The 115,343-nt window shown below is 54.0% G+C and carries 94 protein-coding genes and 1 tRNA gene (1 of these 95 running past the window's edge); 52 read left to right on the top strand and 43 right to left on the bottom strand.

The window, feature by feature from the left end; translation table 11 throughout:
• The 6 genes from BUB55_RS03425 to hisS all read right to left on the bottom strand — a co-directional run.
• A partial coding sequence (locus tag BUB55_RS03425) for a hypothetical protein (protein ID WP_143152881.1) occupies positions 1-285 on the bottom strand: 285 nt, incomplete at its 3' end.
• Between the two features lie 42 nt (positions 286-327).
• Entirely contained in the window at positions 328-1,656 is a 1,329-nt protein-coding gene (locus tag BUB55_RS03430) for a THUMP domain-containing class I SAM-dependent RNA methyltransferase (RefSeq protein WP_073188253.1), read from the bottom strand.
• Between the two features lie 9 nt (positions 1,657-1,665).
• The gene (locus tag BUB55_RS03435) at positions 1,666-3,516 is read right to left on the bottom strand and encodes an MBOAT family O-acyltransferase (protein WP_073188255.1); all 1,851 of its coding nucleotides are present in this window, start codon (positions 3,514-3,516) and stop codon (positions 1,666-1,668) included.
• Positions 3,517-3,576: 60 nt separating this feature from the next.
• Positions 3,577-5,268 carry a GDSL-type esterase/lipase family protein gene (locus tag BUB55_RS03440; RefSeq protein WP_083596851.1) on the bottom strand — a complete coding sequence of 564 codons (1,692 nt, stop codon included), beginning with the start codon at positions 5,266-5,268 and terminating at the stop codon, positions 3,577-3,579.
• On the bottom strand, positions 5,265-6,860 hold the full coding sequence (locus BUB55_RS03445; protein WP_073188257.1) for an SGNH/GDSL hydrolase family protein: 1,596 nt from the start codon (positions 6,858-6,860) through the stop codon (positions 5,265-5,267). The genes BUB55_RS03440 and BUB55_RS03445 overlap by 4 nt, the downstream gene beginning before the upstream one ends.
• Positions 6,861-8,168 carry a histidine--tRNA ligase gene (hisS, locus tag BUB55_RS03450; RefSeq protein WP_073188259.1) on the bottom strand — a complete coding sequence of 436 codons (1,308 nt, stop codon included), beginning with the start codon at positions 8,166-8,168 and terminating at the stop codon, positions 6,861-6,863.
• 169 nt (positions 8,169-8,337) lie between these two features.
• Here hisS and mdh point away from each other — a divergent pair, with 169 nt between their 5' ends.
• From mdh to BUB55_RS03465, 3 genes are all read left to right on the top strand, one after another.
• Positions 8,338-9,279 (top strand): malate dehydrogenase, encoded by a 942-nt coding sequence (mdh, locus tag BUB55_RS03455; RefSeq protein ID WP_073188260.1) that lies wholly within the window; start codon positions 8,338-8,340, stop codon positions 9,277-9,279.
• A 189-nt stretch (positions 9,280-9,468) separates the two neighbouring features.
• Complete coding sequence (locus BUB55_RS03460; RefSeq protein WP_073188262.1) at positions 9,469-10,404, top strand: mechanosensitive ion channel family protein; 936 nt, start codon at positions 9,469-9,471, stop codon at positions 10,402-10,404.
• Between the two features lie 116 nt (positions 10,405-10,520).
• Positions 10,521-11,117 (top strand): hypothetical protein, encoded by a 597-nt coding sequence (locus BUB55_RS03465; protein ID WP_073188264.1) that lies wholly within the window; start codon positions 10,521-10,523, stop codon positions 11,115-11,117.
• Positions 11,118-11,129: 12 nt separating this feature from the next.
• Here BUB55_RS03465 and BUB55_RS03470 read toward each other — a convergent pair whose 3' ends face one another.
• Genes BUB55_RS03470 through BUB55_RS03480 form a run of 3 tightly spaced genes read right to left on the bottom strand, consistent with a single transcriptional unit; the run spans position 11,130 to position 13,140 of the window.
• Positions 11,130-12,185, bottom strand: coding sequence for a M23 family metallopeptidase (locus BUB55_RS03470; protein WP_073188265.1), 1,056 nt, complete (start codon positions 12,183-12,185; stop codon positions 11,130-11,132).
• Between the two features lie 20 nt (positions 12,186-12,205).
• On the bottom strand, positions 12,206-12,577 hold the full coding sequence (locus BUB55_RS03475) for a DMT family protein (RefSeq protein ID WP_073188267.1): 372 nt from the start codon (positions 12,575-12,577) through the stop codon (positions 12,206-12,208).
• Positions 12,574-13,140, bottom strand: coding sequence for a DUF4416 family protein (locus BUB55_RS03480; protein WP_073188269.1), 567 nt, complete (start codon positions 13,138-13,140; stop codon positions 12,574-12,576). Before BUB55_RS03480 ends, BUB55_RS03475 begins: the two co-directional genes overlap by 4 nt.
• A gap of 38 nt (positions 13,141-13,178) precedes the next feature.
• Here BUB55_RS03480 and BUB55_RS03485 point away from each other — a divergent pair, with 38 nt between their 5' ends.
• Positions 13,179-13,934, top strand: a complete 756-nt coding sequence (locus tag BUB55_RS03485; protein WP_073188271.1) for a glutaminyl-peptide cyclotransferase — start codon at positions 13,179-13,181, stop codon at positions 13,932-13,934.
• 160 nt (positions 13,935-14,094) lie between these two features.
• Here the strand turns inward: BUB55_RS03485 and metG are convergent, their stop codons facing one another.
• Entirely contained in the window at positions 14,095-16,164 is a 2,070-nt protein-coding gene (metG, locus tag BUB55_RS03490) for a methionine--tRNA ligase (protein WP_073188272.1), read from the bottom strand.
• Between the two features lie 94 nt (positions 16,165-16,258).
• On the opposite strand from metG, the gene BUB55_RS03495 reads away from it, so the two are divergent.
• Entirely contained in the window at positions 16,259-16,780 is a 522-nt protein-coding gene (locus BUB55_RS03495; protein WP_073188274.1) for a nitroreductase family protein, read from the top strand.
• A 7-nt stretch (positions 16,781-16,787) separates the two neighbouring features.
• Here the strand turns inward: BUB55_RS03495 and BUB55_RS14725 are convergent, their stop codons facing one another.
• Together BUB55_RS14725 and BUB55_RS03505 are read right to left on the bottom strand one after the other, a co-directional pair.
• Positions 16,788-17,066: a DUF4160 domain-containing protein gene (locus BUB55_RS14725; protein WP_073188276.1), complete on the bottom strand. Its 279-nt coding sequence runs from the start codon at positions 17,064-17,066 to the stop codon at positions 16,788-16,790.
• A complete protein-coding gene (locus BUB55_RS03505) occupies positions 17,050-17,322 on the bottom strand; it encodes a hypothetical protein (RefSeq protein WP_073188278.1) in 273 nt (90 codons plus the stop codon). The genes BUB55_RS14725 and BUB55_RS03505 overlap by 17 nt, the downstream gene beginning before the upstream one ends.
• Positions 17,323-17,682: 360 nt before the next feature.
• Here BUB55_RS03505 and BUB55_RS14730 point away from each other — a divergent pair, with 360 nt between their 5' ends.
• The 7 genes from BUB55_RS14730 (at position 17,683) to BUB55_RS03540 (ending at position 22,473) form a co-directional block, all read left to right on the top strand.
• The gene (locus BUB55_RS14730; RefSeq protein ID WP_143152884.1) at positions 17,683-17,826 is read left to right on the top strand and encodes a zinc-ribbon domain-containing protein; all 144 of its coding nucleotides are present in this window, start codon (positions 17,683-17,685) and stop codon (positions 17,824-17,826) included.
• The gene (locus BUB55_RS03515; protein WP_255369484.1) at positions 17,811-18,272 is read left to right on the top strand and encodes an OB-fold putative lipoprotein; all 462 of its coding nucleotides are present in this window, start codon (positions 17,811-17,813) and stop codon (positions 18,270-18,272) included. Before BUB55_RS14730 ends, BUB55_RS03515 begins: the two co-directional genes overlap by 16 nt.
• 9 nt (positions 18,273-18,281) lie before the next feature.
• Positions 18,282-18,743, top strand: coding sequence for an RDD family protein (locus tag BUB55_RS03520; protein ID WP_073188281.1), 462 nt, complete (start codon positions 18,282-18,284; stop codon positions 18,741-18,743).
• A 5-nt stretch (positions 18,744-18,748) separates the two neighbouring features.
• Positions 18,749-19,498: a nuclease-related domain-containing protein gene (locus tag BUB55_RS03525; protein ID WP_072812699.1), complete on the top strand. Its 750-nt coding sequence runs from the start codon at positions 18,749-18,751 to the stop codon at positions 19,496-19,498.
• A 9-nt stretch (positions 19,499-19,507) separates the two neighbouring features.
• Positions 19,508-19,969 carry a GNAT family N-acetyltransferase gene (locus tag BUB55_RS03530; RefSeq protein WP_073188283.1) on the top strand — a complete coding sequence of 154 codons (462 nt, stop codon included), beginning with the start codon at positions 19,508-19,510 and terminating at the stop codon, positions 19,967-19,969.
• Between the two features lie 46 nt (positions 19,970-20,015).
• Entirely contained in the window at positions 20,016-21,458 is a 1,443-nt protein-coding gene (gene purB, locus BUB55_RS03535; RefSeq protein WP_073188285.1) for an adenylosuccinate lyase, read from the top strand.
• Between the two features lie 941 nt (positions 21,459-22,399).
• Positions 22,400-22,473 (top strand) — tRNA-Pro (locus BUB55_RS03540).
• A gap of 161 nt (positions 22,474-22,634) precedes the next feature.
• Here the strand turns inward: BUB55_RS03540 and trmFO are convergent.
• From trmFO to BUB55_RS03565, 5 genes are read right to left on the bottom strand one after another with little or no spacing between them, the layout of a single operon-like run.
• Positions 22,635-23,969 (bottom strand): methylenetetrahydrofolate--tRNA-(uracil(54)-C(5))-methyltransferase (FADH(2)-oxidizing) TrmFO, encoded by a 1,335-nt coding sequence (trmFO, locus tag BUB55_RS03545; protein WP_073188286.1) that lies wholly within the window; start codon positions 23,967-23,969, stop codon positions 22,635-22,637.
• 5 nt (positions 23,970-23,974) lie between these two features.
• Complete coding sequence (locus BUB55_RS03550; protein WP_073188438.1) at positions 23,975-24,430, bottom strand: hypothetical protein; 456 nt, start codon at positions 24,428-24,430, stop codon at positions 23,975-23,977.
• Between the two features lie 20 nt (positions 24,431-24,450).
• Complete coding sequence (locus tag BUB55_RS03555; RefSeq protein ID WP_255369485.1) at positions 24,451-25,572, bottom strand: IMP cyclohydrolase; 1,122 nt, start codon at positions 25,570-25,572, stop codon at positions 24,451-24,453.
• Positions 25,541-26,362 carry a NifU family protein gene (locus BUB55_RS03560; protein ID WP_073188289.1) on the bottom strand — a complete coding sequence of 274 codons (822 nt, stop codon included), beginning with the start codon at positions 26,360-26,362 and terminating at the stop codon, positions 25,541-25,543. The genes BUB55_RS03555 and BUB55_RS03560 overlap by 32 nt, the downstream gene beginning before the upstream one ends.
• Positions 26,363-26,374: 12 nt before the next feature.
• Complete coding sequence (locus tag BUB55_RS03565; protein ID WP_073188291.1) at positions 26,375-28,618, bottom strand: AsmA family protein; 2,244 nt, start codon at positions 28,616-28,618, stop codon at positions 26,375-26,377.
• Positions 28,619-28,830: 212 nt separating this feature from the next.
• Here BUB55_RS03565 and BUB55_RS03570 point away from each other — a divergent pair, with 212 nt between their 5' ends.
• Positions 28,831-30,498: a glycoside hydrolase family 9 protein gene (locus tag BUB55_RS03570; RefSeq protein WP_073188293.1), complete on the top strand. Its 1,668-nt coding sequence runs from the start codon at positions 28,831-28,833 to the stop codon at positions 30,496-30,498.
• A 7-nt stretch (positions 30,499-30,505) separates the two neighbouring features.
• On the opposite strand, the gene BUB55_RS03575 is transcribed toward BUB55_RS03570, so the two are convergent.
• Genes BUB55_RS03575 through BUB55_RS03590 form a run of 4 tightly spaced genes read right to left on the bottom strand, consistent with a single transcriptional unit; the run spans position 30,506 to position 33,599 of the window.
• Complete coding sequence (locus BUB55_RS03575; protein ID WP_073188295.1) at positions 30,506-31,351, bottom strand: ElyC/SanA/YdcF family protein; 846 nt, start codon at positions 31,349-31,351, stop codon at positions 30,506-30,508.
• Positions 31,352-31,378: 27 nt separating this feature from the next.
• Positions 31,379-31,831 carry a GNAT family N-acetyltransferase gene (locus BUB55_RS03580; RefSeq protein ID WP_234971786.1) on the bottom strand — a complete coding sequence of 151 codons (453 nt, stop codon included), beginning with the start codon at positions 31,829-31,831 and terminating at the stop codon, positions 31,379-31,381.
• Between the two features lie 40 nt (positions 31,832-31,871).
• Complete coding sequence (gene tsaB, locus BUB55_RS03585; protein ID WP_073188299.1) at positions 31,872-32,537, bottom strand: tRNA (adenosine(37)-N6)-threonylcarbamoyltransferase complex dimerization subunit type 1 TsaB; 666 nt, start codon at positions 32,535-32,537, stop codon at positions 31,872-31,874.
• A gap of 27 nt (positions 32,538-32,564) precedes the next feature.
• Positions 32,565-33,599, bottom strand: a complete 1,035-nt coding sequence (locus BUB55_RS03590; RefSeq protein ID WP_073188439.1) for a D-alanine--D-alanine ligase family protein — start codon at positions 33,597-33,599, stop codon at positions 32,565-32,567.
• A 173-nt stretch (positions 33,600-33,772) separates the two neighbouring features.
• Here BUB55_RS03590 and BUB55_RS03595 point away from each other — a divergent pair, with 173 nt between their 5' ends.
• Entirely contained in the window at positions 33,773-34,693 is a 921-nt protein-coding gene (locus BUB55_RS03595; protein WP_073188440.1) for an NAD-dependent epimerase/dehydratase family protein, read from the top strand.
• A gap of 133 nt (positions 34,694-34,826) precedes the next feature.
• Positions 34,827-35,270, top strand: a complete 444-nt coding sequence (locus tag BUB55_RS03600) for a hypothetical protein (RefSeq protein WP_073188300.1) — start codon at positions 34,827-34,829, stop codon at positions 35,268-35,270.
• 42 nt (positions 35,271-35,312) lie between these two features.
• On the opposite strand, the gene BUB55_RS03605 is transcribed toward BUB55_RS03600, so the two are convergent.
• Positions 35,313-36,215, bottom strand: coding sequence for a geranylgeranylglycerol-phosphate geranylgeranyltransferase (locus BUB55_RS03605; protein ID WP_073188441.1), 903 nt, complete (start codon positions 36,213-36,215; stop codon positions 35,313-35,315).
• Positions 36,216-36,264: 49 nt separating this feature from the next.
• On the opposite strand from BUB55_RS03605, the gene BUB55_RS03610 reads away from it, so the two are divergent.
• The 6 genes from BUB55_RS03610 (at position 36,265) to BUB55_RS03635 (ending at position 41,762) form a co-directional block, all read left to right on the top strand.
• Entirely contained in the window at positions 36,265-36,516 is a 252-nt protein-coding gene (locus tag BUB55_RS03610; protein WP_073188302.1) for a hypothetical protein, read from the top strand.
• 202 nt (positions 36,517-36,718) lie between these two features.
• Positions 36,719-38,797, top strand: a complete 2,079-nt coding sequence (locus BUB55_RS03615; RefSeq protein WP_234971787.1) for a family 43 glycosylhydrolase — start codon at positions 36,719-36,721, stop codon at positions 38,795-38,797.
• Between the two features lie 89 nt (positions 38,798-38,886).
• Entirely contained in the window at positions 38,887-40,095 is a 1,209-nt protein-coding gene (rsgA, locus tag BUB55_RS03620) for a ribosome small subunit-dependent GTPase A (RefSeq protein ID WP_073188305.1), read from the top strand.
• 2 nt (positions 40,096-40,097) lie between these two features.
• Positions 40,098-40,505 carry a hypothetical protein gene (locus BUB55_RS03625; protein ID WP_083596853.1) on the top strand — a complete coding sequence of 136 codons (408 nt, stop codon included), beginning with the start codon at positions 40,098-40,100 and terminating at the stop codon, positions 40,503-40,505.
• A gap of 1 nt (position 40,506) precedes the next feature.
• Positions 40,507-41,118, top strand: coding sequence for a hypothetical protein (locus tag BUB55_RS03630; RefSeq protein WP_143152885.1), 612 nt, complete (start codon positions 40,507-40,509; stop codon positions 41,116-41,118).
• A gap of 14 nt (positions 41,119-41,132) precedes the next feature.
• Positions 41,133-41,762, top strand: coding sequence for a nicotinate-nicotinamide nucleotide adenylyltransferase (locus tag BUB55_RS03635; RefSeq protein WP_073188309.1), 630 nt, complete (start codon positions 41,133-41,135; stop codon positions 41,760-41,762).
• Positions 41,763-42,087: 325 nt separating this feature from the next.
• On the opposite strand, the gene alr is transcribed toward BUB55_RS03635, so the two are convergent.
• Complete coding sequence (alr, locus tag BUB55_RS03640; RefSeq protein WP_073188311.1) at positions 42,088-43,311, bottom strand: alanine racemase; 1,224 nt, start codon at positions 43,309-43,311, stop codon at positions 42,088-42,090.
• A gap of 564 nt (positions 43,312-43,875) precedes the next feature.
• Here alr and BUB55_RS03645 point away from each other — a divergent pair.
• The 3 genes from BUB55_RS03645 (at position 43,876) to BUB55_RS03655 (ending at position 48,493) form a co-directional block, all read left to right on the top strand.
• The gene (locus BUB55_RS03645; RefSeq protein WP_073188313.1) at positions 43,876-44,811 is read left to right on the top strand and encodes an AgmX/PglI C-terminal domain-containing protein; all 936 of its coding nucleotides are present in this window, start codon (positions 43,876-43,878) and stop codon (positions 44,809-44,811) included.
• 115 nt (positions 44,812-44,926) lie between these two features.
• On the top strand, positions 44,927-46,045 hold the full coding sequence (locus BUB55_RS03650) for an aminopeptidase (RefSeq protein WP_073188315.1): 1,119 nt from the start codon (positions 44,927-44,929) through the stop codon (positions 46,043-46,045).
• Positions 46,046-46,177: 132 nt separating this feature from the next.
• The gene (locus BUB55_RS03655; protein WP_073188317.1) at positions 46,178-48,493 is read left to right on the top strand and encodes a DUF4859 domain-containing protein; all 2,316 of its coding nucleotides are present in this window, start codon (positions 46,178-46,180) and stop codon (positions 48,491-48,493) included.
• Positions 48,494-48,611: 118 nt separating this feature from the next.
• Here the strand turns inward: BUB55_RS03655 and BUB55_RS03660 are convergent, their stop codons facing one another.
• Genes BUB55_RS03660 through BUB55_RS03670 form a run of 3 tightly spaced genes read right to left on the bottom strand, consistent with a single transcriptional unit; the run spans position 48,612 to position 51,106 of the window.
• Positions 48,612-49,634 (bottom strand): aspartate-semialdehyde dehydrogenase, encoded by a 1,023-nt coding sequence (locus BUB55_RS03660; RefSeq protein ID WP_073188319.1) that lies wholly within the window; start codon positions 49,632-49,634, stop codon positions 48,612-48,614.
• Positions 49,635-49,651: 17 nt separating this feature from the next.
• The gene (locus tag BUB55_RS03665) at positions 49,652-50,593 is read right to left on the bottom strand and encodes a hypothetical protein (protein WP_143152886.1); all 942 of its coding nucleotides are present in this window, start codon (positions 50,591-50,593) and stop codon (positions 49,652-49,654) included.
• A gap of 33 nt (positions 50,594-50,626) precedes the next feature.
• Complete coding sequence (locus tag BUB55_RS03670; RefSeq protein WP_073188322.1) at positions 50,627-51,106, bottom strand: single-stranded DNA-binding protein; 480 nt, start codon at positions 51,104-51,106, stop codon at positions 50,627-50,629.
• A gap of 106 nt (positions 51,107-51,212) precedes the next feature.
• On the opposite strand from BUB55_RS03670, the gene BUB55_RS03675 reads away from it, so the two are divergent.
• From BUB55_RS03675 to BUB55_RS03685, 3 genes are read left to right on the top strand one after another with little or no spacing between them, the layout of a single operon-like run.
• On the top strand, positions 51,213-52,310 hold the full coding sequence (locus tag BUB55_RS03675; protein ID WP_073188323.1) for an exo-beta-N-acetylmuramidase NamZ family protein: 1,098 nt from the start codon (positions 51,213-51,215) through the stop codon (positions 52,308-52,310).
• Between the two features lie 20 nt (positions 52,311-52,330).
• Positions 52,331-52,930, top strand: coding sequence for a superoxide dismutase (locus BUB55_RS03680; protein ID WP_073188325.1), 600 nt, complete (start codon positions 52,331-52,333; stop codon positions 52,928-52,930).
• Positions 52,931-52,961: 31 nt separating this feature from the next.
• A complete protein-coding gene (locus BUB55_RS03685; RefSeq protein WP_073188443.1) occupies positions 52,962-53,594 on the top strand; it encodes a PH domain-containing protein in 633 nt (210 codons plus the stop codon).
• Here the strand turns inward: BUB55_RS03685 and BUB55_RS03690 are convergent.
• The 7 genes from BUB55_RS03690 to leuC form a co-directional block, all read right to left on the bottom strand.
• On the bottom strand, positions 53,591-54,031 hold the full coding sequence (locus BUB55_RS03690) for a L,D-transpeptidase family protein (protein WP_083596856.1): 441 nt from the start codon (positions 54,029-54,031) through the stop codon (positions 53,591-53,593). The genes BUB55_RS03685 and BUB55_RS03690 overlap by 4 nt on opposite strands.
• Before the next feature lie 153 nt (positions 54,032-54,184).
• The gene (locus tag BUB55_RS03695) at positions 54,185-54,772 is read right to left on the bottom strand and encodes a mobile mystery protein B (protein WP_073188444.1); all 588 of its coding nucleotides are present in this window, start codon (positions 54,770-54,772) and stop codon (positions 54,185-54,187) included.
• 60 nt (positions 54,773-54,832) lie between these two features.
• Complete coding sequence (locus BUB55_RS03700; protein ID WP_073188328.1) at positions 54,833-55,276, bottom strand: mobile mystery protein A; 444 nt, start codon at positions 55,274-55,276, stop codon at positions 54,833-54,835.
• A 313-nt stretch (positions 55,277-55,589) separates the two neighbouring features.
• Positions 55,590-56,828, bottom strand: a complete 1,239-nt coding sequence (locus tag BUB55_RS13925; RefSeq protein WP_143152887.1) for a hypothetical protein — start codon at positions 56,826-56,828, stop codon at positions 55,590-55,592.
• Positions 56,829-57,047: 219 nt separating this feature from the next.
• A complete protein-coding gene (locus BUB55_RS03710) occupies positions 57,048-58,301 on the bottom strand; it encodes a hypothetical protein (RefSeq protein WP_073188332.1) in 1,254 nt (417 codons plus the stop codon).
• A 303-nt stretch (positions 58,302-58,604) separates the two neighbouring features.
• On the bottom strand, positions 58,605-59,207 hold the full coding sequence (locus BUB55_RS03715; protein ID WP_072810665.1) for a 3-isopropylmalate dehydratase small subunit: 603 nt from the start codon (positions 59,205-59,207) through the stop codon (positions 58,605-58,607).
• Between the two features lie 18 nt (positions 59,208-59,225).
• A complete protein-coding gene (gene leuC, locus BUB55_RS03720) occupies positions 59,226-60,635 on the bottom strand; it encodes a 3-isopropylmalate dehydratase large subunit (protein WP_073188334.1) in 1,410 nt (469 codons plus the stop codon).
• Between the two features lie 177 nt (positions 60,636-60,812).
• On the opposite strand from leuC, the gene BUB55_RS03725 reads away from it, so the two are divergent.
• Positions 60,813-63,113: a glycoside hydrolase family 5 protein gene (locus BUB55_RS03725; protein ID WP_083596857.1), complete on the top strand. Its 2,301-nt coding sequence runs from the start codon at positions 60,813-60,815 to the stop codon at positions 63,111-63,113.
• 79 nt (positions 63,114-63,192) lie between these two features.
• Here BUB55_RS03725 and BUB55_RS03730 read toward each other — a convergent pair whose 3' ends face one another.
• The 3 genes from BUB55_RS03730 to BUB55_RS03740 all read right to left on the bottom strand — a co-directional run bounded on the left by BUB55_RS03730 (position 63,193) and on the right by BUB55_RS03740 (position 65,745).
• On the bottom strand, positions 63,193-63,642 hold the full coding sequence (locus tag BUB55_RS03730) for a hypothetical protein (RefSeq protein ID WP_073188337.1): 450 nt from the start codon (positions 63,640-63,642) through the stop codon (positions 63,193-63,195).
• A gap of 174 nt (positions 63,643-63,816) precedes the next feature.
• Complete coding sequence (locus tag BUB55_RS03735) at positions 63,817-65,328, bottom strand: M23 family metallopeptidase (RefSeq protein WP_073188339.1); 1,512 nt, start codon at positions 65,326-65,328, stop codon at positions 63,817-63,819.
• Between the two features lie 6 nt (positions 65,329-65,334).
• A complete protein-coding gene (locus tag BUB55_RS03740; protein ID WP_073188340.1) occupies positions 65,335-65,745 on the bottom strand; it encodes a hypothetical protein in 411 nt (136 codons plus the stop codon).
• Between the two features lie 421 nt (positions 65,746-66,166).
• Between BUB55_RS03740 and BUB55_RS03745 the strand changes: the two genes are divergently transcribed.
• On the top strand, positions 66,167-73,495 hold the full coding sequence (locus BUB55_RS03745) for a tandem-95 repeat protein (protein ID WP_083596858.1): 7,329 nt from the start codon (positions 66,167-66,169) through the stop codon (positions 73,493-73,495).
• A 211-nt stretch (positions 73,496-73,706) separates the two neighbouring features.
• Complete coding sequence (locus tag BUB55_RS03750; protein WP_143152888.1) at positions 73,707-76,544, top strand: hypothetical protein; 2,838 nt, start codon at positions 73,707-73,709, stop codon at positions 76,542-76,544.
• A 74-nt stretch (positions 76,545-76,618) separates the two neighbouring features.
• Here the strand turns inward: BUB55_RS03750 and BUB55_RS03755 are convergent, their stop codons facing one another.
• Both BUB55_RS03755 and BUB55_RS03760 read right to left on the bottom strand, forming a co-directional pair.
• Entirely contained in the window at positions 76,619-78,217 is a 1,599-nt protein-coding gene (locus BUB55_RS03755; protein ID WP_073188346.1) for an ABC-F family ATP-binding cassette domain-containing protein, read from the bottom strand.
• Between the two features lie 136 nt (positions 78,218-78,353).
• Positions 78,354-82,787: an acyl-CoA dehydratase activase gene (locus BUB55_RS03760; RefSeq protein WP_073188348.1), complete on the bottom strand. Its 4,434-nt coding sequence runs from the start codon at positions 82,785-82,787 to the stop codon at positions 78,354-78,356.
• 47 nt (positions 82,788-82,834) lie between these two features.
• Between BUB55_RS03760 and ruvX the strand changes: the two genes are divergently transcribed.
• Entirely contained in the window at positions 82,835-83,266 is a 432-nt protein-coding gene (gene ruvX / locus BUB55_RS03765) for a Holliday junction resolvase RuvX (RefSeq protein ID WP_073188445.1), read from the top strand.
• Here the strand turns inward: ruvX and BUB55_RS03770 are convergent.
• Both BUB55_RS03770 and BUB55_RS03775 read right to left on the bottom strand, forming a co-directional pair.
• The gene (locus BUB55_RS03770) at positions 83,263-86,673 is read right to left on the bottom strand and encodes an MFS transporter (protein ID WP_073188350.1); all 3,411 of its coding nucleotides are present in this window, start codon (positions 86,671-86,673) and stop codon (positions 83,263-83,265) included. The two genes, ruvX and BUB55_RS03770, sit on opposite strands and share 4 nt — an antisense overlap.
• Before the next feature lie 75 nt (positions 86,674-86,748).
• A complete protein-coding gene (locus BUB55_RS03775) occupies positions 86,749-87,090 on the bottom strand; it encodes a helix-turn-helix domain-containing protein (RefSeq protein ID WP_073188352.1) in 342 nt (113 codons plus the stop codon).
• 197 nt (positions 87,091-87,287) lie between these two features.
• Between BUB55_RS03775 and lysS the strand changes: the two genes are divergently transcribed.
• From lysS to BUB55_RS03800, 5 genes are read left to right on the top strand one after another with little or no spacing between them, the layout of a single operon-like run.
• Positions 87,288-88,787 (top strand): lysine--tRNA ligase, encoded by a 1,500-nt coding sequence (lysS, locus tag BUB55_RS03780; RefSeq protein ID WP_073188354.1) that lies wholly within the window; start codon positions 87,288-87,290, stop codon positions 88,785-88,787.
• 6 nt (positions 88,788-88,793) lie between these two features.
• Positions 88,794-90,044 (top strand): FtsX-like permease family protein, encoded by a 1,251-nt coding sequence (locus tag BUB55_RS03785; RefSeq protein ID WP_073188356.1) that lies wholly within the window; start codon positions 88,794-88,796, stop codon positions 90,042-90,044.
• The gene (locus tag BUB55_RS03790) at positions 90,037-90,717 is read left to right on the top strand and encodes an ABC transporter ATP-binding protein (RefSeq protein WP_073188358.1); all 681 of its coding nucleotides are present in this window, start codon (positions 90,037-90,039) and stop codon (positions 90,715-90,717) included. Before BUB55_RS03785 ends, BUB55_RS03790 begins: the two co-directional genes overlap by 8 nt.
• Positions 90,718-90,725: 8 nt before the next feature.
• On the top strand, positions 90,726-93,233 hold the full coding sequence (locus tag BUB55_RS03795) for an ATP-dependent Clp protease ATP-binding subunit (RefSeq protein WP_073188360.1): 2,508 nt from the start codon (positions 90,726-90,728) through the stop codon (positions 93,231-93,233).
• Between the two features lie 54 nt (positions 93,234-93,287).
• Positions 93,288-93,938, top strand: a complete 651-nt coding sequence (locus BUB55_RS03800) for an adenylate kinase family protein (protein WP_083596860.1) — start codon at positions 93,288-93,290, stop codon at positions 93,936-93,938.
• A 39-nt stretch (positions 93,939-93,977) separates the two neighbouring features.
• Here BUB55_RS03800 and BUB55_RS03805 read toward each other — a convergent pair whose 3' ends face one another.
• On the bottom strand, positions 93,978-94,922 hold the full coding sequence (locus BUB55_RS03805; RefSeq protein WP_073188362.1) for an ORF6N domain-containing protein: 945 nt from the start codon (positions 94,920-94,922) through the stop codon (positions 93,978-93,980).
• Positions 94,923-96,055: 1,133 nt separating this feature from the next.
• Here BUB55_RS03805 and BUB55_RS03810 point away from each other — a divergent pair.
• From BUB55_RS03810 to hisD, 4 genes are all read left to right on the top strand, one after another.
• Entirely contained in the window at positions 96,056-97,078 is a 1,023-nt protein-coding gene (locus BUB55_RS03810; protein WP_073188364.1) for an adenine-specific methyltransferase EcoRI family protein, read from the top strand.
• A complete protein-coding gene (locus BUB55_RS03815) occupies positions 97,079-98,173 on the top strand; it encodes a GmrSD restriction endonuclease domain-containing protein (protein WP_073188365.1) in 1,095 nt (364 codons plus the stop codon).
• 264 nt (positions 98,174-98,437) lie between these two features.
• Positions 98,438-100,168, top strand: a complete 1,731-nt coding sequence (cimA, locus tag BUB55_RS03820; protein WP_083596861.1) for a citramalate synthase — start codon at positions 98,438-98,440, stop codon at positions 100,166-100,168.
• Between the two features lie 3 nt (positions 100,169-100,171).
• Positions 100,172-101,461: a histidinol dehydrogenase gene (hisD, locus tag BUB55_RS03825; RefSeq protein WP_073188367.1), complete on the top strand. Its 1,290-nt coding sequence runs from the start codon at positions 100,172-100,174 to the stop codon at positions 101,459-101,461.
• On the opposite strand, the gene BUB55_RS03830 is transcribed toward hisD, so the two are convergent.
• Entirely contained in the window at positions 101,458-102,255 is a 798-nt protein-coding gene (locus BUB55_RS03830) for a TatD family hydrolase (RefSeq protein WP_143152889.1), read from the bottom strand. The genes hisD and BUB55_RS03830 overlap by 4 nt on opposite strands.
• Before the next feature lie 145 nt (positions 102,256-102,400).
• Here BUB55_RS03830 and BUB55_RS03835 point away from each other — a divergent pair, with 145 nt between their 5' ends.
• Entirely contained in the window at positions 102,401-102,598 is a 198-nt protein-coding gene (locus tag BUB55_RS03835; RefSeq protein WP_073188371.1) for a hypothetical protein, read from the top strand.
• Positions 102,599-103,056: 458 nt separating this feature from the next.
• Here BUB55_RS03835 and BUB55_RS03840 read toward each other — a convergent pair whose 3' ends face one another.
• A complete protein-coding gene (locus BUB55_RS03840) occupies positions 103,057-104,601 on the bottom strand; it encodes a hypothetical protein (RefSeq protein ID WP_073188373.1) in 1,545 nt (514 codons plus the stop codon).
• A 181-nt stretch (positions 104,602-104,782) separates the two neighbouring features.
• Here BUB55_RS03840 and BUB55_RS03845 point away from each other — a divergent pair, with 181 nt between their 5' ends.
• The 11 genes from BUB55_RS03845 to BUB55_RS03895 form a co-directional block, all read left to right on the top strand.
• On the top strand, positions 104,783-105,796 hold the full coding sequence (locus tag BUB55_RS03845) for a hypothetical protein (protein ID WP_234971788.1): 1,014 nt from the start codon (positions 104,783-104,785) through the stop codon (positions 105,794-105,796).
• A complete protein-coding gene (locus BUB55_RS03850) occupies positions 105,793-106,242 on the top strand; it encodes a type II toxin-antitoxin system VapC family toxin (protein ID WP_073188376.1) in 450 nt (149 codons plus the stop codon). The genes BUB55_RS03845 and BUB55_RS03850 overlap by 4 nt, the downstream gene beginning before the upstream one ends.
• Before the next feature lie 127 nt (positions 106,243-106,369).
• Positions 106,370-107,824: an Asp-tRNA(Asn)/Glu-tRNA(Gln) amidotransferase subunit GatB gene (gatB, locus tag BUB55_RS03855; RefSeq protein WP_073188378.1), complete on the top strand. Its 1,455-nt coding sequence runs from the start codon at positions 106,370-106,372 to the stop codon at positions 107,822-107,824.
• The gene (locus BUB55_RS03860; protein ID WP_073188380.1) at positions 107,824-108,138 is read left to right on the top strand and encodes a hypothetical protein; all 315 of its coding nucleotides are present in this window, start codon (positions 107,824-107,826) and stop codon (positions 108,136-108,138) included. The genes gatB and BUB55_RS03860 overlap by 1 nt, the downstream gene beginning before the upstream one ends.
• Before the next feature lie 181 nt (positions 108,139-108,319).
• A complete protein-coding gene (locus BUB55_RS03865; RefSeq protein WP_073188382.1) occupies positions 108,320-109,153 on the top strand; it encodes a TIGR02147 family protein in 834 nt (277 codons plus the stop codon).
• A complete protein-coding gene (locus BUB55_RS03870; protein ID WP_073188384.1) occupies positions 109,146-109,907 on the top strand; it encodes a hypothetical protein in 762 nt (253 codons plus the stop codon). Before BUB55_RS03865 ends, BUB55_RS03870 begins: the two co-directional genes overlap by 8 nt.
• A 15-nt stretch (positions 109,908-109,922) precedes the next feature.
• Positions 109,923-111,452, top strand: a complete 1,530-nt coding sequence (locus BUB55_RS03875) for a hypothetical protein (protein WP_143152890.1) — start codon at positions 109,923-109,925, stop codon at positions 111,450-111,452.
• 31 nt (positions 111,453-111,483) lie between these two features.
• The gene (locus BUB55_RS03880) at positions 111,484-112,632 is read left to right on the top strand and encodes a hypothetical protein (RefSeq protein ID WP_143152891.1); all 1,149 of its coding nucleotides are present in this window, start codon (positions 111,484-111,486) and stop codon (positions 112,630-112,632) included.
• A 17-nt stretch (positions 112,633-112,649) separates the two neighbouring features.
• Positions 112,650-113,384: an IMP cyclohydrolase gene (locus tag BUB55_RS03885; protein ID WP_072811285.1), complete on the top strand. Its 735-nt coding sequence runs from the start codon at positions 112,650-112,652 to the stop codon at positions 113,382-113,384.
• A gap of 141 nt (positions 113,385-113,525) precedes the next feature.
• Entirely contained in the window at positions 113,526-114,812 is a 1,287-nt protein-coding gene (locus tag BUB55_RS03890; RefSeq protein WP_073188390.1) for a putative DNA modification/repair radical SAM protein, read from the top strand.
• 13 nt (positions 114,813-114,825) lie between these two features.
• Positions 114,826-115,343: the 5' portion of a TIGR03915 family putative DNA repair protein gene (locus BUB55_RS03895; RefSeq protein WP_073188391.1), read on the top strand. It continues 316 nt past the right edge of the window; only the first 518 of its 834 coding nucleotides appear in the window; the start codon lies at positions 114,826-114,828; its stop codon lies off the right edge, out of view.

Raw genomic sequence — 115,343 nt, forward strand, 5'->3', positions numbered from 1 at the left:
TACGCGCACCTTCGCCTTGCCGCCCGCGATGTACACGGAACCGCCCTGGCTGGACCACTTCTTGAAGCCCTCCCTGGGGTGGTATGCTGCACCGCCGAGCTGTTCCCTTTCGGCCAGGAGTATCGCCTCCACGAGCCTTGCGCCCATCTCCCTCGACAGCGCGTCAAGGCAGCTTTTCCCCTGTTCGGCAAGGTCGGCCAGAACCACCCCGATACTGGTCGAAATGTCGATTTCTTCGCGGCGGACGATTGACAGTTTTGGGGTTCTTTTTGTACTTTTCATCATGGTGGTTATCCTCTTGCTTGGTGTTTTTTTGCTGAACCAAATTTACAAGTTGGAGACCACCTTTTTCTTTTTGGTTGCAGAAATTTCAACTAACTTTGGGGCATCTTCCGCGATGTGGATCCCGTCCTTGAATCGGTTGCCATCGCCGCATTCATTTTGCAGGTGCTTCCCGATTTTGGCATAAAGCTTGGGGGCGTCAAAGTTCAGGCGCTTGCCGTAGGGCGGGTTGAGCAGAATGACGGTTTGGCCCGCAAGGGGTTTAAAATCCTCCGCCTTGTAGCTAAAGAAGTCGCGGACCTGCGGGTCCACGAGCTCGGGGGCGATTGTTGCCAACGGAGAATGCTCCACATTGTGGCGTGTAATCTCGACTGCCCGTTCTGAGATGTCGGAGGTGACGATGGTGTGGGATGTGGAGTGAGGAGTGTGGGAAGTGAAATTGACGATGTGGTTCCACGTGGCGGGCTTGAAGGCGGGCTGGTGCTTGAGGGCAAAGTCGCGGCACTTGCCGGGGATAAGCCCAGATGCCATGTAGGCGGCTTCGAGGCTGAACGTGCCGCTCCCTGCCATTGGATCAATGAGGGTGATGTTCGCTGGTGCAGTGTCATCCTGAGCGGAGTGCGCAGCACGAAGTCGAAGGATCTCGATGGTCTCGAGAATCATGCCGGCGGCAAGCGTTTCCTTGAGGGGGGCGTCGTTTACGAACCGCTCGTGCCCGCGCTTGTACAGTTCTTCGCCCGCGAGGTCGAGCCAGACGGTGCAGCGGTCATCGATGAGCGTGACGTAGATGTTTTGCGGCGGAACGTTCCCTTCGGCTTTCGGGGCGTTGCGGGGTGCCCCCGCAGAGGGGGTAGCGGAAGCCCCGGCCGGGGCTGCAGCGAGGGGGACGCTTCCCCCTTCAATTACTTTGTACAAACGCTCGGCGACGGCATCGCTATGGTACAGGCGCGAATGCTTGCAGGTCACGTGGATGCTTATAGATCCTTCGACTTCGCCCTTCGACGCGCTTCGCTTGCTCAGGGACCTTAATAAGGATGGTGAGCTTGCCGAACCACGCTCAGGATGACACGGGAGGTACAGTTCCCACGGGATCTCGGCGGCTTTTTTCTCGAGGTCGCGGAAGTTTTCTGCCTTGAAGTCGGCGATGTGCATCATGATGCGGTTCGCGATGCGGCTGTAGGCCACGGCCTTCCAGGCGTCGGTGATTTTGCCCGTGAATTCCACCTTGCCGTCGTTTGTGGGGGCGGCCTCGATGCCAAAGCCTTGCAGTTCGCGGGCGAGAGTCGCTTCGAACCCCAGGGGCGCCACGGCCCAAAAGCGGTGAGGCTTACCAATGACCTGCCGCTTGAGGCGCTTTTCGAGGTTCTGGTCCATAAGACCTCTTTAGAACTGGAAGTAGATGAACGGCGGGGTGTCGGCGCTCATGAACTGGTAAATCACAAAGATGATGAACGCCGTGGCAAGCACCATCAATGGTGCGGGGAGGCTGGCAAAGGTAATGCGGTAACGGCTCTTGACTTTTTTGGGAATCCAGTGGATAAGCATGCCCGCGATGAACACAAGGATGATGTTGATGTGTTCCCAGGCGATGGTGCCGAGGGTATCCCATTTCCAGGCGGTGCCCATTTGGTGGACCATGTTCTTTGCGGTATTCCAGGCGACTTCGTTGGCCTCTGCCGGGTCGAGGTTACTGCCGGCGCGGAAGAATAGTCGCGTGAAGGTGATGAACACGAAGGTGAGGGTCACGTTCCAGGCGGTGTTGAGCCAGGTGACGGGCTTGCTTGTGAACAGGTGGTAGATGATGGTCGCGTAAATGCCAATAAAGAGCACGCCGAACCACACGGCGGTAATGGCGCAAATGGGGATGGTGTAGTGCTTGTAAAGGATGGCGCTAATGGAGAACAGGGCTAGGGAAATGGCGGCGCGGACAGTGGCGCTGCGCTTGACCCAGAGCTTGTTGAAAACTTGCCCAAAGCCGTTCAAGCCTCCCCAAATGATGAAGTTCCAGCTCGCGCCGTGCCACCAACCGCCAACAATCTGTGTTGCCATGGCGTTCATGTTCGTGGAAATCGTCTTGCGGGATTCGGGCTTGAAGTAGGCGAGGAGGCCGAGATAGAGGAACAAGGCGGCGAGGGCGATTCCCACCCAGACGCTACCCGAAAGCAGGACCGCTACGAGGCTCAAGAATCCCATCCAGAAGAAGGTGCCTATGGTCGCGTTGCGGTTTCCGCCAAGAGGGATGTACAGGTAGTCGCGCCACCAGCTCGAAAGGCTGATGTGCCAACGGCGCCAGAATTCCGTGGGGCTCTTTGCTTTGTAGGGGCTGTTGAAGTTTTGCGGCAGTCGGAAACCCATCAGGAGCGCGACGCCAATCGCAATGTCGGTGTAGCCCGAGAAGTCGGCGTAAACCTGGAGCGAGTAGGCAAAAAGGGCGATGAGGTTCTCGAGACCCGTAAAGAGCAGCGGAGTGTCGAAAACGCGGTCCACGAAGTTGGTGGCGAGGTAGTCGCTCAAAATAATCTTTTTGGCGAGACCGTTCAAAATCCAGAATACGGCAATGCCAAAGGCACGACGGGGGAGAAAATACGGCTTGTAAAGCTGCGGCACGAACTTGTCGGCGCGCACAATGGGGCCTGCCACCAGCTGCGGGAAAAACGAGAGGTAAAAACCGAAGTTCAAAATGTTCGTGACGGGCTTGATTTTACCGCGGTAGATGTCGATGCAGTAGCTCATCGCCTGGAACGTGAAGAACGAGATGCCCACCGGGAGGATGATGGTGTCAACAAGGGAGTGCGTGCCGAACATCTTGTTGCTAGCCGCTGCAAAGAAGTTGTAGACGTGCAGCTCGATACCCGTAAAGTCGTAGAGGGCGTCCAAGAAGAAGTAGGAATACTTGTAGTAGCACAGCACCAAAAGGTCAATGATGACGACAATGACCATCCAGAACTTCTTTTTCCATTTTTGTTCGGCTTTCTCGATCCACTTGCCAATAAAGAAGTTTGCGATGACGCAGAAAATCAAAATGCACACATAGCTGCCGCTCGTCTTGTAATAGAAAAAGAGGCTTGTGGCAAAGAGGAACGCGTTGCGGAGCAAAAGTTTGCTATGGACCAGCGAGAAAAAGAGGAAGACGACGGCGAAGAACCCCCAGAAGTAGAACTGCGTAAAGAGCAGGGGGCTGTTCGGGTCGAATGCAAACGTGCGGGTGAGGAATGGTATTAAATAGTCTAGCATTTGTTTTAGAGGGGGCAAAACCTAATGTTTATTGTCATCCCCGGCTTGGCCGGGGATCTTCTATTTTTTCTTTTTTTCCTCCACCTTCTTCGGAGTCGGTTCGAGGGCGGGGAGGTTCGCGATGTGTTCCTGGTAGGCTTTGATCAATGCCTTGTAGAACATGTCGCCCAGCAGGTGGTAGCCCGCCATTTTAAAGTGGACCTTGTCGGCCTTGGCGAGGTCGGCCTTTTCCCATTTGGCCATAGAACCGAGCCCGCCCATGATGCTGAACTTGTCCCAAACGCCGGCGCCGTGCTTGGCAGCCAGCTCGAAGAACGCCTTGCGGGCGATTTCGCCGTTAGGGTGCTGCACGTAGCGGCGCTTTTTAACCTTGCGGAAGCTGTCGTTGTTCGTTTCAAAGATAAACGCGGTATTCGGGCTCACCTTCTTGATGCGGGCGATGAGCTTGTCGTAGTCTTCGCGAAAACGCTTGTCGTTGAACTTTTTCACATTGGCGTCGTTGATGCCAATGGCAAAGATCACGAGGTCGGGCTTGTAGTAGGCCATCTCCTTTTCAAAGAGCGGGCAGACCTCTTCGAAGTAGTCGTGAACCTTGGCACCGTTGATGCCCACGTTGGTGTAGCTGATGCCCGGGGCGTCGGTTTCGGCGAGAATGCCTGTGAGCGTAAAGTGTGGGCGGGCGTTCTTTTTCACGGAATCGGGAACGACCTCCGCTTCGACAATGCAGTGCTCGTCTTCATCGTTCGATTCGTCCAGTTCGCCTTCTTCGTAATTCGGCTTGGGCTTTTTGGGAATGTCGCTGCACTTGCGGGCAGCTGCGTTTGCAGGCAAGTCCTTTTTGTCTTCCTTGGCGAGGCAGGCGGTGTCCATCACGTCGCATTCGCCCTGGAACATGGAGTCCAGCGGGAGCGCCACGTTTTGCGGAATGACGGCCTTGGCGACCGTATCGGTTTTGGCTCCGGAATCGGCCTTGGTGGAATCGGCGTTTGCGCGCATGATGGAATCTTGCACGAGGGAGTCGGTAATGAACTGCGCGACCGTGGCCTGCTTGAGTGTGTCGACCCAGCGGAACTGAATTTGTATGGTGTCGATGGGGCGCGGGCTCTTGAATACGTAGCTCTGGCTTGCGGTATCGAGTACACCCTTGATGTCGGTGGAATCTACGCGGAGCACGGGCTCCATGTCACCGTTGTCGCTGTAGCCGAACAGGCGGAATCTGGTCTCGCCCCACATGGGCTCGCTATTGTATTTGTCGAGCAAGATGGTGATTTCGGCACGCGGGTCGCTGGTGCTCACGGCAATGCCCAAAAGCCCGAGCGGCTTGGTGACTTCTTTTTGGACGTTCTTGCTCTTGTCCCAAATGCCCTGGTAATAGCTGGCGTAGCTGGAGGGCGTGTTGGTACGTGCGGCTGCGTACGGGAATACAAAGCCTCTACCGGCGCTTGCACCGGGGTATTCTTTGATGAGGTGTTCGCGGATTCGTCCCGAGATGACGTCGGCCTGCAGGTGCGAACCACCAATGTGCAGGATTTTCACTTGACCGCGGTTCTCGAACACGAGGGTGTCTAGCTTTTTGAAGAACGGCTCAAAGTTCGCGTTCCCTTTGGGGAACTGGATAGTGTTGAGCGTCGTGTCGATGAACGAATACTTGCTGAGGTCAATGTTGTAGCTGCCCGGGGCCGGCATGGCGCTTGCGGCAAAACTCAACGCGGCGTTCAAGGCTGCTGTGCAAAGGAGGGCGAGTTTTTTCATTTGGCGGCCTCCGTAGAATCCTTTTTGGTGGTGTCGGCGGGGGCGTTCTTCAAGCTGTCGGCGAATTCGTGGATTTCGCCGAGCTTTTCGTCGCTAATGTGGTGGCGGTCGCGGAACCTAAAGTAGTCGTAGTGCATGCGGAGCGCGGCACAGAAGAGGTCGCCCATGTAGGCGGCACCGCGGCGCGTAAAGTGGATGTGGTCGGTGAAACCGAGGGCGGGTTCCTTGTTGGCCCATTTGATCATGGAGCCGTTGCCGCCCATCACGCGGTGCATGTCCCAGTAGGCGAGTCCGTTGTCGAGGGCGACTTCGCGCAAAGTCTTGATAGTGAGGGCGAGACCGGGGTAGGTCTTCCACTCGCCATCTTGTTGTTTGGCCATGTCGGCGGGGCCAATGAACAGGATGTCGGCGTCGGGGTTGGCCTTTTGAATGGCCAAAATTTGGCGGGTGATGAGCTTTTTGGTCCACTCCACGTTGCCCCTGTTGGTTCCTGGCACCAGGTTGCCGCCGTACTCCATGATGATGAGGCGTGCGTTCATGGCCTTGTAGCTCTCGGCCAAAAGTTCCGAATCAATGCGGTGGAATATTGTTCCCGAGCTTCCACGCATGGCCACGTTGTCGACCGCGACGCCGTAGGCACCGTCGGCGGAGATGGCATAGATTTCGGCACTGCCGCTCAGGTAGATTTTGGCGCTGCTGGTGGTGTCGGGCAGTTTCCAGGTGTAAACGTTGAGGCGCTTGAGCTTTTCAACTTGCGGGGAGTCGGCTTCCACCGTTTTAACGGTGCGCTTGAGCTTGAACGAACTGTCGGCGTTCAAACCAACGGTGTCGATGATGGTGCGTTCGTAAGAGAGCTTGAGCTTGAGGTTTCCGCGCTTGCCGGCGAGCACCTTGACGATGGAGTAACCGCCTACGTGCTTAAAGGCGTTCTTGCGGTCGTCGCGCTTTTTGATGCCAATGACGGCGCTGCCTTCCAGGTCGGCGAACTGGGCGAGGGGGCCGTAGCGATTGTGGTCGGCTTCCTCCTCCTTGGGTCCAAACAAAATGTAGCGCTTGAGGTCGCCGCTGTTCCAGTGGCTTGTGGTCTGCGACGGCACTGCCATAATGGGTGGCATCATACCGGGGCCGGCACCGCCGAACTCGTCCTGAAGGTCTTCGCGGATGGTCGCCGAAATGCGGTCCTCCTCGAGCTGTGAGTCACCGTAGTGCACGATGTGGACCACGTTGGAGTCCAGTTCCGCCAGTTGCAGGTGCAAAAAGAACCGGTCGAACCAAGTCGGGTCGTTGTTCGGCAGGTCAAAGCGGGTCTTGCCCTTTTTGAAAAAGTCCTCGTAGAATTTGAGCGAGTCCGAATAGGCGGCAAATTCCTTTCTCTTGGTGGCCTCCATCATTTCGCGGATGGCGTCCTCGGGGTCGGCGACCGCCGAATCCCCGGTGGAATCGGTCTGCGCCTTCATAAAGATGTCGGTCAGTTTGGGGTAGCGGAAGGTGGTGTCGCCCACGCTGATCCCACCCTGGGGATACACGACCGCCACAACGGCGAGGACAACAAACAGGCTAATGATAGAAAGGAGGACTTTTAAAGGGGACATTTATGCTTGAGGTAATGTGGAATGTTTAATGATTTCTTCGGGGGTTCCCACATGCATGGTGCCGTCGCGGAGGTCCTTGAACTCGAACTGGCCTGCAGTCGCCTTGTCGCCGTCGACATATACGACGATTTTGGCGCCCTGGTAGTTTGCCTGTTCCAGCTGCTTGCCCATTTTCATGGCGGCAAGCGGGTGCGACACGGTGAAGTTCTGGGTAGCGCTGCTGGCGGCACGGAACTTCTGCGCGGTCTCAAAGACCTTTTTCATGTCGTTTGTGAAGCTCGCGATGTAAAAGTCCACGCTCTGCTTGGGGGAGGGGAGCAGATTGTGCTCGCGGAGGAGGTCGGCGAGCACCACGTCGCCCATGCCAAAACCCACGCCCGGGATGCGGTCTCCGCCGAGTTTTTCGGTGAGGCTGTCGTAACGTCCGCCGCCGGCGATGGCGCGCATGGACTTGCCCTTGTCAAAGACTTCAAAGACGATGCCCGTGTAGTAGGCGAGACCGCGCACAATGGAGAGGTCCAGATTCACGCAGGCGCCAAAACCGGCGCTTTCGAGCGTTGAAAACAGGTCCTCGATTTCTTGGAGGGCGGCGGTCGCGTTTTCGCTGTGTACTGCCGCACGGACTTCTTCGATACTCTTGCAACTCATGAAGTCATCGAGCTGCTTGATCTGCGTTTCGGAGAGGCCTGCTTCGGTGAGGGCTTTGGCGAATGCCTCGGGCCCGATTTTCAGGCGGCGGTCAAGCACCGGGTACACCAGCGCGGGGTTCGGGGCGCCAATCTCTTCGAGGTAGGTGGCCAAAAGCTTGCGGCTCGAAACGCCAATTGCAAATTCGCCGTCCTTCAGGCCGAACTTGCGGAGCATGGTGGCGATGGATGCCATGAGGTCGGCCTCGGCGTAGATGCTCTCGGTGCCGATGATGTCCATGTTCAGCTGGAAAAATTCGCGCAGGCGGCCTTTCTGGGCCTTCTCGTAGCGGAACAGGCGCGGCATGCTGAACCACTTGAAGGGCTTCTTGAGTTCGCGGGCCTTCTGGATCACAAGGCGGGCGAGCGTCGGGGTCATTTCGGGGCGGAGCGCGATTTCGCGGTCGCCCTTGTCTTTGAAGTTGTAAAGCTGGCTTACGATTTCGTCGCCGGACTTGCCTGTGTACAGTTCCAGGTGCTCGAACATGGGGCCTTCGTACTCTTCGTAGGCAAAGCTTTCGGCAACCTTGCGCCAGGTATCAAAAATATAGTTCTGGATGCGTTCCGCTTCCGGGTAAAAATCACGGGTGCCCTTGGGCAACTGGGGGATGGCAATACTCATAATGAGCCCAAAGATAGAAAATTATAAGAATGCCCCGAGCAGGCACCCCTGCGTATTGTCACCCTTTTGATGCTTTTTGGAAGATGCTCTGACCATTCCCTTGTCGTAAAACTTTTTTAATGCTATATTTTGCTTCGTAAAATTTAAACCTCAAAAAGGAAGGTTCATCATGGCTAGAAAGAAGATTGCACTGGTTGGCGCTGGCCAAATCGGTGGTACTATGGCACTTGTTCTCGCTCAGAAGCAGCTGGGCGACGTGGTCCTTATTGATATCCCTCAGACCGAAGGCATGCCCAAGGGCAAGGCCCTCGATATCATGGAAGGCCGATCCGTCATGGGTTCTTCTTGCAATCTCTCTGGTTCTACGGATTACGCCGACATAGCCGGTTCCGACGTCGTGATCGTGACCGCCGGTGTCCCGCGCAAGCCGGGCATGAGCCGTGACGACCTCCTGGGCATCAACTGCGGCGTCATCAAGACTGTTGGCGAAGCCATCAAGAAGACCGCTCCCGACGCTTTTGTCATCGTGATTACGAACCCGCTCGACGCCATGGTCTACAACATGCAGAAGGTTACCGGATTCCCCTCCAACAAGGTGATCGGTATGGCCGGCGTGCTCGATTCTTCCCGCCTCGCTTGCTTCGTGGCCATGGAACTCGGTGTTTCTCCCGAAGACGTCAAGGCGACGGTCATGGGCGGCCACGGCGACACCATGGTGAGCCTCTTTGACTGCGTGTCCGTGGGCGGCATCCCGCTGAACCAGCTCATGAGCAAGGAAAAGTTCGACGAACTCGCCAAGCGCACTGCTGGTGCCGGTGGCGAAATCGTGAACCTCCTCGTGCGCGGTTCCGCTTTCTACAGCCCGGCGACTTCCGCCATCAAGATGGCCGAAGCCTACCTCCTTGACAAGAAGAGCGTTCTCACCTGTGCCGTGAAGCTGAACGGCGAATACGGCGTGAATGGTCTGTACTGCGGCGTCCCGTGCGTCATTGGCGCAAACGGCGTCGAGAAGGTCTTCGAAGTCAAGATGAACGCCGAAGAAAAGGCTGCCTTCGAGAAGTCCGTTGAGGCTTGCAAGAAGAACGCCGAATGGGTCGATCAGAATACTTAATAAGACTCTGTTCGCTCAGTACGTTTTGAATCGGGACCTCCGGTTATTCGCGAGCTCCCGACACCGCCCCTGGTTGATACCAGGGGCTTTGTGTCTCACGAGACGCTTGATTTTTGCAGATATATGTTCTAAATCACCCCGGACGAGAGCCGGTTTTTTTTAGGAGCTTTTTTTTGGTATATTTAATGTGTGAATTTTATCAGGTCCGTCATTCCCAAGGATTCCATCATCGAGCAGTTGCTGCTGGTGGTCCTGGTCATTTTGCTGGTCAAGTTCCTGAATATCGCTATCCGCAAAATTTTGGAACGCGCCTCCAAGCGCGGTTTTGACCGCGCCGCGATCCCCCTGATTTCGGACCTCTCCAAGTACGCGCTCTACGTGATTGGGTTGCTGCTCTGCCTCAACATCATGGGCGTCAACACCAACGGCCTTTTGGCAATGATCGGTGCCGCGAGCCTTGCCGTGGGCCTTGCTCTCAAAGATACGCTTTCGAACGTGGCCGCAGGCATCCTGCTTTTGTTCCTCAAGCCCTTCTGTGCCGGCGACTATATCGAGTGCGGCACCATCAAGGGTAAAATCAGCGGCATCGGCATGTTCAACACGACTTTCGAGACCATGGACGGCCTTTACGTCTCCGCCCCGAACAGCTCGCTCTGGGGCGCCCCGATTGTGAACTACAGCCGCAACTTGACCCGCCGCCTGGACCTGACCGTCGGCGTCGCCTACAAGGAGTCGCTCGATCGCGTCCTCCGCATTTTGCGCGAGATGGTGGCTCGCGAAGCCCGCTTTTTAAAGATTCCGGTCCCGCAGTTTTTTGTGTCGGAGCTCGCCGACAACTCGGTCAACATCACCATCTGGGTGTGGGTGAACACTTACGAGTACCATATGCTCGACCGCCTCTACCGCGAAATCATCAAAAACACCCTGGATGAGTACAACATCGAAATCCCGTTCCCGCAGCGTGTGGTGCACATGGCGAAGGAAGACGAGGTCCCTGCCGACCCGGCGCCAAAGCAAGACGAAGAAAACGAATTAGACAATCCCGACAGCGAACTCATGCAGATTGTGAACGGCCGCAAAAAGCCGAACGGGGACGAAGACCATTTTATGAAGGATCTCGTCTAAATCCGCCCGCCGTACCATACAACCAAATTTTACCTGGGAAATCAGTTCGTTTCCCTCTTTTTTAGTGTATATTGGTAATGTATTTGGTGTATCAAACCATATAAAATGGAGCGGAAATGAGTACAAAAGAAAAGCTTATCCTGGCGTTCTCCCTGGTTTTTGCTATGGGAATGACCGCGTGCGGTGATGATTCCTCCTCGTCTGGCGGAGATGCCGAAGAAGAAACCCCAGCGTCTTCGGACAGCGGCTCCCAGCCGCCTTCGTCTTCTTCTGTGACGTCGCAGTATTCCGGCTTTACCGGCTGCGCCTTTACCGCCGATGCCGACGAATGGAGCTTCTCGTACACCAGGACCTACAAAAAAGGTTTTGTGCAGGCCGACGAACTGTACGTGCACAAGTACACGGCGACCGCCGACACCATCTACGAAGTTGAATCGACCATCGACAAGACGACGAAGGGCGACAAGTGCGATATGGTCCTCGTGGACCTTTGCGGCGAAGACCTCGATTGCCTTGGCGTTCTGGAACAGACGGACCGCTATGTGGTAGAAAGCAAGCTCGGCCAGGAGACATACGAATACTGCTCCGAGGAAGGGCTCGTCACCGAGGTGGAAACCAAGCATGTGTTGAACGAGTTCACCACAAAGGTGGATGTGTTTGGCGAAGCCCAGGAGAAGTGTGCCGAAAAGCAGGCGCTGACCGCGGCCCAGTAATGGACCAAGCGCCTATTCGCAGCCGCGCAACTTTTGCCCCACGCGCAGTGGGGCGTTTTTCTTTAGGTTGTTCAGGCGGCACAGCGCCTCGATAGAGATGTTGAACCAGGTCGCCACATCCTGCTGGGTGTCGCCTTTTTTGACCACGTACACGTTCTCTTTTTGAAGCTTCGCCTGCATTTTGCGGTGGGCGGCGATGAGTTTTTTGGTGGGAACCTTCTCTACGTCGGGCCGCAGCTCCCACTTGGGGAAGTTCACGATGGTGGCGGGGTCGATGTTGATGTCCTTGTAGCGGATTTCAAAGTGCAGGTGCGCCGCCGAGGATTTGCCGGTGTTGCCGGCGAGCCCCACGATGTCGCCCGGGAACACGTATTCGCCGACCTTGACCTTGCGTTCCGAGAGGTGCCCGTAAAGCGTTTGCAGCCCGTTGTCGTGGTCGATGATCACGTAATGGCCGTAGCCGCCCTTGTTGTACTTGGAGACGGTGATGTGGCCGGGGAGCGCCGCCACAACGGGCTCGTCCTTGATGACGTTCACGTCGACGCCGCGGTGCAGGCGGTGGTCGCGGATGCCGTAGGGGCTGCCCAACAGGGCCTCGTGCGTGATGGGCACGAGCATGCTCGAAAAGTCGAGGAACTCGCCCGGTTTTTGAATCTTGGGGACCGCGGCGGCCTGGTCTTTGATGGAATTGCCCACCATCTCGAACTCAATGCCCTGCTTTTCGAGGAGGATGGCCTTGGTGAACGCCTTGGGATCCGAGGCGTCAATCTTGATTACGGAGGAATCGCTTGCGGCCTCGGGCTGCGCAGCCTTGGCGCTTTTATCGCTTTTGGCTTTTTTCTTTTTTGCGGGCTTCTTGGCTTCTTTCTTTTTGGGCTTCGCCTTTTCTTTTTTGGCTTCCTTCTTTTTGGGAGCGGCTTTTTTCGTCGGCTTTTTTTGGACTGCCGTACTGGATGTTTTTTTGGAAGAGTCGGTAGCCCTGGCATGGGAGGGCGTGTTTATACAAAGTAACGCCACCACCAACACGGCCAGTGCCGTGATGAAACTATGTCTACCCCAAAAAAGCATCCTGCCTAACCCGTAAAACTTTATTTGAGGAACGCGAAGAACACCGCGCCGATGATGAGCGCAAATGCCACGATGTGGTTCCACTGGAGCGTTTCGTTGTTGAATACGGTTGTCGCGATGACTGTGAATATAGTGAGCGAGACTGCCTCTTGGATGACCTTGAGTTGCATGAGGCTAAAGGGCCCGCCGTTGATGCGGCTCCCGATGTTGTTTGCAGGAATCATGAAACAGTATTCGAAGAGGGCCACTCCCCACGAGGCGAGAATCACGAGGATGAGCGGCCAGTCAGTGGAAATGTGCATTTCTTTCAGCTTGAGGTTCCCGTACCATGCGGTGGTCATGAACACGTTGCTGATGATGAGGAGGATGACTGTAAAGATGCCTGCTTTCATTGTTTTGCTCTCAATCTATATGGTTTTCCCGTGCTCATCTGGTAGGCGAGGCGGGCGCGTACTTGTTCCAGGTAGTTGATGTAGGTCTCGCTTTGGTAGTCGCGGTAGGTCCACTCGAAGGCGTGAAAGTGCCCGTCTTGAAAGTAGAGGGTGGGCTCCACAAAAATGCCGTCGCGCATGTACACGCGTTGGCGCTGGTCCTTGGTGGTTGCCAAAAAGAATTGCCCCAGGGTCATGTAACCCGGGTCGAGGTTCACGGGACGCAGGTTCGGCGTGCCGTTTTTTTCGGCAATCTCGAGTTCCACGTCGTTGGTCCAGCGCTTGATCTCTACAATCTCGGTGCGGTCTACCAGCGGCTCGTAGCTAAAGAAGGCGCGCACGGGGGTGCTTCCGATTTCGTCGATGTAGTAGTTTGTGAAGGTGAACGGGAAGGGGGCGAGGTTCAGGTCTTCGCAGCCAAAGCGCTGGCGCAGGGGTTCGCGGACGGCCTCTACCGCCGCCGCATTCTTGGCCAGTACGCCTACGATGATTTTGACCTTGGCTGGTTCACGAATTGCGCCCATAGTGCATCAAAAATAGAAAAGTTTTCTACTTTTTTTTTATGCGCTATTCTGCTGTTCTTTTCTCTGCGCTTGTCGCTGTGCTGGTTTCGGGCGTTTTTGCCCAGGCTCCCCGTGTGCAGCCCGAAATTCTGGACTCCGTGGCTCACGACCCGGCGCACTTTACCCAAGGGCTTTTTTTTGACGGGAAACAACTCGTAGAATCAACAGGTCTGTACGGGAAGTCGGGAATTTACCGCTATGCGACCCCCGGTGGCGCGGTTCTGGATTCCTCCCGCTTGGAGGAGCGTTATTTTGGCGAAGGTTCCGTCGCTGTGGGGAACGATGTTTTTTATTTGACCTGGAAGTCCAAGAAGGCGTTCATCTTTTCGCGTAAGCCTTTTGCCAAAAAGGGGGCGTTCCGCATTCCTACCGAGGGCTGGGGGCTTACGTACTGGCGTGACGCGCTCCTCATGAGTAACGGCAGTGCAGAACTTTTGCAAATTGCCCTGGGGGCGTTCAATGTGGTGGGGATTTTCACCGTGACCGATGGCGGCAAGCCAGTAGAGAGGCTCAACGAGCTCGAGGTTGTTGATGGCAAGCTTTACGCGAACATCTGGCAGACGCCGCTTATCGCGGTCATCGACTTGCCTAGCGGCAAGGTGCTGAAGTATCTCGATTTTTCGCAAAAAGCAAAAGGCATTGAGGCGAAATACCCCAATGCCGATGTGTTGAACGGGATTGCCTACGACGGCAAGTTCCTGTGGATTACTGGCAAGAACTGGCCGTGGATTTATAAAGTCGCAGTCCCTAAATAATAGTAGTCGCTCTGTGAGCGCCAGCCCTGTACCTGTTATACAGAATCTAGCGCGAACGGTCGCTTCGTGAGCAACAAAGCCCCAGTTATTAAACTGGGGCGGTTGCGAAAGTGAGCGCCAGCCCTGTACCTGTTATACAGAATCTAGCGCGAACGGTCGCTTAATGCACGCCAGAACCGTCGGCGACGTCGCAGGTCACGGGCTTGCCGTTCACTTCGAGCGCGAGGGCGTCACAGAATACGCAGCCACCCTTCACGGAGAGCGCAATCTTCTCGAAGTCCTTGACCTTGAGTTCGCGCGGTTCGCTCGGGACCACTCCCTTGAACAGGGCGCGGTCACCCGGTTTAGCGTCTTCGGGCACGGAGACGAGGCGGCAAGTGTGTGCTTCGTTGTCGAGGTCGCCCGCAAAGAGCATGCCCTGGCTCATGATTCCGCGGAGGGCGCTCGGCTTGAGGTTTGCGAACAAGAGAATCTTGCGATCCTTCAGTTCTTCGGCCTTGTAGCTGTTCTTGAGGCCGCTGCAGATGGTGCGGAGTTCGCCTTCGCCGGCATCGACCTTGAGCACGTAGAGGCTCGTGGCGTCCGGATGGTCGGCCACTTCCTTGATCTGGGCGACGCGCATGTCCATCGCTGCGGGCACGTCGGCAGCCATCAGCGGCTTGTTCTGCTTGGGCTTCGGCTGGGCTTCCTGCTTCTTGACTTCTTCTTCAATACGCGGGAAGAGCGGCTTGCCTTCACCGAACGCTTCGCCACCCTTGAGGATTCCCCAAGCGAGGTCGTCGGCGCTCTGGAACTTGGAACCGATCATGGCGAGGCCTTCTTCGGCCTTGCCCGGAATTACCGGCCACAGCAGGCAGAGCGAGAGACGTACGGCTTCGGCGGAAACGTAGAGCACGGTCGCGAGTTCGTCCTTGAGGGCGGGGTCCTTCGCGAGCTTCCACGGGGCCTTGACTTCGAGGTAGCGGTTGATGCTACGCACCAATTGCATAATGGTCTCGATGGACTGGGAGAGGCGGGCCTGCGGAAGGCCTTCCTTGATTTCGGCAATCACCTTGTTCGCAAGTTCGATGACTTCCTTCTCGGCGCCGCCGATGGCGGTGGCGGCGGGGAGCTTGCCTTCAAAGTTGTTGAGCACCAGGCGGTGTACGCGGTTCAGCACGTTGCCGAGGTCGTTCGCGAGGTCGCTGTTGATGCGGCGCACGAAGGCGTCGTGCGTGAAGTTGGCGTCCTGACCCACCACCATTTCGCGGGCGAGGAAGTAACGGAACGCGTCGATGCCGTACTTTTCCATGTAGTCCATCGGGTTTACCACGTTGCCTGCGGACTTGCTCATCTTTTCGCCGCCGTTCACGAGCCACCAGCCGTGGGCCAAAATGTGCTGCGGGAGCGGAATGTCGAGAGCCATGAGCATGGTCGGCCAGTACACGCTGTGGGTGGTCAAAATATCCTTACCGATCAGGTGGTAAGTGGCGGGCCAGATTGGCGTGCCGTCGGCATAAGTCTTGTGGAAGGCGGTGGAGGCGCTCACGTAGTTGAGGAGCGCGTCGAACCACACGTAGGTCACGTAGTCGGTGTCGAACGGCAGCGGAATGCCCCAGCTGAGGCGGGCCTTCGGGCGGCTGATGCACAGGTCGTTCAGCGGCTGGCGCAGGAACCCGCGGATTTCGTTCCAGCGGTAGTCCGGCACAATCCAGTCCTTGTGGCTTTCGAGGAAGTCAATCAGCTTCTGCTGGTAGGAACCCATCTTGAAGAAGTAGTTCTTTTCCTTGAGCCATTCTACCGGGCGGTGGCTGATGGGGTCGCACTTGTTCTCGTCGAGTTCGTCTTCGCCGAAGAAGCGTTCTTCGCCCACGGAGTACCAGCCCTCGTATTCCTTCGAGTAGATTTCGCCCTTGTCCCAGAGCTTCTGCAGACATTCCTGCACAAAGGCCTTGTGTTCGGGCATTGTGGTGCGGATAAAGAAGTCGTTACCGATACCCATCTTCTTCCACAGGTCCTCGAAGCGGTGGTAGTACTCGTCCACGTGTTCCTGCGGGGTCACGCCGCGCTTTTCGGCGGCGCGCTGCACCTTCTGACCGTGTTCGTCGGTACCGGTCAAGAAGAACGTCTGGTAGCCCAGGATTTTGTGGAAGCGAGTGAGGATGTCCGCGAGGACGGTGGTGTAGGAGTGCCCGATATGCGGGGCGTCGTTAACGTAATAAATCGGGGTAGTAACGTAAAAATTTTTCATATGCGTAAAAATAGTAAAATATGTTAGGTGAAGAGCGTCATGGCTGGCTTGACCCGCCATCTAGATTTTATATTTCAATAAAAAAGAGGTCCCTATGTCTTTTATCGAACTTGCCAAGAATCGCTATAGCTGCCGTGCCTTTACCGCCCAGGCCGTAGAACCCGAAAAACTCGCCCAGGTGCTGGAGGCGGGTCGCCTGAGCCCGACGGCAATTAACGCTCAGCCTGTAACCGTGAAGGTCGTCAAGTCCCCCGAGGCTCTGGAAAAGATCCGCGGCATTACCCGCATGGCCTACAACGCCCCCGTTGTGCTCATGGTCTGCTACGACGAACCCAACTGCTATACCGCCGAAAAGTATAACGACAGTTTTAACAGCGGCGTGATGGACTCAAGCATCGTTACCTCCTCCATGATGATGCAGGCGACCGACCTCGGCCTTGCGACCCTCTGGGCTCGAGGTTTTAATGCGGCTGAAATTGAACGTGCGTTCAACTTTCCGAACAACTTAAAACTTGCCTGCCTTTTGGATATCGGCTACGCCGATCCCGAGAACGGCGGCCCTTCGCCCAGGCACCCGGTGCGCAAGAGCATGGAAGAATTCGCCAGCGAAGTGTAAAACACTACTAGCAGTAGTATGTAATTGTTCCGAAGAATTCTTTCCATTTGTTGATGACTTCTTCGTTTCTCGCTTCAATAATCCGAAGGATATTTTGAAGAATTGTTGGATTGATGCGAGAATTGTTATGGGCTAGTAGGCATTTGCCTGCTTTTGTAATCCAGATCTTTGTGGCGTTTGCTGTGGGTGCGCTTTCAGACACGTGAACGTGGATTGGCTCCAACGGATCGTTTTCGTTGGACCAAAAATAAACCCAGAAAGAACCTATTTTAAAGATTTGCGGCATTGCTAAACCCACCTTTCTGAGAGAATTCTATTATCAGATGAGCTGTCGACTCAATCACCTTTTTATAGCGGTCGAGTTCCTCATCTGAAAAACCGAATATATCTTCCCATGTGTAGGAGGGTAAATAGCATGTTGCCCGATGAAAGCCGTCTTTTGCATCGGGCTTTTCGATGTACACCTTGACACGTCCGTCATTGCCCATTTCGGAATGGACAATTTCAGCGTTGTCGTCTAATGTCATGAAAGGGTACATCATATTGCTAAATGGCAATATAACTTTTTCTTGCCTAGTCTGGCTAGTATTCATTTTCGCTCCTTCCGCCTACATGCTAGAAAAGGCGGGGATATGATGTTATTGTTTAATCAAATGCTGGTGCACATTTGTGTATTTAAAATATGTTATTGAATAGCGTTTGTCAAGTTAAAAAATGATTTTTTACAAATTTCCATATTGGAATAGTCCTTTGGACTCTTTTATGTTTGAGGAATATATATTATAACGAATAGACTTTGGAGAATTTATGCATTTTAATTTGTTCTAGGCTTGGCGATGAGGAAACAAACGATTCCGTTTTTTATGGAGGCTGTTCCGTATTAAAAAGGGAGAGTGACTAATATGAAATACTGTTTAAAGTGTGCGCGACAAATTGGAGATGAGCATTCGTTTTGTCCATATTGTGGATCATCACAAAAATGGGAAAAGAATATTGAATCTGAAAAAAATCTAGTGAAACGTCTTCAAAATTGCCAATCATCATAGGATTGGTTATTGCAATGATGATTGTTTCTGTCATTATTGCATTTATAGAAAAATCAAATATTGAAAAATCGAACTACTCATATAAAACTACGCAAACACGGGTACAAGAGAAATCGTTCTCTTCACCGGTAATATCCGTTTCGGCAAAGCAGATTTTGAGTGATTTTAATAGTAATGAAGTTCGTGCTGGAGATCAGTATAATGGCAAACGTGTTAGAATATCAGGGTGTGCTGCAAGCATTGATAATATGATGGGGATTTTGTCTGTTTATATCAATTCCTGTGGAGGTGATTTTGATATTGATTATGTACGTGCGCAATTTCCTAATAGAGCAAAAGAAAAATTATCCCGATTAAATAAAGGACAAAAAGTTGTTGTTGAGTGTACAATTGACGATGGTGGTGATATCATGGGTGTTGCCGCATCTAATTGTATATTGAAATAGGAGGATAAAATGGAAAATGAAGATCTTGAGTATGTCGGATTCTGGGCAAGGGTGGTAGCAACAATTGTTGATTCTTTGTTGCTCATTATTGTTACGTTTCCTTTTTTACTTATTTTCTATGGGTTAGATTATCTAGATAGCGAAGGGCTTGTTGTTGGCCCAGTAGATTTTCTTTTGTCTTATGTTTTTCCGATAGTTGCTACGCTTGTTTTCTGGTTTTGGAAACAGGCAACTCCTGGAAAAATGGCTTTATCTGCAAAAATTGTTGATGCAAGAACCGGTAACGAACCGTCGGCAGGGCAATATATTGGTCGTTATTTTGCATATATTTTGTCTGCTCTACCTTTATGTCTTGGATTTTTATGGATTGCTTTTGACTCCAAAAAACAGGGCTGGCATGATAAACTTGCAGGAACTGTTGTGATAAGGCCGAAGAATCATACAGAAGCAGTAAAATTTGAAAAGGATTAAGTGAAATGGGTAAGAAATTTCGGACACATGTTCAAGGTGAATCCCTTCAGAAGAAAATAGATGCGGATTTTGAAAAATACTATAGTCTTTGGGCTCTTTTTATTGCTTTTCTTTTATTGACTATTTATGTATGGCTGTTTTATTTTAAGGTCTTTGATATTACGTTAAGTCTTGCCATTACATTTACAATACTAACAGGTGTAATATTTATTTACGGATTCAGGAAAAGCTGTAGGTTGATAAAGCATATTCGCAACTGCTATAAGGGAATGGAGGGTGAAAGACTCGTTGGTGAAATGTTGAACAAATTAAGCAATGATTCGGTTAGAGTCTTTCACGATGTTTGTGGGAGTGAATTTAATGTTGATCATTTAATTGTCAGTACGCGCGGTATTTTTACGATAGAAACAAAACACTATGATCGCAAGAAGGGGTATAACTTTTTATTTCAGGACGGAAAACTTCTATTTAATGGTCGCCAATGCAGAACGCTGCTGAATCAAATGGATGGTGAGGCTAGTTTTATCCGTGAGAAGTTAGATGAACTCTGCGGACGGGTTTACCCGATTCAAAAGGTTGCTATTATCATTGGCGCATATATTGATAATCCGCAAAGTGATTTTTCTAATTATTGGATTCTAAATGAAAACAGTTTCCCGAAATTTTTTAATAATTCTAAAGAAGTTCTCTCTATTGATGAAGTTCGCTTGATTTCTACGCAATTGACAGAATGGCTAAAGGTTTCTGTTGATTAGGACTTTCTCATGCAACCCAATTCCAACAACATCGTTGTCCTGCGGGCGGAAGAGGAATGGCAGCGTGTAGGGGCGTATTCTGTCCGCATTCAGGGTATGAACCGACAGCACCATATTTCGCTGCGGGAGGAATTTGACGAGCATGATGGTGACGGTACGAAGTATATTGTGCTGCTCGATGCCGGGTACCCGGTGGCGACGTGTAGGTTCTTTGAGACAGCCACTGGGCATGTGACGCTCGGGCGGGTGGTCGTTCTGCCGGAATACCGTGGGCGCAAACTGGGCGCGATGGCGGTTTGCGAGGCGGAAAAGTGGATTGCGGAGTGTGGCTATACGGAAATTGATATTGAAAGCCGCCTCGAGGCGGTAGAATTTTACGAAAAACTCGGTTATGCGCGCGTTGACGACAGTGTAGTCCGGAGCGGCGTGTTTGGCTGCATCCGCATGCGGAAATCCCTTTCGGCGAAGTAGTTTTTTTCTAAATTTATCCTTGCAAAAATTCAAAAAAGGATAAAACATGCGCGATCAGTTCGAAAGCCCGCTTATCAAGCGTTACGCCAGCAAGGAAATGAGTTTCATCTTCAGCCCGCAGTACAAGTTCCAGACTTGGCGCAAGCTGTGGATTTACCTCGCCGAATCCGAAATGGAACTCGGCCTCCCGATTACGCAGGAGCAGGTGGACGAACTGAAGGCCCACGAGAAGGATATCAACTTCGAAGTCGCCGAAGAAGAAGAAAAGCGCCGCCGTCACGATGTGATGAGCCACGTTTACGCTTACGGCGTCCAGTGCCCGAAGGCGAAGGGCATCATCCACCTGGGTGCAACGTCTGCATTCGTGGGCGACAACACCGACCTTATCCAGATGCAGCAGGCCATGATTCTCGTCCGCAAGCGCCTTTGCCGCGTGATGGACAAGCTTTCCAAGTTTGCTATGGAATACAAGGACATGGCCCAGCTCGGTGCCACGCACTTCCAGGCCGCTCAGCTCACGACTGTCGGTAAGCGCGCTTGCCTCTGGCTCCAGGACATGCTCATCGACCTTGAAGAATTGAACTTCCTCATCGAAGTGCTTCCGTTCCGCGGCGTGAAGGGCACGACCGGTACGCAGGCCAGCTTCATGGACCTGTTCAACGGCGACGAAGAAAAGATTATGGAACTGGACCGCAGGGTCACGGCAAAAGCCGGATTTAAGCGTGTGCTCACCATCACCGGTCAGACCTACACTCGTAAGTGGGACAACCGCGTGAACCAGGTGCTCAGCTCCATCGCTCAGTCTCTGCACAAGTTTGCTACCGACATGCGCCTCATGCAGGGCGTGAAGGAAGTGGAAGAACCGTTCGAAAAGACCCAGATCGGTTCCTCTGCCATGGCTTACAAGCGCAACCCGATGCGCAGCGAACGCATCTGCTCCCTGGCCCGTTTCGTGATGGCCCAGGTCAACAGCACCGCCTTCACGCAGGCGACGCAGTGGTTCGAACGCACCCTCGACGATAGCGCCAACAAGCGCCTTGCCATTCCGGAAGCGTTCCTCGCCATGGATGCCATGCTCATCATCGCCGAAAACGTTACCAACGGCCTTGTCGTTTATCCGAAGGTTATCGAAAAGCGCATCATGGCCGAACTCCCGTTTATGGCTACCGAAAACATCATCATGGAAGGCGTGAAGAATGGCGGCGACCGTCAGGAACTCCACGAAGAAATCCGCGTGATGTCCATGGAAGCTGGCAAGGTCGTGAAGGAACAGGGCAAGGACAACGACTTGCTCGAACGCGTGCTGAAGAACGAAAAGTTCCAGAAGCTCGGCATCACCGAAGAAAAACTCAAGGAAATCCTCGACCTCCGCAAGTTCGTGGGCCGCGCTCCGGGACAGGTCGTGAAGTTTGTGACCGAAGAGGTCCGCCCGGCAATTGAGGCGATTCCGGATTGGGCGACGATCGATGCCGGCGAACTAAAGGTCTAATTTGCCGTTCGATTTTTTTTGTCACCCCGGACTCCCTTCCGGGGCGGCATCGAATAAATGAAAAGGGCAGCCCAGAGGGCTGCCCTTTTTGTTGGGGAAAATCGCTACGGCTTGAACGGGGGGATATAATCATCGTCTTCCGTTTTGACATTTATGTAAGTCATATGCACTCCTTGAGTTTATTGCAGAATATACGTACTTTTACAGGGCGAAAAGTGAGCGGAAAATCACACTGTGACGGGCCGCACAGAATGCGGTGGACTATATTCTATTTTGGAGCAAGGTGAAGTTGGTCTCGCAAAAGAAAATTTTTTTGCTATATTTAGCCCACCTTCGGGGTGTAGCTCAGCCTGGTAGAGCGTCTGCCGTGAGCAAAAAACGCCTCGTATTGCGGTATAATCGCATAAACCGGCGCCTCGACAATAGAAACAAGTAAACTTGTTTCTGCTGTGCTCGGCTTAGGTTTATTTAACGAGGCGTGATTGCGGTCTTTTTAGGGATCAGAATGTCGTTAGTTCGACAAAAACACCGGTGAGCAACGCGAACGTAAAGGTGTTTTTGCGCTTGCGCTGCGCGCAAGCCCGCAGGGCGGAGCGAAACGTAGTGAACGCTCCGCAATCTGGCTACCCCTGGTCCGTGAGGACCATACAAAAACGAATTATATCCGCAAATAACAAAATATTTTCTATATTTGGGGCACTCGGGGTGTAGCTCAGCCTGGTAGAGCGTCTGCTTTGGGAGCAGAATGTCGTCAGTTCGACAAAAATACCGGTGAGCAACGCGAACGTAAAGGTGTTTTTGCGCTTGCGCTGCGCGCAAGCCCGCAGGGCGGAGCGAAACGTAGTGAACGCTCCGCAATCTGGTTACCCCTGGTCCGTGAGGACCATACAAAAACGAATTATATCCGCAAATAACAAAATATTTTCTATATTTGGGGCACTCGGGGTGTAGCTCAGCCTGGTAGAGCGTCTGCTTTGGGAGCAGAATGTCGTCAGTTCGAATCTGGCTACCCCGATACACAAAAGGTCCCCTTTATGGGGACCTTTTGTGTATCTTAGGTATCGCCAGATCGAACTGACCAGTTCGACAAAAACACCGTTGAGCGAAGCGAAAGTAAAGGTGTTTTTGCGCTTATGCGCAAGCATAAGCCCGTAGGGCGGCGCGAAACTTCTTGTTTTAAAACTTCCTTGTTGCAATCCATTCGCGGACGCACTGTTCCGCTTCGTTGGCGAGAAATTCCTTCTTGTTCGACTTCTTCATCTTGAGCCCCTCGGTATGGGGGAGCAACCCGAAGTTGAAGTTCATGGGTTGAAAGTCCTCGTTTTCCTCGACGAGTCGGTTCATGAGGGCTCCAATACAGCTCCCGTCAGGGAGCGGGTCGGCATGCCCGTGTAAAATCGTAGAAGCCATGTTCCAGGCGGCGTACCAGCCTGTGGCGACGGCTTCGGTGTAGCCTTCGCTGCCGGTAATTTGCCCCGCGAACCATGTGGGCGGGATTCCCTGGGCGCATGGAAGTTTGGGCCTTAAACGCAGGGTGGCGTCCAGGAACTTGGGCGATTCGATGAAGGTATTGCGGTGCATGCAGCCGAGGCGCGCGAACTTTGCGTTGCGCAAGGCCGGGACCATCGTGAAGATTTCCTTTTGCGTGCCCCACTTGAGGCGCGTCTGGAACCCGACCATGTTGTAGAGTGTCTTCTGCTTGTTCTCGGCGCGCAGCTGGATGACTGCATACCACAGGTGCCCATTGTTGCCAAGGCCCAGGCCAATGGGCCGCATGGGGCCGTGGCGGAGCGTCTCGTAGCCGCGGCGGGCGAGTTCCTCCACGGGGAGGCAGCCCTCGAACAGTTCGTGCTTCTCGTAGGGGCGAGGCTCCACGCCCTCGGCTTCGGTGAGCTTGCGGACAAACTCCGCGTAGGTTTCCTTGTCGAGGGGGCAGTTGATAAAGTCCGCGGTTTCGCCCTTTTCCCATCGGTTCATGTAAAAGGCGTGGTCAAAGTCGATGCTGTCGGTCTCGACTACGGGGGCGATGGCGTCAAAAAAGTGCAGGCGTTCGCTGCCCAGCCGCTTGAAGATGTCGTCGGTCAGGGCGTCGCTGGCGAGCGGCCCTGCGGCCACGAGCGTCGGGCAGTCACCTTCCAGCGAGGTCACTTCTTCGTGGTGGAGGGTAATGTTGGGGGCGTCGGCAATTTTTCTCTCCACCGATTCGCTGAACAGGTCGCGGTTCACGGTGAGGGAGTCGCCTGCGGGCACTGCCGCCTCGCGGGCGCTTTCGAGTAAAAAGCTCCCGAGCATCGTGAGCTCCTGTTTAAGGAGTCCGTGTGCGCTCGTTTTGCCCATGGCCTTGAAACTGTTGGAGCACACGAGCTGTGCCAAATGGCCGTCCCTGTGGGCGGGCGTCATTTTGTTTGGACGCATCTCATAAAGGTCAACCCGAAAACCGCGGCTTGCAAGCTGCAGGGCCGCTTCGCATCCGGCGAGTCCGCCGCCAATCACTCTGACGCGTTCGTTCATCGGGGCTAGTTCAGGACAATCTTCTTGTAGCTCTTGGCGTTGCCGATCCAGAGTTTCACGAGCAGTTCCTCGAGGGAGGCTGTCGAGACGCAGTCGGGGTCGGCATCCTGGATCTCGTCCGAGATCAGGTTCGCCTGAGTCAAATTGAGCATCCCGTAATACAGCGCTTCCATGAGCTGCGACGCGAACTTGGGCGAAATGTTCGTTACATAGTCCATGTCGTTGAGCGGGGGAAGCTGCGTATTGTCGGGGGAGAACTGGTCCAGGTTGTCCATGGTCCACATGTCGGCAGCCTTGCCCATGTCGGGGGTGGGGGCTATGCTCAAGAGCTTCTTGTGATAGTCCCTCCACTCGGCGTCCGAGGTTTTGCCCGATTTACGGACAGCCTTCAAGAACGAAAGCACCGCGTAATACAGTTCTTTCTCTTTCTGGTTGACTTCTTTTGTGGACGTAGGATTCATACCCTTAATATATACCAAAATTAGTGACGGAAGTGGCGCATGCCGGTAAATACCATGGCGATGTCAAATTCGTCACACTTTTCGATAGAAAGGTCGTCTTTTTTGGAGCCGCCCGGCTGCACAATGTAGCGCACGCCAGCATCGTGGGCCGCCTCGACGTTGTCGGGGAACGGGAAGAATGCATCGGAACCCATCACGACTTCGCTAAAGACCTTCTTTTCGAGGGCCTTGAGGCCGGCTTCGTTGATGCACTTGCCGTTTTCGTCAAAGAATGGCTTTGCTTCTTCCATGCGGGCGACGTTGTCGCGCACGCGCGGCTGGCAAAGGCGGAGGTTAGAGTCAATGCGGTTCGGCTGGCCGGGGCCAAGACCCATGATTTGGAAGTAACCGGGCTTGTATTCGTAGCACATCACGATGGCATTGCTCTTCGTGTGCTTGGTGACGAGCCAGGTAAAGCGGGCGAGGTCTTCTTTGTTTTTGGGGAACTGCGCCTTTGTGACGCATTCAAACTTTTCCCAGGTGCCCACGTCGCGGTCCTGCACCAGCATGCCGCCAATCACGTGCTTGTACACCTTGCAGGTCGTGGCCTTCTTGATTTCGCCCACTTCCAACAAGCGGATGTCCTTGGATTTGTTCTTCAAGAATTCGAGGGCGTCGTCGTCAAAGGCGGGTGCGAGGAGGATTTCCACAAAACGGCCCTTGAGGAATTCGGCGGTCTTGAGGTCTACCTTGCGAGTCACGGCAATCACGGAGCCGAAGGCCGACACCGGGTCGCCCGCCCAGGCGGCTTCCATGGCTTCACGGAGGCTTTCGCCGGTAGCGAGTCCGCAGGGGTTCATGTGCTTTACGATCACGACGGCGTTGCCGTCGCTGAATTCGCGGGCCATCTCGAGGGCGGCGTCGGCGTCAACGATGTTGTTGTAGCTGAGTTCCTTGCCCCAGAGCTGCTTTGCGGTGGCGAGGCTTGCCTCGGTGCAGGTCGGGTCGCGGTAGAACACCGCGGACTGGTGGGAGTTTTCGCCGTAGCGCATGGGCACGGGGTCAACGAATTTGAGAATCAATTCTTCGGACATTTTTTCCTCGTTGTTTTTCGTAAAAATAGCAAATGCGTTAGTACATGCTGGCTGGCGGGTTGTTATCATCGAGGCCGGGCAGGTCGGGGTTCGCGGGGTAGTTCGCGAGCGGATCCTCGGGTTCCACGGTCAGGTTGTAATAGACATTGTTCTTGAGTTCGTCCTCGATGTAAAAGAGCGTGCCGCCCATGGCGCTTCCGCAACCGGCGCATGCCCCCTGGTAGCGGATTTGCAGGCGGTTGTCGTCGGTCAAGTCCAGAATCTCGATGTCGCCGCCGTCGCCCTGCAGCGTGCCGCGCACGGTCTGGTGCAACCATTCCTCGATCTTCTCAATTTTTTGCACCTTGGTCATGGCGTTCCACTCGGCGTCGGCCTCGGCGCGTCCTTCGGCGCTTTGCGTGCGGTACTTGATGCGCTCCATCTTTTCGCGCACAATAATGGCGGCGCCCTTCTTTTGGGGGTAGGTTTCGGCGATTTTGCCGATGAGTGTTTGCATTTGCGAGACCTCGACGGCATTCTCTGGGATGGCTGGCTCGTCGGGAGTGTCGCGCAGGTTTTGCTCGATGCTTGCCGCGGTAATGGCGCACGCCTCGTCAATTGTTTTTTGCTGTATCAGTTTGCAGAAGGTGTCGGCGAGGGCGGTAAAGACTGGACCGCCGTACGTGAAAAATCGCGTTTCCAAAATCTTGTCGCAGTCCGGGTCCACCATCAGGTAGACCTTGAGGCTAGCTTCCTTCACGTCTACGAGGGCGAGGCCTTTTTCGTCGGCTTCAATCTGGAAAATGGCACCACGGTACTTGGGGGCCTTCGCGATCTCCTGCACCTTCTGGGAAAGCTTTGTAGAATTTTCTTCGTTCATATCGGTAGTCAACTATTGCACGTCCACCGTCACCTTGTACATGGGCTTGCCACGGTGGCCCGAGAGCCCTCCGGCAGGGGCGGTAATCACCTTGAGGTTCTTCTTGGTGACGCCCGGCTGCTGTTGCAAAACCTTGAGCAGATCCGCGTTGCGCTTGGCGGCGAGTTCGGCGAGTTCTTTTTTGAGGGCGTTCAGGTCGATGCTCGCCTCGTGTTCTTTAACGTAGGCATCCAGACCTTCTTCGCTGTCCTTCATCTCGAGGATGGCACGTTCGTCCAGCTCGGTCAGGGCGGTCTTCGCGTTCTTTTGCTTGTAGAAGTCCGTCTTGAGCTTGTGGGACTTATACTCCTTGGCTGTCTTCTTGGGGTTGTAATACTGCGTGAAGGTGAGCGAGAGCTTGGGGTCCTTCTTGAGGGCTTCCGTCATTTTCCGCGCCTTGTCGTACTGTTCGCTGGTAAATGTCGTGCTGGCGGCGTCCACCACGACTTCGTCGTCCTTGCCCAGGTTCAGGCCAACGGCAGATGCACCCGTGTTGGCCACGTTGCCCACGATCTTGATGGGGGAGAGGGCCACCTTCACCAGAAGCTTCGTGATGGTGTTCCAAACGATTTTTAGGTAGGAGAATTCGGGGTCCTTCAGGTTGCCCTTGACCGGGACGTCAAACTGGATTTTGTCGTCCTTGTCCTTCAAAATGTAGAGACCGACCTTCATGGGCACAGGGTATTCGGGGTCGGCGTTCGGGTCCTTGTCGGCCACGTCGATGTTGTAGATGTCGATGGTGTTCTTGCTGTCGATTTCAAAGTTGTTGATCTTGTTCTCGCTTGCAAAGGCCATTGTGCCGGCACTCAATGGGTAGCCCGTGTAGTGGTGGCTGTAGTTGCTAAAATTTTTGAGTGCCAAGTTCTTTACGCTAATGTAGGCGTCCATAGTGCCGAGGTCGCTAATGGCGCCCTTGTACTTGAGGCTCATTCTGCCGCCGTCCGGGAATGCCGCCGAGACATTCACGGTGCAGGGTGTGTCAAAGTTGATGTTCGAACCGTTCACCGTAATGGCGCTCACCGTGTAGTGGAACGGGTTCGTGATGGTCATGTCGTTGGCGTTCACGGTCGTGTTTTGCACCAAGAGCTTGGTGATTTTCGCCTTCATCTTCTTGGCGGGGGTGGCTTCCTTGGAGGTGGTGTCCGGTGCGGCCTCGCTCTCGGTTTTGTTGCTTGTTTTGAGCAGGGCGTCAATGTTCGTCTTGCCGCCCTTGTACAGGTCAAGGTGGGCAAACGCGCCGTCCACAATCACGGAGTCAATGTCAAAGTTGTTCTCGTTCAGGTTCACGCGCGCAATGCCCACGCCCACGTGGTTCACTCCGATTGTCTTGTTGTTCGTTTCGGTGAGCACAATGCTGTCGAGGGCGACCGTCCCCTTCACGTTGCTCGAGAGAACGTCTCCCAGGTTTCCTTCCACCTGGATGTGCGTGGTGAGGCTTCCGCTAAAGTCCTTGTAGTTGATGAAATCGTTCAAGTAGGGCTTGCCGCAGGCGAGGGCGAATTTTTCGAGCCCTACGTCTACCTTGAAGTCGTTTGTGGCGGCGTTCATGTTCACCTTCACATTCAGGTCGCCGCCGTCGGCGAACTTGAAGCTCACGCCCACGTCGGTTTGCTTGTTGCTCAGGTAAACCGCGGGAATGCCCACGTTGAAGTCTTGCAGGTGGATCTTGGAGCCAATTTTTTTGTCTTCGTAAATGATGTTGCCTTTTTCAAAGAAGATGTTCTTGACCGAGATACTGACCGGGAGGCCCTTCGCAATCTCGGCTGCGTTCACCATGCCCGTGTCGGTGGCAGTCGTGTCCACCTTGACGGAGTCCTTCGCGCTGGTGTCGGCCTTCGCCAAAAAGTCCAGGATGTCGCTGAAGTTGAAACGGTCTCCGTTTTGCGTCACGTGGATGTAGAGGCCCTTCATGTAGATTTCGCTCACGGCCGCGGTCTTGGAGACGATCTTTAGCGGGTCGATGTTGATGCGGAACTTCTCGAACCCGACGAACGGCGTTTTGCCGTCCTGTTCCATGATGGCGAAGCTGTCGACATTCACGGTGAAGGTGAGCGGGTTCAGGCTCACATTCTCGATGGCGACCTTGCGACCGATGAATTCTTCGGAGTGGGCGACGACGTAGTCCTTGACGAACCCCGGGGCGAGCTTAAGCGCAGCAAGCACGAGAATGATAAGGACAGCAACAACAATGGCGATGATTTTGAGAGCTTTTTTCATGCGCACAAATTTAGAAAATGGCGCCGAAGATGGCTTGAAAATGCTGTTATTTGATTAATTTGGGCAAAATCGGGTTTGTGCCGCCTTCGGTTGTAACTTGTTGATTGTCAAAAGGTTAGCTCGTTCGGGGTGTGTTTTTCCCGTTCACTATCGTAAACAGAAAATATACGTAAAAAGCGCTTGTTTCGGGTGCAAAAAGCTATTCTTACGCCATGAGTTGCAAGGTCGAGTGTAAAATCCGCTATAATCACGTCGGTTACGGGGTCAAGTTCCCCAAACGATTTTTTGTAGCGGTTCCTGCAGTGGGCGAGTCTGCCTGCGGTTCGAATATGCGCGACTATGCCGGCGCCCGCTTTGTGGTTGTGGGGGAATCCGGGGCGCTCGCCTTCGAGGGGACGCTTGCCAAGCGCGGATTTTGTGACTATACTCGCGAGATGGTTTACGAGGGCGATTTTTCGAATGTTGCCGCCCCCGGCAAGTACAAAATCAAGGTGTTTTTGGGGAGCGACGAAGGCACGCTTTGCCTCGCTTCGCACGAGTTCTCGGTTTCGGACGAATGGTTTTCGCGGCAGCTCATGGCGAACATCAAGTCGTTCTATTTTCAGCGCAGCGGCGTGGCCCTCCCGGTAGAGAAGGCGGGAAAGTGGGCGAGACCCGCGGCGCATTTGGACGACTGCATTGCCTTCCATGCCATTATGAATCGCGAGGGCACTTGGAATGCGCATGGCGGCTGGTACGACGCCGGCGATTACGGCAAGTACATTGTGAACGGCGGTGTAAGCGTGGGGACGCTTTTGCTCGCTTGCGAGATGTGCCCGCCCGAGCCCACACTCCTTGAAGAGATCCGCTTTGAGCTGGACTTCTTTTTGCGTATGCAAGATGCCGATGGCGGCGTGTTCTTCAAGGTGACGCCCGGCCATTGGGACGGCTTTATGATGCCCGTGGATTCTGACGTGATGCAGAAGCGTTTTATTATGGGCAAGTCCACCTCGTCGACGCTCAATTTTGCGGGGGCGCTGGCCCAGGCGCACCGGGTGTTCCAAAAGCTGGACCCCGATTATGCCGCCCGGTGCCTCGCCGCAAGTCGCCGCGCCTACGAATGGGCGGTTCAAAATCCCGATGCCGACTGGCCGCACAATACCGAAGGGAGTGGCGGCTACGGCGACGAACACGTCGAGGACGAGTTCTTCTGGGCCCGAGCCATGCTGTACCGCGAAAGCCGTGATCCCGCTCTCCGCGCGCAGCTGCCGGGCGACATGCTGTTGAACCCGGTGCAGCCCTGCCTCAGCTGGCGCGACACTCATAATTTTGGGTGGATGGCGCTTGCCTTGCTCGATGCCCCCTCGGGTGCCGACGCCGACCTACAAAAGAACGCTAGGACCGAACTCGAACGCATTTCCGCCGAAATAGTGAATCTCCACGAGGCCGACGCCTACGGCCTTTCCATCCGCAAGTTCGTGTGGGGGAGTAACGGCGAAATCGCGAACCACGCGCTCACCTTGCTTGTGACTTACAGCTGGACTCGCGACCCCAAGCTGCTGAATACCGCAATGGAGCTGGTCCACTTTGTGTACGGTCGCAATCCGGTCGACACCAGCTTTGTGACGGGTTCTGCCTGGAGTTCGCCCATGCACCCGCACCACCGCATTTGCCATTCCGACGGTGTGGAGGAGCCCATCCCGGGGCTTTTGGTGGGCGGGCTCAACAACGACCGCCAGGACTTGCACCGCATGGCGCATTATTCCAGCGATTTGCCGGGCTTTGCCTATACCGACGAACGTTGCAGCTTTGCGAGCAACGAGACCGCCATCAATTGGAACGCCCCGCTCACCGCAGCGCTCGCCTTAATCCGCTACTACAGTTTGGGCCAAAATACTTGATTCTCCACTAATTTTTGACGGTGGCGGTGTCTTTGGCGGGTTTTATGTCTGTCTTCGCGCTGTCTTCCTTCACGCTGTCGACCTTGGTGCTGTCCGCCGCTTTCACGGTGTCGCCGGCGGCCGCTTTTTTAGACAGCTGCTGCAAGTCGATTACAGGGTCGTCCAGTTCCTCTTCGGCAATGGAGCGGATCCTTGAGTAGTAGGTGGAATCGGCCACGTCAAGCGTGTCACGCCCCCACAGGTCAAAGTAGGAGTTTAAAAGAGCCGCCCATTCGTGGAGCCAACTCTTGCGCGATTCTCTGTCAAAGAACCAGTCATCGGCGTTGTACATGTAGTGATGGATGTCGGCTGCCAAATAGGTGGTGCTTGTGCCGGTGAGGTGCGTAAAGATGTTGACGGCGCGGTGCGTGGCTGCGGCGGCGGTCACCAAGAGGACCGTGTCCATGTGGTGCAACTTGATCCAAGGGATGATGGTGTAGGCTTCGGCGACGGTGGAGGGGTCGTCGTGGCGGGCTAAAAAGATGGTCCCCTTGTCAAAGTTGCCGAGCGTCAAAAAGTCTTCGGCGTAAAAATCGGCGTTGCTCTTGTCGCGGAAGGCGCGCCTGCCCAAAATCATCACCGAGTCCACCTTGCCTTCGGCGAGGAGCCCGGCGGCAAAGTCGTTGCGTTCCAGGTCGGGAGTCTGGCCGTCAAGAATCACCGCCCACTTGACGTGCGTGAATTCGTCGTCCTGGACCAACCAGCGCCCGCTTTTGGTAATGGTGATGTAAAAGAGTGCGACGAGCACGACGAACACAACTGCCAAGACGCCGAACAGTCTTTTGTGGCTCTTGTGCGAGCTCCTGTCTTTCATTAGTATTTTAGACAAAGTAAATCCCTCTTATCTTTGGTACAATATAGCGTTTTCGCCGTCGGCGTAATAGTTCTTGCGCTCGCTGAATGCGGTAAAATGGTGCTTTTCGTAGAACCGTCGGGCTTTGGCGTTCCCTTCACGTACTTCGAGGAACATCTTGTCGCCGGCGGCAAAATCCAGCTGGGCAAGCCCTGCGTTCAAGAGTGCCGTGCCAATGCCTTGTCGCTGCACGCTGGGTGAGGCGGCGATGCTCAGCAGCTCGGAATCCGCGCCCATCATGTGGAAAACCGCGTACCCCAAAATTTTGTCCGCCTCCGGCGCAATACAATCCGGCGCAGCACAATCCTTAGGTTCTGCGGTATACACGACGCATAGCGCATAGCCGGCACGCAGTTCCGCTGAGAACTGTTTTTCGTTCCAATCCTGGAATGCGAGCTCCCGCTGCAAAGCGAGCACCTGTGGCAAGTCTGACTCTGTCATTTTGCGGATTGGCATTGCTTTTGCACCCCCGGCAAACCAATTAGACGTTCAGTTTTTCAAAGTATGAGGGCTGGATGTAGTTCGCTTCCTGGATCAGGCTCGGCTTTACCGTGCCAAATAGCGGAGCCCAGTCGCTGAGCGGCTTGCCCGTGTCGGGCGTGACGCTTGCACCAATCTCTTTGAACAGGACTTGGAGTGCTTCGTCTGCCATGGCGGCTGTGTCGGCGACAATCGCCTGTACCGGGTTCGCCCTCAGTTGCGCTACCACCTGCGCGGTCTCTATAAAACTTTCGATGTCGTTCAGCCGCAAATACCAGTAGCCGTTTCGCGCGCGGATCACCACGGCGACGTTTTCTTTGGTACAACCCGTGTTCTTGGGGGCGAGGGCAAAACATTCCAGAGCCTGCAAAGTCGTGACGCCAAACAGTTGACGCTTGCCGCTAAAGCAAATGCCCTGGCAAAAGGCGACTCCTGTGCGGAGCCCGCTGAACGAGCCCGGGCCGACAGTCACCATCACGCGCTTCACGTCGTCGAGCTTTGCGCCCACGCGGTTCAAGAGCTCGTCGAGCGAGCCTCCCAGCGTTTCGCCTTTCGCCTCGGGGTTCACGATCTCCTCGTACAGGGGGGCGGCACAGTCCTTGCCTGCGGCGGCTAGTGCCATCGAGATGCCCTTCCGGGAGGTGTCTACATAGAGGTCAAGCTTCATTGCACATTCCACACGACACACTACACATTATCGCTTGATCGCGATGCTCTTGTCGATAATCAGGTCGATGAGCTGGCTGTAGGTGATGCCCACGCAGGCCGCCTGCTGCGGCAAAAGCGATGTCGGAGTCATGCCCGGGAGCGTGTTCGTCTCGATAGCGAAGAGTTCGCCATCCTTCGTGATGCGCACGTCGGTACGGCTGTAGCCTGCGCCGCCGAGGGCGTAATGCGCGTTCTTCACGAGTTCCTGGATGCGGGCTGTCAGTTCCGGCGCGAATTCCGCGGGCGTCACTTCCTGGCATTCCCCGTTGTACTTCGCCTCGAAGTCGAAGTATTCACGGGTCGTCATGCGCATCTCGGTGGGCGGGAGCGGCTTTTCGCCTTCGATGTAGCCGCAGCTCGCTTCGCCGCCGGCAATAAACTTTTCGCACAGCAGGCGGTTAGAATCCTTGAACAATTCCTGCGTAATCTTGCCGGCTTCGTCCATGTCCTTCGCGATGCCGATGCCAATGCTGGAGCCGCCCAGCGGGTCCTTGATCACGAGCGGGAACCCGAGTTCGTCGGCGACGCTCACGAGCGTATCGCCCGTAAAGTCGTGCTTCCAGATGACGCGGTACGGCGGGGTCGGGATGCCGTTCGCGCGGTAGATTTCCTTGGACTTGATCTTGTCCATCGCGAGTGCGGAAGCGAGAAGCCCGCAACCCGTGTACGGGATGCCCCAGTTCTCGAGCAGGGCCTGGATGTGGCCGTCTTCGCCCCACTTGCCGTGCAGCGCCAAGAACGCGATGTCGGCAGCCGGGAGTTCGGAGAGGGCAGGGGACTTCTTGGTGCAGGCGGCCGTGCCTTCGAGGCTACGGAAGTAGTTCACCGAGAAGTTGTCCTTCTGGTACGGGGAAAGTTCGCGGGCGGACCAGTGCCAGGTGCCGTCCTTGTCAATCAAAACGGGGTGGATGTTGTAGCGTTCCGGATTCATGGCGCGCACCACGCCGGTACCGCTGACAACAGAAACATCGTGCTCGGTGGACGGGCCACCCATCAAGACCAATACGCGTAAACGAGACATATAAACCTCTTGAAAAACCTTACGGCTCATAATCTAGCATTTCTTGCCTAAATTGGCTGATTTTGGTGGGAAGAGTGATTGATTTCGGTGAAATTCGGTGCGATTTCGGCGAAATGTATCGGCAATCTGGAAATCTTTTTTTGTTATATTACAAGCATAACAAAGAGGTGCTTATGCGCGTATTCGTCACTGGGGGTACTGGGTTTATTGGCCATTATGTGGTCAAGGCTTTGCTCGAAAAGGGGCACGAGGTGGTTGTCGCCACCCGCCATCCCAACAAGGTCCCCTCGCTCAGGGCCCAGCCCAAGGTGAGCTTTGTCGAAGCGTCCCTCACTGACTTTGACAAGATGGCCGACGGCCTCGTGGGCTGCGACGCTTGCATCCACATTGCGCTTGGCTGGGGCGAGACCCCGACGTCCATGCTTATGAACGATACCCGCGCGACTGTGACGCTCCTCGAGATGGCGGCCAAGGCGGGTTGCAAAAAGTTCATTCAGACCAGCAGCACGGCGGCGATGGGCCGCATGCGCCCTGTGATGCGCGAGGTCACCAGTAACTTGCCCTTGGACCTGTACGGCGCGACCAAGGCGGCTGGCGAGGCCTTTGTTCTCGGCTTCCGCCACGGCTACGGCAAAAACTTCCCCGAAGTCACCATGACACGCAACATCATCCGTCCGGGCTACACCTTTGGTAACCCCGCGTTCCCCGACGGCTGCAGCCAGCCGGATCGCCGCTTCTTTGAGATGGCGCGCGCCGTCAAGGATGGACAAAACATCAACATCGTCAAGAACGACGGCACGCAGTTCATCCATGCGAGCCAGCAGGCGCAACTCTACCTCAAGCTGCTCGAGAGCGACAAGAACGAGGAAATCTACCTGGGTCTCGGCTCGGTTTGGGTCAGCTGGAAGGAAATCGCCGAGAAGATGATCGCGCTCTGCCCGGGCTCCAAGTCTAAAATCGTGGAAACCGACCTGGGCTGGGGCGACGAGCCCATGCTCTTTGACGTGCAAAAGATTAAGGACCATTTTGGCCTGGTCTTTGACGCCCACGAGTTCCTTGACGGACACATCAAGTGGACCTTTGACAACGCCTAACTGGTGCTGCCCTCGGCTCTAGCTTACAATACTCCAAATTGAAATTGCGACTTTCGCCAAAGCCCTGGTTTTGGCGAACCGCTACTTCGTATTTTGTTCGTAGGGGTTAAACACGACAAATAGGAGGTGCGTTATGAACCAGGTAAAAACGATGGCGGTTGCCGTTCTCGCCTTGGCGGTGGCTGCCGCATTCGCAGCGAACAAGGTCAAGTCCAAGGCTGGTGGAGTCGATCTTACGACGGAGAGGGGAGGCGGTCAGGTAATCTGCACTGCCGACTTCAACGACGAGATGTCCATCATCAGGGACGCCGGGACCGAAGTCCTCGTGAAGGGGAGCTGCGGCCAGGGATGGGTGGACAAGTCGAAACTCGAGTATGTGGCGCGCCCCGCCGGGGACAAGGCGTACACGTTTAACGAGTTCGACATCCGCGCCTGGATAGACAACCAGACTGCCTTCGGCGTCCTGATGGACGACTACGAAGAGTTCGAGGGCGTCAAGATCGACCGCGATTTTAGGGAGTACCTGCGGGAAACCATGGATCGCGAGCAGGTCGAGCGGCGTCACGCCGAAAACTAAAAGCAAGGGCTTCCGGGATTCCGGAGGCCCTTTCTGTTTTGATTAAACCGCGGTCGAGACGACGAGGGCGACGAGCCCCACGAACATCGAGAGCTTGGTCACGCTTTGCGCCTTGCGGTAGTTGCGGCGGTGCGCCTGCACCAGTATGTAGGCAAAGCAGGGGGACATTGTCGCCCCCGTCAAAATCACAAAGAGCACGGGGTATGTTCCTTGCAGCACGGGCATGGGCAGGCTAATCCAGGTGAACAGCAAGAATGCGCCGGCAAAGCGGCGTGCCGTGGTGGCGCCCGCGATGAGTGGGAAGGTCATGATGCCCGCCTTGAGGTCGCCCGTTTCGTCTTCCAGGTCCTTGTAAATTTCGCGTGCTGTGGTGAGCAGGAACGCGAATAGCATGGCGGGGAAGAGGAACGCGAATTTGGTGAGGGGCTCCAGCGAGGCGCCGTCGCTCTCGATTGGCCCTACAGGCGACACGAGGCACAAAAGGAGTGGTGTCGCGCACAAAAAGGCGACGGTCATGTTCTTTAACAGCGGAATGTGCTTGAGTTTTATGTTGTATGCAATCAGGAACAGGGCGAGTCCCACCGCAAAAATGGTTGGGATGGCGCTGTACGCCCAAAAACCGTCGGCGACACCGCAGCCGATGGTGAGGATGGCGGACATGGCGCTGCATACCTTGGCCGCCTTGACTGTCGCTTTGCCGCAAACGAGCGGACGTTCGGGACGGTTTGCCCGGTCACTTTCGAGGTCGAGGATGTCGTTCTGGATGTTCGCGAAGGCGATGGCGAACGCGAACAGGAGGAGCTCCGCCGCAAGGCGCGCTGAACCCAGGGCCTCGGTTTCGCTGCCGGGCAGTTCCCCCAGCAAAAAGTAGCCGATGAGGAGCGTCGCCATGGCGATGACTATGTTCACGGGGCGGATCATTTTGAAGAGCGTTGCGATGTCCATGCCTTGAATGTAGAAAAAAACGGGCGGCAAACATTATTATATTTGGGATATGGCGTTTTTCACAAAAAGCAACCTGGAAGACCTGCGCAAGGAGGCGGAGCAGCTCTCGATTTGCGTGGAGCATTTTTTGTACGCCTCAGAACACATTCCCGAGGGCGACTGGAAGACCAAGGGGTTCTACGACAACTGCATCGAAAAATGCAACGGCCGCCTCAAGGCGATCCACTTTTTGATGGAGTCCATTCGCCAGAACCGTCCGGTTAGTGAGAAGGAACTGGAAACGGGGGCGGAACGCGAATAGGACCGAGTCTACGCTTTTTTTGTTGAAATGTGGACTTTTTTTTGAAAGAAAATGATTAAAAATGTTAAAAAACATTGAATTATGCCTAAAATGTAGACAATTTTTTGTAAAAAATGTAAAATAGGCGTTGACTTTGGCTGCGCAAAAACCTATGTTTATATAAACCATTGTTGGTTCAAAAAAAGGGATTGGATTTATGGGTATGAATTTTTCAAAAAAGACTTTGATTTGGGGCGCGGTCGCCGTGTCCGCCCTCGGTACGCAAGCACCTGCTGCCGACTGGTTCGCTAAGGACAACCTCCAGCCGGGGCACGACCCCACGGTGTACAGGGACGAGAACGGCTACATTCTCATGTCCACGAACAACAATTTGTCGATGTGGACTTCTCCCGACATGGTCAAGTGGACTGCCAAGGGCCGGATTTTTAACGACAGCCCCCAGTGGCTCAAGGATGCTGTGGGTGGCAAGACCGACGGTATCTGGGCTCCGGACCTGTTCCATTTCAACAATCAGTACGGTGTGTTCTATTGCGGTTCCGTATTCGGCAAGCGCACGTCCGCCATTGGCGTCACGACGAATGCGAACCTGGACTTCTCCAATCCGGCACAGGGCTGGACCGACCAGGGCGAAGTCACCCGTACTACAAACAGCAACAACTACAACGCCATTGACGCCGACGTGGTGGTGACGCCCGATGGTCAGTACTGGATGACGTACGGTTCCTGGAACGCGGGCGGCATTCGCCTGATCAAGCTGGACCCCAAGACCGGCAAGCAGGCGTCTGACGACAAGACCAACTACCAGATTGCGACCCGCGGTGGTTCGGGAATCGAAGGCCCGAGCCTTATTGAGCACGGCGGGCAGTACTTCCTCTTTACCGCATGGGATGTGTGTTGCAAACAAGGTGACGAAATTGAGCAGACCACCTACAAGACCGCCATGGGCCGTGCCGACAAGGTGAACGGCACCTACAAGGACCGCGGTGGCAAGGAACTCAACAGCGGTGGCGGCACTATTTTGATGCAGCGCTACAGCCGTTATGTGGGCCCGGGTGGCGGAGAGGCGTTTAAGGACCTGAACCGCATCCGCTTTGTGCACCACTATTACGACTTGAACGGCGACAAGTTCAACCATATCCACATTCGTGACCTGGTGTTCACCGACGACAACTGGCCCGAAATGGGTCAGCCTTTCCTTGGCCGCTACCTAAGCGCCGAAGCGGAACACGGCATTATGACCCGTGCTGTTTCGGGCGACATCACGTTCAATTACACGAAGGACGCCTCCAATGGCGAGTACGTGGGTTACATTAATACAAAGGGCTCCAAGATCCGCCTCCCCATGAACATCATGCAGGCGGGCGACTACCTGCTGCGCTACCGCTATGCGAACGGCGGCGACGCTGAGGCGACGCACAAGGTGACGGTCAACGGGAAAACGCAGACGGTGAAGCTCCCGGTGACGGGCGCCTGGGGCACGTTCCCCGAGAAATCGGTTGTGTATATCCCCGTGACGCTCAAGCGCGGCGGCAATTTTATCGAGGTGGAACCCGACCAGAATTTTGCGGAACTTGACCGCATCGACTTCTTGCGCATCATCCGCGACACGATCCCTACGAACGGCTTTGACAACGGCATCAAGGTGCGCCTTACCGACAAGGACGAGTTCGCCATCAAGGAAGGCGGCTATGCGATTTTCGAGAACGCGGTGCTGGATTCTCTCAAGGACGTGTCCGAGGTGTTCCTCCAGGTGAAAAGCGCCTCGTCGGGCAAAATCCAGCTTCGCGAAGGCTCCAAGGACGGGACAGCGTTCATGACGTGCGACTTGTCCAACGCCTCTCCCGCAGATAACGGCTGGTCCATGGCGAAGTGTACGGGCGACATGAGCTTCAAAGGTACCAAGGACTTGTACCTGACTGTGTCCGGAGTTCCGGGCGAAACCATTCTCGGAAACCTTGTTTTCCAGTCGCGGGTGGTTTGTACCCAGGAACCGTGCGGCGATCCGGCTTCCAGCTCCAGCACGGAGCCCTCCAGCGCCGAGTCGAGCTCCGGGACTACGGGCCTGGACGGGATTGCGGGTGTTGCGGGCAAGCCGCACTTGCTTGGATTCTCGCGCGAAGCTGGCGTGCGTTTCTCGGCCCCGGTAAAGTATGTGCTGGCCGACATGCAGGGCAACATTTTGCGCGTGGGTTACGGCGAGCACATTGCCGCCGAGTCCCTCAACGCGGGCGTTTACGTGCTGCGTTATGCGGGCAAGGCGCAAGCTATCAAGCTCAAGTAAACTGAGCCCGTGTTTGGCAGAGTCTTAAAAGGGAAGGCCGCGATGGCGCTTCCCTTTTTGTTTTGTGAAAGTTTCTAAATTGCAGTTGAATGCGTAATGACGGTTTAGACGACTCGCTGGACGACGAATTGCAAGGCGAAGCTCCGCTTAGGAGCGTGCGCCCGACTCGCCGTGACCACCGCACTCGCCGCATCGATGTGATGCGGGAGCTGGAATCGGGCGTTGTGGACGAGCGTCCGACCAAGGTGCGTTTTAGCCGTGAGTGCCGCAAGGCGAAAATCAAGCGCGTCAAGAACCCTATCGAGAACATTGGCGAAGAGAACTGCGTTGAGGGCCTGGTGCTCGAGGTTCACCGCCGTACCTGCGAGGTGAGGCTCTCGGCGACGTCTGAGCAAGGCGATTGCACTGAGGAAGTGGTGACGGCGATGTACCGCGCGACGACCTCTAAAACGTTGGGCGAGTTCCCGGCGGTGGGCGACCGAGTGCTTTTGGGCCTCGTGAACAGTGACGACGACTCGGGCGACGGCGTGGGCTCGCAAAAGTACTGCGTGGTGCGGGTACTCCCTCGCAAGTCCCTCCTCAGACGCCCCGGCCCCCGCGACAGCTTTTATAAGCAGCAGACCCTCGCGGCGAACATTGACCAGGTGGTCATTGTGGCGAGCGTGACGCAGCCCGAGTTCAATTACGGTTTTATGGACCGCTTTTTGCTGGCGGCGAACCTGAATGATCTTCCCTTTGTTTTGGTGCTCACCAAGATGGACCTCCTCCCGGGAGGGGAAACCGACCTTTCCAGTGACATCAGGGACTTTATGAGCATCGCCGACAAGGTCATCCCGGTGAGCGTCAAGAGCGGAGTTGGCCTCGAGGAACTGCGCAGGGAACTGAACGGCAAGGCCTCGGTGTTCAGCGGCCAGAGCGGCGTCGGCAAGTCGACGCTCATCAACGCGCTGGTGCCCGAGGCGGAACTCGAGACGGGTGCTGTGCGTGAACGTGACGGCAAGGGCCGCCACACGACTACCTCCTCGAGCCTGTTCGATTTGCCGGTGGTAGATTTTCCCGAGGGCGGAATTGTGATAGACACCCCCGGGATTAGGAGCATTGGCCTCATGGACATGGAAGGGGAGACTCTCGCCAAGATTTTCCCCGGTTTTTTTGAGGGCGACCTGTTCACCTGTAAGTACAGCAACTGCCTGCACCTCAGGGAACCCGGTTGCGCCGTGCGCGAGGCGGTGGAGTCGGGCAAGATTTCACGCGCCCGTTACGCGAGTTACCTGCGTATTTTGAATTCGAGAAGTTAATCATGGATGTTGCACTTAAAATTACCTTGATTGCATCCATCATCTTGATGGGTTACAATGTGTCTGAATTTGTGACGAGTTACGAGGCTCTCTGCGAAAAGACGGACGAGTTTAAAAAGCTCGCCGTCGAAAACGAATCCAACGAGGGGGACCTCCGCCGTTCGAATTTGCTGCTCTCGATGGGGCTTTCGATTGTGTTCATAGGGCTCACTTACCTCTCGGGGCTTGCGTTCTGGATAACCGCCGTGGTGGCGGTAAAGCTGTTTTTTACGCTTTATTGCTCCGATTCGCTGCTAGTTTGCGTTTTGCGGGTGGGCGACATCCCCAAAAAATTCTATATGCTATCTAAGGTAGATGCGCTGCTCAATGCCTTTTTGGGTTTGGGCGTCGCCCTCATTTTGGTTTTGTGATATGAAACGCTTAAGTATTTTAAAGGTCCTGATGGTTGCCCTGGCTTTTTGCCTGGGGAGTTCCTTTGCGCAGGCCCCGGCGGACGCTACTTCTGCTGCGGCCGCCCCGGCGGATCCGGCTGCGGGCTCCATGAGCTTTTTGACGCCGTTCTTTTTGGGCGGTGCGCTGGGCTTTGGCTCGGGTACGGGCGTCGGCACGGAACGCGGGCTTGGCCTGCGCCAAATTGAACCGATGGTTGGCCTGTGGTATCCTGGGCTTGGATTTTTGCGCGTGGGCTACGGCTTTTTTGACTTTGAAGAAGACGCCGAGAAAGGGGAAGATTACAAGGTGGAACACTCCGATTTTGACGTGGAAGTGGGGCTACACTTGCTTGGGCTCTTTTACGTGGTGGGCAACTACTCCCGTGCCCGTGACCTGAGCGATATGGGCGACGTCTCGTGGAACGAATGGGGTGTGGGCTTTGGTTCCATCATCAACATTTTTGCAAAGACCATGCTCTTTGCCGATGTCTCGTACCGCTGGGTGCTGGAGCATTACGATCCGTTCCTCGACAAGGATGTTTCGGGAAGCCGCATCCAGCTTAACCTGGGCTTTGCCGCTATGATCTTTTAGTCGGGGCCCCTGCGATGAAGAAAGTGGCGATTATGGGCGGCGCTTTTGACCCGGTGCATAAAGATCACGTGGCCGCCGCCAAGATGAGCCTGGACTGCGGACTGTGCGAAGAAGTGTGGTTTATGCCCAGCCCCGACCGCTGGGACAAGACTTTGAATGCAAGCCCCGAGGACCGCTTTGCCATGCTCGAGCTTGCGTTTTCGGGAGACAAGCGCATGGTGCTCTCGGATTTGGAAATCGAACAGGGCGAGTATCGCGGCTCTTACGTGTTCCTCATGGGGCTCAAGGAAAAATTCCCCGACATCCATTTTTTGCTTTTGACCGGCGCTGATTCGTATGAGGGGATCCCGCATTGGCGCGACCCCATGACTTTTTTTGGAACAAACTATAACGGACATTTGTTGTTGCGCGACATTGAACTGATTGTGTTTGCGCGCAAGGGCTACCCCAAGCCCGATTTGGAACAACATAAGGCGAACGGCTATGCGCCGCTGCATTGGCTGGGCAAGGAACAGGGTTTTGTGGGGAAGTATTCCAGTACCGAAATCCGCAAGGTGCTGCCCTACAACCGCACGCAATGCCCCGAAGGCCTGGAACCGACGGTTTTCCAGTACATTTTAGATCACGACTTGTATCGCGAATAAGCGGAGGTCTTGAAACCTCACGTACAGAGCGTGCGGTCTGTGTGAGCCGAAGTCACTGATATTAATCAGTGACGAAGGCGAGAGCACGCGAATAAGCGGAGGTCTTGAAACCTCACGTACAGAGCGTGCGGTCTGTGTGAGCCGAAGTCACTGATATTAATCAGTGACGAAGGCGAGAGCACGCGAAAAAACGCAGGTCTTGAAACCTCACGAACAGAGCGTGCGGTCTGTGTGAGCCGAAGTCACTGATATTAATCAGTGACGAAGGCGAGAGCACGCGAAAAAACGCAGGTCTTGAAACCTCACGTACAGAGCGTGCGGTCTTTTACCTTAAGGGGTATTCGCGGTAGTCCTGCACGCCGAATTCCTGCTTGAGGTAATCCCATCGCACCAGACGATTCTTCCAGAAATACTTGCGGTACAGGCGGCGAGCTACGCGGCTTGTGAGTTCGTACGGGATGGTATGGTGGTCGTCGGCGACCGATTCCATTGAAATGCGGAAGTCAAGCTCGCCGTTCACGACGTCGACTGTCTCGCCGACTTGCACGTCGGGAATATGGCTCACGTCGACCATCGTCGCGTCCATGCAGACGCGCCCGAGAATCGGGCAAATCTGGTTACGGATCATCACGAAACCCTTGTTGTATTCGCCGCGCAGGTAACCGTCGCCGTAACCGATGGCGATGGTCGCGATGCGCGTGGTCTGCTGCGCCATCCAGTAACCGCCGTAGCTCACGGTCTCGCCGGGCTTTACATCGTGGATGTGGCGGATGGTGGACTTGATCTTCATGACGGGCTTGATGGGCCACGGGGAGGGCGCTGCGCCCATGCAGTTGTAGCCGTAAAGAGCAAGGCCCGGACGCACCATGTCGAAGTGGCTCTCGGGGTGCGTGAGCGTCCCTGCTGAGCTGCTGCAGTGGCATATGGGTGGACGGAGGCCTTCTGCCTTGAGTACGTCGACCAGGCGGCTAAAGCGCTGTATCTGGATCTCAGTCTTGGGGTTCCCGGGCATGTCGGCAGTGGCGAGGTGCGTGAACATGCCCTCGAAATGCAGGTTCTTTAAACTCAATGCCGCGCGGATGTTGTTGAAGTCCTCGGCGTCGAAGCCGTAACGGTTCATGCCGGAGTCAATTTTTAAGTGCGCCTTGCAGGTGGTTCCCGTTTCGCCGAGGAACTGGTCGAACGCCACGGCGGTGCGAAGGTCGGTAATGGCTGCCGTGAGCTGGAACTCCACGAAGTAGGCGAAGTCGGCGGGGGTGCAGGGGCCGAGCACCAGGATGGGCAGGTCCATGCCGTACTGCCGCAGCAGCATGCCCTCGCTGATGTGGGCGACGCCCAGGTAGTCGGCACCGCCTGCGCGGGCGGCAAAGGAGCAAGCGAGGCTTCCGTGACCGTAGGAGTCCGCCTTTACCGGGAGCAGGATCTTGGTGGTCGAGGGAATTTGGCTTCTAATGAATTTGATGTTGTTGCATAGGGCGTCAAGATTGATTTCAATCCAGTTCGGGCGCGCGATCTTGTTTAAGTCGGGAGGGGTCTGTAAAAGCTTCATAATGCCGAAAATATAAATAAGCTTTTGAGTGTTTGGTTATGGGCTTTGTCAAAAAGGCTCCGTTAAAGGCGCCCTGGGCCCGCAAGAGGAGGATACTTCTAATTTGGAATGATTTTTTGTAAAGTCAGGTAGTTTAAAAACGGGGGATTTTTTGAACGCGAACCCAATAAATACAAGGCTTTGGTCAATAAGTTATTTTGTACGTAAAATTTACATAGCGGATGATGAATTTTTGTTTACCGATGCGCATGAATCCAAACGGAATCTTCTTTATATTTTAAAACCGATGGGAGATAATTCCGCTCTATGACTTAACCAAGGAGTGAATTATGAAAAAATCTGTTTGGTGTACATTGCTGAGCGTCTAATGCCACGACGTCTCGGTTGATTCCTTTAGACATGTAAAAAACTTGTTGTAGGCTTGCCGCGTAAGCCTCGTTCTTCGCTGTATTCTAGCATGCGTCGAAAAGTTCCTCTATGGAACTGTTGTTCCCCTATTACCCAAAAACAAAATACATACAAACTAAACCATAAACAGTCCCTTGCGGGATGGAGGATAAAATCATGAAACAGACACAAAAAAACATGGACGCGTTTATCGCCTCGCTTTTGCCGGATTCCGACAAGAAGATGGGTGCCATTGCGGGCGTAGCCTTGCTTGTGGCGCTAATGCTCTGCTTTTGGGCTGCGGCATACGAGGTCGTGATAGACGATGTCATTTTTGAACATTCGTCAAACGACGAAATGAAGGCTACGTTGAACGTCATTGAACGAAAGGAGAAAAAAGTCGAAAAGGAGAAGAAGAAAATCGTGGATCCGTACCCCAGCAAAAAGGCGGGTGGCGGCGGAAAGCAAAAGGGCCAGGGCAAAAAACATGCCGAATTGAACAAGAGCGTGCTCAAGATGCTGACCGCCCAAACGCACAATGCAAGCGCGATGACCTATGACCTCGTCAAGCAGACGTTCGCCAAGGATATCGAGAAGGTGCTCAAGAACACCAGCGGTTTGCAGACCACGGGCAAAACCAAGATTGGCGAGCTGCGCGGGAAGGTGGAGGGTGGCTTTAACGAAGGTTACGCTGCCGGCGGAAGCGGGGGCATTGGCGGTTTCTTTGATGACTTGAGAGGGCCGGGCGCTCCGGGAACGAGCAAGGCGTTGAAGGGCCGCATGAAAGCTCCATCCGAAAGGGATATCGACGTGGGGTCGGCAAGCGCGGGACGTTCCGCGGCCGACATCATGAAGGTGGTTCGCAATCGGACTCCTGGGCTGCGGCATGTGTACAACATGTTCCTCAAAAAGAAACGCGGATTCCAGGGGAAGGTAACGCTCCGGTTTAGCATTGCCCCAGGCGGCGAGATTGTGAGCATCGCCATAGTCTCTTCAACGACGGATTATGCGGAATTTGACGAGGCCGTGAAGCATGCCGTGAGCCGCTGGAGATTCAACAAGGTGAAGTCGGGCAATACCGTGGTGACGATCCCCTTCACGTTCACGGAATGATTCTGTGGGCTGAATAATATCCTTTGTCGAGAAAATTCCTGCGTCATGGCGAATTTTTTGCCATGGCGCTTTTAAAATGTTATTATTGCTTTGAACAAAATTAAAGAAGGCTAAAATGAAAGACATCCGTGTTACGCAACTTGCAGAAAATTTGATTAACAACGCCATCGCCTTGAAGGCGGGCGAGAATATTTTGATCGAGACGACCGACACTCCCGACGAAATCTCCACGGAGCTCGTAAAGGCGGTGGTGAAAGCGGGCGGGAACGCTTTTGTACGCAATTCGAACAGTCGCGTACGCCGCGAATGGATAAAGTCCGCCACAAAGCAGGCGCTGGAACTCCGCGCGAAGCTCGACCTCGACGAAATGAAGCAGATGCAGGCCTATATCGCTATCCGCGGTGCCGATAACGCTATGGAAAACTGCGACATCGATGACGAAAAGATGTTTTTGTTCCGCACGCTCAATGAGGACGTGCTCAACTACCGCGTGAACGAAACGCGCTGGTGCGTACTCCGCTGGCCGAACCCCTCCATGGCGCAGGGCGCGAAGATGAGCACCGAGGCGTTCGAGGACTTCTACTTCAAGGCATGCCTTGCCGATTACCCCAAGATGAACAAGGCGGCGAGCCACCTGGTGGATTTGATGAACAGGACCGACAAGGTGCGCTTGGTGGCTGCCGATACCGACCTTACCTTTAGCATCAAGGGCATCCCCGCGGTGCCGTGCTGCGGCAACATGAACATCCCCGACGGCGAAGTCTATACCGCCCCGGTGCGTAATAGCGTGAACGGCGTCATCCATTACAACACCCCGACGCTTTATGAGGGCAAGTTCTTCAGCAACTTACGCCTGACCTTCAAGGACGGCAAGATTGTGGATGCTAGTTGCGAAACCGGCGACCCGAAGGCGCTTGAAGCTTTGTTCAATACCGACGAGGGCGCACGCTACGTGGGCGAGTTCGCTATCGGCTTCAACCCATATGTGGACGCTCCCATGTGCGACATTCTTTTTGACGAAAAAATCAAGGGGAGTATCCACTTTACGCCGGGCCGCTGCTACGAGGACGCCCCCAACGGCAACGCGAGCGCCATCCACTGGGACTTGGTGCTCATCATGCGCCCGGAATACGGCGGCGGCGAAATCTGGTTCGACGACAAGCTCATCCGCAAGGACGGCCTGTTCGTTGTGGACGAACTCAAGTGTCTGAACCCCGACCAGCTGGGGAAATAAAGCGGAACCTTAAACGCCTTTTACACGGAATCATACTGGTTCCGTGTTTTTTTTTATTGCATTTTTTCTTTTCGAATAATATCTTTATTTTAGAAATCATTTTGGTGTTGGTTTCTAAAAATGGAGTGTGGTATGTTTGGGAAAAAGGGCGTAGTGACGACCCTCTTATTGGGGCTACTTTCCGCAAATGCTTTTGCTGACATTTATGGCTATGTTAAGTTGCCGCAGGGAGATGCAATGTCCGGAGTCTCGGTGGCGCTTAAGTCTTCTGGAAAAACAGCTGTGACCGATGCAAATGGGTATTACCAGATTTCGACGGAGGGAACAACAATTGTTTCTGCCCCCGTTGCTTTGAATACTGCCCGTTTTGAATCTGGAAACCTCCTGTTTTCGTTGAACGAAAGTGCTTCCGTTCGTATAGCCGCATACAATGTCCTTGGTAAGACTGTGTTTAACGCACCGGTACGGCAGATGTCTGCTGGCGAACATGATATTGCGCTATTTGATGAAAAAACTCCGAAGGGTGTTTACCTTGTCAAGGTGAAGGCAAATAACCTTGAAATGACTTATAGGGTGAATTTCTCTTCAAACGGAAGCGCTTCGATTGTTTCTGAAAAACGTTCTCTGCGTAAAGTCCTGGCTGTCGCCGATTCCTTGACGTTTAGTTATAATGGCTCCTCTGTTCAAGGCTCTGTTCCCGTATATAACGATGAAGGCAAAATTGCCGATGTTGTGTTGACTCATAAGAATGTTATGGGAAAAATCCCGACGGATGCATCGAGTGGGTATTCCGTAAAAGTCTCGATGTTGGGGAGCTCCGGTGAAAAATTTTCGTCTTCAGCGGTCGTTGCAGCGGGGGAGTATAAGGCGGAATCTCCATGGATGGTGTACGATGCCACAAGAACTTGGGAAATCTCTGCCAACAATGTATCGCTCAAAGGGATCAAGGATGATGTTTTGTCTGTTCAACTAGACTTGAACGCCTCTGTCGATACAACGAAATTTAATTTATCTGCAACTCTTGAGGCTGATGGGTTAAATTACAGTTTTGTAACAGTTGACTTAAATCCGAGTAACATTGCCGGTGCGTTAGGAATTTCTGAGTCTGCTCTTTCTTCTGTAACGTATTATGCTGTAAATCCCGATGGAACCTTTGATTCTGTGTCGACAGCAAATAATCCTGGTCATTGGTTTAATCAGTCGGGAAAGGTTGTTGAATATGGCAGTGAAGCCTATGTTTATTCTGAAGTAAACATGTCTGCAATGACAGCGAATGTCGGTCAATATCCAGGTAAGCTTGAGGCCGATAAGATCTATACAATCAGGCAGGCATTCCGCAGTGGTAATAAAATTGCGTTGGTTACAATTTCATTGAATGTGATTGTTTCTGGCAGTAGTTCTTCTTCTGGGCTGGGCCTTTCAAGCAGTTCCGTTTCCTCGACATCCTCAAGTAGCTCGGCTACATCGGCGGCATCGAGTAGCTCCTCGACTTCCGTAGTAACGACAATTACTATGGCAAGCCTTGCAACAAGTAATCCCGACCGTTACAAGTTTGTGAACTGGGAATGGGATTATCGACTTTCGCAAAACGGAATCGCTAAGGGTTCCGACGGAACTTATGACGACTACCGTATTGAATCGGCCCGCAACTGGACTTTTTATCAGATTGTCGAAAATGGAGGTTATCTCAATTTCTGCGTGCGCTGGCAAAGTCCTCAGGAATTGACTTTGGTTCGCAGGCAGCAGATTGTGCAGATGTTGAATGATGAGATAAATCTGTGGGCAAAACATCTTGTCGGATTTGAGGGCTGGCCTTATGATTCCATTCCGGTGAATGTGACTGGTTGGGCGGTACTTGACGAAAGTATCGTGAAGGACAAACAATCCGATGAGATTGTCTATGCCAATTATTCCATTGATGATCCGCAGAATGGCTATGATTACAACATAACTGATAATGCGGTTCTTAAGCAGCCGATGTGTCCCGATGCTTGTTCCCGTTCCAAGAAATTTTACGGAGAAATTTCGAATTACAATTCCTGCCCGAATTACTCCAAGACAAATGATACGCATTTTGATCAGTTTATTCAGCCTGTCGCCGCATCGACAAGCTATACGGCAACGAATTGGGGCTTTGCCTCGGGAACGGGCGAGGGACTTTGGATAAACGACAGTTACCTCATTAGTACCTTGGGATCCAGCTTGCCGCATATTGTGGTACATGAATCGGGACATAACTGGGGTCTTCCGGATTTCTACGAAAGTTGGGATTTCCCCGATGCCAATTTCTCGTCGCCGATGGCGAGTGCGAATACCGCAAATTCGAGTTACTCAGGCATAGCTCGGAGCATGGTGATGAATGCGGGGTCTTCTGCAACAGTGACTGAAGATGACGCGTGGCTTCTGCGAAAAATATGGTACGAAATAAAGTCGAATATGGGTTTCTAATTTAATTGAGCGAATGGTGTTTGGGTGAAAAAAGCCGCTCCTTCTGGAGCGGCTTTTTGAATGTTCTTCGCTAAAGCGAAAGTCGCGCATCCGCGCGACTTTTCATTGTTAACGAAAGTTACACACCCTTGACGAGGTATTCGCCAATCTGCACGGCGTTGAGGGCAGCGCCCTTGCGGATTTGGTCGCCGGTGAGCCACAGCGTGTTGCTGTTCTCGTCGGCGAGGTCCTTGCGGATTCGGCCGACGAACACGTTGTCCTTGCCGGCGCTTTCGAGCGGCATGGGGTAGACGTAGTTCTGCGGGTCGTCCTTGAGGGTCACGCCCGGGGCGTTCTTCAAAGCGTTGCGGATTTCTTCGACGGAAACCGGACGTTCCGTTTCGAACCACACGGATTCGGAGTGGGAACGCAGCGAGCTCACGCGCACGCAGGTAGCGCTCGTACGCACGTCGGAGTGCATGATCTTGCGCGTTTCGTTGAACATCTTCATTTCTTCCTTCGTGTAGTCGTTTTCCGTCATCTTGTCGATCTGCGGAATCACGTTGTACGCGAGCTGGAACGGGAACTTCGCGATGTGGGTGGTGGTGCCCGTCTCGATGATGTCCTTGTACTGCTGCTTGAGTTCTTCCATGGCGACGGCACCAGCGCCGCTGGCACTCTGGTAAGAAGAAATGTGGATCTTCTTGATCTTGGAAATCTTGTTGATCGGGTTCAGTACGACGACCATCATGATGGTCGTGCAGTTCGGGTTGGCGATGATGCCCTTGCCGCCCTTTTCGGCCTTGTAGAGCTCGATGTCTTCGGGGTTCACTTCGGGCACGACCAGCGGGACCTTCGGGTCCATGCGGAAGAAACTCGTGTTGTCGACGACCACGGCGCCGTTCTCGACGGCGATGGGGGCGAATTCCTGGGAAATCGCGGCACCGGCGGAGCTGAGCACCAGGTCGATACCCTTGAAGGAATCCTTGTTCAGGACTTCGCACTTGAGGGTTTCGCCCTTGAACTTGAATTCCTTGCCCGCACTGCGTTCCGAAGCGAGGAGCTTCAGGCTCTGCAGCGGGAAATTGCGCTCTTCGAGGATGGAGAGAATTTCTTGTCCTACGGCGCCCGTGGCGCCCATGATCGCTACATTACGAATCATTGGTGTAACCTTTAGTTTTATTCTTGTTGAGGTTGATTGTTTGAAAGGATGTTCTGGACGCCGTTACGGAATCGTTCCAGATAAATCTTGGTTTGGGCAATCTGGCTGCGAGCCTGCTTGTACTGCGTCATCTGCTCCTCGGGGTTCTCCTGGAGGGAGTAGGTGTACAGCGAGTAGGCGGCTAGGCGCAGGCTCTCGCTTGCCTGGATAAGTTCGGTGTGGACTTCACTGGACTCGTGCGGGTGGAACAGGCCGAGCGCTTTTTTGCTGATGGCAATGGCGTTGTTGTTGATGGCGAGCGCCTGGCTGCCACGCTGTTCGCGTTCCGCGTCAGTGATGTTGGGCTGAATCGGCTCGAAGTTGTCAATGGCTTCCATGATTGAGTTCATGCGGTCAACGACTTTGCTTGTCTCGTTCACATAGCGGCCAAAACGGCCCTTGGCGGCGTCGGAAAGCTGGACAGGTGCGCCGGAGGAAGCGCCTGCATTGGGCGTGTTCACGACAGTGCCGGTCCTGGCTGCCTTTTGGGGCGTTTCTTTCCACTGACCCCCGTTGCCATTCTGGAACGAGGAGATGTAATCCTGGTACTTGGCGTTTTGTGCGGCGAGTTCGGCGGGGGAGTAATCCGACACCACGAGGAGCGTCGGACGTTCCCAGTAGCAAATGCCGAGGAAAGCCGCGAGCATGAACGCCGAGAACATGCCGTTTGCGATTTTGCCGGCAATATCTTCGCTACGGACCACGTAGAGCAGTCCAAAGAAGAACATGCTGGCAAACGCCAACAGGAGTCCGCCGTCGGAATTGTAGCTAATGAAGGAGTTCCTCGCGAAGTAGAACATGCAGTCCATCACCACGACGATGAGGGAGAAGAATGCGCCAAGGATCTTTTCGTTTCGGTACTCGGCAGCGGCCGTCTGTAGAATGGTGATGAAGGTGATCCCGAGCGGGAGGACGAACATCAAAGCAATTTCAGCAATGCCGTAAGTCATAGGCTAGAACGGGAGGTCGTCGTCGCCTTCGGGCATCGGGGCGTCATAGCTGGGGGCGCCGCCTTGGGGCTGACTGAAGTTGTTGGACTGGCTGTAGCTGCTGCCCTGGTTGTAGTTGCCTGCACCCGGAGCGCCGCCCTGGCCACGGGGAGTGAGGAGCTGGAATGTGTCCATGTTCACTTCGGTGGTGTAGCGTTTTTGGCCGCTAGCTTGGTCGGTCCAGCTGCGGTTGGTGAGGGTGCCTTCGACATAGAGGCTCATGCCTTTGCGAATACCGAGCTGCTCGACGATATCGGCGATTTTGCCCCAACCCACAATGTTGTGCCAGTCGGTCTGTTCCTTTTGTTCGCCGTTGTTGTCGCGGTAGCGACGGCTGGTGGCAAGGGAGAAGGATACACGCTTGCGTCCACCATTGGGGCTCATGCGGATTTCGGGGTCCTTGCCAATATTACCAATGAGCATCACTTTATTCAGATAAGCCATAATTAATCCTATTGTTGATTTTTATGCCGTAAAAATATAAAATTGAAATGTCACAAAAGTGACAAGATCCAATCATTTTCCCCGATTTTAATTTATTTTTCAGTCCATGGTAACTTTAGCTCTTTCGCATTTTGAAAAATCCTTCCCGGCAGCCCTTAAGGGTAAGCGCCTCGGTGCGGTCCTTCACCCGGCATCCGTTTGTGCCGACCTCCATTACACCCTTGATTTGCTCAAGGAATACGACGGCAAACTCTTTAAGCTTTCGGCCCTTTTTGGCCCCCAGCATGGCATTAAGGGGCACACCCAAGACAACATGATCGAATGGGAAGGTTACACCGACCCCGAACTCGGCATCCCTGTCTATAGCCTTTACGGCGAACACCGCGAACCGACCCCTGAGATGCTCAGCCACGTGGACGTTATGCTTGTGGACCTGCAAGACGTGGGGGCTCGCTACTATACGTTTATTTGGACTCTCTACCTGGTGATGAAGGCCTGCGAAAAGCTCGGCATTCCGGTTGTGGTGGTGGACCGCCCGAACCCCATCAACTGTATCGACGAAGAAGGCCCGGTGCTGGACCTGAACTACACTAGTTTTGTGGGACTTCACAGCATCCGCACGCGCCATGCGAAGACTATTGGTGAACTTGCGGTGCAGTTCAAAGAAGAATGTTTTCCCAAGTGCGAACTCTACGTACTCGAAATGGAAGGTTACGACAAAAAGATGTGGTACGACCAGACCGGACTTCCGTGGATTCTGCCCAGCCCCAACATGCCCACCCTCGATACTGCTATCGTTTACCCCGGCATGTGCCTGTTCGAGGCCACCAACGTGAGCGAAGGCCGCGGCACTACCCGCCCCTTCGAGATTTTCGGTGCGCCGTTCATCGATGCAGTCAAGCTCTGCAAGTACATGAACGGATTGAAATTGCCCGGCGTGTACTTCCGCGAGAACTACTTCCAGCCCACGTTCCACAAGGGTGCGGGCCAGATTTGCGGCGGTGCGCAGATTCACGTGCTCGACCGCGACAAGTTCCGCAGTTTCGATATGGCGGTGAAACTGTTGCAGTACATCTTCAACGAGTACCCGAACGATTTCGCCTGGAAGCAGCCGCCCTACGAATATGAATTCAAGAAGTTGCCCATCGACATTTTGCTCGGCAACGGCACGTTTAGAAAGGAATTTATAGAGAGTAGCATTTAACCACCAAAGAAGAGGAAAATATGATTCAGCAAGCAAACGGAAAGTTTGAAATGCCCGCCCTCCCGTATGCGGCGGCGGACCTGGTCCCGGCCCTCAGCGCCGAAACTATCGAATTCCACTACGGTAAGCACCTGCAGACTTACCTCAATAATTTGAATGCGGCCCTTCCGGGCAGCGCCTTCGAAGGCAAGTCCCTCGAAGACATCGTGAGGACTGCCGAAGGCGGCGTTTTCAACAACGCGGGCCAGTTCCTGAACCACTGCATGTACTTCCTGCAGTTTGCCGCCCCGAAGGCCGGCAACGCCCCCTCGGGCAAGATTGCGGAAGCCATCGCCCGGGACTTCGGCTCCTTCGAGAAGTTCCAGGAAGAATTCCAGGCAAAGGGTGCCGGCCTCTTCGGTTCCGGTTGGGTCTGGCTCTCTGCCGATGCAAGCGGCAAGCTCGTCATCACGCAGGAAGGCAACGCCCAGAACCCGCTTACCAAGGGCCTCAAGCCGCTCCTCACCTTCGACGTGTGGGAACATGCCTACTACATCGACTACCGCAACCGCCGTCCGGACTACCTAAAGGCGCTGTGGAGCATCATCAACTGGGACGAAGTCAACAAGCGTCTGGGGTAAATTGCAGGCTCCCAAAGCGAGGACGGAATTTATGGACAACGAACTGACGCTTTTGATAGGGAAGGATGAAAAGATTCTCTATGCCGGCAAGCCCGACAAGAGGTGCTTCATTTTTGAATGCATCTTCAATCCGCTGCTCCCGTTCGCGCTTGTATGGGGACTTTTTGACATGTTCTTTATCGGGGCGGCCTTTTCTTCGGACAAGTCGAACGAGGCAGCCTTCTTTATTGTCCCCTTCATGGCACTTCACCTGATGCCGGTATGGCTTTACTTGGGCGGGGCTCTGCTCTCGTTTAGGCGGTACCGTAATACGGCTTACATCGTCACGGATAAGGGTATCTACGCTTCTGGCGGTATCTTTGCAAGGACATACAAGTCAAAACCTTTTGCGGAACTTTCGCATGTGGACTTGCATCGCGGTATTTTTGACCAGTGGTTTGGCGTGGGCGATATCATCACGACCTCGGCCCAGGCGAACCCGGCGACGCTGAACGGGCGAGGAAGGTCGACTAATGCGGGCATTTCCATCGACAGCATTGCCAATTACGCTGAAGTGTACAAGCTCGTGAAAAAGCTGCAAGAAGACATCTACACCGACGTGATGTACCCCAACGACTTGCGCCCCCAGGAAAATCACGGGTATAAGTCGAAGTATAAAGGCTAGGGCTTGATGGTTATCGGCGTGCCATCTTTGACGGCGTCGTATATTTCTTCGATTTCGTCGTTCGTGACGGCGATGCAGCCGGCGGTCCAGTCTTTCCACTTGTGCCAGAATTTAAAGAGGAATGCAGGAAATCTGTTCGGATAGCCGTGAATCATGATGTCGCCGCCGGGCTCGTAGTTGCCTTCTTTTGCGGCCTTGATTTGCTCTGCGTTCGGGTACGAAATCTTTAGCGATAAATGGAAAATGCTCTTGGGATTGTGTCTTTCGATGGTGTAGTCGCCTTCGGGTGTCTTGTTGTCGCCGGACTTGACCTTCGCACCCACGGGATTCTTGCCCAGCGAAATCCTGTACGTCTTGACGATATTCTCGCCGTTGCGCAAGTGCATTTGGCGCTTCGCCTTTTCTACGAGAATGTTGTCGATGGGTGAGGAGAGCATGGGTTGAAATGTAGTTTTTTTAGAATTCGCCGCAAAACTCAAGGCCGAGTTGGTGTAGGGTGGGGTTGCGTGCTAAAGTTCATTGCTCGTAAAGAGCGACTATAAGACCTACTTTTGAATATTTCTTTAGTTATGCGGGCTCGCAAGCAGCTTTTATGTTGTCACGAACTTAATCAGTTCTGTATAATCCCCAGAATCGGCAGCATGAAGCGCGTCAATATACTTCTTCCGTAAATCCGTAATGTCGTTCAAGCTGGTATCACCCCAGTAGAGCCGCGGCTCGCCAAGTTGCTGCATAAGCAGGTCCGCCATCAGTCGCGAAATTCTACCATTGCCGTTAGGGAACGGGTGGATTAAAACAAGCCTGTGGTGAAGCCGGACGGCTATTTCCAAGTTGGGGAATGTATGGTTCTCCATCCAGAATTTCACATCATCGAACAACGTCTTCAATTTGACGGGAATTTGGTATGGCGCGACCCCAATGTTTCTTTCCGTCGTTCGGTATTCACCGGCCCATTTCCACACTTGACCGAACATCCTTTTGTGCAATTTCATAAGGAATGTATCGTTTAGAACATCTCGTTGCTTGTGAGTTGCGAGCCACATTTCAGCATCCAAAATATTGCGCGTTTCGAACTCGTTGAGTTCGCGCCTAAGTGTTATCCACTTGGGCTTTAACCCTTCGCGTTCTTCTGGCGTAAGGGGCGTAGAATTGTCGTCTGATGTAAATATATCGGCCATACCCAAAATATAAATTATGGGCATGTCATAAAATGACAAAATGACGAATGGGGAAAATTTTTACTTATCCCAAATGCGCCTTATGTTCTTGGCTATCATCTCATCGGCCATGTCCGTCAGGATATGCGGATCATCGGCAAGTTGATTTTCCAATGCCATGTTCGTGTTGACGCTCGATAGGATTGCTTCGGCTTTTTTGTGGGCCTGTCGTTTAATCGTCTCCTGCAGGCTGCTCTTGGGGATAAAACCGTAAACGAAATCGCAGTCAAGGCCTTCCGCGATTTTTTTCATGGTCGAAATCTTGAGGTTGCTTTCGTTGAGTTCCATCTTGGCGATGCGCGGCTGAGAAAGCCCGACGCGTTCCGCAAGTTGTTTTGCGGTCATTCCGAGAGCCCGACGAACGGCGGAAATCCACCCTTGCTTGGGAGGTTGGGCGTCGCGAAGCTGGGCGAGGTTTCCCGTCTTATGGGCAAGAGCCCTGAGCAAAATCAACCTTTCGTTCATAAAATAACCTATTTATTATAATATTCTTAGATAATATAATAAATATATTATATAATTTCAATAAAATATAACTTTTTTATTGTAAATTGAAACGTGGCTGCGAAAATTCCAAAAAACAATTTGAAGTCTAGGAAGAAAACTGCTAATATATCGGCGCTTTTGATAGAATCTAAGAGGAATTCGCCAATATTTGAGCACGAGTGTGGATTTTGGGACTTGATTTTAAGAACTCGCCGCAAAGCTCAATGCCGAGATGGTGTAGGGTAGGGCTCGCGCTAAAAGCATCTGCTCATAAAGAGCTGCTATAAGGCGATTATTGTGCCAGCGTAATTAGGCAAGCCTTAAATTCGTCAATATTTTCAATTTTGTACGAGTCAACATATTCGACACCGGTTTCTTCATGCGTATCCAATTCAAAGTTGGGCGCATTTTCGGCCTTGCATGTTTCACTGGTGAGCTTAGCATCTCTAAAGTAATGCAGATGGCAAACTTTGCTGCCGGAGGCGAGGTCCAAATCAACTTCAGACTGGGAATCGGAATAATACTGGATACGGTGAGTGTTTTCACCAAGGGTGGCCGAAAATTCCTGACCGCCGATAGTGAAGGTAACGGCATACTTGCTTTGACTTGAAATAGCCACTTCGGATGGAATGGTAATTCCGCCCGATTGAAGGAAGAAATCGTAAGGATAAATGCTTATGTTTTTAGTGTCACCTTTTTTGATGTTTATAATGGATTCATAAAGGGATCGCATGGCGTAGGTATCGGTGTAGCTTTCGTCTTTATCCAAGGTTCCTTCGCTTGGCATTAAAGATTCGGGCGGGATACAGCTCCCGTCTGCTAGAGTGGTATATACAAGCTGAGAATCTGCTTCAAAAACATAATGGATTGTGTATGGTTTGGGTTTGTTATTGCAAGAAATGGAACCTGCTTCGTAGTCGCATGTTGTGAAGGCCCAGTCTCCGAGGAGGTTGTTCGTGGAACCACCCACCAAAACGGTGGCCATAGTATCGGGATCGCCTTCTTTGTTCTGAATTATAACTAGAGTATCTCCGATAAAGATGTAACTCCGTTTATGCTGCAGAACTTCGTCTATATGGGCAAATGTATAGTTGCCATTTAGATGTTGGCATTCGTCGTAGGAGTGATCTTCAAATATGGTGAATTTCTTGTTTGCGTCGTCATGGTTATACTTGTATCGAAAATTAGTGGAACAGTAGTCCTTAGCACTTGCGACTGCGCTGGAACTGCTTTCGGTACTGGGTGAAGATGGCGTTGCTGTTGATGAGGATGATCCGTTACTAGAGGAAGATTCAACGGCACTGGAGGAGGATTCTTTTGCGCTAGAATAGGGTTCGGTAGCGCTAGATTGTGTCGATTCTTCGCTGGAGATTGCATCGGAACTGCTTTCAATGTCTTCTACGCTGCTAGAAGATTCTAGTGACGAATCTGGGACGCTGGAACTGTTATCGTCTCCGCATGCTGAGATAAAGATTGCGGACAACAGCACGATACAAGAAATAATAAATGTTTTACCCGAAACAGTCTTCATATAAAGATCCTTTTATAAGACTTACAACCTTAATATACCTTTATTTATGCAGGTTCACAAGCGTTTTGTCGCTGAAAAAATCAGAAATTTAAGATAAAAGAACTGCGGTTTTGTCCATTTTTTTTGCTCACAATACAAAAAACGCCCAGGCTTTGAACTTGGACGTTTTTGAAAAGGGGTGGGGTGTGTCTCTCCCTCGTCTAGGGCACCGGCCTAAAACTAGAAATCTAGGACCCTCATTGAGAAAGGTCTTTGTGCAAAATCTTTTAGAAGAGACGATTTTGGCAATGCATTGATTTTTTTATTGAACTCGTCAGAAAAAACATACGGATAAGAACGGTATGCGATAAGAATGTGTAGGGTGTGGTTTATCCAAGGAGTTATGGTTGAATTTAATTCTTGATATATTTTGTGGTAGACTGTGGAGTCTGACACGGTGTTTTTATCTAGTAAATTGAGAAGGGAAAATTCGTAGTCAGAAATTGGCATGGCTCCATAATATTTTTCTAGTCTTAAGGCGGCATTCAAGTATGTCCGTAAAGAATCGAGTTTTCCTTCATCAAGGGCTCGGATTATGCTTGAACGGACTGGTATTTCGGCTGGTATTGAAATGGGGGATTTTATTTGGTAAGGCTTGAAATGTACATTGTGAGGGGATGTGTTGTGCAGCGAGTTATAGGGAATATGTTCTGAGTAGCTGTTTAGCACTAAATCGCCGTCAAATTTAGCATAGGGCTTCAGTAGAAAAATCCGTGCAGATGAATCCGGAGTAGATGTCTGTCCTAAGGTGACAAGACTTTTCATTTCTTCGTTAAAGAACATACCTTGATGTTCTACATATGAAAACTCATAAACGGAATCTTCTGGCGCTTTAACCCATTGTTGAGTTTCTTTATCAAAGAATTCGATGATTTTGAGTCTTCCTGCAGTATAAAATTTTCTTTTTTTGTCATTGAATAATTTTAAGATGAGTATATATCTTTCGTTTTCGGGGATTATATTTGATTCTTGGAGAAAATCATGACGTAAGTCGTAATTTTCATCGGATATAGCCACACCAGGCCAAGTCATTTCCCAATGCCTTCCGTCGTCCTTCTTTAATGAAAGTAGTTTTCCGTAAATCAGGCTTTGATGATTTGCTGGATTATCGTTTGCCCTGTCGGCATAATTTGGTGCGTATTTACTACGTGGTCGGGGAGAGGGGTTCTTTTGATAGAGTTCTCGATATTTGGAATAATACTCAATGGCTTTTTTTGTATCTTGTTTATGCATTACGCGCTCGGCGTATCCCATGTAGATATGTGGGTTGAGTGAGTCTAGAAGCCAAGCTCGGTTGAAATATGGCATGCAAAATCCATAGCCTGCCGAAAAGCCTTCTGCAATAAGTTCTTTTGCTTTTTCTTGCGCGGAGTCTACTTCTTGGGCCCAGGCGAGATCTTTTTGGTAGATGGAATCGGCTTTGATTTCTTCCATAGTTTTTTCGGGGTAACCATATAGTGGAAGTTCGTTAAGCGGAGGATAGTAACATCCGACAAACAGACATGATATGCCGAGTAGTAAAATTATGTATAAACGCATACTTATAAAATAATATAAACGCCCAGGCTTTTAACCTGGACGTTTTTGAAATGTGACTAGATCCTTCGACTACGCAACTTGCGTTGCTTCTACCCAAAGGGCATAACTCAACTAGAGAACTAAAGTTCTAAGTTTCGTTTAGCTCAGGATGACACCTCATACCTCAAAGGCACGAAGTGCCGACCTCACGCCTCATTCCTACTTCAGAAAGTTCATGTACGGCAGCTTGCTTGCAAGTTCCTGCACCTTGTCGGCGTTGGCCATGAGGGCGGAGCGTGCGTGCCAGGAGCCGTCGAGGAACTGACCGCGGGGGCCGTCAGCAAGCGTGAGCTCGATGGTTTCGTCACCCATCTTGAGCGTGCGGCTTTCGGTGCTCGTCACGAGTTCTTCGCTCGGGTGTGCTTCGATCCAAGCGAGAATCTTGTCGGCCACTTCGTGGCTCACCTTGTAGCAAGGCACGCCAATGGCCACGCAGTTACCGAAGAAGATTTCGGAGTAGCTTTCGGCGATGATGGCGCGGATGCCCCAGCGCTTGAGAGCCTGCGGAGCGTGTTCACGGCTGGAACCGCAACCGAAGTTCTGGTTCGAAACGAGAATGGAACCGTTCTTGTAGGCCGGATCGCGGAACGGGTGAACCTTGCCCTGTGCGGCGAGGCCAGCGATATCGTCGGCAAAGGCGTTGTCGCCGAGGCCTTCGAACGTGACGCACTTGAGGAAGCGTGCCGGGATGATACGGTCAGTGTCGATGTCGTTGCCGCGTACAGGAACGCCGGAACCTTTAACAATGTCGATAGAATTCATTTTTTAAATCTCCTTGCGTTACTTGATGTACTTGCGGACGTCGGTGACCTTGCCTTCGATGGCGGCGGCGGCCACCATGGCGGGGCTCATGAGGATGGTGCGGCCCGTGGGGCTGCCCTGACGGCCCTTGAAGTTACGGTTGCTGGAGCTTGCGCTCACCTGGCGACCCTTGAGCTTGTCCGGGTTCATGGCGAGGCAGAGCGAGCAGCCTGCTTCGCGCCATTCGGCACCGGCTTCCTTAAAGATCTTGTCGAGACCGAGAGCTTCGGCTTCCACCTTGATCTTCATGGAACCAGGAACGACCCACATCTTGACGGTCGGGGCGACCTTGTGGCCCTTGATGATTTCGGCGGCGGCCTGCAAGTCGCTCAAGCGGCCGTTGGTGCAGCTACCCACGAAGGCGATGTCGATCGGGCGGCCAATCATCTTGGAACCTTCTTCCCAGCCCATGTATTCGTAGGCTTCGGAGATGACCTTCTTTTCGCTGCCTTCGAATTCGCTGATCTTCGGCATGTTGCCGTTCAGCGGAATGGCCTGGGCAGGCGTAATGCCCCAGGTCACCATCGGTTCGAGGTTGTCGCAATTGATTTCAACTTCGTCGTCAAACTGGGCGTCGGCGTCGGTAGCCACAGACTTCCAGTAAGCGACGGCTTCGTCCCACTTGTCGGCCTTCGGGGCGTACGGACGGCCCTTGAGGTATTCAAAAGTCTTTTCGTCGGGGTTGCAGTAACCGACGCGGGCGCCGCCTTCGATAGCCATGTTGCAGACCGTCATACGGCCTTCCATGCCCATTTCTTCGATGACCGGACCTGCAAATTCGTAAGCGTAGCCAACGCCACCGTTCACGCCGAGCTTTGCGATGTAGGCGAGGGCCACGTCCTTGGCGGTCACACCCGGCTTCAGCTTGCCGGTGAACTTGATGCGGCGAGTCTTGAGCGGGCTCATGGCGAGCGTCTGGGTAGCGAGAACGTCTGCCACCTGGCTCGTGCCGATACCGAATGCGATTGCACCGAAGGCACCGTGCGTTGCCGTGTGGGAGTCACCGCAGGCAACAGTCATGCCCGGCTGGGTCACGCCTTCTTCCGGGCCCACGATGTGGATAACGCCCTGTTCGGCGGTAGCGGGGCCAAAGAACTTGATGCCGTTGTTCTTGGTGTTGTTTTCGATATGGGAGAACATCTCTTCGGAAATGCCGTCCTTGAGCGGGCGGTTGCGTTCCGGGAACGTGGTCGGGATAATGTGGTCGACCGTGGCGAAAGTGCGTTCCGGGAACAGCACCTTCTGGCCTTCTTCGCGGAGCTGCGCAAAAGCCTGCGGGCTCGTGACTTCGTGGCAGAGGTGGAGCCCGATAAAGAGCTGGCACTGGCCGCTCGGGAGCTTTGCTACCGTGTGGCTTTCAAAAATCTTCTGATAGAGTGATTTTCCCATAGCTTTCTCGTTTTGTTGAATATTTTTGCCGCGCGGCCTCGGGAGGGGTTTTTGCCCAGGCGGGGCTTTGCGGTGCCAAATATAGCATTTTGTTTTCTCTCGTAAACGTTTTTTGGCGCTTTCTGTTGAGTATAGTCCGTTCAATGGAGTAGTTTTAGGGTATAACAAGGATTGGTTATGCGTTTTTTTCGATACACATTGATTTCCCTGGTGGCATCCTTTGGGCTGTTGGCCTGTTCTGACGATTCCTCTTCCGAAGAAAACTCCGTTGTCGCTGCAAACGAAGGGGTCCCTGGCGGTAACGCCCCCGGCGAGGAAATCGTCCATCAGGAGAACATATCGGTGGATTCGGTAGCCCTTTCGCTTTCGGGCGTTGCCGAGGTGGGACCGTTCCTTGCGGGTGGTAGCGTTTTGGTGGTGGAACTCAATCCTGAAACATTTTCGCTGTCCGAGAACTCTTTAAAAGCTTCCATTTCTTCGAATACGGGTAGCTTTACGCTGGCGGGCCCGTTTCATTCGGCGTATGCATCAGTCACGGCGAGCGGCGCGTTCTATAATTATCAACGGCTCGATTCGACGATGACGGTGACCCTGCGTGCCCTTTCGGAAGTGAATGACCGCAAGAACCTCAACGTGAATGTGCTCACCGAACTGGAATACGATCGCGTCAAAAAGCTGATTGGAGAAGGCATGACCTTCATGGACGCCAAGCGCACTGCCGAAAAGGAGATCCGCGCCGCGTTTAACCTTTTGCCCGATACGACGCTCTTCGAAAACGCCTCCCTTTATGGCTCGGGCGCCTCGGCAGTCAATCTGCTTACAGTGACGACCATCCTTTTGGGAGAACGTTCCGAGGAGGAATTCAAGATGTACATGGCGTCGATGGCAGCCGACTTGGCCGACAACGGCAAGTGGGATGACGACAGCCTGCGTGCCATTTTGGCCGACGAGGCCTACGGCAGTTCCGTTGATTACATTGCCTTCAACATTGCCGACCGTAACAAAGTCGATGCTGTGGAGGTGTTTGGACCGACAGTCATGAACTTTTGGGCAAACGTCTATGGCATTGGGGCGTGCGACGAGTCTACGAGCGGCACAATGCTCCAGAATACAAATAAATTAAGCATTAATTACGAAAAGTATTTCAGGTGCTTGGGCGGGGAATGGCTCGTTGTTTCGCAGGCAGTCCTTTTGAGCCTTGAAAAAAGCAAGGAGTTCGGCGAGTGTACAGACGATAAAGAAAATGTGATGAAGACTGACGCGGCAAATGACACCTACATTTGCAAAAAGGGCTACTGGCGCCTTGCCACGGCATCGGAACTCGCCAACAAGGTGGTCGCCGAAGCCAAGGGCGAATGCTCCGCCGACAAGTATAGTTCGGTCGAATTCCTGGATTCCAAGTACTACATTTGCGTTTCCAATGTTTGGAAGCCGATCGAAAAAAAACCGGTGGATTACTCCAAGGGCCGTAAGATGAATGAACGCCTTGGCCGCGGCATCAACCTGGGTAACGCCTGGGAATCGAGCGGCAACGGCGCCTCGGCGGATTGCGGTTGGAACAACTGCATCGAGGACGGCTATTTTAAGATTGTGAAGGATGCGGGTTTTAATTCGGTGCGCATCCCTGTGCGCTGGAATGCCGACGCCATGAGGAGTGAACCCTATACACTTGATGCAGGCCGCCTCGCGGGAGTCAAGGCCGACGTGTCGCTCGCCATTGCGCAAGGGCTTGCCGTCATTATCAACATCCATCATTATTCCGAGATGCTGAGTGCTGCGGGCAATTACAAAAAGAACCCGGACAACTATAAAAAAGAGAAGGCCCGCATGGTGGCCATGTGGTCTCAAATCGCCAAAGAGTTCAACTCGTTCCCCGACAGCCTCCTTGTATACGAAATCTTTAACGAACCGCGCGACATGGACATTGCGCAGCTCAATGACTTTATGCTCGCCTCCTACAAGGTGATGCGCGAAAACGCCCCCGGCAAGACCATCATGTTTGAATCCAATGGCTATTCTAAGTTTGCCCAGATCAAGAACCTGGAACTGCCCGAAGACGGCAACATCATTGTGAGCGGCCACTATTACGAGCCCTACACGGTGACGCACCAAGGCCACGGCTACGACTGCAGCAATTCGCTCGGTAGCTGGGACAAGTCATCGGTCAAGGCGCACTTTAGGGAATACGTGGACTCCACGGCGGTCCATTTCCCCGACATCAACGGCGGTTACGTGCCCATGAACATGGGCGAGTTTGGAGTTTCGGGTCAGCACGGTTCCTCGTGCGGCGGTAACGGGGTCTCCGATGCCCTGCGTGCCGAGTGGACGGACGCCATCATCGCCGAAGCCGAAAAGTATCACATGTCCTGGCAGTATTGGGGCTTTGTGGGCGTGGGCGGCTTTGAAGCCTACGACAAAAACGGCGGCAAGTGGTACCCCGAACTCCTCCAAGTATTCAGCAAGTACTTGGGGAAATAACTCGTAAATAAATCAGGAATAAAGAAAACGTGGCCCCTTTCGGAGTCACGCTTTTCTCTCAAAAAAGTTCTGTTGAGGATTAGAACTGTTCGAGCTGGGTATCGAACTTGTACTTTTCTTTGTAGTAGCTGACCATTTCTTCGCTGTTCCTGAAGGCTCCGTTGCGGAGGGCTTCGCGGACTTCGGGGTCGGTGCGCATCATCTTGCGGATTTCGGTATCGATGTCCTTGAAGAAGAGGTCGTTGGACGCCATGGCAACATGATTCTGGTTGTAGTTCATGTTGTAGCGACGTTCGAGCGTCTGGAACAGTTCCGTCTGGCAGGCGTTTTCGGGAGGAATGCGCTTGGCTACAGGCAAGTAGCACTTTTCGATGTAGGCCTGCTTCATCTCGACGATCATGTTGTCGATGGCGGGGATGTTGCGGTCAGAGTCGTGGCTGGCGAGTTCTGCTGTCGGGGTCTTGATGCCAGAGCAGCCGGCCAAAAGTGCGGTTGCGATGGAAAGTGTAGCAATAAGGCTAATTTTCATTTTGTTTTTTATCTCCATAAATACTCTCACATCCCGCACTCAAAGTTATTTATTTGAGGGTGTTTTGGCACTGGTTTGATGTAACTTTTGAGAAACAAAAGAAAAAAAACAGTTTAATTTCGTGGAATTTGTGACGGTTGTCACTATTGTTCTGCGGAACCACCGTGACGCCCGTCACGGGGAGCTCGGCTTGAACATGTAGAACCACTTTATGGGGTCAATTACTTTGTACTTAACGTTGCCGATCCGCTTGTTGCCGTTTTTGCTGATGAGACCTGTGACGATGTGCGCGTGAGGCCCTGTGGTGTGGCCAGTCGTGCCGACGGTCGCGATGGGGTCGCCGGGCATGACTTCTTGCCCATCCAGGTATAGCAGCTGGTCGCAGTGCATAAAGATGACCACGTCCTTTTCGCGCACGAGCCCTATGATGATGCCGCCGCGTTCGTCCTTGCTGGTCCATGCCTTAGCGGCGAACGGGGCGAGTATGCGGGCGCCCTGGCGGCTCGCGAGGTCAATGCCGTTGTGCTGGCGTTGGTTCTCGGAGGCAAATTCGTGGTAGAATTCGGTAATATAGGCGACGCTGTCAGAGACGATGGTGGTCCAGTATTTCCAGGCGGCGCCAATGGAGTCGGCGGCGGCCTTGCTCAGGTTGTCGGGCCTTGAGAACTTGATGACGGTGCCTTCGGGCGGGTAGATGAGGTTGTTCTTTTCCCATGCCTTGTAGGCGTAGCCGTTTTCGGCCATGGTCTCTTGGATGTAGCGTTTGAGCATTTTGTCGTTTGTGATGACCGCGTTGAAACGCCCGATGGCGTAACGGGCGATGCGCTGCACCGTCTCCTTGCCGTCGAATGTGTATTCAAAGGAGGGCGCCACCGAGAGCTTGTCTCGCTCGGCAAAACGGTCGCGCATGTTCGAGACGTCCATGTCGATTTTGGTGGGGTACACGAACGGGAGCAGCACGATGACAATAAAAAAGAGGAAGAACAGCTTGACAAAAATTTTGGGGAGCCCGTCGAGCGGGTTTTTGCGCAAAATTTCGGCCTTGCTCAACAGCGCGAGAGCCTCGTTGAATTTTTCGGGGGATTTTTTCCAGTCCAGGTCGCGGAATTCCTTGGATTTCGAGAAACTGCGCTTGATCGCCTTGTATGTTCTGGGGTACACCTTTTTGTTCGGCATCCCCTTGAGGAGCCACAGGAGCGCTGCCTTTTGCAGGGCGGGGGAGTCCTCCACGTAGGCGGCCGCGGCCTCGATCGCGCTACCGCCAATCACTACGGCCTTGGCTATGTGGAATATGTATTCGTGGCAGGCGCCGGGTTCGTCGCCAGGCAAAAGCGCCACCATGTGGGGCGCCTTTTTTTTGAGAAGCTCCAGGTTATGGTAAAACTTGCGGAAGGCGTCCTCGCTCTTGTTTACCGGCGAATAGCCGCCAAAGCTCCAGCCCTGTCCCTGCAGCGCCTCGAGTTGCTTGATGTCGTCCTCGGTCAGGTCCCTTTCAAAGAGCGTGTTGACCGTGATGCCCGTGTTGCCGTCCCGTTTGGCGGTCAGGTCGAACAGAACAAAACGCGCACCGGCGTTTTGCACCAGTGCGAATTGTTCCAGGGCTTCGTAGTCGGCATCTTCGCCGGGGAAGGCGAAGATCGTCAGCCCACCCTGATTGTACAGGTAGTCCAGAACCCTGCGCTGCATAAAGGCTTAAGCCTTGGCGTTGCCCCTGGGGTAAGAGAATCCTGCGGGGGGAGCGGCGACGAACTTGTCGATTTGGAGGTAGAGTTCCTCGGCGCTGGCGCTCGGGTTGAAGTAGATTTCCTGGTTCCTGTTCTGGCTTCTGCCCTTGAGCGGTTCGCTCTTGCGGCTGCGGCTCACGATGCCGAGCGGGAGCACTTCCAAAAGCGGGAGCAGGCCAAAGTAGCGGAACAGGCTGAAGTTCTTTTGCCAGGTGGAGCGTTCGGCCAAAATGGCGAAAGTGCCCTCGAAAATGGACTTGGACTGCAGCAGATCGTCGCTGGTCATGGTCACCAGTTCGTGGTTGGTGGGGAAATTGTTCACGAAGTTGACGAGGTCGCCCTTGAGGTAATTGGCGTCGCAAAGGAATACGAATTTCATTGTTTTACCTGTTTTGTTGTTGTTTTTGTCAAAAATAACTCTTTCGGGGGGCGCTGTCACTCCAAAACGCCCCCCCGCGGGGACGCCCTCCTCAAAAAACTACGGTTTTTACAAAAAATTTACAATGGAGTGCCGTAGGTCTCCCAGTGGAACTGTCGGGTGGAGGAGGGGAGTTTTGTGTTTACAGAATTGGGATTTCGTAAGTCGTTGAATGTCAACGACTTACGTTTTTTGACCAATTTTTAATTTTCAAAATTGCCGTTTTTCTGCAAAAAAACAAGATTTTTGTTTAAATCGTGTAAAAAAAGGGCTATATTTGGTGACTGTTATCACACATAAAAATTGCAAGTGTGTTTATTGTTTTTTGCATTGAGTGCGAAATGATGAATTCCTTGTCGATGGTATTTATGGGAGATCATAAATGAAACGAATGAAATGGACCCTGACTGCACTTGTGGCTTCTGCCGGTTTGCTTGCGACTGCTGTAATTGCGCAAGACCAGAATGCGGCCGCGGCTACAGAGAATAACGCCCCGATGGTAAATGGTATTCCGGGTGAATCTATTCAGGAGGGCGGAAAATTCGCCCCGATCAAATTAGACAGCTATGTTTCTGACGACATGGACAAGCCGGACAAACTCAAGTGGTCCGTCTCGGGCAACAAGAGCCTGAAGGTAAGTATCTCGAATGATCGCGTGGCCACCCTGACTGTGCCCAGCCAGTACTGGAATGGCGAAGAAAGCATTACTTTTGCCGCCACTGACTCGAAGGGCGCTGTCGGTTCCGAAACGGTGACCTTCACGGTCGAATCCGTGAACAACCCGCCGGTCGTGTCCGCAATTCCGGACCAGACCATTGACGAAGGAAAGCAGTTCCAAAAGATCAAGCTCGACGATTTCGTGAACGACCCGGACCACCCGAAGGACCAAATTCTTTGGGAATTTGACATCCAACCGGTGGGCAAGGTCCAAGCTGACGGTGACCTCAATGTGGAAATCGACCCGAAGCGCGTAGCGACCATCATCATCCCCGACGAGAACTGGTTCGGTGCCGCCAAGATCACGTTTATCGCGACCGATGGCGAATACGCGAGCGACAAGAAGACGGCCACCTTCACGGTGAACTCGGTCAACGACTCTCCGATTATCCAGAAGATCCCCGACCAGGTCATCGAAGAAAAGAACGAATTTGAACAAATTAGCCTGTCCGACTTCGTTGCCGACGTTGATAACGACGTGTCTACGCTCAAGTGGACCGTTTCCGGCAACAAGGACCTGAAGGTCGACATCGACAAGTACGGCTCTGCAAACATCAAGATTCCGAACGAATACTGGAACGGTTCTGAAACTCTCACCTTTACCGCAACCGATCCAGCAGGTGCGGCCGTCAGCACGAAGGCGACCTTTACCGTGAAGTCCATCAACGATCCTCCTGAGTTCGTCAAGGACGTCCAGGACCAGACGATCGACGAAAAGCAGGAATTCAAGCCCATCGATCTCAGCGCTCTCGTCAAGGACCCGGACCACAAGTTCGAACAGCTCAAGTGGACTGTTTCCGGCAACAAGGACCTGAAGGTCAACATCAACGGCAAGACCGCAACTATCGTTATTCCTAACAAACTCTGGAACGGTTCCGAATCCATCAAGTTCAAGGTTTGCGACCCGGCTGGCGCCTGCGCCGAATCCGAGAACAGCTTCACGGTGAACTCCGTGAACGACAAGCCTGAATTCACGAAGCCCCTCCAGGGACAGACGATCGACGAGAAGAAGACCTTCGCGAAGATCAAGCTCGACGAATACGTGAAGGATGCCGACCACAAGAATTCCGAACTCTCCTGGGAAGCTGATGTGAAGCACCAGGGCAAGGAACCGGAATGGGGCACGCTCAATGTGAACATCGACGAAACCCGCACCGCTTCCATCGAAATTCCTGACCCGCACTGGAACGGCTCTGCCGACGTGACCTTTACCTGCACCGACCCGGAAGGCGCTTCCATCAAGCAGAAGGTGACCTTCACCGTGAAGTCCATCAACGATATTCCGGTGTTCAAGAAGATTCCGGACCAGACTGTCGAAGAAAAGTCCGAGTTCTCTTCCATCGTTCTCGACGAATACGTGAGCGATGCCGACCACGATCTCTCCAAGCTCAAGTTTGAAGTTTCCGGCAACAAGGATGTCAAGGTCAACATTAATAATAAGACCCGCGAAGTTTCTTTCAAGACTCCGAGCGAACTCTGGAACGGTGCCGAAACGATCACCATCGTTGCGACCGACCCGGAAGGTGGCAAGGCTTCTTCTTCCTTCAAGCTCGCTGTTAAGTCTATCAACGATCCTCCGATCATGAAGGATATCCCGGAACAGACCATCAAGGAAAAGGGCCTGTTCAAGGATGTCGAACTTGACAAGTACGTCGAAGACCTCGACCACGCCAAGGACAAGCTCAAGTGGACCATCACCGGCCAGCGTGAACTCAAGGTGGCCGTCGATGGCAACCGTGTCATGAAGGTCACTCCGCCGAGCCCGCAGTGGAACGGTTCCGAAACGCTCACCATCAAGGTGACCGACCCGGAAGGCGCTACCGATGAACGCTCCGTCGCCTACACGGTCGAATCCGTGAACGACGTTCCTGAATTTACCAAGCAGGTTCAGCCGCAGACTATCAAGGAAAAGGGCCAGTTCCAGCCGATCAAGCTCGGCGAAATGGTTCGCGACCTCGACAACAAGCTCTCTGACCTCCAGTTCGCGGTTGACGTGAAGTCCACCAAGGGCAAGGAAGCCGGCCTCACTGTCGAAATCGACGCCCAACATGTCGCCAAGATCAACATTCCGAACAAGTTCTGGAACGGTGCCGACGAAATCACGTTCACCGTGACCGACCCGGAAGGTGCCAAGGCTACTTCGAAGGCTCTCTTCACGGTGCAGTCCGTGAACGACGTGCCGACTCTCAAGAAGATTCCGGACCAGATGATCGAAGAAAAGGCTCAGTTCGCTCCGATCAATCTTGCTGAACTTGCCGCTGATGCTGACCATGCCTTCAAGGATTTGAAGTGGACGGTCACTGGCAACAAGAACCTCAAGGTTGAAATCGGCAAGGACGGTGTCGCGAAGATTTCGACTCCGGGCCCGATGTGGAACGGTTCCGAAAAGCTCACCTTCACGGTGACCGACCCGGAAGGCGCTTCCGCCAAGTCCGATGCCGTGTTTACGGTGAAGTCCATCAACGACCCGCCGGTACTGAAGGAAATTGCTAACCAGACCATCAAGGAAAAGGGTGAATTCAAGACGATCGCCCTCGATGATTACGTGTCTGACCTCGACCACGACAAGAACCAGCTCAAGTGGACGTTCAGTGGTCAGAAGGATTTGAAGATCGCCATGGATGCAAAGCGCGTCGTGACGGTTACGCCGCCGACCAAGTTCTGGCACGGTTCTGAAACGGTGAAGTTCACCGTGACCGACCCGGAAGGCGCTGCCGCTCATCGTAGCGTGACCTTCACGGTCGAATCCATCAACGATCCTCCGACTTTCACCAAGCCGATCAAGGATCAGTCCATCCAGGAAAAGCGTGAATTTGCGATCATCAACCTCGCCGATATCGTGACGGATCCGGACCACAAGCCGGAACAGCTCACCTGGAGCTTCGACGTGAAGCCGGGCAAGGGCTCTCCGAAGGGTTACGCTCCGAAGCTCTCCGTGAAGGTTGACGACAAGCGCATGGCTCGCATCGTGATTCCGGACAAGTTCTGGAACGGTTCCGAACAGATTACGTTCAACGTCGTTGACCCGGATGGCGGCAAGGCCAGCTGCACGGCGACATTCACGGTGCAGTCCGTGAACGACGCTCCGACAATCGGTAAGATCGAAGACCAGGTCGTCGCCGAAAAGGCTTCGTTCAAGGACTTCAACCTCGCCGAAATCGTGAAGGATCCGGATCATCCGTTTGAAAAGCTCAAGATTGAAGTTTCCGGCAACAAGGAATTGAAGGTCTCCATTGGCAAGGACGGCAAGACTAAGGTCTCTACGCCGAACCCGATGTGGAATGGCACCGAGAAACTCACGTTCACCGTGACCGACCCGGAAGGCGCTTCTGCCAAGGCTACCGCATCCTTCACCGTGAAGTCCATCAACGACCCGCCGGTCATGAAGGACATCGCCGACCAGACTATCAAGGAAAAGGGAAGCTTCAAGTCCATTGCTCTTGATAACTTCGTCGAAGATCTTGACCATCCGAAGAATAAGCTCAAGTGGAAGATCGAAGGTGCCAAGGAACTCAAGGTTGCCATGGACGCGAGCCACAACGTGACGGTCACTCCGCCGAACCCGAACTGGCACGGTTCCGAAACGGTGAAATTCACCGTGACCGACCCGGAAGGTGCTGCTGACAGCAAGAGCGTGAAGTTCACCGTCGAATCCGTGAACGACGCCCCGGTCTTCGTGAAGGAACTCAAGGACCAGTCTATTGACGAGAAGAAGCAGTTCCAGCAGATCAAACTCGCCGACCTCGTGAAGGACCCGGACCACAAGATTTCTGAACTCGCGTGGAGCTTCGACGTGAAGCCGATCAGCGCTGCCGCTCCTGCCAAGAAGGGCAAGAAGGGAGCTGCCGGAAAGGCTCCTACCGGTGAAACTCTCAAGGTGACGGTCGACAAGAATCAGGTGGCTACCATCGCTATCCCGAACAAGTTCTGGAACGGTGCCGCGAACATCACGTTCACCGTGACTGACCCGGAAGGCGCCAAGGTTTCCAAGACCGCCCGCTTCGAAGTCCGTTCTATCAACGACCCGCCGAAGATTTCCGAAAGGGCTCCGCAGGGTGAAACCGTCCGCGAAGGCGGCCGCTTCAAGACTATCGATCTCGCTAGCCTCGCTGAAGATCCGGACCATCCGGCTTCCAGCCTCAAGTGGAGCATTTCCGGCAACAAGCAGCTCAAGGCCGATATCCGCAAGGATAACACTGTGATTGTCTCCGTGCCGAATGACCAGTGGTCCGGCAAGGAAACGCTGACCTTCACGGTCACCGACCCGGAAGGTGCTTCTGCCAACCACAGGATGACCTTCGAGGTGACCCGCGTGAACGATCCTCCTGTTCTCGCGAAGAAGATTCCTGACCAGAAGATCAAGGAAAAGGAATCCTTCAAGCAGATCAAGCTTGACGAATACGTGAAGGACCCGGATAACAAGCCGAGCGAACTCAAGTGGACCGTTTCCGGCAACAAGAAGCTCAAGGCTGAAATTTCTCCGAGCCGCATCCTCACGGTGTCCGCTCCGAATCCGCACTTCTGGTGCGCTCCTGAAACCATGGTCCTCGAAGTCAAGGACCCGGATGGCGCTGCGACCTCTCAGATGGTGACCTTCGAAATCACCTCCGTGAACGACGCTCCGGTGCTGAAGGATATTCCTGGCCAGAAGATCAAGGAAAAGGGTCAGTTCAAGGATATCGACCTGAACAAGTATGTGAGCGACCCGGACCACAAGAACGAACAGCTCAGCTGGGAAGTGAAGATCGCCAAGGTTGGCGGTGCTGCTCCGGCTCCGAAGAAGAAGGCTCCGCCCAAGAAGCCCGCCAAGAAGGGTAAGAAGGGCGCTAAGGAAGAACCTGCTGCCGAGGAAGCCCCGGCTCCGGTTCCGGCTGACGACTTCCAGGTCGAAATCGACAGCAAGAACATTGCCCATATCAAGATTGCTAACAAGTACTGGCATGGCGAACGTAACGTGACGTTCACGGTGAAGGATCCGGAAGGCGCTTCTGCTTCCAAGACGGTGAACTTCCTCGTGGAATCAGTGAACGACGCTCCGGAAATCAAGCAGATTCCTATCCAGAATATCCAGGAAAAGGAATCTTTCAAGCCGCTTGACCTGGCCCAGTTTGTTTCCGATCCTGACCATCCGATTGGCGCCCTCAAGTTCAGCGTGGGTCCGACCCGCTTCCTGAAGGCCTCCGTCAACAACAAGAACCAGCTGATCGTTTCTACTCCGGACAAGTTCTGGAACGGATCTGAAAAGATCAAGCTCGACGTGGTTGACCCGGAAGGTGCGAAGGCTTCCGTCCAGGTGGTCTACGAAGTGACTCCGGTGAACGATCCTCCGACCGTGAAGAACATTGCTGGCCAGAAGATCAAGGAAAAAGAGAAGTTTGCTCCGATCGATCTCTCCAAAGTTGCCGAAGATCCGGATAACAAGCCGAATGAACTCAAGTGGAGTGTTTCCGGCAACAAGGACCTCAAGGTCGATGTGAAGGGATCCCGCGCTATGGTGCTGACTCCGAACCCGAACTGGAACGGCAAGGAAACCTTGACCTTCACGGTGAAGGATCCGGCTGGTGCAAGCGCTTCTACAAAGGCTACCTTCGAGGTGATTCCGGTGAACGATCCTCCGACCCTCAAGCCGGTCCAGCCGTTCGTCATCGAAGAAAAGAAGACGTTCGCTCCTGTCGACTTCAGCAAGTTCGTGAGCGATCCGGACAACAAGCTTGAAGAACTCAAGTGGACTCTCGACGATGCCACCCCGGGTTCCGCTTCTGCCGGAAAGGGCAAGAAGGGCAAGGGTGCCGCAGCGAAGGGTCCGACCGTCAAGCACGAAATCATCTTCAATATCGACGAGAAGGGCGTGCTGACTGCCGAAGTGCCGAACAAGTACTGGAACGGTACCGAAACGGTGGCTGTGAACGTGTTCGACCCGGCCGGCGAAAAGGCCAGCGTGAACGTGAAGTTCACGGTGAAGCCTGTGAACGACCCGCCGGTCGTGAAGGAAATTCCGGGCCAGGAAACGCTCGAAGGCAAGTCCTTCAAGCCGATCAAGCTCGACCAGTATGTGACCGACCCCGACCACAAGCCGCATGAAATCCGCTGGAAGGTCACGGGTGCCAAGAACCTCGAAGTCATGATTTCGGGCGGCCGCGAAGCCGTAATCAAGCCGAAGAAGGCCGATTGGTTTGGCGAAGAAACCCTCGTGTTCACCGCTAGCGACCCTGCCGGTGGTACCGACAAGGCTGTTGCCAAGTTTGTGGTGAAGCACGTGAATGCCGCTCCGGTGATGCGCGATATTCCTGACTACACCATCAAGGAAGACGACCACCAGGGTGTTCTCGCCGTGATCAAGCTTGACCAGTTTGCCCGCGACAAGGACCATCGCTTTGACGAACTCAAGTGGACCTTCACCGGCAACAAGTACCTGCAGGTGACCCATGACAAGTTCAAGAAGACTGTGACTATTTCCCAGCCGCACGAAAACTGGAACGGCAAGCCGGAACGCATCACCTTCACGGTCACCGACCCGGATGGTGCCAAGGCCAGCAAGTCCGCCCTCTTCACGGTGCTCCCGGTGAACGATCCTCCTGAGGCCAAGGCGCAGACCTACATGACCCAGGAAGGCGACCCGCTCAAGGTCTCTGCCTCTGACGGTCTTATGTCTGGCGTTACGGATCCGGATGGCGAAAAGCCGGTGTCCGTCCAGCTGGTCCAAAAGCCGCGCAACGGTAAGATTAATCTGAACGAACGCGACGGTTCCTTCGAGTACGTCCCGAACAAGGGATTCTCCGGCCTCGATGAATTCTCCTTCAAGGTGAAGGACCCGGGTGGAGTCTACTCCAAGGTTGTGACAGCCGAGATCAACGTCACCTTCAAGATGAAGGACCTCCGTGGCAATTCTTCTCCGAAGCCTGAAGCCAAGAAGGACGAGCCGAAGGACGACGATGAAGACAAGGCTCCGGCCAACGGTAAAAAGAAGAAAGGCAAGAAGGGCAAAAGGAGGTAGTCTCTAACGCCCCATGCTTGAATTTAAAATGCTCCCGCCATGGCGGGGGCGTTTTTTTTCGGGACTATTCGCCTCGAATTGCGGCTCTTGCGTTGAGATTTTTTCATCGCAAATTCCTTTGAAAAAGGGACTTTTTGAGATTTTTCGCTTTCCAGGATATACCTTTAAAGAGCTGATGGACCCTTGTGGGTCCTTTTAAAAGTGGGTGTTTATGGTTACAAAAATCCTTAAAGTTTTGATTTTGACCTCTTTGGGCATGGGGCTTTGCGGAACCGCGTTTGCGGCGGCGGCAGAGTCCGAATTCTCCTGGAGCAACGTGTGCATGGGTGGCGGCGGTTTTGTATCGGCGGTCGTTGCGTCGCCTGCTGCCGAGAACCTCTTTTACGCGCGTACCGACGTAGGCGGCGCCTACCGTTGGGAAGAAACCTCCAAGTCCTGGGTCTCGATGATGGATTGGGTCGATGTGACGGAACGCGGGCTCTTGGGCATTGAAGCCATTGCCGCTGACCCGAAGGACGGCGACAAGGTCTACATGATGGCTGGCACCAGCTACTGGAACAACGGACGATCGGCGTTTTTGCGTTCCGGTGATCGCGGCAAGTCGTGGGAAGTGCTTTACACTTGGGACTCGACTGGCGAAAAGGGCGGCGTGGTGACCCGCTTTGGCATGCACGGCAACGGCATGGGTCGCGGTAACGGCGAGGCCTTGGCCGTTGACCCGAATAATACCGACATCATGTTCTACGGCTCCAAGAACAAGGGCCTCTGGAAATCGACGGATAACGGTTCGAGCTGGAGCCATGTGGATGCGTGGACGACCGCTGCCGGGAGCGACACCACTTGGAACGGCTCGGGCTTTAGCTTTGTGACTTTTGCACCGGGATCTTCCAAGGTGCTTTACGCCGGTTTCCTCCGCGAAGGGACGACCAAAAACAAGACCTTTGAAAACGTATTCACTTCGACGGATGGCGGAGCCTCCTGGAAGGCGATTCCGATTCCCGATGCCTTGCGCACGACGGCGGGCGGCGGCATTGTTCGCCTGATGCCGCAACGCGCCGTAGTCTCGAAGGACGGCAACACCTTGACCATTACGTTTGCCGACGGTGCAGGGCCGCATGCCATGGCGTGGGACGAAGGCTGGGGCCCCATTTGGGATGGATTTGGCCGCGGTGCGGTGCTCCAGTACGACGTGGCTGCCGCCACTTGGAAGGACGTTTCTCCCGAAGACTACATTGACGACGGCAACACGACTGTTTCCGAATTCGACCAGACTTCTTACGAGAACGCGGATAGCTCCTACAAGTTTATCGCCCCCTATGGCGGTATTACCATCAATCCGAACGACAGCAAGGAAATGGTCGTGACTACCGAGGGCTATCGCGGTCCGCAGTTCTGGTACGCGGATACGGACGACGGGAAAGGCAAGTGGAGCGACCAGTGGGGCTCCAACATTTTCCACACGACCGACGGCGGCGAAACCTGGGTGGCGAGCTTCAAGTACTATTGGATGGAAGGCGGCTTTTACCCGACTACGCAGCAGATGGATGCGAACGGCATCGGCTGGATGCACAACGGCTCCATTCACTGGGCGGGGAGCGTTGTCATGGACCCCAATAACCATGAACGCGTCTTTGTGACTTCGGGTAACGGCATTTTCCGCACCGACAATTTAAGCGATTATGTGTATAAGGAAGCTGAAAATTCCTGGGAGGAGCCGACCCTGACCATGAACCAGGTGTGGCATTTTAACGCCCACGGTGTTGAAGAGACGGTGCCCTTCGAGGTGGTGAGCATTCCGGGCGGTCCCATGATTTCGGTGATCGGCGACTACGACGGGTTCCGCCATGAAGACATTACCAAGTACCCCGCCAGCCGCCATGTGACGGAAGTTCCTGGTGTCTCGACCTCGCTGGGGACTACCACCGGCCTTGCCTACGCCCCAAAGAAAGGAACCTTGGTGAAGGTGACGGCGACGCGCGAGTACAAGGGCCAGTATAGCAACATTCCCATAGACCCAATCCAGATTTCCAACGACTCCGGCCGCACTTGGACGGTTTCGGCTTATGGAAAATTGTCTGCGGATTTCGCCGAAGGCACTGCTGCCATTTCTACCGATGGTTCTGTGGTGCTTTGGGTGCCGGGCAAGGGCTCGACTACCGTGTATCGTAACGAAAGCTCCAACTGGGACGAGGTCACGGGCATTACTGCAAGTGCGTTCGTGGTGGGCGACCCCGAGAATGCGGATGTGTTCTATGCCTACGACCGTACCACGGGCAAGTTCTACAAGAGTACGGACAAGGGTAAATCCTTTGCTGAGGTTTCGGCTCCTGGCGTAAGCAACTTCAAGAAGTTCCGCGCCATTCCTGGCTTTGAAGGCGACTTGTGGATCCCGGTTGCGGTGCAAGACGAAAATGGCAACCCGAAGGACGGTTCACTTTTGCATTCGACGGATGGCGGCAAGACCTGGAGCAAGGTCGAGGGCGTCGGTTACTGCGAAGCGGTGGGCTTTGGCGCTCCGAAGGCGAAGGGTGGCTACCCGGCCATTTACGTTTATGCCCTGGTCGGCAAGACGATGGGTGTTTTTGGTAGCGACGACAAGGGCGCCACCTGGGCCCGTGTGAACGATGACGGCCATGAATATGGCGGCCTTGCAAACGGCGAGTTCGTAATGGGCGACATGAACACCTACGGCGTGGTTTACATGAGTACGGCCGGTCGAGGCATTGCGGTTCGTGTCCCCAGTGACTGGAATATGGGATCGTCGAACTCTGGCGGGACAACGGTTGTCAAGGCGCAACCCAAGGGTACTTTCGCAAACCCCACGGCGAGCGTCAAGTATGTGGGAGGGAACCTTGAACTGCACTTGGAGAGCGCCAACGTCCGTGTGTCGGTATTCGACATGCACGGCCGCGAGATTTCTTCCAAGAGGTATAGCAGTTCTGTGACGCTTCCGCTCAAGCAGATTGTGCCTGCTCGCGGTAATTACCTTGTGCGCGTGGATGACGGAAAGCGTCTCCTGTTCAATAACCGCGTGATAGTGACGCGCTAAATGGCGCTTCCATAAAAGCTAACGCCTTGAGATTCAGGGCGTAAAAAAGGTCCCGTCTAGGGACCTTTTTTGAATTACTTCTTTTTGGCTTTGGTCTTGGATTCGTGCCATTCGTCGAAGGTGATGGAACGGTCCACGACTCCGTCGGGAGTGAGTTCCAGCACGCGGTTCGCAACTGTCTGGGCGAATTCGTGGTCCTGCGTACAGAAGATAATCGGGCCCTGGAATGCGGTGAGGCCGTTGTTGAGGGCGGTGATGGCTTCCAGGTCGAGGTGTGCCGTCGGTTCATCGAGCAGCAGGCAGTTCGCGTTCGAAAGCATCATCTTGCTGAGCATACAGCGCACTTTTTCGCCACCGCTGAGCACATTGCAGCACTTGAGCGCTTCTTCGCCGGTAAAGAGCATGCGGCCCAGGAACCCGCGGATGAATGTCTCGTCCTGTTCCTTGCTATACTGGCGCAGCCAATCCACCAGCGAGAGGCCCGACTGGAAGTAGGCATCGTTGTTCTTGGGGAAGTAGTTGTAGCTGATGGTGTTACCCCACTTGAGTACGCCCTCGGGAGCCTTGGTTTCTTCGGCAATCAGCTGAAAAAATGCGGTCTTGAGTGTGTCGTACTCACCTACGAGGGCGACCTTGTCCTGGTTGCCCAGGCTAAAGTTGAGCCCCTTGACCACAATGCCGTCGCCACCGTCGATGGTTGCATCCTTGAGCTCGAGCACTATCTTGCCCGGCTCGCGGTCCATCTTGAAGTTGACCCACGGGAACTTGCGGCTCGATGCCGGCATTTCTTCGACGGTCATCTTGTCGAGGAGCTTTTTGCGGGAGGTTGCCTGCTTTGCCTTTGCCGCGTTAGAGGCGAAACGGCGGATGAACGCCTTGAGTTCTTCGATTTTTTCTTCGGCGCGGCGGTTCTGGTCCTTGCGCTGCTTCTGGGCGAGCTGGCTTGCCGCGTACCAGAATTCGTAATTGCCGCCGTAGATGTTGATCTTGCCGTAGTCGATGTCGCAGGTGTGCGTACAGACTGCATTCAAAAAGTGACGGTCGTGGCTCACCACGATCACGATGTTCTCGAATCGTTCGAGGTAGTCTTCGAGCCAGCTGACGGTTTCGAGGTCAAGGTGGTTCGTCGGTTCGTCGAGCAGAAGGATGTCGGGGTTGCCGAACAGCGCCTGGGCGAGGAGCACGCGGATTTTTAAGCCGCCATCGAGGTCGGCCATGAGGCTGTGGTGGAATTCCTCGGGGATGCCGAGGCCCTTGAGGAGCACTGCGGCATTCGAATCGGCCTCGTAGCCGCCGATTTCGCCGAAGCGGGTCTCAATTTCCATGGCCTGCATGCCCTGCTCTTCTGTCATCTCGGGCAACGCGTAGAGTTCGTCACGCTTTTTGCCGAGTTCATAGAGTTCGGGAAAGCCCATCATCACCGTTTCCATGACGGTGTTCTGCTCGTAGGCAAAGTGGTCCTGCTTGAGGACAGCAATGCGTTCGCCCGGGTCCTTGGTGACGTCGCCGGTATTGGGCTCGAGTTCGCCACTCAGAATCTTGAGGAATGTGGATTTGCCAGCGCCGTTGGCGCCAATGACGCCGTAGCAGTTGCCCTTTTTAAACGAGAGGTTTACCTCTTTGAAGAGGACTCGGCTACCGTATTGAAGACTTACATTAGAAACGTTTAGCATGTGTTTTTATTTTTTTTAGTGATTTTGTCATTCTGAGCGGAGCATCGTAGATGCGAAGTCGAAGAATCTATAAAGTTGCTAGAGATCCTTCGACGCGCTTCGCTTGCTCAGGATGACACTTGAGGGTCGTTCCGAATTAATTTTGGTGGGCCTTCTCCAGTTCGCGGGCGTTGATGATGAGCATCTGCAGGCGGTTCTCGATGTTAGCAAAGCTGGTGTCGGGATCGTAGTCCAGACTCAAGATTTGGACATGCGGACAACGCTCCTTGACGGCCTTGGTGAGGCCACGGCCACTGATGTGGTTTGCAAGACAGGCGAACGGCTGCAAAATGATGTAGCTGTTGACGCCGTGTTTGGCGTTGTAGAGGATCTCGCCCGGGATAAGCCAACCTTCACCAGTGTTGTAGCTGGGGTCGATAATGTCGCGCACGTAGTCGACCAGCTCGTAGCAGTCAGCATGATGCTCGTAGAGCTTGAAGGAGTGCATCACGTCGCGCACGGCCTTGGCTGCACGGTCGAACGCCTTGGCGGTCACGCCACCTTCGATGCGGTCGAAGAACGGGTTCGCCGAGAAGCCCCTGCGGAGCTTTTCGCTGCGTACCACTTCGTCCACGCGGAAGAAGTCCGTCATGCCCGGCAGGTAGACTTCCATGCCATTATCCATGAGGTAATTCTCCACAAAGCCGTTGGCGCTCGGGTGGTAGTTCATCAGAATTTCGCCAAGCACGGCCACGCGCGGCTTGCGGATTCCGTTCATGCGGTCTTCGGTGACGCTCACAGTGTTGAATGCCTCTACGCAGCAATGGAACATTTCGAGCATCTTCTTCGGCGTGACGAGTTCCGACTTTTTGAGAATGCCCACGAGGTTCATCATAAGCGGCATCCAGTGGTCGTAAACCTTTTGCGTGTCGCCTTTGTTCACCTCGTAGGGACGGAGCGCCCTGTACATGGTCTCGATGGCGTCCATCACTACAAGGCCCCACAGCATGTGGAGGCGGAAGTCGAGACCCACGCTAAAGCCTGGGTGGATTCCCTTGTAGTCGGCGCCGGTCGTGACGATGGCGACGTCTTTGAAGCCGGCTTCGTCGAGCGCCTTGCGGGCGAGCATCGGGTATTGCACTGCGCGGCAGTTTTCGCAGTTCTTGGCGAGGCACACCGAGATTTCGGTCTGCTTCACTTCGGGGTGGTCGTATAGCCACTTGAGCTGTTCGCCGATGTTCACCTGGGCCGGGAAGCAAATGTCGTTGTGTACAAACTTCTTGCCGAGTTCAATGGCCTTGCGGTCGGCTACGGGAAGGTATTCGGCCATGTAGCCCTTTGCCTTCATGTATTCGCTCGCGAGTACGGTAAAGGCGGGCGAGAGGTTCGGCGTCAAAATCTTGCGGCGGAACTTGTCTTCGGCCACGAACGGAGTGTGGTAAAGCGGTTCCTTGCTCTCGGGCTTGTCGGGGAGGTTTGCCGCACGGCGCGCCTTGACGGTCTCGATAAAGCTCTTGACGCGGATGCCCACCGGACCGCGGGCGTCGCCTTCGTCCAGCTTGAGCATGAGCATTTCCTTGTTGGATTCAAGGTGCAGCATGCGGATCATTTCGTCGGTCAAAATGGAATCGTGCCCGCAGCCGAAGCTCACGATCTGGGCGAGTTCCACGTTGGGGTCCTTGGCGGCGATCATGGTGGCGCCGAGCATGCGCAAGTGGAACGTGTTTTTGATTTCTACACGGGTATGGCTTGGCACATCTTGGTCGAACACACCTGGGAGCGATTCAGTGGTAAGCACTGGGATGCCCATGGCGGTAAAGTGGCTTGCGATGTTGTGGTTGATGAGCGTGTCCGCATGATAGGGACGCCCAGCGATCACCACAGCGAAGGAGTTCTTCGCATGGACTTCGTCCAAAATCTTTTGGCCTTCTTCCAGGAGCGTGGTGTGGTAATTGTTGAGGGCCTTTTCGCCTTCGTCCACGGCCTTGGCGAGAAGCTTCTTGTCGAGCTTCCAGTGCTCGTGGAACCATTCAATGGTCTGGTTCTTGCGGAGTTTGGTGTTGAACCAGTGGAACACCGGCTGGTCCAGCGGGATCCCGAAGTTGCGTTCGGGGTCGTCTGTGTTCTTGCAAATGTCGGGGTAGCCTTGCACCACAGGGCACACGGAGGTGGCCGTAAACTTGGTGTGGTCGCTGGGAAGAGCCACCATCATGGGGAAGAATATGCGGTCGACCTTTTTGTCGATGAGGGAGAGCACGTGACCATGTACGAGCTTGGCGGGGAAGCAAACCGTGTCGCTGGGCACGCTGTGGAGGCCCGCCTCGAACATCTTGTAGTCGCTCTGGCGGCTCACCACGACCGTGTAGCCGAGGCTCGTGAAGAACGCCTTCCAGTAGGGGAGGCTGTTCCAGAACTCGAGCACGCGCGGGATGCCGATGGTCTTCCCGTTGTTCGGGAGGAGTTTTGCTGGCGCGTAGTCCTTCACCAGGAGCTGGTTCGTGCGCTTAATCATGTCGGGCACGGACTGCATCTTCTTGTTGATTTCGGCGATGAGGGCCTTGGTCTTCGGGTCGTTCGGGTCGGCGGTGACTTCACCGCGTTCGCAACGGTTGCCCGTGACAAAGCTCTGGCCGTCACTGAAGGTGACGATGGTGCGGGAGCAATGGTTGGTGCAGTACTGGCAAAGTTGCCCAGGCTGGTTGTGCCAGCTGAAGGTCCTCATGGCTTCGAGGCCGATGAACGTAGACTTGAGGTCGGGGTTCTCTTTGCGCTTTTCTTCCATGAACTTCTTGGTCAAAAGCGCGATGCCGATGGCGCCCATTTCGCCCGGGCGTTCCGGACGGATGGGTTTGAGGCCCGTGTACTGCTCGAAGGCGCGGAGCACCGCGTCGTTCTTGAAGGTGCCGCCCTGGACCACGACCTTTTTGCCGAGCGTGGAGAGGTTACGGATACGGATCACCTTGGTAAAGACGTTGTTGATGATAGAACGGCAGATGCCCGCGATAATGTCTTCGGGCTGCTTGCCATCGCGCTGTTCCGTGATGATGGAACTGTTCATGAATACGGTGCAGCGGGACCCCAGCTGAGAGGGGCTCTTTGCGTTGAACGCAAGTTCCGCGATTTTTTCCATCGGGATGCCGAGGCTGCGGGCATAGGTTTCGATAAAGGAACCGCAACCCGAGGAGCAGGCTTCGTTCAAGATAATACCTGTGACGACGCCGTCCTGCACGGATATGGCCTTCATGTCCTGGCCACCGATGTCGAGGATAAAGCTTACGTCGGGGCAAATTTTCTGGGCGGCGTTGGCGTGGGCGACTGTTTCCACCGTGTGGAAGTCGGCATGCACGGCCTTCGCAAAGAGCTGTTCGCCGTAACCGGTCGTACCGACACCGAGAATGTTGAGCTTGCAGCCGTATTCTTCGTAACGGTCGGTGAGTTCGTTCATGGCGCGCTTCAAGACGGCGAGTGGTTCGCCGTTGTTGCTCGCGTAAAAGCCGTCGACTACCTGGTCGTTCTCGTCCATGAGCACGAACTTTGTGGTGGTGGAACCGGCGTCAATGCCTAGGTACACGTTGAGGGTGGAACCGGAAGGCGGCTGCGGGTAGTTATTGCCCGCCATCTTGTGGTCTTCGAGGAACTGCTTGTATTCGGCGTCGTCCTTGAAGAAAAGGTCTGCGGCGGCCTTGGCCTTGTTCTCGGCTTGGCGCGTTTCGTTAAAGTGCACGAGGGAATCGAGGGAGCCCTCCATGCGGTAATGGCATTCCTGGTCCGCGAACATGGAACCGAGCGAAAGTGCGGCACCCATGGCAACAAGCACTTCGGAGTGCTCGGGGAGGATGGCCTGCTCGTCGGTAATGCCCAGGCGCTCCTTGAAGGCGCGCACGAGGGTCGGGTTGAAGGTAAGGGGGCCGCCTTCAAAAATCACGGGGGGCTTGATTTCCATGCCCTGGGCGAGGCCACCGATGGTCTGCTTGGCGATGGCATGGAAGCTGGAGAGGGCGATGTCCTCTTTGGCGATACCGCTGTTGAGCATCGGCTGAATGTCCGTCTTGGCGAACACGCCGCAACGTCCCGAGATCTCGTAGACTTTTTGGCCGCGCTTGGCGAACCCTTCGAAGGCCTCGGTCTTGATGCGGAGGAGTTCCGCCACCTGGTCAATGAAGGCTCCGGTGCCGCCGGCGCACACGCCGTTCATGCGCATGTCGCTCGCAATGAGCTTGCCCGTGGTGCGGTCCTTTTCAAAAAACACGACTTTGGCGTCCTGACCGCCCAGCTCGATGGCGACGCGGGTGTCGGGGTAGGTGGCGCGCACGACGAGGGCGTTCGCCACCACTTCTTGCACAAAGAAGGCCTTGGTGGCTTCGGCAAAGGGTTGGCCACCCGAGCCGCAGAAGGCGACCCTGAAATTTTTGCCTGGGAAGAGTCCGTGGGCTTCTCTCAGCACCTCGTAGACTTTTTTTGCCTGCATGGCATTGTGGCGCTGGTAAGTATAGTGCAAAAGCTTAGATGTCTCGGGGTCGACTACGGCTATTTTGACAGTCGTCGAGCCAACGTCAACACCGACCCATAAATCGTTTGTGGTATTTGTCATAACGGGCGTAAAGATAGAAAAAATAAGGAAATTCTATATTGTACCGCATGAATTTCCTCGGTATTGATTACGGCGAACATCGTGTAGGCATCGCTTTTGCCGATTCCGAGTTCCGCATGGCTTTCTCGCGCGAGACAATCGACCAAAAAAAGACGAACTTGTGGGAACGCCTGGAACAGCTGGTGAAAGAAAACAAGGTCGACGAGCTGGTGGTCGGCATGCCGTACCGCCCCGACGGGCGTACCGACGGCAAGAACGTGGTGGTGGAGTCGTTTGTGAAGGACTTGGCAATGCATTTCCCGGGTATGCCCATCCACACGCAGGACGAGGCGTATTCGAGCGTGCAGGCTCAAGAAAACACCGCCCACTTTAGCAAGAAAAAGAAGCAAAAGAACAAGGGCGTGATTGACCAGCTGGCCGCCGCTATCATCCTCCAGCGCTGGCTAGATGAAGTGGCTCCTGCGGAGCAAAAACCCTAAACGCGCGAGCCTTTCGATTTTTCGGTGAACAGTTCGTTCGCGAGTTTTTTCAGGTTCGTGAAGTCCCACTTGCCGCTGCCGAGCTTGGGCAGGTTCTCTACGCGGAACACGCTTCCCGGAATCATGAGCGGCGGGATTCCCGACTTGCGGATTGCGCGGAGTAGGTCGTCGGGGTCGGTCTCGTCCCCGACATAGAGCAGTACGATGCGTTCGCCCTTGACCGAGTCGGGAACGGCGACCGTGATGAATTCGCAGTCCCCTAAAAGCTTGGTCTCGGTGAGACGCGCCTCCACGGCGGTGAGCGAAATCATTTCGCCGCCGAGTTTGGCAAAACGGCTGTAGCGGTCCAAAAGCACCAGGAACCCTTCGGAGGTGAGCTTGCCCTTGTCGCCGGTCTTGTACCAACGGTGGCCGTTTTTCTCGATAATGGCTGCCTTGTTGCGTTCGGGGTCGTCGAGGTAGCCGTGCATCACGTGTGGGCCTCCGACCAGAACCATGCCCTCTTCGCCTTGCGGCAAAGTTTCGTTGGTGTCGGGGTCGGCAATGAGGATGCGCGAACCCGGTACGGGGAGCCCGACGCTCGAGGTGTCGGAGCAGCGTTCCATGGTGAGGAAGTCGTCCAAAAGGACGTTCGGGGCGTTGATGGTCGCCACAGGCGATGTCTCGGTACAGCCGTAGCCCTCGAAGATTTCTTTGCCGAACTTGAGCCTGAATGCGTCGCGCATTTCTTGACGCAGTTTTTCGGCACCGGCGAGCACAAAGCGCACGTAGTCGAGGCACATGGGGTGTACCCAGCGGTTTACGCAGAACGCACGCAAGAATGTTGGCGTCCCCACCAGGATGGTGACTTTGAATTCGGCACAGGAGCGGGCGATGGTCTTGACATCTGTGGGGTCGGGGCAGAGCACCATGGGCACGGCGTCAAAGAGCGGCATGAGGATCGTCACCGTAAGCCCAAAGGAGTGGAACATAGGGAGCTCGGCGAGTACCACGTCGTTTTCGCGAAGGCGGATGACGGCGTCGGTCTGCTGGATGTTTGCGATGATGTTCTTTTGGGTAAGGACGATCCCTTTGGGCGAGCCTTCGGAACCCGAGCTGAACAAAATAACCGCGGGATCGTTAATTTTCCCGGTTTTAAACCACAGGATTTCCAAGAGCTTGCGGGGCAGGAACTTTGCCATGAGCATGGGGCAAATGTTCTGCCAAATGGCGTCCTTCCCAAAGATGTCGTCGATAAAGACGAGCTCCGTGAACTTGGTGAGGCCCTTGAACTTCTCGTTCTTTTGCGTTAGTTTGTCATAGAAAGCGTGGGTTGTCAGGGTGTAGCGAATGTGGGTGCGTTCCACACAACCCGCGACCACGTCGAATGGGGAGGTGTAATTCAGGTTGACGCTTGTTTTGCCTGCGGCAAAGATCGAGAGGATTGCGATGACCCCGTCACGGCTCGACGGGAGCAAGAGACCGACTCTTTGGTCTTTGCGGGCGATTTTGAGCAGGCGTTTGGAAATGCGCCTGACCAGCGAGACCATGTGGAGTCCCGAAACGTGGTCGCCTTGCGGGTCAAGCAAAATGGGCTTGAGCCCGCGGCGGCGCATGGCTACAAGCCATGTGGGCACAATGGTACGGTAATGTTTGATAGCCATATCCCAGGTGTCGATGGCGAGGTCGCGCAAGTGCATTCGGATTTCTTCTTCGGGCGTGGAACTGGGGATGATGTGGCCAAAGCCCACGCTAATGATGCGAGTTGACGCAGGGCCCAGCATGATGCTGTCGGAGAAGTGACTGTAGGGGCCGCCCCAAAGCCCTTGGATGTAGAACGGGACGACGGTCGCCTCGATGCCTTCGAGCGCCTTGGAGTAGTCGATGGAGAACCGCGAGATGTGCGGAGTCTTGGAGACTTCGCCCTCGGGGAACACGACGACCGCCTCGCCGGCGAGGAGCGCCTTGCGGATCTTTTCCATGGCGGGCTCGGGATTGCGGCGGAAAATGGGGATGATGTAGCGCGTCTTTTGGAGGAAGGAGAGGAACCAGGAGTTTGCCTTGTCGCGGTTGCTCGCCATTTTTAGCGGGCGAGGGCTTGCCATTTGGAGCACAGCCCAGTCAATAAAGCTGTAGTGCGAACCCACGAGCAAAACAGGACCGCTGTCGGGGATGTTCTGCACGCCTACGACCTTGATGCGGTAGCGGAACACAAAGAAGAAGAGGAAACGGAGCCCCATGCGGAGCATCGCCTGCGGCGTATTTTTGAGGGTAATCCAAAAACAGATGGTAAAGAGGATGGCGATGAATAGGAAAATTTGGTAGACCTGGATGTTGGTAAACGTGAGGAGGAGGCATTGCGCAATGAGGAACACCGTGAGCATACTCATGAGGATCATCTCGCTCACAGCGTGGATGCGTCCCGAGGTGTCGGGCCTGGTAAAATGCTGGATGACGGTGCGCAAGACGACAAGGGAACTGCCTACGAGCCCGCCCAGCAGGGCGTAAAGCAAAATGCGTACCCATTCCACCGAGACCACGGGCAAGATGAACATCAAAAGGGCGGATCCGATTGCCGAGAGCGGTATGAGGCCTGTTTCGACGAACGGCTTGGACGCCTGTGCGGCGATGATGGTGCCGACAATGTAACCGAGAGCCGTGAGCAAGAGCTCTGGCTGGAAGAAACTCATTTGCTGTTCGCCGGTAAAGTCCTGCGAAAGCAAGAGGAACAGCTGCGTGACCGCCCAGTAAAAGGCGATGCCCAAAATGGAGAGCCTTATGATGGGGTGAGACCACGTGGCTGCAAAAATGCGGATGGGGGAACGGAACTTGAGGGTGGTGTTACGTCCGATTTTAATGAAGAAAGCCGAGATGGCGCCGAGGAGCGTGGCTCCGGTAAAAATGTAGGGGAGGGACCAGTACGGGATTGGCGATGCGCTGTCGGGGGTAAGGCCCATGCTAAGGCACGAGACGCCGGCAATGCCCATCACGTAGGTGGAAACCTGGACCGAGTTTGCCGCCGTGAGCATCCGCTCGCCAAAGATTTCCTTGATGGCACCGTACTTGGCGGGGTTGTAGAGGGCGTGGAAAATGCCGTACAGCATGGTGAGCCCAAAGGCGACCCAGGGGACGCCCACTTGGAACAGGACGCTGATGGCGATGAGCGAGAGGAACATCCCGAGGGAGGTCCATGCCATGACTTTGCCCTTGGGGTAGCGTCCGGCGATAAACCCGGCGAGGGGCATCATGAACACAGCGGGGAGGAACAGCGCCAGCTGGAGCAGCATGCTGCGCCAAAAAAAGTCCTGGCCTTCGTATGAGAACGACAGCCAACGCAAGAAAAAGATGAACAAGCCCATCTGCACGAATGACGTGCAGAAAACCGAGAATAAGTATGGGAATGCTCCCGAGCACCTCAAAAGTTTCATAAAAAACCAAATAATTTGGTTAAACTTAGAATTTTAAATGGTGGGCAAATATGAAAATAATGTGACAAAAAACATTTATTTCTTGGGAATTGGCTTTTTTTGCGTTTTTTCCCAAAAAACGGGCTTTTTCCTACGTTCCGCCACCTGGAGTTTGGGGGCGACTTTTTCTTCATAGGATTTGGCAAAATCTGTCCAAAATTCGCTTGGATTGGTCGAAATCTGCTTGAGCGCCTGGTAAAAGTCGAACAGGTCGGGGATGTTCTTGCCGGATTCCCACTTGCCGATGGTTACTCGCGATACGTCGGAGTAGTCGCCGACGTAATCCTGCGTCTTTTGGGCCTTGTTGCGCCATTTTTTGAAGGTTATGCCCAGTTCCTTTGTGAAAATGACCCTATAGTCATCCTTTTTCTTGGTCATAAACCCTTTTTAGGAATTCTTATACCCCCTTTGTGATAACACCTGTTATCATTCTGAAAGTCCTTTTGTAAAAAACTGGTTGCAAACACGTGTTTGCATTGGCTTTCTTGAAAAAAGGGACGACAAACATGCTTGGACAGAGAATTTAGGTAAATATTTCTACATTTACGCTGTTCAAATTTTTTTAGGAAAAATGTATGATTGACATGAATGACCAGGTGCAAGCCCGTCTTGCAAAGTTAGAGAAGTTCAAAGAAATGGGTGTGGAAGCCTACCCCCACAAGTTCAACCGCACGCACGACAGCAAGATGCTCAAGGAGAACAAGGAAGCCCTTATGGCGAGTGGTGAGCCAATCGCCTTTGCGGGTCGCGTGGTGCGTTTCAACCGCAAGGGAAAAATGTGCTTTATGCACCTCAAGGACCGCTATGGTCGCCTTCAGGTGGTATGTGCCCGCGACGAAGTGGGCGAAGAAAACTACGAAATCGTCAAGATGACCGACCTTGGCGACTTCATTGGTGTGAACGGCTTCATGTTCGAAACGCAGACCGGTGAATACTCCGTGCACGTGAAGAAGGTGACGATGCTCAGTAAGGCCGTGCGCCCGCTCCCGGTCGCGAAGGAAAAGATTGACGAGAACGGCAACAAGGTCGTGTTCAACGAATTTGCCGACGTGGATACCCGCTACCGCCAGCGTTACATCGACATGGCCCTGAACGACGACGTGAAGGAAGTTTTCATCAAGCGTTTCAAGATTTTGCAGGCTATCCGTGACTACCTGATCGAAAAGGGCTTTATTGAGGTGGAAACCCCGACGCTCCAGCCGATTTACGGTGGTGCCAACGCCCGCCCGTTCACCACGCACCACAACGCCTGCGACATGACGCTCTACCTGCGCGTGGCTCCGGAACTCTATCTCAAGCGCTGCATTGTGGGCGGTATGGAAAAGGTGTTCGAATTCTCCAAGAACTTCCGCAATGAGGGCATGGACCGCACCCACAGCCCGGAATTTACGGGTCTTGAATTCTACGAAGCCTATGCCGACTACAACGACATGATGGTCCACTTCGAAAACATCTACGAACGTGCCTGCATTGCCGCAAACGGTACGACCAAGATCAACTACCAGGGCAAGGAAATCGACTTCAAGGCCCCGTGGCCCCGCTACAGCATGATCGAGGCCATCGAGAAGTTTGGCGGTTTGAAGGTCAATGAAATGAGCGACGACGAGATCAAGGCCAAGATGGAAGAACTCGGCGGACACCTGGATGGCGAATTCAGCCGCGGCCGCGGTATCCTCGAACTGTTCGAGCTCACCGTGGAAGACAAGCTCATCCAGCCGACGTTCATCAAGGACATGCCGACCGAGAGCACCCCGCTTTGCAAAAAGCATCGCAGCATCGAAGGGCTTATTGAACAGTTCGAGCCGTACTGCAACGGCTGGGAACTGGGCAACGCCTACACCGAGCTTAACGACCCAATCCGTCAGCGCGAACTCCTGGAAGACCAGGTGCGCCGTGGCCGTGGTGGCGAAGGCGAAACGCATCCGATGGACGAAAACTTCATGCACGCTATCGAAAGTGGCTTGCCTCCTACCGGTGGCGTAGGCTTCGGTATTGACCGCATGGTCATGCTCCTCACGAACCAACAGACCATCCGCGATGTTCAACTGTTCCCGCTGATGAAGCCGGAGACCTAATTATCGATGAATAAACTGGAATGGCTCATCGCCTGGCGTTACCTGGGGGCTCAGCGTAAGAGTCTCTTCGTTTCGCTGATTGGCATTTTCAGTATGCTTGGTGTCTCCATCGGCGTGTTCGCGCTGGTGGTCGCGCTCGCTGCGGTTAACGGTTTCGAGGAAGAGGTGACCGCCCAGATGATAGGGAAGGACGCCCACTTTGAACTCATGGCCTACAACGGCGAGAACATCTCCGCCTACGACAGTCTGATTACCGAAGTCAAAAAGCACGACTCCAGTGTGGTGAACGCTTCCCCGTTCATCATCTACAAGGTGGGCATCAGCAGCCGCAAGGTGAACGACGGCATTGTGATTTACGGTATTGATCAAGAAAACTCGAAGGGAGTGACCGACATTTACAAGTACATGAAGTTCGGCAACTACTCCGTTGACAGTCTCGAGGACATGAACGGCACCCGCCGTCCGGGAATTTTGCTCGGCTCGGGACTGGCGAACCGCCTCCGCGTGGTTGTGGGCGACAAGCTTGTGCTGCAGCTGTTCCAGAATCCCGACGAAATGGTCGGCAGCGCCGGTGGGCCGCGCATGATGATGGCCGTGGTGAGCGGCATCTTCGAGACGGGCACCTACGAGTACGACGGTAACCTCGCGTACATCGGCATTCCCGAACTGCAAAAACTCATGGGCATCGGCGATGCGGTATCCGGCATCCAGTTCCGCGTCAAGGACCACTGGAAGGCGGGCGAGTCCTGCGACAAGGCTGCCGAGTGGCTTACCTATCCGTACTACGTGCTCGACTGGAAGTCCAAGAACATCACGCTCCTCAAGTGGATGAACTATGAGAAGTTCATTGTGGCGGCGGTCATTTGCCTCATCATTTTGGTGGCGGCGTTCAACATCATCAGCTCCCTCATCATGGTCGTGATCGACAAGACCAAGGAAATCGGCATTTTGCGCAGCATGGGCCTAAGCAAGGGCGGTGTGATGCGCGTGTTCATGCTCATGGGTAGTTTTATTGGTGTGGGCGGAACCATTGTCGGCGGCACAATCGGCCTGGTGCTATGCAAGTTGCAGGAGGCTTACCATTTTGTAAAACTGCCGGGCGATGTTTACGTGATTCCGTACTTCCCGATTTCGGTGCATCTTTTGGATGTGGTTTTGATTTTTGTTATCGGCATCGCGCTTTGTGTGGCTGCAACCTTGCTCCCCGCATGGAAGGCGAGCAGGCTCGATCCCGTGGGGGCGATTAGGCATGAGTAGTTTATTGCAAACAGTCGACCTCAGGCGCGTGTTTTCCGAGACGGGCGAGGAGCTCGAGATTTTGAAAGGTGTGAACTTTTCGATGAACGAGGGCGAACTCGTCGCGCTGACGGGTTCCTCGGGCTCGGGAAAATCGACTTTCTTGAACCTAGTGGGCTTGCTCGACACGCCTACGAGCGGGGAAATCCTCTTTAAGGGCAAGCCGCTCTCCAAGTTCAACGACGTCGAGAAGGACTTGTACCACCGCGTGCAGGTGGGCTTTGTGTTCCAGTTCCACCATTTGCTCACCGAGTTTACGGCGCTCGAGAACGTTTGTGTGCCGGGCCGCATTTTGGGCACGACCGAGGCGGAATGCCGCGAACGGGCCGAGATGCTTTTGGAAACGGTGGGCCTCAAGGACCGCCTCAAGCATTTGCCCCGCGAGTTGAGCGGCGGCGAACGCCAGCGCATTGCCATTGCCCGCGCCCTTATGAACCACCCCGACCTGGTGCTGGCCGACGAGCCCAGCGGCAACCTGGACGAGGCAAATTCCGCAAAGTTGAACGAACTTTTTGGTGAATTGAACGATAAATTCAATCAGGCTTTTTTGATTGTCACCCACGACGAAAAGCTGGCGTCCTTTGCCAAGCGCCGCGTGGTGATGCACGGCGGCTTGATCCAGAGTATGGAATAGGAGTAATTATGTCGGACGGAAACGGAATCTTTTCGGCGAAAGCCAAGGCCGTGATGCAGGCTGCCCGCATGGCGGCTCGCAATCTCGGGAGCGACAGCATTACTGTGGAGCACTTGCTCCTTGGACTCGTGCGCGAGGACTCGGGCTTTGCTGCCGAGACTCTCAAGGCGCTCAAGGTTGACTTGAACGCCCTTGCCGAGATCGTCCAAAAGAATTTGACGAATGACGGTGGCCTCATGACCGTGGGCGGCGATGCCCGTGGAGGCTTGCTTTCATTCACGGCCCGCACCAAGGCGGTGCTTTTTAATGCGGCTAAAATTGCCAAGATGGAAGGCGACCAGTACATTGGCCCCGAGCACCTGATGCTCGCCATTTTGCAGCAGTCCGATTCCCCGGCGGCGGCGACGCTTTCCACGTTCAACGTGACCTTCGAAAACTTCCAGCAAATGCTGGACCAGCTCAAGCACGAGGGTTCCGAGAGCATGCCCGAAGGGGAGGGCGAACAGCAGAATCGTCCCTTCCAGGCGCAGCACGACGCACGTGCTTCGCGTTCCAAGACGCCGATTCTCGACCATTTCGGTCGCGACCTCACCGCGATGGCGCGTGCGGGCAAGCTTGACCCGATTATCGGGCGCGAATCCGAAATCGAGCGCCTCATCCAGATCCTGTGCCGCCGCAAGAAGAACAACCCGGCGCTCATCGGTGAACCCGGCGTGGGCAAGACCGCGATTATCGAGGGGCTCGCGCAGAAGATCGTGCAGAAGAAGATTCCCGACCTGCTCGTGAACAAGCGCGTCGTGACGCTAGACGTGGCGGCGATGGTTGCCGGCACCAAGTACCGCGGTCAGTTCGAGGAACGCATGAAGGGGCTCATCATGGAACTCCAGCGCGTGAGCAACTCCGTGATTCTCTTTATCGATGAACTCCACACTATCGTGGGGGCGGGCGGTTCTGAAGGAAGCCTCGATGCGAGCAACATTTTCAAGCCGGCATTGGCGCGTGGAGAACTCCAGTGCATTGGCGCTACGACGATTGACGAATACCGCAAGTACATCGAGAAGGATGCGGCTCTCGAACGCCGTTTCCAGACGATTCTTGTGAACCCGCCCAACTCCGAAGATTCCATCCAGATTTTGGAAGGACTCCGTCCGAAGTACGAGCAGCACCACAAGGTGCACTACACGCCCGAGGCCATCCGCGCCGCGGTGACGCTTGCCGAACGCTACATCAGCGAGCGCTTTTTGCCGGATAAGGCAATCGACGTGCTCGACGAGACGGGTGCCCGCGTGAAGCTCAATTCCATCAAGGTCCCGCAGGACCTGCTCGATATGGAATCGGAACTTGCCGAAGTCCTTTCGAAGAAGGAAGAGGCGGTCGCGAACCAGGATTACACGAATGCGGCCGAGTGCCGCACCCGCGAAGAAGAACTCCAGAACGCCATCGCCGAGCGCAAGAAGCAGTTGCAGGAAGAAGGGCAGGAGACCCCCGTCGTGGACGAAAGCGACATTCGCGATTGCATCAGCAAGATGACGGGCATTCCCGTGAGCCGCCTCGGCGGCGAAGAGACGCAGAAACTTCTCCACCTTGCCGACGAAATCAAGCAGCGGGTCATTGGCCAGGATGCGGCAGTCGATGCGATTGTCAAGTCCATCCGCCGTACGCGTGCGGGCATCCGCAGCAGCAAGCGCCCGATGGGCAGTTTCCTCTTCCTCGGGCCTACCGGCGTGGGCAAGACGGAACTCGCGAAGGTGTTGAGCCTCTCGCTGTTCGGGAGCGAAGAATCCATGATCCGCATCGACATGAGCGAATACATGGAAAAGCACAGCGTAAGCCGCCTTATCGGCGCGCCTCCGGGATATGTGGGATTCGAGGAAGGCGGCGGACAGCTTACCGAGAAGGTGCGCAAGCATCCTTATTCCGTCGTGCTGCTGGACGAAATCGAGAAGGCTCACCCGGACATCTACAACTTGCTCCTGCAAATTCTGGATGACGGCATCCTTACGGACAGTTATGGCCGCAAGATCAATTTCAAGAACACCATCATCATCATGACGAGTAACGCGGGTGCGCGCGAAGTGCGCCACAGCGGCGGCATGGGGTTCACCAAGGAAGGGGAGACCGACGACTACGAGCGCATGGAAAACGCCATCCGCGAAGAGGTCAAGCGCGTGTTCTCTCCGGAGTTCCTGAACCGCATCGACGAGCAGATTGTGTTCCGTGCCTTGAGCAAGAAGGACCTCGTTTCCGTCGTAGATATCCAGATGGGGTTCCTCCAGAAGAATATCTCCGACCGCGGAATCCTGCTGGAAATCAGCCAGGAGGCGAAGGAATTTATCGTGAACAACAATTACGATTCCACCCTGGGGGCGCGACCCATCCGCCGTTCCATCCAGAACCTCGTGGAAGACGCGATTGCCGAAGGGCTCCTGCTCGGTACCCTTACGGACTTCTCCACGATAAGCATCGGCGTCGAAAACGGCAAGCTCAGTTTCAAGTGCGAAAAGATCCAGTCGTAAAAATGCTATCTTTGACCGCGAAAAATTTCAACAATCAAACCCAAGAGGTTAACAATGGCTAAAATTCCTGCAGTTCTTATCTTCGGCGCACCGGGTTCCGGCAAGGGTACCGTCGGCGCGAAGCTCGCTGCTACCACTTCCCTCAAGCACATTTCCACGGGCGACATCTTCCGTGGCATTGCTCCTTCCAGCGAATCCGGCAAGCTCCTCGCTTCTTACTCCAGCAAGGGCCTGCTCGTTCCGGACGAAGCCACTGTCGAAATTTTCGGCCGCTTCATCGAAGGCCTCATCAATACGAACAAGGTAAACCCGGATAAGGATACCCTCCTCCTCGACGGTATTCCCCGCACGGTTGCCCAGGTCAAGCTCATCGAATCCGTGGTCGACGTGAAGCACATCTTCGTGCTCGACATCAAGGATGAGAAGACCATCGTTGCCCGCCTCCTGAACCGCGCCAAGATCGAAGGCCGCAAGGACGACGCCGACGAAGCCGTCATCAAGAACCGCCTCAAGGTGTACAAGGAATCCACCGCCAAGGTGCTCGGCAAGTACAGCAAGTCCATCATCAGCCGCATCAATGGCGACAACACCCCGGACGAAGTGTTCTGCGACACCCTCGCTGCCTACGTGAAGTTCTGCAAGGCTTCTAATAAGACCGCAAAGGCCAAAAAGCCGGCTAAGAAGGTCGCCAAAAAGGCCAAGTAATTCTTGTTTAACTAGGTAAAGCCTATAAAAGTCCCCGACTCAACCGAGTTGGGGATTTTTTTTCTTCTGCGATTCCTTCAGCACTTCGTCTAACGTAAAATCCTCCTGCGTAAAGAAGAAGGTGTTCTTGCCCAAGTCCTTGAGCGAAGCCCCGAAGTGGTAGGCCGTATCGTCGATAAAAAGGAACCGGTCATGCATTCCGTAACTCGGCAAAACCTGCATCGGACTGTCGGGATACTGTTCGTTGTAAGTCGCCAGGTCCACCTTGAGAGCCTTGCTCTTGTCGTAAGTGTAAATCGTCACAGAAACACCCTTTTCGCGCTTGAGCATCATCGCCAGGGTTTTCTCGTCCACATACCTATCGACAAGGACGATCCTCTTTTTGGCCTGTCGGATTAAAGCGCACACGAAAACATAGGCGTCGAACTCCTGGTTGTTGTAGAAAAGGCCCTTGGATTTCAGTTCGCCGCGGTCCATCGCCTCGAATAGAGCGTCTATTTTGTGGTCATGGTCTAGCAGACGTGCGTCCTGTTCCAAATCCTTCACTTCAATGTTTGAAATTCGGTTGATAAAACCTCCATTCTGCATGATGTAGTGTCTCATTGCCACAAACGCCTTCATGATGTCTATGCTGACCCTGATGGCTTTTTCGCTGTGTAAAACAGCCGAGAGCATCGCAACACCCTGTTCGGTGAATGCATAAGACGAATATTTGGAATGTTGTCCACGGCCGGTCTTTATGGTTCCATCTTGGCACCTTAGAGACTCTTCTTTTGTCAACTCGAAATAGAATTCATCGGGGAACCTGTTGGGATTACGTTTTACCGCTCGATTTATGTACTTTGTCTCCACCCCGTAAAGCGTAGCCAGGTCGCGGTCTAGCAACACCTGCCTGCCCCGAATAACCTGAATCATCTTTCCGACGCCTGACTCCACGAGCGGTTTTGCCGCCACAATCTGCTTTTTTTCTTCGTTTTTGCCCATTTTTACCTCTATTAAACAAAAAAGACCGCATCCATTTAAGCAATAAATGAAATGCGGTCGCTTGCAGGTTTAGCCCTGCTTACTATGTCTGTTTGGCTGGAATATACAAAAACGGGTTGAGAAAAACAAGTCTTTCAATGTGGGGGGGGAGGTCTCCCCCTGGCTCCAGCCCCGGCCAGAGTGTCATCCTGAGCGAAACGCAGTGGAGTCGAAGGATCTAGTCCCGCATTGCCTAGCTGGGTCTTCCGCGCACCCCCACTGCGGGGCTCAGCCGCCGCCCCGCAACGCCTTGCTCGCTCTAAATAATGTTTGCTCCAAGGGCCATTTCGCACGCAAACAAAATCACTTCGTTCCATTGTTTGCTTAGCAAAACGCCCCTCTCCGCAAAGAAACTCGAGAGTGGCTTCGGTTTCACGACGCTTATTGCTGGAACGTGCAAGAATCAGGTCCTGCGAAAGCCTTGTGACTGTTAGTCCCTGCGGCCTTCGCGAACCGCGGGTATCGTATTAAACAGCAGGGGGATGCTTTTCTCGTATGTCATTGCGAGCGTAGCGTGGCAATCTAGACCCCTATTGTCACCCCGGACTCAGTTCCGGAGTCACCTTTTTCCCATTCAAAATCTATATTATCTGTTGAAAATAGAGTTTTCTCTTATTCTCTGTCTGAAACTTCGACAATTTCTACAACGGGAATAGGACGAACGCTCACGTCTGCGACAGGCTTTTGGTTTGTCGCATCGTTTTGCTGTAAGGCGTATTGTTTTTGCAATATGCCTGATGCATGCGGCCTTTTGGGGCGTGAGTTGTTTGTGTTTATTCGTTGTGGGCAGTCGAAGGCCTCAGACAGGTAAATGCATTCAACTCCACGCCTTTTTTTTGTTTCCTAAAAAACTTGGATAGATGCTGGATGAGAGTAGACTCACTGAGTATTGCTCTTGTCTCTGTCTGAAACTTCGACACTTTCTACAACGAGAATAAGACAAATACTCGCATAAACCCATGAATGCTATGGGTATATTACGTCCTGGGCGTATTGTATTCGCTTGGGACTGCGGGTTATTGTGTTGTATTGAGAAGTCGTGCTTTTAGCTCCTGCGAGAGTGAACTCGTTCACTTTCAGCATGGAGTAACACGATGTCTGATAACCGCAATTTGCATAGTGCAAACAAAGCGAAACAGGATGAATTCTATACCCAACTTTCGGATATAGAAAACGAACTGAAGCATTACAAGAAACACTTCAAGGGTAAGACAGTTCTTTGCAACTGTGATGACCCTCGCGTTTCGAACTTTTTCCACTACTTCGCCTACAATTTTGAACATTTGGGTTTGAAAAGGCTGATTACCACTTGTTACAAGAATCAGGAACGGGACCTGTTCAGCCAGAATAATTCGGAGCGCGCCATCTGGTTGGAGTATTATGGCGACAAAAATGGCAACCTTGTTCCTGATCCCGAAGAAATCGGTATCCATTATTTTAAAGGCGATGGCGACTTTCGCAGTGCCGAATGCATTGAACTCTTAAAGCAGGCCGACATCGTGGTGACAAATCCACCCTTTAGTTTGTTTACGGATTACATAGGGCAATTGGCGAAATACGATAAAAAATTTCTAGTTCTAGGAAATAAGAACGCTGTTACATATAAAGAAGTATTCCAATTTTTTAAGGAAAATAAGTTGTGGATTGGAGTCACTCCAATGAGCCGCGAGATTTACTTTGATGTAAATCAGGACTTTATCGAAGAGAGCCTGGCAAAAAACAGAAATAGGACAATCGTTGTTCGTGATGGCAAGTATATGGCAAGGAGTCCGTCAATTTGGTTTACTAATCTTGACCACAAAAAGCGCCATGAAGAATTGATACTCTACAAGAAATATTCTCCAGAAGAATATCCGAAATACGACAATTACGACGCGATAGAAGTCAGTAAAACAGAATGTATCCCAGAAGATTATGACGGAATTATGGGTGTTCCGATAACTTTCCTTGATAAATACAATCCAGAGCAGTTCGAAATTTTGGGAATGGAATCATCGGCCGGCTATGATCCTGAAATCGTCGGTATTCCGCGGTTGAAAGATGGCGATGCTCGACCCGCCGTTAATGGCAAAATAACTTATGCAAGAATTTTTATCCGCCGTCGCAAGGAGGTCTAAATGAAAATCGAACTCAAACAAATCAAGATTCGTGACCTTGTTGATTGTTACGAGAATGACGATGAAACGGGCCGTGTCGTGGCCTATGGAGGCAAACTCGATATTCGCCCGCCTTACCAGCGCGAGTTTATCTATAAGGAGAAACAGCGCGATGCCGTGATTGAGACTGTTCGTCAGGGATTCCCGCTGAATGTGATGTATTGGGCTCTGCGCGAAGACGGTTCCTTTGAAGTGATTGACGGGCAGCAACGCACGATTTCAATCTGCCAATATGTCGCAGGCGATTTTAGTTACCTGTTCAAGCATTTCCATAACTTGCAGAAAGATGAACAGGAAAAAATTTTGGACTACGAGTTGATGGTCTATGTGTGCGATGGTACGGATAGCGAAAAGCTCAAGTGGTTCGAGACCATCAACATCGCGGGCGAGGAACTCACCAAGCAAGAACTGCGAAATGCCGTATATGCCGGGCCTTGGCTTGCTGATGCAAAACGTTACTTCAGTAAAAATGGGTGCTTGGCTCAAAAAATCGCTGCGGACTACCTGAATGGTTCCGCTATCCGACAAGATTATCTAGAAACGGCTTTGAAGTGGATATCCAAGAATTCCGTGGATGTCTATATGGCTAAACATCAGCATGATGTGAACGCCAATGCTTTGCAACAGTATTTCCGTTCTGTAATTGACTGGATCGAGACTACATTCAAACCGACCAAAGAACGCAAGAAGATAATGAAGGGCGTGGAGTGGGGCGAGCTCTATGACAAGTACAAAGACAATATTTACGATTTCAAGATGATTGATAATGAAGTCGCACGGCTTGTCAAGGATGACGACGTAACTAACAAGAGAGGAATTTATCCGTACGTGTTGACGGGCGATGAACGCTACTTGTCTATCCGTGCATTTACGGAAAACCAGAAAATAAAGGCTTACGAAAGGCTGGCGGGAATTTGCCCCATTTGTAAAAAGCACTTTGAAATTCCTGAAATGGAAGCCGACCATATTATACCATGGAGCGATGGCGGCTTGACCATTGATGTAAACTGCCAAATGCTTTGCAGGAACTGCAATAGAAGAAAAAGCGACAAGTAAAAAATTCGAGAACGGTGATTCCGGGACAAACCCGGAATGACAAGTGCAGGTCTGGATCCTTCGACTCCACTGCGTTCCGCTCAGGATGACAATTGGGGGCGTTGCGGGGTGCTCCCCGCAGAGGGGGTAGCGGAAGACTTGCCCTGGTTCGGTTTAGATCCTTCGACTTCGCCCTATGGGCTCCGCTCAGGATGACAGAAGGGCAAGGCTGTAGCGAGGGGGAGGCTTCCCCCCCCTTGGGTAGAATTTTCTATCTTTACGTCCATGAAAGTTTTTTTATACGACACGACCCTCCGCGACGGTAACCAAGACCGTAAGATAAGCCTTTCTCTCGCCGACAAGCTGCAGATTGCGCGAATTCTTGACCATTTCGGTTTTGACTACATCGAAGGGGGCTGGCCCAATCCGAGCAACCCGACCGACGAGGAATTCTTCCAGAAGATCAAGGAAGTCAAGCTGAAGCATGCGAAGATTGCGGCTTTCGGTTCCACGCGCCGTCCGAAGGTGCTGCCCGAGAAGGACCCGCTGCTGCAGGCGCTCGTGAAGTCGGGCGCCCCGGTCAAGACGATTTTCGGCAAGAGCTGGGATTTGCACGTCACGGACGTCATCCGCACGACGCTCGAGGAGAACCTCGACATGATCGAGTCCTCCATCGACTACCTCAAGGACCATTCCGAAGAGGTGATTTACGATGCGGAACATTTCTTTGACGGTTACAAGGCGAACCCGCAGTACGCTCTCGAGACGCTGAAGGCGGCTGAACGCGGCCGTGCGGACTTCATTGTGCTTTGCGACACGAACGGCGGTACGATGCCGTGGGAACTCGAGAAGATTGTGAAGGACGTGAAGAAGGTGGTTTCGACGCCTATCGGCATCCACGTGCATAACGACGCGGGCCTGGGCGTGTGCAACAGCCTGTTTGCCGTGAAGAGCGGCGCTACGATGGTGCAGGGCGTGGTGAACGGTTACGGCGAGCGTTGCGGAAACGCGAACCTCACGACGATTGCTGCAGACCTCCATTTCAAGATGGGCGCGAAGTTCTTTGCTGCGAAAAAGATTGCAAGGCTCCGCCAGTTGAGCAGCAATGTGGACCAGATTGTGAATCTGCCGAGTGACGTGCATGCCCCGTACGTGGGCGATGCGGCGTTTGCGCACAAGGGCGGTGCCCATATCGACGGCGTGATGAAGGTCAGCCGCAGTTTCGAGCATATCGACCCGCATGCCGTGGGTAACGACCGCGTGTTCGTCACGAGCGACCAGGCGGGCGGTTCCCTTGTGGTGGAAAAGCTCAGGGCCATCAAGCCGGGCATCGACAAGAAGGACCCGGTGGTGGGCAAGCTGCTCACGCTCATCAAGGAACGCGAGAACGCGGGCTGGCATTTCGACTCTGCCGAGGCGAGCTTCAAGCTGTTGGTGTACCGCCACTTGGGCATGGTGCAGGAGCCGTTCAAGGTGCTGGGCTACCGCGTCATCGAAGACAAGACGACTCAGGGCGTGTCCGTTTCGCAGGCGACGGTCAAGCTCCAGATTGGCGACAAGATTAGCCATCAGGTGAGCGAGGGTGACGGCCCGGTGAACGCTCTCGACGCGGCGCTGCGCAAGGCGTTGCTCCCGTTCTTCCCGAACATGGCGAAGGTCAAGCTCGACGACTACAAGGTGCGCGTGCTGGGTTCCAAGGTGGCATCTGACGCTACCGTGCGCGTGTGGACGACGTTTGGCGACGAGAAGGGCTACTGGAATGTGGTCGGTGTCTCGAGCAATATCATCGAGGCCTCCTGGATGGCGTTCGTGGACGGGCTCACGTACAAGATTCTTGTCGATAACAAGGTTATCGAGAGCGCGTACAAGCATATCGACGTGAAGTCGGTTGCGGCTGCGGGGCAGGCAAGCGCCGCGAAGGAAGAGGAACCCGCTCCGGTGAAGGCCAAGAAGTTGAGTGCCCGCAAGGTGAGGAACCTTGCCGATATCACTCGCTCTGCAAAGAAGAGGAAGTAGTTTATGCAAATTGTTAAGGTTACTCCGAAATCTGCTGAAATTGAACGCATCTGCGGGCGCGAAGTCGCCCCGAGCAAGGAAATTCACGACAAGGTGATGCAGATCCTTGCCGACATCAAGAAGGGCGGCATCGCGAAGGCGACCGAATACGCCCAGAAGTTCGACGGCCTGAAGGGCAAGAACATCCGCGTGCCGGCATCGGCCATCGCGAAGTCTGCCGCCAAGTGCCCGAAGGAACTGCAGAAGGCCCTGAAGCAGGCCATCAAGAACGTGCGCGACTTCCACCAGAACCAGATGGAAGAATCCTGGCTCATGGAAGGGAAGGACGGCGTGGTTCTCGGCCAGCGTATCCGCCCGATGAAGCGCGTGGGCCTCTACGTGCCGGGCGGTGCGGGCATCTACCCGAGCACCGTCATCATGAACGCGGTTCCGGCTCTCGTTGCCGGCGTGGAAGACATCGTGGTCGTGACTCCCATCAAGGGCGAAATCAACCGTGCTGTCGCATTCGTGCTGCAGGAACTCGGCATTACCGATGTCTACCACATCGGTGGCGCTCAGGCGATTGGCCTGCTTGCGTACGGCGCGAAGGATGCGAAGGGCAAGACCGTCGTGGAACGCGTCGACAAGATTGTGGGACCGGGCAACGTGTTTGCGGCCATCGCCAAGAAGGAAGTCTTCGGCGTCGTGGATATCGACATGGTGGCTGGCCCCAGCGAAGTGCTCGTGATGGCCGACAACACCTGCGATCCGGACTTCGTGGCTGCAGACTTGCTCTCCCAGGCGGAACACGGTTCCGGCTTCGAGGCGGCCATCTGCATTACCGACAACATGGAAACCGCCCAGATGATTAGCGCCTGCGTGGATATCCAGGTGGAAAATTCCCCGAAGCGCGAACTCCTCGAGAAGGTGCTCGGTAACTTTGGGCGTATCCTCGTGGTGAAGGACTGGTTCGACGGCGTGGAAATCGCGAACCGCATCGCTCCGGAACACTTGGAAGTGATGACCAGCGAAGCCGAATCCATGGCGGCGCAGATCGAGAACGCGGGTGCCGTGTTTATCGGCCCGTGGTCCAGCGAGCCGGTGGGCGACTACTTCGCGGGCCCGAACCACGTGCTGCCCACGAACGGCACGGGCCGTTTCTTCAGCCCGCTCGGCGTGTACGACTTCCTGAAGCGCATGAGCATCATCCGCTACAGCGAGAAGGCCATCAAGAAGAACGCGAAGGCCATTGCCGCCGTCGCAAACGAAGAAGGCTTTATCCACCACGCTGCCGCGGTTCTCAAGCGTCTCTAAGCGCCTTTAACTGCTAGTTCGTAAAGTCTTTTGACTTCGCCGAGGTCCTTGATGAGGGCTTCGGTGATTTCTTTTGCGGGGACTGCGCTGGTGGGAACTGCGCAGGCTTTGCAGTATATTTCGTCGGCATCGGTCTCGAAGCGCACGCTGTCGGCCGGGATAAGAGGGATTGCCGCCACGGTAGACTTCTTGCGGAAGCTGTCGTTGTGGAGCGAGAATAACGCCCCGAGGGGGAGGGCGGCTCGCACAATCCCCGCATCCCCGCCGAAGCGGTGGAATATGGGTCGCGACGTACTAAGCGACGTACTAAGCGGCGTACTAAGCGAAGTACTAGGGGCTGTTCCGTGCGACTTCCCGAATCCGTTCTTTTTCAGTAGCGCTACGACCCTTCCGTAATCGCCCACGCAGTGGATCTGGAGGTCGCGCCCCAGTTCCAGTGCGAGCTTGATTTGCCGTACAAAAACCTGCTCCTGAATACTGCCATCCTCGTACCCCGGGAATCGCCGGTCGAGCCCTGCTTCGCCGACCTGGGCGTCCGGGTCGCTTTCCAAAATCTCCCGCAGTTTTGCGAAGTCCGCCTCCGTGACGTTCCCCGCAATCATCGGGTGGACCCCGTAGGCGGCGCAGTTCATATCCGCGGTGCGGTTCACACCCGCGACGCACAACTTGTTCACGGCCTCCCATTCCCACGGTTCGCAGGCCACGGCCACATAGCGGTATTCCCGCTCCGCCAGCAGCCTCGCCAGTTCCATGGGCTGGGGTAGCCTCGCCAAATGCAGGTGAAAATCGAACATAACCTCAATATAGTACGCCAAAAAGCGTCTTTTATGCGAAATATCCAATTTATTTGCTTTTTTGCTTGTTTTTTGCGGAGAAAAAGCCTAGTTTAAGTTCGTTGGTTCCCAACTTTGATTTTTGCAATAACACAAAGGAGTACTTATGCGTGACTTGCTCGAGAAGGCCTTGAAAAAAGGTTTGAGCGTGACTTTCTCTAACGAAAATGGTTTTGCCGTCATTCGCATATTGAAGGGTGACGACGTTGTTGCCAGCTGCAGCCTCGGTTCTGCTGATTTCCGCTCGTCTGTCGAGGATTCGCTGCAGGCATTACTCCTAGACCTGGAACGCAAGGGAGTCTAGTTCGCTTTATTTTTTTGCTAACAAAAAAGCCCCGGTTGAACCGGGGCTTTTTTTTAAGGTTTTATATCTGCGAGCGGTCTTCCGTGAACGGAAAAGGCCCGTATTAACGGGCCTTTGCAGTGAGAGCGAGCGCCAGCCCTGTACTTGATTTACAGAATCTAGCGCGAGCGGTCTCCTGTGAACGGAAAAGGCCCGTATTAACGGGCCTTTGCAGTGAGAGCGAGCGCCAGCCCTGTACTTGATTTGCAGAATCTAGCGCGAGCGGTCTTCCGTGAACGGAAAAGGCCCGTATTAACGGGCCTTTGCAGTGAGAGCGAGCGCCAGCCCTGTACTTGATTTACAGAATCTAGCACGAGCGGTCTTCCGTGAACGGAAAAGGCCCGTATTAACGGGCCTTTGCAGTGAGAGCGAGCGCCAGCCCTGTACTTGATTTACAGAATCTAGCGCGAGCGGTCTCGTTAGTTTATCCGACCGACGAGGTTGCCGGAGAGCATGTAGTCTCTCGTGCTGCCGAAGCTGTGGAAGCCGGCAGAGAGGCTGAAGCGGTCGGTGAATGCCTTCTCGAGGTAGATGGCTCCGAGGACGTCCTTCACGTGCTTGGCGCCGAAGGTCTGGTATTCCTCATGATCCTTGCGATCGTTGATCCATTCGGCTTCGAGGATGATGCGGTCAACAACGGGGGTCTCGAAGGAGATGCCGCCGGTGACGGGCACGACCATGTCGTCGTTCGGGTCGATGTTCATCAAGGCGGCTTCGGCAAAGATGGCGAAGAAGTTCTTGATGATGGGGAGCTTGGCCTTGAGGGAAGCGTTGTGCGCAACGTCCACGTCGGAGTCGTAGACCACGTCAAAGATGTTGCTGCGGTAGGCGAGCTGGATGCTCAGGTCGTTGAGGCTTTCGAGACCGTGGAAGTTGAACGCGGCGCGGATGTCGCCCTTGTCGAGGTTAGCGGAACCGCTGATAAGGGAAATGTAGATGTCCATGTTGTCGGTCGGGGTGAAGCCGAACTGCAACTGGTTCTCGGGATCCTGCGTCGACATGAAGCCGGTCAGGTAACCGTCGATGTAACCACCGAAGTAGTCGCCGTTCTTGTCGGTGTTGTCCCAACGACCGACCTTGAACACGAAGTTGTCGGTGTTCTGCATGGCCCAAGCTTCGTCCAGCGAGAAGTAGTCGTCCGTGGTTTTGGCGGTGCCTTCACGAAGGGCTTCCTTCTTGGCCTTCTTTTCGTAGTCGTCAGCGAGGCGGAGGTCGCCTGGGTAGAAGGCGACGCCGATCTTGCCCTTGAAGTCTTCACCTTCGGCGAGCACGGCAAAGTTGGCTTCGCCGTTCCAGGTTTCGAGGTTGTCGCCCATGGGGTCCTTTTCGCTTGCCCAGAACACCTTGCCGGCTTCCAATTCAAAGTCAGCCTGGATGTCGAAGGCGATGCTCGGGGTCTCGAGCACGGCGTTCTCGATCATTTTTTTCTTTTTGCGACGTTTCTTTTTAGCGGGCTTCTGTTCGGGCTCGGCGGTGGCGACTTCGGCTGCAGGAGCGGCCTCTTCGACCTTGGCTTCTTCGGCCGGGGCGGCGGGAGCGGCTTCTTCGGCCTTAGCTTCTTCGGTGGCCGGGGCGGCTTCGGCGGGTTTGGCCTCTTCAGCCTTGGCTTCTTCGGCCGGTGCTGCGGCAGGGGCGGCTTCGGCGGGCTTGGTTTCTTCAGCCTTTGCCGGTTCGGCCTTGGCGGCTTCGGCGGGCTTGGCTTCCTCAGCCTTCGCCGGTTCGGCCTTGGCAGGCTCAGCCTTGGCGGCTTCAGCCTTCGCCGGTTCAGCCTTGGCGGCTTCGGCCTTGGCAGGCTCAGCCTTCTTCTCGGCAGCCGGTGCGGCGGCCGGTGCGGCAGCAGGTGCGGCAGCCGGTGCGGCGGCTGGTTCAGTCTTTGCAGCAGGGGCCTTTGCCGGAGCTGCAGCCTGCGGGGCGGCAAAAACACTTGCAGCCAAGAGGCAGGTGGCTAGGAACATTTTTTTCATGTAGGATCTCCTTGTAATTCCAACAGGTAAAATTTTAGCAAATTCAAAAACTTTTACACTAAGAGCCCATTTTTATATGCCCAAAAAAGTTAACTTATAGAACCAAATGAGGTTAGAGTTGAAAAAATTTATTGCTTTATTCGTTTTTTTGTGTGTTTCCTTTGCTTTTGCACAAGAAGAATTGTTCGTTTATAAGAAAGTAAATAACGAGGTTGACGAATCCGTTCCCGCCGCTAAGTTGTACAAGTCGGACTGGATCAAGGAACTCCCGATCCCTCCCGAGAAGGTCCAGCAGGTTTCTTGGGTTAAAGAAAAGGTCGAAGTCAAAGACAAAAAGGGCCGCGTCGTCAAAGACAAGAAGGGCAAGCCCAAAATGAAGACCAAGCGCAAGAAGGTCGTCACCTGGGTCGAGAAGGAACCTTCCGAACCGCCCACCTTTGTTCCCGTCGATTGCAAGTTCGGCCAGCTGTGGGCTCGCCGTGCCGACTTGGCCCGCTTTATGCAGGCGGCCAAGGACATCAGTGGCGAGTACGCCTCCGCGACCGGTAGTGTTTTCCTCAAAAAGTCTCCCACGAACCCGCGCTATTTCTCCATCGTTATCCAGAACGGCCCTGTGTCCGAGCGCGCCGAAATCGAGATGGGCAACCTCGAAATCCGCGAGTCCAACGGTCATGTCCGCTTCACATTCCAGGAAGAGGGCTGCACTGTCGACGTCGCCCTCTACAACTTCCAGTTGAAGGTCGCCCAGCGTGGCTGCGCCGATTACAACGCCGGCAAGTATACGCTCTCGGGAGAGTATAATACCTACAAGGGAAACACGCGCAAGGTCGAGAACTTCAATATGCCTGAGCAGGAATTCAAGTTCAAAAAGTACCTGTGGTGCGGCAGTGGCTTCGACAGCTGCGAAAAGGTCAAGGACGACAACGGCCCTGTTACCATCACCTGGAGCAAGGGCGGCAATGGCTTTATCGAACGCAAGGCGGGCGAGGACGTGCATACCTATAGGCCGTTCGAACACGTGATTCCGCACAAGCGCGATTTTTACAAGGGCGAAAAGCCTGTGATTATCAAGACCAAGCGCACCGACATGGCGGGCGAGTGGATGTTCTGGTACTTTTACCCCAAGGCCGAACGCCTCAAGATGGTACGCGCCGGCATGAAAGAAGAAATTGCCTACATGGAAATCTACGAGTGATAAAGCCCATAGAACAGAGCCGCCTGATGTTTTTGGATTCGGGCCCGCTGGTCCGGCTTTTGCAGATGCATGCGGATTACTACCCGGTGGTCTCTGGCGTTCTGGACTTTGTTTACGAAAAGAACATCCAGGTGATTGTTTCGTCTATTACTTTGTTTGAAATTTGCCAAAAGGCTTACGGGGCGAACGCCTCTGTTTTGGCCCGTGAGTATCGGGAGTTCTTCGAAAACTCGTCGAACGTGAGTCTCTGTGCCGTGAATGGGGAGGTGGCAGTGAAGGCGGCTGAACTGTTTGCCGCTGCCGCCAAAACTAACCACAAGCTAACCGAGGGCGAATCCCTCCGTCTGGCGACCGCCTACGTGAACGGCGTCGACTGCATTTTGACCGAATGCGAAAACTTCCGCGACGCCACCGACATTCCTGTGGTAACCCTCGACGAGATATAATTGTCATCCTGAACCCCAGAGGGGTGAAGGATCCAGTGTCATATTCCCTGGATTCTTCGTCCCTACGGTTCTCAGAATGACGCGTTTAATTACTAAATTTTCTTGTGTAAAATAATACGGAGTTTATATGTCCAACTACTGTCCTGTTATCGGTCTTGAAATCCATTGCCAGCTCGCGACTAAAACCAAGATGTTCTGCGGCTGCGAAATCGAAGTGAATACGACCCCGAACAAGCACGTTTGCCCCGTTTGCCTCGGTATGCCGGGTGCCATGCCCGTGCCGAACAAGAAGGCCGTGGAATACGCCATTCGCTTAGGGCTAGCCCTGAACTGCGAAATCGACCTGAACGCGATGTGGACCCGCAAGAACTACTTCTACCCGGACCTGCCGAAGGGCTACCAGATTACCCAGACGGGCGGACTTCCGGTGTACGACCACCCGATCTGCAAGAACGGCTGGCTCGAAATTGTGAAGGAAGACGGCACCAAGAAGCGCGTGGGCATCACCCGTATCCACATGGAAGAAGACGCCGGCAAGCTCATCCACGACATGAGCCCGACCGATTCCCACTTCGACGCGAACCGCTGCGGTACGCCGCTTTGCGAAATCGTGACCGAACCGGATATCCGTAGCCCGGAAGAAGCCGTGCTCGTTTTGAAGAAGATCAAGCAGACGCTGGAATACACCCGTGTTTCGAACGCCAACATGGAAAACGGCAACATGCGCTGCGACGGCAACATTTCTCTCCGCAAGAGCGAAGACGCTCCGTTCGGTATCCGCGCCGAAATCAAGAACTTGAACAGCTTTACGAACCTCGAGAAGGCTCTGTACTGCGAAATGAACCTGCAGGCCTCGACCCTCGATGCCGGTAAGGAAGTGGAACAGTGCACCAAGCGCTACGACCCCAACGCCGACAAGACGATTGTGATTCGCTCCAAGGAAGACGCCCACGACTACAAGTACTTCCCGGAACCGGACATGGTCCGCCTCGTGACCGACCCGGCCTTCGTTGAAGAAATCCGCCGCACGCTTCCGGAACTGCCGGATGCCCGCCGCAAGCGCTTCATGGACGACTTCGGTGTTTCCGAATACGATGCCATGGTGCTGACCGAAGACCGCGACGTGAGCGAATGGTACGACACCGCCGCGAAGAACTGCAAGAACGGCAAGGTCTTGGCCAACTGGGTGATTACCGAACTCCTCGCCAAGGTGAAGGAACTGGAAGGCGGCCTCTCTGCCCTCAAGATCAAGCCCGAAGACCTGTGCAAGCTCGTGAACCTTATCGCCGATAACACCATCAACGGAAAGATTGCAAAGACGGTCTTCGCCGAGATGTTCGAGACCGGCAAGGACCCCGAAGCTATCGTGAAGGAAAAGGGCCTCGTGCAGGTGACCGACACCGGTGCCATCGAAGAAGTGGTCCGCGCCGTGTGTGCCGAAAATGCCGCCCAGTTCGCTGAATTCAAGGCGGGCAAGGTGGCTCTCAAGGGCTTCCTCGTGGGTATGACCATGCGCAAGTCCGGCGGTAAGGCCAACCCGGGCCTCGTGAACCAGATCCTCGACAAGCTCGCGAAGGAATAATGACGAAGTTTGTTCTTGTTGTGACTATAGCGCTCCTTTTTGCAGGGGCGTCTTTTGCCGCGGACAAGCTTGACAAGTATGACTCGGCGTACGTGAGTACACTCAACATGACTGACGCCGAAATTGCGGAACTCTACGGAGTCGATTCCACAAAGCTCAATCAGGGACCGACTCTCCAGCAAATCAACGAAGAGGACCCGAGCTACATCAAGCGTGACTACGACCACAAGCAGCAGGTCATTGTGGGGAGTGTCATCATGTTTTGTGTCGCGCTCGCCATGGTCTTGATGAACAATTATAACCCGAAGCGATAAGGTAGTGACAAATGTGGTGAAGGTCGCGACCTCATGCCTCCTGCGTATTATACGGAATGTATAGTATTTTGTTTTTTATATTAAAATTATTGTAAAAAACAGTGTTTTTGTGTAAAACTAATTGATTTTGTATAGTATTAGTATATTGACTTTAAAGAAATAAAAACGTATATTATACAGTATGAAACCGATACTCGAATATAAGGATTACCGCCTGTATATACAGGACTACTACGACGAGCGCAAACGCTTGGGTGCGTTCTCGTGGCGCGAGTTCTGCAAGAGCGCCGGTTTTACGTCGCCGAATTTTTTGCAGCTCGTGTGCAAGGGCGAAAGCAAGCTGGGCAAACCGAAAATCGAGAATGTCGCCTGTGCCATGGGGCTTGTCGGCTACGAAAAGGATTATTTCCGCGAGATGGTCACGTTCGGGAACGCCAAGAAGGATTCCGTGAAGAAGGCTGCGCTGCTCGAAATGCAGAAGATAGCCTTGGAACACAAGGTGCGCGTTGTTGACGGTGACGCTTTCCAGTATTATGAATCCTGGAAGTATCCTGTATTGAGGGAACTTGTCCCGATGATGCCGGGCGCCAATCCGCGCGATATCGCCGACGAGTGCAAGGAGCACGTGTCCGCCGAAGAGGTGCGCGATATCCTGAACTTTTTGGTCAAGGCCGGATTCCTGAAGAAGGACGGGGAGAAGGTCTATTCGCAGACGGAACAGGTGGTCATCGGTTCCAAGGAGGCGTTGCCGCTCGCAATCCGTGCGATGCACAAGGAAATGGCCAACATGGCGGCACGAGCCGTAGACCGCTATTCTCCAAGCGAACGCCATTTTACCGGGGTGACGCTCGGCGTGAACGAGGAAGCCTACGGCAGGATAGCAAGCGAACTCGACGCCTGTTGCAAGAAGGTGCTTTCCATCGCGAACGAATACAGGGACCAGGATCAGGTCTGCCGAATCAATTTCCAGTTTTTCCCTGTTACGGACAAGGTCAAGGAGGCTCGCCATGTTTAACAAATTCTCCTTTGCCGTGGGGGCTCTTTTTGCTGTGTTTGTGACTGCGTGTTCCGGTAACGATGCCGGCGATATCGCGGGCGGCACCATCGATCCCAATACCGTTGCAGAGAATAACAGTTCTTCGGATGCAGCCGATATCGAGTCGAGCAACAGTGCTGACGTCGTTTTGAGTTCGAGCGAAAAAAAGGTTCTTTCGAGTTCGTCGAGTAGGGATGCGAATGATGGCAGTCATACCATAAGAATCGAGAGTAGCTCAAGTGGGCGTTCTGCTATAGAAAGCAGCAGTTCGTGCGAGGGCTGCGGCAATGGCATTGATCCGATTGATATTTCCTCGTCTTCTTCTGAACTTCGCGATGGCGATATTGCGCATGCGGGCGATTTCTCCATCCAGTGTCTTGCCGATGTAATCAATGTGGACATGGCTGTCCCCGTCGTCGCACCGGATGTCGCTGGCCCTGAGGCGTTCAAGCATGTCGATGGCGACTCCGTGAAATTTGTCTTGCAGAATGTCTATTTCGCTATCCCTTGCGAGGAGGATGCCCGGAAGCAGTTCTTGCAGGGCGTAAACGAAGGCGGCCCGGTTGTCAGTAGTGAAGGCGATAGGCTGTATGTGAATTTTAGCCGGAGCAAGGGCTGGGATTACGGTTGTGAATGTGTGGCGAAGGCCACGTTCACGCTCGGCAAGGCTTATTCCGGTATCAACTACACGGTTTTTGACCAGAAGGAAACCCTTCCGGTACAGGAAAATTAAAAGAAGGAGGCCATCATGAAAAAGATACTTGCAACAGCTGCGGCCCTGTCGCTTATGCTCATTGCCTGCGGGGACGAATCGTCTTCGACGGGCCCTGACCATCAGTCCACTGGCGATATCTCGTCTGTGACGGAATCGTCGTCTAGTATCGGCACGGGGGAATCCTCCAGTTCGGTGCTCGATTCCTTGCGGAATGTGAACATGAAATTCAAAGGTTGCTACGAAAGCTCGTATAACCAATCCGCCTTGCTGAAAGAGGGCGAAACTGATGAAATGCCCAAGGCCTATTTGTACGAGAACGGTGGCAAATATCAACTGATGATTCCGAAAGTATATGACTATTGCGGATTTGAAAAAGTGATGATGGACGTAGGGCGTTCTGGCGACACGCTAACGCTCGATGTCAAGGCGATGATTCCGACGGCATGCATGTGCACGAGCGACCATTGGTTCGACATAGACGCAAGTGATGCGGACATCAATTTCTTTGCGCTCAAGCTTTACAATAAAAAAATGCAGGTGTACGAAGTGGTTCCTGGCCCGGCGCCAGAAGACCCGCCCCTGTCTAGCGGCATAGAATCTTCGTCTAGCGGCGCTGAGTCCTCTTCGTCCTTTGCGCTCCCCGTCGAATCGTCTTCGTCTGTGTCGGCGAAAAGTTCGTCGTCTGTGGCAAAAGTTGCGGACAAGCACCAGTTCGTAACGGATGCCAATGCCCAGTGCCTTGCGAATGGCGTGGTGGACGACCCCCTGGTGGATGGCAATCTGGACGTCGTTCCGGTAGATACGGTGCGCGTTCGTGAAGAAAATCTCCCTCCAGTTGCCCTTCGCTACGTCGGTACCGAACGGACCGGCTTTACATTGGAAAACCTTTCGCTTACCTGCGGTGCTGAACTTGATACCCTCGATGTCGATGTGTCCGGCGATACGGTTTACGTGAAGGCGAAATTCGACAACACGAATGCGCAGAGGTGCATTTGTAATTCCAAGGTGGACTTTGCCGTGGAAAATAATCCGGCCTACGGGCATGCGACAGTTCTTGTTTTCGACAATGTTGCCGGTTCCAATCCAAACACTATGGAAATTGTCGATATGAGCGTGGTTACGGTTGAAGAAATAACGGGACACAGGCTGGCGAAGGATATTAAGTTGGAATGCAAAAACGACAGGCAAACGGCCAATGCGCCGGCGCTGGCAGGCAATTCACTGGTCATGGACCCGATTGATACGACGTCGACCAAAGTGGCTGTTGCAGGCCGTAGAGTGGGCGACGATGGCTTCGATACCATCGTCATTCCTGAAGTGATGATGCCTTGCGCGATTGTTTTTGAAAGCTTTGATGTCTATGCGGACAATGGAACGCTGTATGTCAAACCGAAAGTCGATCCGGACAGCCCGATAACCAATTGCATTTGCCCGACACGAGTGTCCTTCAAGGTGGAACAGAACGAGGCGTTCTCCAATGCGAATTATCTCGTGTTTGACAGGGAAGAACCGATGCCCTTGGTGAATTCCGTTCCCTTTGATGCGTCTGTTCTTAAGGATTAATCTTTGACATAAAATCAAGATGGAAAATGATATGAAAAAAATTTTTGCTTGCGCTGCTGCGCTTTCGTTTATGATTGTTGCCTGCGGGGACGATTCTTCTTCCGGGCCGGAGCCCGTTGCCGGGGTTGAAAGCTCTTCTGCCGGGCAGGACTTGTCTTCTGCTACAAACAATCCTTCATCGAGCGGGGCGAATCCGTTATCAAGCGTGAGTGTGGAATCCTCTTCGGCAATGAATCCCGCATCGAGCGAGACTGTTAAATCGTCCAGTTCGCAGGGAACGTCGTCTGCGGTGCAGCCGGGACAGTCTTCTTCCAGTTTGACTCCGCCGGGTTCGTCTTCTAGCGTGACTCCGCAGAGCTCCTCGTCCAACGTGACACCGCCGAGTTCATCTTCGCGCCCGAGCTACAACGGTCCCGTACCGCTCAGAAGCATCAAGGCGACCTGCCGGGAAGAAGTTTGGACGAATGATCCGGTTGAACCCGAGCCGCCTGCAGCGTTTTACAGTGTCTCCAACAGCTTCGCGCAAATCGACATGCTCAATGTCAAGTTGACCTACGCCTGCGATTCCGCCTTGCAGAAGGCTTTCTTTGATAGCCTGAAGGCAGACAATACCGTGGCATCGGTCATCGGGGATACTCTCTTTGTGAATATCGACCATTCCGGTGAGAAGGGCGTGAAACTCGAGTGCGGCTGCACGGCCGATGTGAAATTCACGTTTGATGAACAATATGCCGGATTTGGCTATACGGCGTTCGAGAACAACAGGCCTCCGCTCGAGCTAGGATATAAACTGATTAATCAGCCGGATCGGGGCTACCAGAAGATTGAAAAGGCCGATGCGCAGTGTAACAAGAGCGGTCTGGACGATCCGATGGTAGATGCCGCCTTGCCGCCCGTGGCGCACATGTACGTGAACGGCGATTCTGCGCAGATAGTCATTGAAGAAGTCGTGCTTACCTGCGGAACGGTATTCGAGAGCGTTGCAATTGAGATGAGGGACTCCACGCTCTACGTGACTCCGCATTACGATACTTCGCTCCCGCAGGCCGATTGCCTCTGCAGGTCGAAGGTCAGTTTCAATATCAAGGCGTTGGACCTGTATAAAGAAGCGACTTTGCTGGTCTATGACGACGGCACGAGCTTCAATCTCAGCAACAAGATGCGCCTGATAGTGGAATAGTTTCTATATTTCGGGCCATGAAATACACAGACGAAGCAAAACAGAATTTCAAGGCCCTCTCCAACAACCCGTATCCCGGACGCGGAATTATCCTCGGTGAAAGTGCCGACGGCAAGTCCTACGTGCAGGTCTACTGGATCATGGGCCGTAGCGTCAACAGCCGCAATCGCGTGTTCGAAATTGAACCGAAGACCGGCTTCATGAAGACCAAGGCCTTCGACGAATCCAAGCTCACCGACCCGCACCTGATTATCTACTACCCGGCACGTCACACCGCCGACGTGCAGATTATCACGAACGGCGACCAGACCGACACGATTTACGACGCCATCAAGCTCGGCGGCACTTTCGAAAGCGCCCTCCGCACGCGCCAGTACGAAGACGACGCCCCGAACTTCACGCCGCGCATCTCCGGCATCCACTACAAGAACGCCAGCCCCGCCGTTTACAAGCTCTCCATCCTCAAGAGCCGTAACAACAGCGAAGAAGCCGGTTGCGAGCGCATGACGTTCGAATACGAGAAGGCCCTGCCGGGTCTCGGCCACTTCATCAGCACCTACGAAACCGATGGCAGCCCGATTCCGAGCTTCAACGGCTTCCCGAAACTGATGCCGATTTTTGACAACGCCGAAGACACGCTCAAAAAATACTGGGCCGCCCTGAACAAGGACAACAAGGTTTCCCTGATGGTCAAGTGGATCGACAAGAAGACCTTCAAGGCCAAGACGCTTATCGTGAATAAGAATAAGTAAAATCGAAAAAGCTGCTGGATTAGTCCTTGACGTTTCCGCAGCTATACAGACTGACTAGACAAATCCAAAAAAAAACACTTGCTTTTTTGAGCACTAATTGTTATATTAGTGAACAAAAGTGCATTTAAACAGGTGTGTATCATGGATTTGCGTCAAAAATTGAACATCCTAGGCGAGGCGGCCAAGTACGACGTGTCGTGTTCCTCAAGTGGATCAAGCCGTCGTGCGCCCAAGGGCGGGCTCGGGAGCGGCTGCAGTGCTGGCATTTGCCACACGTGGTCGGCCGACGGGCGGTGCATCTCGCTTTTGAAGGTGCTGCTCAGCAACGCTTGCAAGTACGACTGCGCCTACTGCATCAACCGCCGTAGCAACGATGTTCCTCGCGCGACCTTTACACCCAGGGAACTCATCGATCTCACGCTCGAATTCTACCGCCGTAACTACATCGAGGGGCTCTTCCTGAGCTCGGCGGTCATCGGCTCGCCCGACAACACCATGGAACTCCTGATCCGCGTGGCGAAGGAGTTGCGTACGATGCATCGCTTTGGCGGCTACATTCACCTCAAGGCGATTCCCGGTGCGAGCGACCGGCTCTTGTACGAGGCGGGCCTCTACGCTGACCGCAGCAGCGTGAATATAGAGATTCCGTCCGATAGGCAGCTGCAGTACCTGGCTCCCGAAAAAAACTTCGCCTCCATTTACCGGCCCATGAATTTTTTGGCCGAGCGCAAGATCGAGTACAAAACGGAGCGCTCCAATGGTTCTAGGTTCGCACCCAAGTTCCTGCCCGCGGGTCAAAGCACCCAGATGATTGTCGGGGCGTCGGGGGAGACTGACCTCCAGATACTGACGCTCTCGGCAGGCTTTTACAGGCAGCAGCAAATGAAGCGCGTCTACTTTTCGGGCTACGTTCCCATCAATGCCGACAAGCGCTTGCCCGCCCTCACCACCAAGACGCCCCTTTTGCGCGAGCACCGCCTTTACCAGGCGGACTGGCTTATGCGATTTTACAAGTTCAATTACGACGAAATCCTGGACGCGAAGAACCCGAACCTCGATCTGGATCTGGACCCGAAGGCGATGTGGGCGTTGCGCCATCCGGAGTTCTTCCCGATAGATTTGCAGACCGCCGATTACGAGATGATTCTGCGCGTGCCGGGAATCGGCGTCAAGTCGGCACAGCTTATCGTGAGCGGGCGTCGCTTTTGCACCATTCGCATGGAGCAGCTCAAGAAGATGGGGGTCGTGCTCAAGCGCGCCAAATACTTCATCTACAATCCCGACGTGCCTGCGAACTTGCGCAGGCTCTATCCCGAGATGTTGCGCCCGATGCTGATTGCGCGTCCGAGACCCGCACAGCTTGATTTTTTCAGCCAGTTGCAGACGCCCGCGCTCCCGGCCCCTGCGCAACTCCGCGTCGCCGGCTAACCCCACATCCCACATGTCTCTCCTCATCTCATACGATTCTTCGTTCGACGGCTTCCTGAGCGCGGTATTCGAAATCTACCGCCAGCGTCTCGATGTAGGCGATTTCTTGCCGGAACGCCCGTACGATCCGGAGTCATCGTCGACTTTCGACTTGTTCCTGCAGCCATTTCACGTGGAGACCGTCGCGGATTCCGCCCGCAGGCTCCGTCGCGCCATCGTCAACATGGCGGGCGCCGATATATTGGACCTGCTCGAGACGGCCTTCCGCTCCGAGGAACGCGGCGTGGAAATGAAGATTTTTGCCTACCTGCGCAAGCTTTTCGCCGGCGATGAGCCCGGCTTTAACCGCAATCCCACTAGCAAGGAGATGCTCCCGCTTTTCTTGCTTGCCCGCGCCGTACGTCACGAAGCTGGCGGCATGCTCGGGATGGTACGCTTTAACAAGGCGCCCGACGGCTTGTACGTTGCCGAGATAGAGCCGAAGTACGACATCCTCGAGATGATTGTCGGGCATTTCCGCGGACGCTTCCC

Origin of the sequence: Fibrobacter sp. UWP2, from assembly GCF_900141705.1 — a bacterium.
GTDB lineage: Bacteria > Fibrobacterota > Fibrobacteria > Fibrobacterales > Fibrobacteraceae > Fibrobacter.

What these genes read in the sequence shown, in the direction of transcription:
- BUB55_RS03600 (WP_073188300.1), top strand. Translation starts at nt 34,827, where the DNA reads ATGAACCAGGTAAAAACGATGGCGGTTGCCGTTCTCGCCTTGGCGGTG.
- BUB55_RS03645 (WP_073188313.1), top strand. Translation starts at nt 43,876, where the DNA reads ATGAAACAGACACAAAAAAACATGGACGCGTTTATCGCCTCGCTTTTG.
- cimA (WP_083596861.1), top strand. Translation starts at nt 98,438, where the DNA reads ATGAAAGTTTTTTTATACGACACGACCCTCCGCGACGGTAACCAAGAC.
- BUB55_RS03715 (WP_072810665.1), bottom strand. Translation starts at nt 59,207, where the DNA reads ATGAATTCTATCGACATTGTTAAAGGTTCCGGCGTTCCTGTACGCGGC.
- gatB (WP_073188378.1), top strand. Translation starts at nt 106,370, where the DNA reads ATGTCCAACTACTGTCCTGTTATCGGTCTTGAAATCCATTGCCAGCTC.
- BUB55_RS03610 (WP_073188302.1), top strand. Translation starts at nt 36,265, where the DNA reads ATGGCGTTTTTCACAAAAAGCAACCTGGAAGACCTGCGCAAGGAGGCG.
- BUB55_RS03690 (WP_083596856.1), bottom strand. Translation starts at nt 54,031, where the DNA reads ATGCTCTCCTCACCCATCGACAACATTCTCGTAGAAAAGGCGAAGCGC.
- BUB55_RS03635 (WP_073188309.1), top strand. Translation starts at nt 41,133, where the DNA reads ATGAAGAAAGTGGCGATTATGGGCGGCGCTTTTGACCCGGTGCATAAA.
- BUB55_RS03595 (WP_073188440.1), top strand. Translation starts at nt 33,773, where the DNA reads ATGCGCGTATTCGTCACTGGGGGTACTGGGTTTATTGGCCATTATGTG.
- BUB55_RS03430 (WP_073188253.1), bottom strand. Translation starts at nt 1,656, where the DNA reads ATGGACCAGAACCTCGAAAAGCGCCTCAAGCGGCAGGTCATTGGTAAG.
- BUB55_RS03655 (WP_073188317.1), top strand. Translation starts at nt 46,178, where the DNA reads ATGTTTGGGAAAAAGGGCGTAGTGACGACCCTCTTATTGGGGCTACTT.
- BUB55_RS03735 (WP_073188339.1), bottom strand. Translation starts at nt 65,328, where the DNA reads ATGCAGCGCAGGGTTCTGGACTACCTGTACAATCAGGGTGGGCTGACG.
- BUB55_RS03435 (WP_073188255.1), bottom strand. Translation starts at nt 3,516, where the DNA reads ATGCTAGACTATTTAATACCATTCCTCACCCGCACGTTTGCATTCGAC.
- BUB55_RS03700 (WP_073188328.1), bottom strand. Translation starts at nt 55,276, where the DNA reads ATGAACGAAAGGTTGATTTTGCTCAGGGCTCTTGCCCATAAGACGGGA.
- BUB55_RS03675 (WP_073188323.1), top strand. Translation starts at nt 51,213, where the DNA reads ATGGTAACTTTAGCTCTTTCGCATTTTGAAAAATCCTTCCCGGCAGCC.
- BUB55_RS03550 (WP_073188438.1), bottom strand. Translation starts at nt 24,430, where the DNA reads ATGAATCCTACGTCCACAAAAGAAGTCAACCAGAAAGAGAAAGAACTG.
- BUB55_RS03710 (WP_073188332.1), bottom strand. Translation starts at nt 58,301, where the DNA reads ATGGAAGAAATCAAAGCCGATTCCATCTACCAAAAAGATCTCGCCTGG.
- BUB55_RS13925 (WP_143152887.1), bottom strand. Translation starts at nt 56,828, where the DNA reads ATGAAGACTGTTTCGGGTAAAACATTTATTATTTCTTGTATCGTGCTG.
- hisS (WP_073188259.1), bottom strand. Translation starts at nt 8,168, where the DNA reads ATGAGTATTGCCATCCCCCAGTTGCCCAAGGGCACCCGTGATTTTTAC.
- BUB55_RS03660 (WP_073188319.1), bottom strand. Translation starts at nt 49,634, where the DNA reads ATGATTCGTAATGTAGCGATCATGGGCGCCACGGGCGCCGTAGGACAA.
- BUB55_RS03495 (WP_073188274.1), top strand. Translation starts at nt 16,259, where the DNA reads ATGTCTTTTATCGAACTTGCCAAGAATCGCTATAGCTGCCGTGCCTTT.
- purB (WP_073188285.1), top strand. Translation starts at nt 20,016, where the DNA reads ATGCGCGATCAGTTCGAAAGCCCGCTTATCAAGCGTTACGCCAGCAAG.
- BUB55_RS03725 (WP_083596857.1), top strand. Translation starts at nt 60,813, where the DNA reads ATGCGTTTTTTTCGATACACATTGATTTCCCTGGTGGCATCCTTTGGG.
- alr (WP_073188311.1), bottom strand. Translation starts at nt 43,311, where the DNA reads ATGAAGCTTTTACAGACCCCTCCCGACTTAAACAAGATCGCGCGCCCG.
- BUB55_RS03445 (WP_073188257.1), bottom strand. Translation starts at nt 6,860, where the DNA reads ATGTCCCCTTTAAAAGTCCTCCTTTCTATCATTAGCCTGTTTGTTGTC.
- BUB55_RS03555 (WP_255369485.1), bottom strand. Translation starts at nt 25,572, where the DNA reads ATGATAACAACCCGCCAGCCAGCATGTACTAACGCATTTGCTATTTTT.
- BUB55_RS03695 (WP_073188444.1), bottom strand. Translation starts at nt 54,772, where the DNA reads ATGGCCGATATATTTACATCAGACGACAATTCTACGCCCCTTACGCCA.
- BUB55_RS03560 (WP_073188289.1), bottom strand. Translation starts at nt 26,362, where the DNA reads ATGAACGAAGAAAATTCTACAAAGCTTTCCCAGAAGGTGCAGGAGATC.
- BUB55_RS03880 (WP_143152891.1), top strand. Translation starts at nt 111,484, where the DNA reads ATGAAAAAAATTTTTGCTTGCGCTGCTGCGCTTTCGTTTATGATTGTT.
- BUB55_RS14725 (WP_073188276.1), bottom strand. Translation starts at nt 17,066, where the DNA reads ATGCCGCAAATCTTTAAAATAGGTTCTTTCTGGGTTTATTTTTGGTCC.
- BUB55_RS03665 (WP_143152886.1), bottom strand. Translation starts at nt 50,593, where the DNA reads ATGTTCGTCCTCCCGCTCGGGATCACCTTCATCACCATTCTACAGACG.
- BUB55_RS03650 (WP_073188315.1), top strand. Translation starts at nt 44,927, where the DNA reads ATGAAAGACATCCGTGTTACGCAACTTGCAGAAAATTTGATTAACAAC.
- BUB55_RS03480 (WP_073188269.1), bottom strand. Translation starts at nt 13,140, where the DNA reads ATGGGCGCAATTCGTGAACCAGCCAAGGTCAAAATCATCGTAGGCGTA.
- BUB55_RS03475 (WP_073188267.1), bottom strand. Translation starts at nt 12,577, where the DNA reads ATGAAAGCAGGCATCTTTACAGTCATCCTCCTCATCATCAGCAACGTG.
- trmFO (WP_073188286.1), bottom strand. Translation starts at nt 23,969, where the DNA reads ATGAACGAACGCGTCAGAGTGATTGGCGGCGGACTCGCCGGATGCGAA.
- BUB55_RS03860 (WP_073188380.1), top strand. Translation starts at nt 107,824, where the DNA reads ATGACGAAGTTTGTTCTTGTTGTGACTATAGCGCTCCTTTTTGCAGGG.
- BUB55_RS03670 (WP_073188322.1), bottom strand. Translation starts at nt 51,106, where the DNA reads ATGGCTTATCTGAATAAAGTGATGCTCATTGGTAATATTGGCAAGGAC.
- BUB55_RS03790 (WP_073188358.1), top strand. Translation starts at nt 90,037, where the DNA reads ATGAGTAGTTTATTGCAAACAGTCGACCTCAGGCGCGTGTTTTCCGAG.
- metG (WP_073188272.1), bottom strand. Translation starts at nt 16,164, where the DNA reads ATGAAAAATTTTTACGTTACTACCCCGATTTATTACGTTAACGACGCC.
- lysS (WP_073188354.1), top strand. Translation starts at nt 87,288, where the DNA reads ATGATTGACATGAATGACCAGGTGCAAGCCCGTCTTGCAAAGTTAGAG.
- BUB55_RS03730 (WP_073188337.1), bottom strand. Translation starts at nt 63,642, where the DNA reads ATGAAAATTAGCCTTATTGCTACACTTTCCATCGCAACCGCACTTTTG.
- leuC (WP_073188334.1), bottom strand. Translation starts at nt 60,635, where the DNA reads ATGGGAAAATCACTCTATCAGAAGATTTTTGAAAGCCACACGGTAGCA.
- BUB55_RS03505 (WP_073188278.1), bottom strand. Translation starts at nt 17,322, where the DNA reads ATGATGTACCCTTTCATGACATTAGACGACAACGCTGAAATTGTCCAT.
- BUB55_RS03800 (WP_083596860.1), top strand. Translation starts at nt 93,288, where the DNA reads ATGGCTAAAATTCCTGCAGTTCTTATCTTCGGCGCACCGGGTTCCGGC.
- BUB55_RS03885 (WP_072811285.1), top strand. Translation starts at nt 112,650, where the DNA reads ATGAAATACACAGACGAAGCAAAACAGAATTTCAAGGCCCTCTCCAAC.
- BUB55_RS03745 (WP_083596858.1), top strand. Translation starts at nt 66,167, where the DNA reads ATGAAACGAATGAAATGGACCCTGACTGCACTTGTGGCTTCTGCCGGT.
- BUB55_RS03760 (WP_073188348.1), bottom strand. Translation starts at nt 82,787, where the DNA reads ATGACAAATACCACAAACGATTTATGGGTCGGTGTTGACGTTGGCTCG.
- BUB55_RS03755 (WP_073188346.1), bottom strand. Translation starts at nt 78,217, where the DNA reads ATGCTAAACGTTTCTAATGTAAGTCTTCAATACGGTAGCCGAGTCCTC.
- BUB55_RS03775 (WP_073188352.1), bottom strand. Translation starts at nt 87,090, where the DNA reads ATGACCAAGAAAAAGGATGACTATAGGGTCATTTTCACAAAGGAACTG.
- BUB55_RS03685 (WP_073188443.1), top strand. Translation starts at nt 52,962, where the DNA reads ATGGACAACGAACTGACGCTTTTGATAGGGAAGGATGAAAAGATTCTC.
- BUB55_RS03830 (WP_143152889.1), bottom strand. Translation starts at nt 102,255, where the DNA reads ATGTTCGATTTTCACCTGCATTTGGCGAGGCTACCCCAGCCCATGGAA.
- BUB55_RS03520 (WP_073188281.1), top strand. Translation starts at nt 18,282, where the DNA reads ATGGAAAATGAAGATCTTGAGTATGTCGGATTCTGGGCAAGGGTGGTA.
- BUB55_RS03770 (WP_073188350.1), bottom strand. Translation starts at nt 86,673, where the DNA reads ATGAAACTTTTGAGGTGCTCGGGAGCATTCCCATACTTATTCTCGGTT.
- BUB55_RS14730 (WP_143152884.1), top strand. Translation starts at nt 17,683, where the DNA reads ATGAAATACTGTTTAAAGTGTGCGCGACAAATTGGAGATGAGCATTCG.
- BUB55_RS03890 (WP_073188390.1), top strand. Translation starts at nt 113,526, where the DNA reads ATGGATTTGCGTCAAAAATTGAACATCCTAGGCGAGGCGGCCAAGTAC.
- mdh (WP_073188260.1), top strand. Translation starts at nt 8,338, where the DNA reads ATGGCTAGAAAGAAGATTGCACTGGTTGGCGCTGGCCAAATCGGTGGT.
- BUB55_RS03605 (WP_073188441.1), bottom strand. Translation starts at nt 36,215, where the DNA reads ATGGACATCGCAACGCTCTTCAAAATGATCCGCCCCGTGAACATAGTC.
- BUB55_RS03805 (WP_073188362.1), bottom strand. Translation starts at nt 94,922, where the DNA reads ATGGGCAAAAACGAAGAAAAAAAGCAGATTGTGGCGGCAAAACCGCTC.
- BUB55_RS03795 (WP_073188360.1), top strand. Translation starts at nt 90,726, where the DNA reads ATGTCGGACGGAAACGGAATCTTTTCGGCGAAAGCCAAGGCCGTGATG.
- BUB55_RS03625 (WP_083596853.1), top strand. Translation starts at nt 40,098, where the DNA reads ATGGATGTTGCACTTAAAATTACCTTGATTGCATCCATCATCTTGATG.
- tsaB (WP_073188299.1), bottom strand. Translation starts at nt 32,537, where the DNA reads ATGAAGCTTGACCTCTATGTAGACACCTCCCGGAAGGGCATCTCGATG.
- BUB55_RS03565 (WP_073188291.1), bottom strand. Translation starts at nt 28,618, where the DNA reads ATGAAAAAAGCTCTCAAAATCATCGCCATTGTTGTTGCTGTCCTTATC.
- ruvX (WP_073188445.1), top strand. Translation starts at nt 82,835, where the DNA reads ATGAATTTCCTCGGTATTGATTACGGCGAACATCGTGTAGGCATCGCT.
- BUB55_RS03465 (WP_073188264.1), top strand. Translation starts at nt 10,521, where the DNA reads ATGAGTACAAAAGAAAAGCTTATCCTGGCGTTCTCCCTGGTTTTTGCT.
- BUB55_RS03680 (WP_073188325.1), top strand. Translation starts at nt 52,331, where the DNA reads ATGATTCAGCAAGCAAACGGAAAGTTTGAAATGCCCGCCCTCCCGTAT.
- BUB55_RS03785 (WP_073188356.1), top strand. Translation starts at nt 88,794, where the DNA reads ATGAATAAACTGGAATGGCTCATCGCCTGGCGTTACCTGGGGGCTCAG.
- BUB55_RS03875 (WP_143152890.1), top strand. Translation starts at nt 109,923, where the DNA reads ATGAAAAAGATACTTGCAACAGCTGCGGCCCTGTCGCTTATGCTCATT.
- BUB55_RS03470 (WP_073188265.1), bottom strand. Translation starts at nt 12,185, where the DNA reads ATGCTTTTTTGGGGTAGACATAGTTTCATCACGGCACTGGCCGTGTTG.
- BUB55_RS03485 (WP_073188271.1), top strand. Translation starts at nt 13,179, where the DNA reads ATGCGCTATTCTGCTGTTCTTTTCTCTGCGCTTGTCGCTGTGCTGGTT.
- BUB55_RS03870 (WP_073188384.1), top strand. Translation starts at nt 109,146, where the DNA reads ATGTTTAACAAATTCTCCTTTGCCGTGGGGGCTCTTTTTGCTGTGTTT.
- BUB55_RS03590 (WP_073188439.1), bottom strand. Translation starts at nt 33,599, where the DNA reads ATGTCTCGTTTACGCGTATTGGTCTTGATGGGTGGCCCGTCCACCGAG.
- rsgA (WP_073188305.1), top strand. Translation starts at nt 38,887, where the DNA reads ATGCGTAATGACGGTTTAGACGACTCGCTGGACGACGAATTGCAAGGC.
- BUB55_RS03525 (WP_072812699.1), top strand. Translation starts at nt 18,749, where the DNA reads ATGGGTAAGAAATTTCGGACACATGTTCAAGGTGAATCCCTTCAGAAG.
- BUB55_RS03530 (WP_073188283.1), top strand. Translation starts at nt 19,508, where the DNA reads ATGCAACCCAATTCCAACAACATCGTTGTCCTGCGGGCGGAAGAGGAA.
- BUB55_RS03840 (WP_073188373.1), bottom strand. Translation starts at nt 104,601, where the DNA reads ATGAAAAAAATGTTCCTAGCCACCTGCCTCTTGGCTGCAAGTGTTTTT.
- BUB55_RS03740 (WP_073188340.1), bottom strand. Translation starts at nt 65,745, where the DNA reads ATGAAATTCGTATTCCTTTGCGACGCCAATTACCTCAAGGGCGACCTC.
- BUB55_RS03810 (WP_073188364.1), top strand. Translation starts at nt 96,056, where the DNA reads ATGTCTGATAACCGCAATTTGCATAGTGCAAACAAAGCGAAACAGGAT.
- hisD (WP_073188367.1), top strand. Translation starts at nt 100,172, where the DNA reads ATGCAAATTGTTAAGGTTACTCCGAAATCTGCTGAAATTGAACGCATC.
- BUB55_RS03615 (WP_234971787.1), top strand. Translation starts at nt 36,719, where the DNA reads ATGAATTTTTCAAAAAAGACTTTGATTTGGGGCGCGGTCGCCGTGTCC.
- BUB55_RS03570 (WP_073188293.1), top strand. Translation starts at nt 28,831, where the DNA reads ATGAGTTGCAAGGTCGAGTGTAAAATCCGCTATAATCACGTCGGTTAC.
- BUB55_RS03815 (WP_073188365.1), top strand. Translation starts at nt 97,079, where the DNA reads ATGAAAATCGAACTCAAACAAATCAAGATTCGTGACCTTGTTGATTGT.
- BUB55_RS03630 (WP_143152885.1), top strand. Translation starts at nt 40,507, where the DNA reads ATGAAACGCTTAAGTATTTTAAAGGTCCTGATGGTTGCCCTGGCTTTT.
- BUB55_RS03750 (WP_143152888.1), top strand. Translation starts at nt 73,707, where the DNA reads ATGGTTACAAAAATCCTTAAAGTTTTGATTTTGACCTCTTTGGGCATG.
- BUB55_RS03440 (WP_083596851.1), bottom strand. Translation starts at nt 5,268, where the DNA reads ATGAAAAAACTCGCCCTCCTTTGCACAGCAGCCTTGAACGCCGCGTTG.
- BUB55_RS03865 (WP_073188382.1), top strand. Translation starts at nt 108,320, where the DNA reads ATGAAACCGATACTCGAATATAAGGATTACCGCCTGTATATACAGGAC.
- BUB55_RS03835 (WP_073188371.1), top strand. Translation starts at nt 102,401, where the DNA reads ATGCGTGACTTGCTCGAGAAGGCCTTGAAAAAAGGTTTGAGCGTGACT.
- BUB55_RS03575 (WP_073188295.1), bottom strand. Translation starts at nt 31,351, where the DNA reads ATGAAAGACAGGAGCTCGCACAAGAGCCACAAAAGACTGTTCGGCGTC.
- BUB55_RS03580 (WP_234971786.1), bottom strand. Translation starts at nt 31,831, where the DNA reads ATGACAGAGTCAGACTTGCCACAGGTGCTCGCTTTGCAGCGGGAGCTC.